The following is a 96165-nucleotide window of genomic DNA, read 5'->3' as shown; positions in this document are numbered from 1 at the left end:
GTGTATACATAATATATGAAAAATCTATAGCAACAGCTATAAAAATCAAGCATACAAATAATATAAATGAACTTATAATATAAATAACCCCTTTCTTATTATTTAGAAAGAAGAAAAATTTATGTAATATTTTGTTTTTTTTGAACAAAAACATTGTTTTAATATTATTCCATAATAAATTTATTTATAATTCAAATTATAAGTATAATTATGGTGTATTATATATTAATAATAATTTAAAATTTATTATTTGTTTTTAATATTATATATCATTAAATAAAATTAATTTAATTATTTATATTTAAGTATAGAAAATATTTTTCTTATTTAAAAATAGTTTCTTATTCTATCTAAAATAAAAGAAATAAATAGATTATGAAGCAATTAGAGGGTCTTTATTTCCTATATAATAATGTAGATAAGAAATTAATTGGGATACTTCTAGAAGTTCAGAAAGAATTTCTTGTGTATCCTTTGAGTTTTTTAATGAATCTGGTTCATAATACTCTATGTAAATGCGAATAGTGCTATTACTTGTATCTGTGCCAGATAATCGGTAAATTATACGGGAGAGATCTTCAAATACAATGTATATTCCTTGTTTCTCGCTTATATTTCCATCAATTGGATCTGTATAAACAAAATCACTAGCTTTTTCTATCCTTTTACCAATAAATGAACTTCCAATTAAATTGCTCAGTCTGGAACGTAGGTTGTTGATGAATTCTTGTGCATTCTTTGTAGGAATATCGGGATAATCATATCTTGAATAATAATTTCTACCATAAGTAGCCCAATGTTTATGCACTATATCCGATAGACTTTCTCCTCGAACTGCTAAAATATTAAGCCAAAATAAAATAGACCAAATACCATCCTTTTCACGAGAATGATATGAGCCAGTACCAAAACTTTCTTCTCCGCAAATACTAACCATATCCTTTTCAAGCAGATTATTAAAAAACTTCCAACCAGTTGGGGTTTCAAATAGTTTTAAATTAAGTTTTTCAGCAACACGGTCAAGAGCAGTACTAGTAGGCATTGAACGTGCCACACCTACCAAACCATTTGAATATCCTGGTATTAAACCTGCATTGGCAACTATAATAGCTAAACTATCCGAAGGGTTAACAAATATTCCTTTTCCAAGAATCATATTGCGGTCACCATCACCATCACAAGCAGCTCCAAAATCAGCGCTATCATCCATCATCATTCGATCGTATAAATCTTTTGCATGAATTAGATTAGGGTCAGGGTGACGTCCTCCAAAATCTTCTAAAGATACAAAATTTCTTACTGAACCAGCAGGAGCTCCAAGTTTTCCTTCCAATATCTCTTTTGCATAAGGTCCTGTTACGGCATTCATACAATCAATATCAATGCGAAATCCAAAGCTAAGAAGTGTACGAATTTCATCAAAATCAAAAATACTTTCCATTAATGTAACATAATCTTCTATAGGATCAATAATGGATATGGTAATATTGGCTATTTCTTTTGTCCCAATATGATCAATATCTATATCATCGATTTCCATTATTCGATAACAAGTTATTTTTTTTGATTCCTCAAAAATATTTTCTGTTTCTTGTTCAGAAGCTGAACCACCACTGCTTGTATTGTATTTTATTCCAAAGTCTTGAGTAATGCCTCCAGGATTATGAGACGCAGTTAATATAATACCTCCAGAAAATTTATACTTGCGAATTATATGTGAAACAGCAGGAGTAGAAAGTATTCCTCCTTTCCCTATAATAATGCGGGCAAAACCATTCGCAGCCGCTATCTTGATGATTTTCTGTATTACGACACGATTGTAAAATCGTCCATCTCCACCGACAACTATCGTTTTTTCTGTGCAATCTAATGTGTTAAAAATAGATTGTATAAAATTTTCTACGTAAGAATCTTGTTGAAAAACCTTAACTTTTTTTCGTAATCCCGATGTGCCAGGCTTCTGATCCAAATAAGGAGTCGTGGGAATTGTAGTATATAACATATAACTAGTTACACTTTGCTCATAAGTAAAACATTTATTGCGCAACTACCACCTGAAAAAATCAAGGAATATCGTACAAATTTGGTGGTAAAATTGTAGTAAGCATCAATGATTTTAAAGATCATTAATATCTCCTAATTTGCAGCTTTAGATAATAACTCCTTGTTCAAATATATATTAAGGCATATTTGTCAGGATACGCAAAGATAAAATTTTGACGAAAGTAGCATACATATTTTCACTACAATCTATCATTATTCCTATAGATTATATAATAATTTATTGTATATTTGCAATAGCTGTCCATTAATCGTAATAAATTGCCTTTTAAGATACTGAAAATATTATCATACTTTTATGGGAATAAGTAATGGATTTAAGTTATGGAATCCACAATTTTTAAAAGATTAACAAAAATAATAAATAGAAATACTTTCTTTGATTTTCAAAAAAATACCTCGGAAATATGTTATGAAACCCAGATTTTCTAAAGATATATCATCAAATATTAATTGCACAATAGATGATCATATTCCTGTTCTTTTAGAAAAAGTTATTGAACTTCTTAATCCATCTCCAGGAAAGATTATTTTGGATGCAACATTTGGTGCTGGAGGATATAGCAGGGCATTTTGTAAAATGGGATCTAATGTTATTGCGTTAGATCGTGATCCATTTGCAGTTGCTCGAGGACAAAAAACAATGCAAGATTATAAGGAAAAATTCTCTCTCTTCCAATCAAGTTTTTCTAAATTACAAGATTATGTGCCAGATGAAGGGATTGATGGAATTGTCTTTGATCTAGGTGTATCATCTATGCAAATTGATTTTGGTCATCGAGGTTTTTCTTTTCAAAAGCCTGGCCCATTAGATATGAGGATGTCTTGTTCTGGAGTATCTGCTGCTAATGTTGTCAATCATGCAGATATAAAAGATTTGATACGTATTTTAGGTATTCTAGGAGAGGAGAAGCAAGCTTCTCGTATTGCACATGCTATTGTAAAACGTCGTCAACATAAACTTTTTAAAACAACAGAAGATTTATCCTCTTTAATTCAAAATACCGTTTATGTTGGAAAAAATTATCGTATTCATCCTGCTACTCGTTCATTTCAAGCACTGCGTATATTTGTGAACAATGAAATTGGGGAATTGTTTGAAGGATTACAATCTGCAGAAAAATATCTAAAATGTGGAGGGGTATTAATAGTTGTTTCTTTTCATTCGTTAGAAGATCGTCTTGTTAAAAATTTTTTTGCCAGTCGTTCAGGAAAATTAACAACTGTGCGCCATATGATTGATCCCAATGCGTCTCTTGCTGTTTTTAAATCAATTACTAAAAAAGTTGTTGTTCCAACTCAAGATGATATAGAGTTTAACAAGAGATCACGTTCTGCAAAGTTACGTGCAGGAATTCGTACTTCAACAAAATCAATTAAAAACTGTTCTTTTGCACATTTAGCTAGATTACCTGAACTTTCTCAATTTAGGAGATAGCATGTTTAAAACATTTGATTTGATTATATTAGGTATTATCATTTTTTCTATAACTATTACATATTCAATTAAAAATGAAGCAGAGAAGAAAAAAGAAGAGCTTAAAATATTAGAACATAAAATTATGTTAGAACAAAATAATATTGATTTACTTAAAGCACAATTGGCGTTATTGGTTCAGCCTGATAGAATTAAAGATTTGGTTGTTCTTTACCAAAAAGACTTGCAACTACAACCAACTAATCCAATTAATCTTATTTCATATGATGATTTAAATAAGTTGAAAAGAAAACATCCTTTTTCGGAAGATCTCTTAGATTCTCCAAAAAAGACATTTAAAATACAACAACATCAAAAAAAATGAGTTTATTTTCGGATATGGTAGTACTTTTAAAATGATTTTTCCTTTTATCGTGTTTTTGAATGTTTTATTAATATGTTACTTTACAATGATAATTTCCCATTGCGGAATATAGAAGATAGCAATGATGTCTTTCAAAAAAGACGCTGTGAGGTCATTAGACATAGCAAAAATCGCATTGCCATGACTATAGTAGTCTTTATTTTGACATGTATTATTATTATCACTAAATTGATCCAATATGGGAATATAAAACTTGAACATAATGTTCATTCAATTGATGTTGAAGAATACAGTTTATCGCGCCCTGATATTATTGATAGAAATGGAGAAATATTAGCTACGGATATTCCAACTTTTTCCCTTTATGTTGAGCCTAATAAAATTATTTCTTCTGACGAAATTATAGAAAAACTGCAAACTATATTTCCTGATCTTGATTATCAGGTAATTCGTCGTAAATTACTGTCAAAAACAAAATTTCAATGGTTGCGTCGTAAGTTATCTCCAAAGCAAAAACAACAGATTTTAGGTCTTGGCCTTCCAGGATTGGGTTTTCGCACTGAACAATGTCGTTTTTATCCCGCTGGATCTAATACATTACATGTTGTTGGTTATGTTGATATCGATAATCGTGGCGTTAGCGGTATTGAAAAATTTATTGATACACAAGGATTAACGACCTCTTCAAAAATTAATAAAGTACAAAAAAATCTTCCTCCTGTTAGATTGTCAATTGACTTGCGTGTTCAAAATATAGTTCATCAATTACTGGTCGAAAATAGAAAAAAATATAATGCAGAATCAGCAGGTACAGTTATAATAAATGTCTCTACAGGAGAGATTATAGCTATGGTTTCTATTCCTGATCATGATCCCCATGAAATATCAAAAGAAAAACAAGAAGGATGGCTCAATCTTGTATCTTATGGAATATTTGAAATGGGATCAATTTTTAAAGCATTTACTATTGCTATGGGTATTGATAGTGGTTTGTTTACAATAAAAGATGTTGTTGATACCCGTTATCCTATTAAGGAAGGTAAATACATTATAAATGATTTTCGTCCAAAAAATCGCAATATGACTATTCCGGAAATTTTTCGATATTCTTCTAATATTGGTGCGGCTAAAATCGCGGATGCTTTAGGAATTCAAGAACACAAAGATTTTTTGAATAAATTAGGTTTGCTATCTAAAACAGACACTGAATTACCTGAAGTTAAAGATCCTTCTTATCCGTCAAAATGGAAGAGAATACATTCATTAACTATTTCTTTTGGACACGGTCTGTCTACGACTCCATTACAAACAGCAATTGCTGCAGCTGCTCTTGTTAATGGAGGTCATTTGATACCAGCTACATTTATGGTTCGAAGTCGTAAAGAGGCGGAGAAATTATCGCGTACAGTTTTAAAAAGTAGCACTGTAAAAATAATGCGTTCCTTATTGAGAGAAGGGGTAATAGGTGGCTCAGGGAAAAGAGCATTTGTAGCGGGATTTGAAGTAGGAGGTAAAACAGGTACAGCTCAAAAGGTCGTCAAAAAAAGATATTCAAAAGAATTGAATTTCAATTCTTTTCTTGCTGTTTTCCCCATAACTGATCCTCAGTATGTCGTATTGAGTTTTATGGATTCTCCAAAAATAAAAGAAAACAATCAGCTTACCGCTGGAATAAATGTAGCTCCTATGGTAGGAAGTATTATTCGTAGATCTGCTTCTATGCTTGGTGTAAAACCCGTTTTTTTAAGATAAGTGTATTAAATATCAGATTATTATCTTCTTTCTTGATATTATCATGGTATTAATAAAACATTTTTCAAAACATTGTTTTAAAGGGAATAGTATTGCAATTACAAGATTTGATACATGATAATTTTCCAGAACTTATAGATCAATTATCATCATTTTCAATTCAGCGAAGAGAACGTGAAATAAATGAAATTTCATCGGATAGCCGTTATATTAAAAAAGGTTATATGTTCGTAGCTATAATTGGAAATAAGGAAGATGGCCATTCCTTTATTCCACAATCAATAGCACAAGGTGCCGATGCTATTATCGCATCTTATCAATACTCATTACAAGATTGTTTATCTTATATCAAATCTGATGTTCCTATTTTATTCGTAGATAATACAAGAAAGTTTTTATCTATTTGTTCATCTAAATTATACGGCAAACATCCTAAAAAAATATTTGCCGTGACAGGAACTTCTGGAAAAAGTTCTGTAGCGTCTTTTGTGCAACAGATTTGCCAATATTCTGGTCTATCATCATTTCAAATTGGACCTATGCAAAACATTCCAATTTTACCACAAGATAATAGATTGACTACTCCTAATCCTGTTTATCTATCAAAAGCATTGTCATATTTATATTCTAATGGTGTGACCCATGTATCTCTTGAAGCATCCAGTCATGGGTTAGATCAACATAGATTAGATGGAATTAAATTAAGTGCAGGATCTTTTACTAATTTAGGTCGTGATCATATAGATTATCATCTAACTGAACAGGCATATTTTAATTCTAAAATGCGTCTTTTTGAAGAATTACTGCCTAAGAAATATCCTGCTGTTATTTACGCAGATGATTATTTCTCTAAAGAAGTCATAAAACGTGCTCAAAATGCTGGTTGTCGTGTTTTATCTGTAGGATATAACGGGACATTTATCCGTCTTAAAAAGATATGTAATGTTTTTGACAAACAACAAATAAATATATCTATTGAAGGAAAGAAGTTTGATTTCCCTTTTTCTCTTCAGGGAGAATTTCAAGTATACAATGCTTTAGTTGCTGCTGGATTATGTATTTCAACAGGAATAGATATTCCTGTTGTTATTGAATGTTTAGGCAAGTTAAATATTGTACCTGGACGTTTTGAATTTACTGGTATAAGCCCCAAAGGGGGTAGAATTTATGTTGATTATGCTCATACTCCTAATTCCCTTGAAATGGTTTTGAAAAATATTCGTGCTATTACATCAGGTCGTATTATTGTGGTTTTTGGCTGTGGTGGAGATCGTGATAAGGGAAAGCGCAAAATGATGGGTAAAATTGCTATGGATTTATCTGATATTGCTATTGTAACAGATGATAATCCACGTTCTGAAGATCCTAAAAAAATACGCACTGAAATTATTGATGGATCTTCTGGATTTATTGAAGAGGGAGATCGAATAGAAGCTATACGTATAGCTTTATCAATGCTAGAAAAGGAAGACGTATTAGTAGTTGCAGGCAGGGGGGATGAGGAGACGGTACAAATTGTCAATAATGGAGTAATGAAGATGTCTTTTGATCGTGATATTATACGTGAACTTTTAGGACTTTCTTCATGAAAAATTTATGGACATTTCATGATTTATTTAAATCTATCCAGGGTTGTTATTCTGGAAAAATGCCTGAAGGTTATGTGCAGGGAATTTCAATAGATAGCCGTTCTATTGCTCCTAAAGAAGCTTTTTTTGCCATAAAAGGCAATAATTTTGATGGTCATGATTTTGTCTCATGTGCAGTACAAAAAGGAGCTTCTCTTGTAGTTATAAAAAAAAATATGGCTAAATCTATAGGATCATTATCTGTTCCGGTTTTTTTAGTAGAAGATGTTTTGTCTTCTCTTAATAAGCTTGCTATGACTGCCCGTTTTCGTTCTAAGGCCAAAATTATTGCTATTACTGGTTCTGTTGGAAAAACTACTACAAAAGAAATGCTCAATATTGCTTTTTCTTCTATAGGAAAAACATATGCTTGTATTGATTCATATAATAATCATATTGGTGTTCCATTGACTTTAGCACGTATGCCTCCAGATATGGATTTTGGTATATTTGAACTAGGAATGAATCATTTAGGTGAAATTAGTTTTTTAACAAATTTGGTTCGTCCACATGTTGCTATTATTACTTCTATTGCTCCTGCGCACTTAGAAAATTTTTTAAGAATAGAAGAAATTGCTTCTGCCAAATCAGAAATTTTTGAAGGGCTGGAAAAAACAGGAAGAGTCTTTTTAAATCACGATGATTCATTTTTTGAATTTTTTAAAAAAAAAGCTCATGATATTGGGATAAATAAAATTTATTCTTTCGGCAAATCAAATAATGCTGATTTTAGATTACAGACATTTGAACAAAATTCTGAAAAATCTTTAATAAAAGTACAATTGCAGGGAAAATTATCAGAAGTCACATACCATGCTCTTGGATATCATATGGCACAAAATATGCTAGCTACTTTAGGAATTATTTCTGCTTTAGATTTAGATGTTGATAAAGCAATAAAAGCACTTTCTGTTTTTCATCCCAAAGAAGGAAGAGGAAAGCGTTATTGTTGTAAATGTGAAAAAGGATTTTTTACCTTAATTGATGAAAGTTATAATGCTAATCCTACCTCTATGAAAGCAGCGATAAGTGTTTTATCTCAAGTATATCCGCATGGAAAAGGACGTCAAATTGCCGTGCTTGGTGATATGTGTGAAATGGGAGAACTATCAAAATATTTTCATGTCAATTTAGCAGAAGTTTTATCTTTATATAATATATCACATGTATGGTTGTATGGTGTTCACATGCTAGAGTTAAGAAATGTATTATCAAATAATATTCATGTGCATTATTACGAAAAAATAGAGGAATTTTTTTCTTTTATTAAATCATCTCTAATTGATGGAGATGTTATGGTTATTAAATCTTCTCATTCCTGTGGATTTCATAATCTTGTCAAGTTATTGCTTGAGGAGTTTCCAGTTATTAAGTAGAACCTCTATAAGGAAGTTATAGAAAGACTACCAAAATAGGTTATAATTTAATGTTTATAAGATTAGCTGATTTCTCAGAATATTATGTAATTACTAATATTTTAAAATATGTTACTTTTAGATCTAGTTGTGCATTTTTTAGTTCTATATTTATTGTCTTTGCTTTTGGTTCAAAGATTATAGATTATCTTAATTACTTCCAAGGATGTAATAAAAAATATATTCAGGTTCAAGATTTGCCTATTCATTCTGAGAAAATCGGCACTCCTATCATGGGGGGTATAATTATTTTGATTGGATTGATAGGTTCATCTTTTCTATGGGCTGATTTATCTTCTATCCATGTAATAATTATTTTGATGCTAACTTTAGGATTTGGTTTAGTTGGATTCTATGATGATTATATAAAAATTACTTCTGGAGATAATCGAGGTTTATCATGGAAATTTAGAATTATAGTAGAATTTATTATTGCTACATGTGCAGTTTGTTTTTTGCTTTTTTATTCAAGTTCAACCTTTTTAGGTCTAGAAACAACAACTATTATATCATTTCCTTTTTTAAAGAATATTTCTATAGATATAGGACTGTTTTTTATTCCTTTTGCTTCTTTTATAATTGTTGCAACCGCTAATGCTGTTAATTTAACAGATGGACTAGATGGTTTGGCTATTGTACCAATTTTGATTGCTTCTATATCATTCTCCTTTATTGCTTATATCACGGGGGATATTATATTTTCACATTATTTAAAAGTTAATTTTATTCCAGGTACAGGAGAATTAGTTGTAGTTATCAGTGCACTAGTTGGTGCAGGAATAGGTTTTTTGTGGTTCAATGCTCCACCAGCTTCGGTTTTTATGGGAGATACAGGATCTCTAGCTTTAGGTGCATTAATAGGGGGAGTTGCAGTATCGACTAAACATGAGATAACTCTTGTTATTATAGGAGGATTATTTGTCATTGAAGCACTATCTGTAATTATTCAGGTTGGCTATTTTAAAATTACTAAGAAGAGAATTTTCTTAATGGCTCCTATTCATCATCATTTTGAAAAAAAAGGTTGGACTGAAAGCCAAATAGTAATCCGTTTTTGGATTATTGCTTTTATATTAGCTGTTATAGGGCTTTTAACTGTTAACATGAATTAATACTTTAATGAAATTAAGTAGTTTCCATAGTCATTCTATCGCTGTTTTTGGATTAGGAAGTTCTGGATTATCCGTAGTTAGTGCCTTGAATAATTCTAAGGCACATGTTATCGCTTGGGATGATAATCCTATTGTTGTAAAAAAAGCACAAGATATGGGAATAGAAGTAGTTGATTTTAATACTATTTCATGGCAAGGAATTTCTTTTTTAGTTTTGTCTCCTGGAATTGCTTTAACGGGTGAAAACGCTCATTGGTGTGTAAAATTAGCAAAAAAATTCAATATTGAAATAATTGGAGATATAGAATTATTTGTGCGTGAAAGACGTTTTGCTTCTACGCATTCTCCTTTTATTGCTGTTACTGGGACTAATGGTAAATCTTCTACAGTTGTAATGATTTCTCATATTTTACAACAAAATGGTTATGATGTGCAGTTAGGTGGTAATATCGGTCGTCCTGTTTTAGATCTTGAATATTTTATTCCAAATCGTTTTTATGTAATTGAGTGTTCTTCTTATCAAATAGAATTAACACCAACAATTGATCCTTCTATAGGAGTTCTTTTAAATATTTCTGATGACCATCTTTATCGTCATCATACCTTAGAAAATTACGTTAATATTAAGAAAAAAATTGTAACAATGAGCAAACATTCGGTTGTTTGTACACATGATGATCAGTGTAAAAAAATTGCACGTGATATGAAACTTATAGGACATTCTATATCTAGGATATCATCTGAATTGATATCTTTAGACTCCGATTTATATATTGATGAATTCTTATTAAAATGCTCTTCAACATCAGAGATAATTTTTGATTTTTCAGAAGAAGCTAAAAAACATAATATTCAAAATTTAGTATCATCTGCTGTAGTTTGTATGAGATTAGGATTAAAAGTTAATGATATTAAGAAGGCTTTATCTTCATTTAAAGGTTTAACACATCGTTTGCAAACAATAGCAAGATTAGGAAATATTGTTTTCATTAATGATTCCAAGGCAACTAATTTTAACTCTGTTTTTCATGCGCTATCTAAAGAAAAACGCTTAATTTATTGGATTGCTGGTGGTTTATATAAGTCTGATGATTTTTCTATTATTTCCCACCTTGTATCAAAAATAGCAAAATCTTATTTTATAGGAGATTCTGCAAAGATATTTTTAAATAATCTCGGTGGAAAGGTAAATAGTGCTATCTATAAAACCCTTGATAAAGCTCTTAAAGTTGCTATTAGCGATGCAGAAAAGACGCAATTTCCATCTGTTATATTATTTTCTCCAGGATGTGCGAGTTTTGATCAATATAATAACTTTCGAGAAAGAGGATTCTCGTTTATGTCACAAGTTTCAGAAATAAAAGGTATAGAAATGCTAGTTGATATAGATGAAGAAAGGATGCATCCATGGTAAAAAGAGCTGAAAGAGGGATGTTGTCAGAATGGTTTTGGACCGTGGATTGGTTTTCTTTGATAGCATTTTTATTATTATTAGGGATTGGATTAATTCTTTCTTTTGCTGCATCGCCAGCTGTAGCAGAGAGATTAGGTCTAGAAGACTTTTATTTTGTTAAAAGACATGCTGCTTTTCTTATTCCCTCTATAATTATTATGATATCTTTTTCATTTTTTTCTCCTAAAATGGTAAGAAATACTGCGTTTATTTTACTTTTATTTTCTTTAATAGCTATGATTTTAACATTAATTTGGGGAGTGGAAATTAAGGGAGCTAAACGTTGGTTATATATTGCTGGAACATCAATTCAACCTTCTGAATTTGTGAAACCATCGTTCATTGTTGTATGTGCTTGGTTTTTTGCTGAACAAATGCGTCATCCAGAAATACCAGGAAATATTTTTTCTTTGATACTATTTGGAATTGTGATATCCTTGCTTATAGTGCAACCTGATCTTGGACAAAGCATTATACTTTTTTTAATATGGGATTGTATGTTTTTTATAACAGGTATTTCTTGGTTGTGGATTATTTTATTCGCTTTTTTGGGAGTAGTGAGTTTATTAATTGCATATCAGACAATGCCTCATGTAGCTATTCGCATTAACCATTTTTTCACTGGGATAGGAGATTCATTTCAAGTAAATAGTGCACGTGATGCTATCATAAATGGAGGTTGGTTTGGTAGAGGACCTGGAGAAGGAACAATAAAGCGTGTTATTCCAGATAGTCATACGGATTTTGTTTTCTCTGTAGCTGCAGAAGAATTTGGTATTATATTTTGCATATTTATTGTATGTATTTTTGCTTTTGTAATAATACGCTCTTTTTTATATTCTTTAACCGAGTCAAACGATTTTATTCGTATCTCTATATTTGGCCTTGCATTGCAGATCGCTTTACAAGAATTTATTAATATAGGTGTTAATTTAGATCTTCTTCCGACTAAAGGAATGACAATGCCTGCTATTTCATATGGCGGATCTTCTATGTTAGGAATATGTGTTACGATAGGTTATTTATTAGCATTGACATGTCGTCGTCCTGAAAAACGAGCTTATAATAAGGAAGGCTTTATGAATATTTCGACTCCATATATGTAGGATAATATAAATATGTCAGAAAATAATGCCATATTATTAGTAGCAGGAGGAACAGGAGGACATGTACTGCCTGCAATATCATTGTCGCATGAATTAAGATCTAGAGGATACAATGTTTATTTGGTAATAGATAGTCGTGTTAGATCTTATACTTTAGATTTTCCTGATGATTTTATATATGAAATAAATTCTTCTCAAATTAAATTATCCAATCCAATTAATTTTTATAATTCTTTAATTAGTTTGTGGAAGGGATTCATTTCTTCCTTACGTTTGATAAAAAAAATAAGTCCAAAAGTTATAGTTGGTTTTGGCGGATATCATAGTGTTTCTCCTTTACTGGCAGGCATGTTATTGGGGATACCTTCTATGATACATGAACAAAATATTGTTATGGGAAGGGCAAATCGTCTTTTATCTTGGGGAGTAAAAATAATAGCTAGAGGAATGGTATCTCCTCAGGACAACAAATTATTATCAAATAAAAAAATTGTAGTAACAGGCAATCCTGTACGAAACGAACTTATAAAAATGCAAAATACTCCTTATAAAACTAGTAATTCAGACCAACCTTTTAATTTATTGGTATTTGGTGGAAGTCAGGGAGCAAAATTTTTTTCTGAGATTATACCTAAAAGCATTGCTATGATACCAAAAACAGAACGTAAAAGATTGGTGATTACACAACAAGTTCATGACAATGAAAAAGAAAAAATTCAAAAAAAATATGATGAGTTAGGATGTAAAGTTAAACTTTCTTCTTTCTTTAAAGATATTGAACTACATATGATAGAAGCAAATTTGTTGATATGTCGATCAGGAGCTTTGACCGTTTCTGAAATAGCTGTTATAGGACGTCCAGCAATTCTTGTACCTTATCCTTATTCTATTAGTCAGGATCAGTTACATAATGCGTATTATCTCCAAGAAATAGGAGGAGCTAAAGTTATAACACAGGATTTTCTTTCTCCTGAACGATTAGCTGATGAGCTTTGTTCTGCTATGAAAAATCCAGAATATTTGCTTCAAATGGCTAAAAAAAGTTACGCAAAAGGAAAAATAAAGGCTGTTGTAATGTTATCAGATTTGATTGAGAATCTTGCTCACATAAAGAGTAGATCTGATTTAGGAAGGAAGTCTATATGCTAGTTCCACAAGGTATAGGTCTTGTTTTAGAGAGGGGCTGCAAATAATGATAAATCCACAAGGAATAGGTCCAATACATTTTGTTGGAATTGGTGGAATAGGGATGAGTGGTATTGCAGAAGTATTGCACAATACAGGTCATAAGGTGCAAGGATCAGATGTTATTATTAGCCCAAATGTACAAAGACTTCGTAAACAAGGTATTAATGTTTTTATAGGTCATAGTGTAGCAAATATAGATCATGCTGAAATTTTAGTCGTTTCTACAGCAATTGATAAAGATAATGTTGAATGTATTGCTGCACGTAAGAGAAATATTCCTGTAATATTTCGTTCTGAAATGCTTGCTGGACTTATGCGCTGTCGTAAATCTATATCTGTTAGTGGGACTCATGGCAAAACTACAACAACTTCATTAATTGCAGCACTGCTTGAACAAGGAAAATTTGATCCAACCGTTATAAATGGGGGGATTATTAATTCTTATGGAACAAATACTCGCATAGGAACGAGTGAGTGGATTGTTGTTGAAGCTGATGAATCAGACGGAACATTTATAAGATTGCCTTCAGACATTGTTGTTGTAACGAATATTGATCCGGAGCACTTAGATTATTATGGTGATTTTGATGCTATTCGTGATGCTTTTTATAAGTTTATTGATAATATTCCCTTTTATGGCTTTGCGGTAGTTTGTATTGATCATCCAGAAATTCTTTCTCTTGTTGAACGCATTCAAAATCGTAAAATTATTACATATGGTAGCTATTCCCAAGCTGATATTAAATATTCTAATATAAGAAGATTTTCTAATCGTTCTATTTTTGATGTTAATGTGCAAGGTGCTTTGGCCAAAGATCCTTTTATAATACAAGATATTTCTTTGCCATTAATAGGAGAGCATAATATTTCTAATGCATGCGCATCTATTGCAGTAGCTCATAAATTGGGTCTAGCATCAGAAGATATAGTAAGAGGATTATCGTCATTTTCAGGCATCAAAAGAAGATTTACTCTTGTTGGAATTTGGAATAATGTGCATATTTTTGATGATTACGGTCATCATCCAATAGAAATATCATCTGTCCTTTCTGCAGTTCGTCAAATTTGCCCTCGCAAAATTATAGCTATTCATCAGCCACATCGTTATTCACGTCTTTCTTCACTTTTTGATCAATTTTCTACATGTTTTGGAGATGCTGATACTGTTTTGATTTCCCCTGTTTATTCGGCAGGAGAAGAAAAAATTGATGGTTTTTCATCTCCTGAGTTAGTTAAAAACATTATATCCAAAGGACATCAACAAGCATATTACATGGATTCTTTTGATCATCTAGTAGCTAAGATATTAGATGTTGCGGAATCAGGTGATTTTATTATTTTCTTCGGAGCAGGAAATATTACTCAGTGGGCGACTTCTCTTATAGGAGAGTTAGGATTAGTTACTCAACAAAACGTGTGCATGATGTGATTTTATGGAAAAATCTATCGTATATTTTAAAAAACGAGGTAGATGTTTAAAGGGAAAATTTCAAGAAAATTTTTCTATGAAACAGATAACATGGTTTCGTACTGGCGGTAATGCTGAAATCATGTTTCAGCCTAAGGATGTACAAGATTTAAAAGATTTTCTAAATATATTACCTAATAATATTCCTATAACGGTTGTAGGTCTTGGTTCAAATATTTTAGTTCGTGATGCTGGAATTAAAGGCGTTGTTTTGCGACTATCGCATTCTGGTTTTAGTAATATAGAAATAAGAGATAATTATGAAATTATTGTAGGTGCTAGTTGTTCAGGAAAATCTCTTGCTAACTGGGCTTTACGTTATGGTATTGGGGGTTTCCATTTTTTTTATGGAATTCCAGGATCAATTGGAGGAGCGTCATATATGAATGCTGGCGCCAATAATTGTGAAACTTCTCAATATGTTTTAGAACTACATGCTATAGATCGTATGGGAAATCATCATGTTATTCCTAAAGAAAAATTAAATTATCAATATCGATATTCAATGCTTGCAAAGGATTTGGTTATTACTCATGTAGTTTTACAGGGTTTTCCAGAATCTAAAAATGTTATTAAATCTGCTATTGTTGATGTTTGTAATCATCGTGAAAAAGTACAACCAATCAAAGAAAAAACAGGAGGTTCTACATTTAAAAATCCTATTGGATATTCTGCATGGAAATTAATAGACCAATCTGGTTGTCGTGGATTAGAATTTGGAGGTGCGAAAATATCAGAATTGCATTGTAATTTTATGATTAACGCCAATAATGCGACTGGATATGATCTTGAGTATCTCGGTGAAAAAGTTAGAAAAAAAGTTTTTGATCAATCAGGTATTCTCTTGGAATGGGAAATAAAGCGTATTGGAAATTTTTTAGATCATCAGGTAATTGATGATATAAAAAAAAATTAGAATTTTTACCTTGTGGATTATAAGAAACAAGATATTTTCTGGATTTTTTTTATAAAAGTAAAATAATTATATACGCTACCTATTTTTGTAGGAAATATATTGTCTTTACGTTATTTCTAGTATTTTTCAATATTATTGAACTAATTTTAGACTAAAATTTGTTTGATCGTCACTATATCTGTTTCCAATTTTGATTTTTTGTTTTCTTTTTGTAGGTAATAATATATAAAACGTATCATGCCCGGTTGGTGAAATTGGTAGACACACTTGGTTTAGGTCCAAACGCGAAAGCGTGAGGGTTCGAGTCCCTCACCGGGTACCAATAGAATGGTGCGAATACATAATTAAAATAAGTTTATAAAATATAGTCTTGATTTGTCTATTAGATATTCAAAAATATTTTTGTGATTTTCTATACCATATTATTGTGAATCTTCGTGTTAGTATTCAATAATTTAGAAGATAGAAAGTCAATGAAGAGAGGTGATATTTTATTTTAAAATCTTAATTCCGTGTGTGGTGTATAGCCACAAATATATCCTCAAACATTAAAAATTTATCACGGCTTAATAAAAAATAATAGGGAATACAATAAAAATTACCAACGTATAATCAATGGCGTAGATCACAGGTATGTATAAGTTAGGAGCTACTTGAGCTATTTACTTTAGGTAATAATTAGAGCAACATATATATATTTTAGTATCTTATGAATTAAAATATAAAATAATTTATAATCCTGAATAATAGGAATCGATAATGCCTAATTTTTTGCTTGAAATTTACTCTGAAGAGATTCCTGCACGTATGCAGAAAAAAGCTACTGATGATTTAGGAAGAATTATTGTTGGTTTATTAAAAGAATACGGATTAAATCATGATAATATACGTAAATACTGGACACCGCATCGTTTATGCTTATACCTTGATGGTTTAACTCCTTATTCTCCAGAAAAAATTGAAGAAAGATTGGGGCCAAGAGTTGGATCTGAACAAAAAGCAATCGATGGATTTTTAAAATCCACAGGATTACATAGTATTTTCGACTGTAAAATTAAAAAAGATCCGAAAAAAGGAGATATTTATTTAGCAGTTATTAAAAAACCGAAACGTTTAGCAGAAGATGTCCTTAAAGAAATAGTACCTATAGCTATTCAAAAAGTTCCTTGGCCTAAATCAATGCGTTGGAGTACTAAAAATTCTGCCATCAGTTCTTTTTCGTGGATAAGGCCATTAAAATCAATCCTATGTCTTCTATTTTCTGAAGATGGGGAAAGTAAAGTAATAGATCTTAATTTAAAAGACATACCTTGTGGAAATATAACTTATGGACATCGTTTCCATGCTCCACAACCTATTAAAGTTAAATGTCTTGATCAATATATCCAAGATTTAAAAAAAAGAATGGTATTACTAGATCCAGAATGTCGTCGTAATACAATTCTTCAAGATGCACATGACTTAGCTTCTAATGCTAGATTAGAATTAGTCGAAGATAATGAACTTTTAGAAGAAGTTGTAGGTCTTGTAGAATGGGTACAAGTTTTTATGGGATATTTTGACGAAAAATATCTATGCCTTCCGGAGGATTTGATTCGTTTGACTATTAAAACGAATCAAAAGTGTTTTGTTACACGAACCCCTGAAGGTAAACTTGCAAATCGTTTTATTCTAGTTTCAAATATTCAATCTTCTGATGGTGGAATATCAATTGTACAAGGAAATAATAGGGTGGTTGCTACCCGTTTAGAAGATGCTTTACATTTCTGGAAACGTGATCAGGAGAATATTTCATCTGACATGTCTTCTTTGAAAAAATCAGCACTAAATTTTAATCTTGATTTATCTAAACCGTTAGATCAACGCATGGCAAAACTTGATATGTTAAATGTAGTATTCCATGCTAAAATAGGAACTCAAGGAGAAAGAGTATCGCGAATCAGAGTTTTAGGTAAAAAGATAGCTAATTTAATAGATGCTGATATTGATTTAGTAGATCGTGCAATAGTACTATCAAAAGCTGATTTATGTACAGAGATTGTAAGAGAATTTCCAGAGTTACAAGGGAGAATAGGAGCAGAGTATGCTAACTTACAAAATGAATCTATAATTTGTTGTAAGGCTATTGAAGATCATTTAAAACCTCGTGGTCCATTAGAAAATGTGCCAACAAGTAAAACTTCAATTATTGTATCATTAGCGGATAAACTTGATATTCTCATAAATTTCTGGAAAATTAATGAAAAGCCAAGTGGTTCAAAAGATCCTTATGCATTGCGTCGTGCAGCACTTGGAATTATCCGTATTATATTGGAAAATAAAATTCATATTCCTTTATCAGAATTTATAGAAGATCAGGATCTTATTCTATTTTTTCATGATCGTTTAAAATTACATTTACGTGAGTTAGGCATTAGACATGATCTAATTGATGCAATATTACGACCTGAAAATGATAATCTTTTAATTATTGTAGATCTAATCAATCATTTAAATGATTTTTTTCATAGTACTGAAGGGCAAAGATTAATCTCTTCTTTTAAACGTGTTATTCAAATTTTGGCTATAGAAGAAAAAAAGAACAAGAAAATATCCTTCCAAATTAATCCTAAAAAATTTTTATTGGAAGATGAAAAAAAACTGTACAATATGATTTCTGATCTTAGTGTTAGTATAAAAGAAGGCATGAATGATAAGAATTATCATAAGATTGGAAATTTATTATATTATGCATGCGAACCTATTGAAAATTTTTTTGATAAAGTTCTTGTCAATGTAGATGATCTAGAAATAAGAAATAATCGTCTTGCTTTACTTCAATATGCACAAAATACCATCATGAAAGTTTTAGATATTAAGAAAATTATCTAAATAAAATAACATTTATACGTTTATATAGTCTTTATGCATTAGTCTTAATTAATCCACCAATCACGATTATCATGTATTACCTGTATCTCTGAAATATCTATTTCATCAAATAATTTCTTTATAGACAAGCCCTTGATTATTATATCAGGGGCAATATCTGCCAATGGTGCTATTACAAAAGGCCTTTCTATAATATATGGATGGGGTATTGTTAATAGATCTGTTGTGCACTCATGGTTTTCAAAAATAAGGATATCAAGATCTATTGTACGAGGACCCCATAATTCATTACGTTTTCTATTTAATTTATTTTCGATTGATAATAAAATATTCAATAATTCATTCGGCATAACTATCGTTTCAATAAGAGCAGTAGCATTTAAAAAAAAATCCTGATTTTTTTTCCCCCACGGAAGTGTCTTATATAAACGTGATACAGAGATCACTTTACAATCTTCACGACTATTAAGTAATTTTAAAGATTGAGCAATATGTTCCTTTTTATTTCCAATATTACTGCCTAATCCAATTGCAACCGTATTAAATCTTTTTTTTATTAACATATTCTACTCTTACTTCTACATAATCAAGTATACCTTTAATTGGTGCGTTAGGCTTTCTTACAGCAATAATTATGCGAGATATTTTTTTGAATTCTTTTAATAATGTCTTAGCAATATCAGATGCTAGTGATTCAATAAGGTTATGTCTTGTTTCAGTAACTACTTTTTCTGTCTTAGTAAATACATCGCTATAATCAATTGTGTTTTTTATATTATCACTATCTAAAATAGCATTTTTTACAACTTCTATTTCTACATCAACAAAAAACTGCTGACCTTTACTCTTTTCTGATTTATAAACACCATGATAAGAAAAAAAAGCACAATTCTTTAAAGATATTGTATAACTTTTATCAAACAAAATTCTCTTCCTTATTATTATTTGATGTTATCTTTAGCCTGCATGATGGCATCCACTGTACTTAAAGCATTTCTATTTGCTTCAACGTTATGAACTCTAAAAATATTAGCTCCCGCACTTCTAAGAAGGCAATTTACCGCAACCGTACTGCTATCTAAATCTAATGGATTAGTTATTTTAGTTATTTTTCCCAAAAATTTTTTTCTTGAGACACCAATTAATATAGGGAAATCAATATGCCTAAATTTTGAAAATCCTGCTATCAAGGCAAGACTTTCTGTTATATTTTTTTCAAATCCAAAACCTGGATCAATAACTATGTTATTTCTTGAAATTCCTTCACGTAAAGCAATTTTTAGTGAATTATTTAAAAAATAAAACTGATCTTCAAAAACATCAAAAATCTTTTTACGGTTACGACCAGTATGCATAATACAAACACCTGCTGAGTATTTAGAGATTATTTCAGCCATATTTTTATTATTTTGCAATCCACATACATCGTTAACAATATGAGCTCCTGCTTTAATAGCCAATTCAGCAGTTTCATATTTATATGTATCAACAGAAATAATAGCATTAGTACGATTAGCTAATTCTTCTATAACAGGGATAATTCGTTTTTGTTCTTCTTTTGCATTAATTGGAATCGCTCCAGGACGTGTTGATTCTCCTCCGATATCGATAATGTCAGCGCCTTGTTCTAAACAATTAATAGAATAAGAAATAGCCTTTTCAACATCTAAATATCTTCCTCCATCGGAGAAAGAATCTGGTGTAAAATTAACAATTGCCATAATAATTGATTTAGCATTGATATCTAAATTACGACCGTGAGCAAGTTTCCATATATGATCATAATATTTTCTCATATTATATTTTACCTCAAAAATATTATAATTATATGATTCAATAAAATATAGATTATCTTATCATGAATTATATTTCGATAAATTTAGATCTTTCACTATCTTGCTATCAATTATAAATACTTTTTATGATCCCATAAGATTATATCATCTATTTTAAATATATATATATATATCAACGAATACGTTTTATAGATTTTTTAGCTAATGATAATTTCTTGTTTAAAGAGTTATCAAGATATTGAGAACATTCATTTATTAACTCGTCAATCTTACCAATAAAAAAATGATTTGCATTAGGAATAATTTTATGAGTTATAGAAATTCCTTTTTGATTCATGAGTTTGTTTACCAATTCTTTGATGTCAGATGAGGTAGCTGCCATATCGTTGCTACCATTTATAATCAAACCAGAAGAGGGACATGGTGCCAAAAAAGAAAAATCATAACTTCTTGGCTGAGGAGCAACAGATATAAAACCATTTATTTCAGGACGACGCATCAAAAGTTGCATAGCAATCCATGCTCCGAAAGAATAGCCAGCTATCCAGCAACTTTTACTTTCAGGATTGATAGACTGAACCCAATCTAAAGCGGCTGCGGCATCTGATAGTTCTCCATCACCATAGTCAAATTCTCCCTCACTTCTTCCAATTCCTCGAAAATTAAACCTTAATGATACGAATCCTCTTGCTTGAAAAAGATAAAACAATTGATAAACAATATTATCATTCATCGTTCCACCAAAACGTGGATGAGGATGGAGTATTAACGCAATAGGAGCGTTTGGATTTTTAGAGGGTTGATAACGTCCTTCTAAGCGACCTGATGGGCCATTAAAAACTACTTCGGGCATATTTGTAATACTACTTTTCTAGTAAAAAACCATAGTTTGTCTAAAAATACTTTTTTCTATAATTAAATTAAAAAATAATCAAATTAATAAAAAAAGGTTAGATGTTATGTTAATAGTTATGAAGATACTATATAATAGAGCGATTGCAGTTAGATAATATAGTTGTCTTACTTTTAAATTATGTATAAATCATATTTATACGAGAAAAAAGAGAAAAATATTGTTTAAAAGAGTTTATCTTGATTGGAATGCTACAGCACCTCTTTTGGAGGTTGCGAGAAAATCTTTTATCAAAGCATTGGATTCTTCTCATGGCAATCCTTCATCTATTCATAGAGAAGGGCAACAAAATCGTTTCTATATTGAAGAATCTCGTCGTATCATATCTAATTTTTGTGGCGCAAAATCCGATAATGTTATTTTTACAAGCAGTGCAACAGAATCAGCAAATTTAGTATTAACTCCTAATTTTTATAGAGGATCTCAAAAATTATCTATCGATTCTCTTTATGTTTCAGCGATAGAACATCCTTGTGTTTATGAAGGAGGACGTTTTCCTTCTAATAAAATCCATAAGGTGCCAGTTTTATCAAAAGGAATTGTTGACATTCAAGGATTAGCTGACTGTTTAGATAAGAGGGATTCTAAATGTGGTATACCTATGATAGCTATTATGCTTGTTAATAATGAAACAGGTGTAATTCAACCAATTAATAAAATTGCAAAGATAGTAAAAAAACATCAAGGCATTTTAGTAGTTGATGCCGTGCAGGCAGCAGGGCGCATTCCTATTTCTATAGAAGAAATAAAAGCGGATTTCCTTATTATTTCATCGCATAAATTAGGTGCTCCTATAGGGGTAGGAGCACTTGTCTTCCGAGAAGATTTTTTATTACCATCTCCTATTTTGCTAGGAGGAAATCAAGAAAAAGGTTATCGTGCAGGGACAGAAAATTATGCTGCTATTAGTGGATTTGCTGCTGCAGCGCAACAAATGGGAGAAAATATACAAAAACGTTCATCACGAATCTCTGCCATACGAAATTATTTAGAACAAGAATTAAAAAAGATAATTCCTAATATTATAATTTATGGAGAAGAAGTAGATCGTGTTTCTAACACTTGTTGTTTTAGCATACCTTTTTTAAAGGCAGAAGTTTTGCAAATTGCTCTTGACCTTGAAGGAATTGCTGTTTCTGCTGGATCCGCATGTTCTTCTGGTAAAATAAAAAGAAATTATGTAATAGATGCCATGGGATATGATACGTCTCAAGGTGCTTTGCGTATCTCTTCTGGTGATACCACTACACAAGAAGATATTGATATATTTCTAAAATCATTAAAAAAAGTAATTAGATATTCTAAGGTAATTTAAAAAAGATTTTTATTTCCTACTAATATTGCCTAGTTAAACACATTTAATAACATTCCTTATTTTTTTAGAGCAAAAATTATTAATAATAACTTCTAGTATTTTTAGATCAATCCTGTGTTTCTTGAATATTACTCTTAATATCATAAATAATCTCTTGACCTTTATGACTAAAACATACTTCATTAAGAAATTAAGTTTCCTTTTTTTTGTTTTTTGAAGCAAGAGATGTATTTGTCGGGTAATTTTGTCAACAAATTTAAATTTATGTATAAGGATCTTTATTATGAATGTAAATTTTTGGAATTTATTTTATGAAGGAATTCTAAGACAACATGCTTGGATTTTTTAATAGAAATAAATGTTAGATAAGAATAAACATTTAATCATTTATATTTTTTTATTCTAATTATGTTTTTCATGATAATATATTTCATATAGTTATTTTATATGGGACAAAACCTGTAATCTTAAATATTTTTTATAAAAAAATCTAAATCTTTAATACGTATTTATTTTATGTAGACATTTTATTTTTTTTTATTATGCTACGCATTATATTTTATTATAAGGGATATTTTTTAAGATTTATTATTTAGCGTTTTTGCATGCAGTGAATTTATAGATTTTATTTTTATAGTAGTATTTAAAGAAAGAGGGTAGTGCATGTCTAAATCTCCTATGAGTCAATTTGTTGTGCATAAGATTATTCCTATTCAGATGGGTGGTTTTGATTTTTCTTTTACCAATTCTTCTCTTTCCATGGTAATTTGCTCATTGATTGTTTTTGCCATATCTTTCATTGCAGTGTGCAATTGTAAAGTAGTTCCTATGCGCTTGCAGTCTATATTTGAGATTATGTATCAGTTTGTTATGTCTACATTATGTGATTCTGCTGGCCCTAAATCTAAGAGTTTTTTTTCTTTTGTTTTTTCAATTTTTGTTTTTTTAGCAACTGCTAATGTATTGGCCATGTTTCCTTATCTTTTTTCATTTACAAGTCAAATTGCTATAACTGCAAGTTTTTCACTTCTGATTATTTTAATTGTTATGGTCTCTGGTTTTTATAAGAATGGATTGGGATTTTTAAAATTATTTGTTCCTGCTGATATTCCAACAGTTATGAAACCGTTAGTTTGCTTTGTAGAGATTACTTCTTTTATATCTCGTCCCATCAGTTTATCTTTACGTTTGTTTGCAAACATGTTAGCAGGACATATAATGTTGAAAGTATTTGCTGGATTTTCTACTTTTATGGTGTCTAATGGTAGTATAATGGGTATGACATTTTCTTTTTTACCATTATTCGTTAATGTCGTTATCACGGGTCTTGAATTTTTCGTTGCATTTATGCAGGCATACATTTTTATGATGTTAACTTGTTTATATATCAGTGATGTATATAAATGCGATCAACACTAAAACTAATAAATAAAATTTTAAAAAATTAATATTAATAAATATGAGGAGATTGTAAAATGGGAACAGAATCGGCTTTCGCTGCAATAGGTTATTATTCTCTAGCAGCAAAATTTGTTGCAATCGGTATGGCTTGTTTAGGTATGGGGCTTGTTGCTATTGCAATTGGTAATATTTTTTCTAGCTATTTATCTGGAGCTTTGCGCAATCCATCTGCTGCTGCTGATCAGCAGGCTAGAGTATTGGTTTTTGCTGCAGTTGTTGAATCGTTGGGAATATTTTTGCTATTAATAGTGATACTTCTTCTTTTCGTAATTTGAGTAAAAGTATTTTTGATCAAATATGGATAAAAAGAAGTAAAGGGATACATGAAGTATTGTAAAATTATTGAGTGGAATTTACTAATTTCACAAGATAAGTTCTATTTTATTTTCGATATAAATTAAGGCAAATATGACTTCCTCTACTGATTTTTCAAGTAAATTTCCTCCTTTTCATACTGGTACTTTTTTATCGCAATTTTTCTGGCTTTTCATTATTTTTGGCTTTTTTTATTGGATAATGCATAGATTTATCTTGCCTCGTCTATACTTTATTATGGAAACGCGTCGTAACCAAATATTGTCTGATCAAGATAAAATGAATGCTGCTAAAAAAGAAATTAATGATGTAGCACATTCCTATGAGCAGTTATTAATGACTGCTCATAAAGAAGCCAAAGAAATTATAAATAAGGCAGTAGTAAATGCTGAAAATAATCTAGATTATCAGAAAAAATTATTTGACAAAGATTTATCAGATAAATTGTTGCGTGCACAAAATAAAATAGATGAAATTAAGGAAAAATCATCAAAAGAGATACATTTTATTGTAGAGGAGATTACCAAGGATTTAGCGAAAAAAATTGGATTTTCTGTGTCTGATTCAGAAGTGCAATCTACGATAAAAAAAGTACTAAATCGTGAAGGGAATTGTACAGATGTATTTTGATGAAACTTTTTTAGTTTTTACCTCTCTCCTTATTTTCCTTGTAATATTATTATACTTGAGAGTACCTTCAATTGTATTATCTTTTCTTGATGCTCATGCAGATAAGATACGCGATGAAATACTTGGAGCAAGAAGTTTACGTGAAGAATCAGAAAATATTTTAGTACAATATAGAGAAAAGTTTAGAGCAGCTGAAAAAGAAGTAAGTGACATTATTCTATCAGCTCAAAATAAGGCAGAGACTATTGAAGAGGATAATAATCGCTATATAGAGAAAGTACTATCATTAAGTCTTATAAATTTCGAAAAAAAGATTAAACGAATGGAATTAGAAGCTAAGATTTCATACTATACAAAAGTAACAGATCTTTCTATAGAAGTTATTAGAGAAATTATTTCTAAAAATGTAAATGTAAACAATAGCATAAATGATAGAATTTTCGATGATTTAATAATTAACATTAAATCACGTTCATAAATAAAAAAACCTCAATTATCCACTAATACCAACATAATTATTAATGTCTTTTTAGAACATTCCTTAATATATTAGATAAAAATACTTTTATCAAAATTAGTAGCATATTTATAAAATCAATAAGTACTAACGACATGTTCAGAACTAGCAAGCTTATCAGGAAGAACTATAATGAGTACTAGGAATATCAGGATAATGAAAATGTCCTCTACGATTATATTTACTTGATAAACTACCAAAAAAACTATCCGAAAAAGATGGATGATTATAATTATAAATACACTTCTTTAAATATCTCAATTAACGAAGAAAATAATCTAAGAAATTATCTGTTTCTAGTATGTCCCTTAAACAAGTAGACAAATCTTCATTTAAAATTTTGATAATAATATTTCGAAGCAGAAATACGACCGAAGTATTATTCTTATAATAAAACCAACTACTATCCTTATAAAATACAATATAAAAGATTGCGAGGTTTAGAAAACGAGTCTGTAGCTCTTAGCTTAGCGTCACTACGATCACGACAGCCTATACCGTATCTTTTATTCTATAATATTTATAATTACTTTTATAATTAGGACTATAAGGTCTATAATTTAACTTATAATAAAGAGAAGCTTTACATACATAGTAAAACTCCTATATTTAATGAGATTTTTCTTGATCATATTTTGTTTCGATAATATCATCTTTGGATGATATATAAGAGGATATAATCTATAATCCAAAGAATTATATTATTCTAAAGGAAAATCATAAAATCTCAAAATCTCAATTTATGAAAAACACATTAGTATGAGCTTAAATGGTCAACTACATAAACAATCTAAGCAATAGTGTAGCAAAATCTATAGTAATAGTAAAAACTACAAAGAAATAAAAACCTCCTAAATAATAATAGTAAATTGTCGCATAATAAGTGTTATGGAACTTTATATCCTAGGACGGAAATGAGGTTGTAAACAATTAGAAAGTCTCATAAAAAACTCCTAAAAGTTAGATTTAATATATTTTTTCTTAGGATTTACGTTAATAATATTAGTCCCAGCAGGAAATTTAATAACAAATCATGCTATTTAAATGACTTGATTATCAAAATACGACTAAAATATTTTTCTTATAATAAAAAACAAAGAACAATTATTATAAAATCTAGTATATCAAAATGACGTAATTGTTATTTTAGTACCTACGATTATAGAATGTTTTCCCTATAGAATCTTCGTCGTAAATTAGTATTTTTATATTCAATATTTGTTTTTATTTATGTGTTTTAATTATATTGTTGATAAATAATCAAATTAAATTGACAAATATGGAATATTTTTGTTCATATAAGTGAGCTTATTAAAAGACGCCGTATTCTTCTGAGGATAAATTAATGATCGGTAGCATCCAAAACAACGTCACTCAAGATCAATTACGCAATTTAGTTGAACGTCTTGAGCACCTTGAAGAAGAGAAGAAAAATATTTCTGAGAATATTAAAGATATATACAATGAAGCAAAATCAACTGGTTTTGACGTAAAGGCAATTAGAAAAATTTTATCTTTACGCAAAAAAGATGAAAAAGAATGGATGGAAGAAGAACAGGTTCTTGACGTTTATTTACGTGCTCTCGGTATGCTGAAAGATGATTAATATTGAAAAATATCGTTGTTAATGTAGTAGTATCTAATTTAATATTATATGAAATATAAAATATTTGATCTCTTCCCTACTCTTTATCGAGTTTTTTTAATAAATAAATTATTTCAATAATATTAAAGTATTTCTTTGTTATTTATTAATTTCGCTAAAGCAAACAACGTGGTTACGACCTGATTTTTTAGCGAAGTATAAAGATTGATTAGATTGGTAAACTACATATAAATCAGATGAAATCTTAATTTCATAATTTTCTACAACTTATGTAATGATATATAAAAATCAATACTGAATTATTACAACAACTTAATTATATAAATCCATATATCCTTGTTGTAATTTCCAATGAAATAAATTAGAAGGAAATAGTATTTTAGTTATTTTATTTTTATTAATCATTTTATAAAGGTGTTATATGAATTTTTATAAATATAGTATATTATTCGCGATGTCTTTAATTCTACCAAGCTATTCATTAGCAGGAGATGTATATGTATCTAAGAAAAAAAATCTTGTAAACGAAAGTAGCATAACAGGACATTATAATAATAGTGTAGAGTATAGAGACGATGAATATGGGATCTGGTCTGGTTATTATACAGGATTTAAATTAGCTAGTTATGTTGGTGATCAACAAAAAAATGAAAAAATTAGATTAGGTGTTGAATTAGGATATAATAATCAAATAGAAAATTTCGTTTTAGGTTTGGGGATTAGTACATATATTGAAAAGAAACTTCATGATATTTCTCAAGGTAATTTTGGATTAAGAGAATTATATCTAGATTCTTTATTAAAGGCGGGATATTCCATAGATTCTTTCCTGTTCTATTTAATGGGAGGATTTGATCTATATTTAAGAAAAAAACCGAATGTAGATAATTTACTTTATGTTGCAGGTATTGGTGTAGACTATATGCTATCTGATAGTAATTTATCTATATCTGCTAATTATCGTCATAATAATAACAATCAAAATATTATATCTCTTGGTATGAATATGCAATTTTAGTAGTTATATTAATAAATTGAAAAAGTCGCTTCTTCATAAGTATTAAATAAAGAACAATACTTTGTAAAAGCGATTTTTTTATTAATAATTTTTACGTTATTATAACAAAAAGAATTAAATAGATAAATTATTTTAGTGGACGAAACGTCATTCTATGAATGCAACTAGGTCCTTTTTCTATTATGGCACGTCGATGTTTTTCTGTTGGATATCCTACATGGGTATTAAATCCATAACCAGGATATCTTGCATTAGCCGTCTTCATAAAACGATCGCGTATGACCTTAGCTATAATAGAAGCTGCTGCAATAGATAAAGAAACAGAATCTCCCTTGATAATTGAGAAAGATTTACATGGTAAATCTTCAGGAGTACTGCGTCCATCTATAAGGACAGATCTTGGAATCACCTGTAAATTTTTTACAACAAGGCACATTGTATCAAGAGTCGCTTTATGAATGTTATGCTTGTCAATATACCTACTGCTAGCAAAAGCTATAGAAATAATAGAACTATTCATAATTTTCCCGTACAATTCCTCTCTTCTTTTATGTGATATTTTTTTTGAATCATTAATACCTACAGGAATATTGTTCGGATTAAGAATAACAGCTGCTACTACAACAGGTCCTGCAATAGCACCACGTCCTACCTCATCTACTCCTGCTACCGGAAACATATTTTGCTTTTGCATTATTAGCTCAAGTTCAAAATGTGGATTTTCAGGTATTATAATATCGGAGAACATCTTTTAACTTTTATTTGAAGATAACACAAATTAATGTATTTTTATAAATTAATCTATCATAAAAAATAATTTTAATATTATTTTAGTTCATACGAATACATATAATATTACGGAAAAGGTATTTGCCAATTAATAGTCGTTCGTCCATTATTTTTCAAATATTTATTAGCTTTAGAAAAATGTCTACAACCAAAAAAACCATTATTAGCTGATAATGGAGAAGGATGTGCAGCTGTAAGAACAAGGTGTTTATTATGATCTAAAAGATCTTGTTTTTTCTTAGAAGAAGAACCCCATAACATAAATACGATATTCTTATGATTATCATTAATCAATTCAATGACGTGATCTGTGAATTGTTCCCAACCTTTTCCTCTGTGAGAAGCAGCACGACCTTCTTCAACAGTCAATACAGTATTTAATAATAAAACCCCCTCATATCCCCAATGTTCTAGAAAACCGTGTACAGGAGGAATGAAGTCAATATCTTCTTGTAATTCTTTATAAATATTTCTCAAAGATGGGGGAATTTGAATACCAATAGGAACACTAAAACACAAACCATGAGCTTGACCATAACCATGATAAGGATCTTGTCCTATAATTACAACTTTTACCTTGTTAAAGGGAGTAATATCAAAAGCACGAAAATAATGAGATCCTAGTGGGAAAATTCTTTTTCCTTTTATTTTTTCAGAAACAAGAAATTTTTTCAGATTGCACATATAATCACTTTTAAAATGATTTTCTAGCAAAATTTTCCAACTTGAATGGATTTTTATTTCTTTCACTTTTTTTCCTTATATGCTTTTAATCAATTGGCTATGGCCAAGAAACTAAAGGTGGCATAGATGCCAAAATACTTTCCGGATTACCTCCTGTTTGAAATCCAAAATTAGTTCCTTTGTCATAAAGAAGATTAAACTCTACATATCTTCCACGACGGATCAGTAGTTCTTGACGATCTTGTTCGGTAAATGAATGACGATAATTTCTGCGAACTAATAATGGATAAAGTTTGATAAAACAATCACCGACAGCAGAGATAAAAGAAAAATCTGCATCAATTCCTCCTATTTGGGAGGAAGAATGAAGATGGTCAAAAAATATTCCTCCAACACCGCGAGGCTCTCGTCGATGTGGTAAATAAAAATATCGATCACACCACTCTTTATATTTATTATAATCAGCAATTTTATGTTGAGAACACATTTTTTTTAACATATCGTGGAATAGTAATACATCTGGATCATTTAAGTTGCGACGAGATTCTAAAAATGGTGTAATATCAATTCCTCCACCAAACCAATAAGAACCAGTCATAATCATACGTATATTAAAATGAACTGTGGGAACGTGAGGATTATATGGATGAACAATAACAGAAATACCTGTTGCCCAAAAATATGGGCTATGTAATGTCCCAGGTATTGTATTTCTAAAATTTTTAGATAAATTTCCGTAAACTGTTGATGTAAGAACAGATGCTTTTTCAAATACTTTTCCACCACATAAAGTAGCTATACACCCTCCTCCAAGATCTTCTTTTTTATTATTATCTCGTAACCAATTTTTTACTTTAAAAAGCTCTGAAGAAGAAATTTGCTCCTGGTTTTCTCTTACTTCATTTTCTAATGTTTTAAATTCATCACAAATAATTCCTTGAAGATTTTCTAATTTTCTTTTGAATTTTTTTTTTCGTTCTTCAATATCTTCTGGAAAACCTAATTCTATTTCACAAATATTCATCCATTAATTCACTTTACATTTTTGGGACTATAACTTTAAAAAATATTCTCAATTAACTTATAACTTTTGTTGAAAAAGTTCTTATGTCAAGATATTTTACAATATTATTGATTGATGATGTTTTTTAATTATGGTAGATGCATAGATGTTTGTTTATAATATCAAACGTCATGAAATCATAAATATTTTTTTCTGAGATAATTGATCTTTTCTTGATTCTGATTCGTTAGTTATATATATCGCATGGTGTAATAAAAAGCCCTTGTAGCTCATCTGGTAGAGCGCCTGATTTGTAATCAGGAGGTAGCGGGTTCGAGTCCTGTCGGGGGCACCATCAAAGTTATAAATTATTGATTTAACGTTATTTTTAAAAAATTAGGTCTTACCTATTAAAGTGTGGGACTAACCCCTATTTTTAAAACTAATTAAATTCTCTTCATTTCTTGACTCAAACAGGTAAAGACTGCATACGAATGCAACTATTTATTGTAGCTTATGCATGAAGAAAATACATTGTTTAGCATGGATAGATTCAAAAAAGGATTGAAAGGAGAAGAAAATCTAGCTTATATTTTTTGGTTATGTTTTGGTTTTCCTCTTATATGGAGCGCTGTTATCATCTTAGTTGATATGGAGCTTTGTAAATTATTTTTTCCTCCCTATCTAGATCCCATATGGATAATCTTAGTACTATTAGTACTATCAGGCACGTGGTTGTTATATATTCCATATATACGAGGCGTATGCTTATATGTATCATATAAAAACTACCATAAAACTATATGGGCTAAAATGGACTTTATTATTATTTGGTTTCTGCATGTATAGGTACTGGAATAATAGTATATCGTCTAATTAATAAAGAGGAATAACCCTACTTCAATCTCTTTCTCATTATAATAGTAAGTTTATTATATAAGAGAAGTAAAATACCAAAAAACAGCTTATAAAACCGCTTAGATAATATCTGATTCAATAAAAAAGTTAAGATGATAATTAGAAGTACTTTATTATAAGAATTTATATTTTCCCGTAATAATTGTATAACCTGAAGATAAAGTATTGATTTTGTCCTATCGGGGATAATAAATTTAAAGTCATAAATAATTCGTTTTATGCTTGTTATTATTAAAATAATTATTAACTTTTGAAAAGTAGGACTTATATTGTTATTTTTTGTATAATCTTACATGTATATTTTTTTTAAAAATATTTAATTAAATTAAGAAATAGTTCGTTAGTCATAAAATAATACGTCCGGAGTACATAAAGGTATGATGATGAATCGTTTATTTGCTTGCTTATTTTGTTTTTTTGGGGATTTACAGGTTATTCTGTTGCAGAGGATTATTCGTCGAAAAAAAATATTTTAGGAAATATGTTTCCTCTTCCTATAGTAAAGAAAAATAGAGAAAGCAAAGTTCCTATGATAATATCTCTGAACACATCATCATTAGATTTTTTATCTTTTGGATTAGGTGTAAGAAGATCGATGTCTATGTATAGTAGTCACTTTTCTAATGTAAAAAAAATTGAAAAATCTGCCGAATATGGTGCAGATTTACTGTTTATAATTTCACCTCTAATAAGATTTGGAATTTCTTCAAGTTTTTATATTCCTATATACGAAGAAAAATACTTATCTATTGAACCTATACTAATGCATTTAGATGTAGGTATTAATTCTTTGAAAGGTGTTCCTTATACGATTTTAGGTTTCGGATCATGGTTTAAAATAAAAAATTATCCAATATTAACACAAACTATCATAGGTGTATCTACATATGAAGTATCTACATATCCTATGTTAAAATTTGGTTTATCATATCAATTATAAAATTAAATGGAATGATACAGAACATCGATTTTAATAGTAAACTTAAATAAAATCATAATAATTATGAAAATAAAAAAGATTATGATGTGATCATATTATAGTTTATATAGTTTTTATCATAAACTTAAATGATATTAAAAGTTATAATATTAATCTTATTAGAGATTAATTGGGATTATTTTGATATAAAAAAGTTATTATGGGAGATTTTCATAATCTCATAGCCAAAAACGAACTTCTCCAACATCTATATGAAGAAATTTTGGATAATAACCTACCCCCCCTTTTTTTTAAGACGTACGGCTACCTTATATAAATTTTTTATAGAAACTTCTGGAATATAAAAATCAACTGCTTTTCCCAAAACATGTTGACTTCTCATTGCTACTTTATTATTACGCTTTTTCAACATTCTATTAGTTTCTTCAGTACGAAATCCAGATAATATATAAATATACTTTGATCCACTAAATTGCTGTTGTATTTCCCATAAAAAATCGAATAATCTTGGATCCATATTAGTAGATTTTTTAGAATGACGATCATACAACAATAGATTTAATTTTGATAATCCTTCTTCGTTATATTGGTTACCATGCTTAAATGTAACAACTTCTTTATGTCCCGTATACACTACATAAAGCCTTAAGGTTCTTACTTCTTCTTTATCCATAAGTAAATTATCTTTATGATATAAACCTTTATTTATAATATGATAAAGAATCATTTGGGATAAATAAGGCTGTACAAGATAATATCAATAAAAATTTTAATTTAATAAATATATTATTGTTTTTATCTAAATACTTATTTACAAAGAATGTTTTAAATGTTTTTATATCTCTTAAAGACATAATCTGTTCAAATAAAATTTAACATCAAAAAAAATTACATGATCTTTTATATTTTTTTATGAAATTTTCTACTTTTTATATAATTTAAAGTTAATAAAATAATTCGTAAATTAAGATAATAATTTTTTTATTATTAAATGTTTTTAATAAATCAATATCTACAATAAATCATCTACAGATGTTATTCTGATCCAATCATCTTTAAATTGATTAGATAGCCATGTTCTTTGTCTTTTAGCATATTGATTGGTCGCAATTACACCATTTTGTAATGTTCTGTCATAATTAATTTCACCATTTAATAAAGCAATAATATCACGTACTCCTATTGCTTTCATTATTGGTAAATCAAATGATAAATTCATTTTTAATAGATTACGTACTTCATCTATAGCACCTGAATCCAACATTTTTTTAAAACGTAGAATAATTCTATTTTTTAACTCATTTATCTCTGGCATAATTATGATCTTTTGTGCCTTTTCAAGGTTAATAACAGGATTTGAATGTTTTTTCCAAAATTCTGTAATAGATCTTCCTGAAGATACTTTAACTTCAAGAGCACGAGCAATCCTTTGAGCATCAGAAGGATGAATTTGTTTAGCGGCAATAGAATCAAGATCACGTAATTCATTATATAAAACATGGGAACCATGTTTTTTTAGTTTTTCACGTATATTTTCCCTTATTTTAGTAGATATGTCTGGAATAACAGATATCTGACCCATTAATGCTCGGAAATATAGACCTGTTCCTCCTATTATAATTGGTAAAAAACCATTTTTCTTTACTTCTTCAATTGTTTTGATAGCACTGCTCAACCATTTACCAGTAGAATAAACTTCTTGAGCAGGAACATGACCATAAAGATAGTGAGGAATCGATTTCATTTCTTGATCAGATGGTCTAGAAGTAAGAATGTGAAGTGTATCATAAACTTGCATGCTATCAGCATTAATAATAGCACCATTTAATTTGCGTGCTAAATTTAAAGCAAAGAGCGATTTACCACTAGCTGTTTGACCAGCTATAAAAATAACGTTAGTATTCGTAGAAAGGAACATTACCATGGCTCTTATTGCTACACTTATCACTCATCGTTCTAATCCTATACTTAATAATTCCCTTGTGAAACAGATAATGCAAGTAGTAAATTCTTCTGTATTTTACTGGCTTTCACATTCTATTGCATGCGATATTATACTTCAATCAGAAGAATATACCGATTATTACAAAAAAAAAATACTTTCTATTATTGCAAATAAACCTATTGATATTGTTATACATCATCATGAAAATAGAAGGAAAAGACTTCTTGTCGCTGATATGGATTCTACTATGATAGAACAAGAATGCATTGATGAACTTGCAGATACCATGGAAATAAAAGAAAAAATATCTCATATTACTTATAGTGCAATGAATGGGAATATTTCTTTTGAAGATTCACTTCGTGAAAGTGTATCCCTCCTCAAAGGAATTTCTACAAAAATTATTGATCATATAATTGAAAATAAGATTACTTATAGTACTGGAGGATACGAATTAGTAAATACTATGAAAAAAAATGGAAGTTTTACCATACTTGTTACAGGTGGATCTAAAATATTTGCTAGTATTATTGCAAAACATCTTGGCTTTGATAAGTACTATGCCAATCGATTCATAGTAAAGGATAACATATTGACAGGAGAAATTGCTGAACCAATCATTGATTCCATGACAAAATATAAGATCCTATTAGAAAATATACAAAAACTTAAAATTAATGTTGAAGATACAATTGTAGTAGGAGACGGTATTAATGATCTTGATATTATTGAAAAAGCGGGATATGGAGTTGCTTTCCATGCTAAACCATCTCTGGCAAAAAAAGTAAATATACGTATTGATCATAGTGATCTTGAATCAATATTGTATATTCAAGGATATAAAAAAGAAGAAATAGTGAATTATAATAAATAAAAATTGAATTTTAAAATAAAATAAGGATATTTTTTTATATTTATTATACTATGTGAGATACTGTAATGTTACTATAATATATATTTCTTATTAAAATAGTTTTTATCTTATTTCTGATAACTTGTATTTCTTCCTTGAAAACTATTAAAATATTTTAAAAAATCAGAATCTGGAGAAAGAATAAAAAAGGTATCTGGAGAAGCCAATGAACCAGTGTATGCTTTCATAGAACGATAAAATTCAAAAAAATCAGGATCTTTTTGAAAAACTTCAGAAAGAATACGCCCTCTTTCTGCCTCACCTTTACCATAATTTATTTCAGAATCACGTCTTGCTTCAGATAAAATATAAACGGCTTTACGATCAGCTACAGAAATACGTTTTTGTCCTTCTTCTCGTCCTCTAGCACGTATAAATTCAGCTTCTGCTAATCTCTCTGCTTTCATTCTATCATAAGTCTGTTGAGATACTTCTTGTGTTAAATCAGTACGTAATACACGTACATCTTCTATATTAATACCTAATTTTTCAGCATCGTGACGTAAATCATCACGTACCTCTAACATCATCTTTGAACGTTGTTTAGATAGAGCATCATCAAAGCGACGTAATCCATAAACACGACGAATAGATGCATCAAGACGAGTATGCAATCTCGATTCCGCAGCAACACGATCACATGAAACAGATTCACAAAATAAAGCAGGGTTAACTATTCTACTAGTCATCATGGCATCGACTTCATAGAATTTTCCATCGGATACTTGTACTCTAATATTATAAAGATTTAAACGCATCATTTGTTTTTGAATATATCTAACCCTATCAATATTCATAAAAGAAAACGGCATCTTAAAATAAAGTCCTGGATCCTTATAAACAGCATGGATCTTTCCAAATCTAGTAACAACGGCTTGTTGCCGAGCATCAACTATAAAAAAAGAAGACGCTAAAATTCCCGATATAATAGATAAAAAAATGAAAAAACCATAAAAATACCTATTACTCATTATTTGTACCACCTAAATTATCTTTTTTTTTAATATTAAAAAAATTTTCATTGATAGGTAAATAAGGAACAACAGCCTGTTTTCTATCAATAATTATTTTTTTCCCTTTCTTTAAAATATCTTCCATAGTTTCTAAATATATCCTTTTGCGAAGCAATGCAGGAGCATTTATATACTGTTCATAAATAGACAAGAAACGATCTGCTTCTCCCTTAGCTTCTTGAACAATGCGATCTCTATAGGCAATAGAAGACTCACGAATACGAGAAGCTTCACCTCTAGCTGATCCTAATACTCGATTAGAGTATTTATTAGATTCTTCAACAAAACGATCCTCATCTTGTTCCGCACGTTGTACCTCATCAAAAGCATCTGCTACTTCACGAGGAGGAGAAACATCTTCAATTGAAATTGTATTGATTAATATTCCAGATTTATAATAATCCATAGTATTTTGAATAAGTTCTCTTACTTCTAAAGATATCTGATGCCTATGAGATCGAAAAATATCTACTGCAAACCTTCTTCCTACTACTTCACGTATAGCACTTTCAGAGACCTGTTTCAAAATTTCTTCGGGATTCTCTAAACTTAATAGATATAAACGAGGATCATTTACCATATATAAAATAGAAAATTGTAAACTTACAATATTTTGATCTCCAGTAAGAATTAAGCCACTACTATAATTAGAGCTAGAAGGTTTACCTATCTTTTTTTGACGTTCTATAACTTTAACAATTTCGACTTGATCAATTGGCCAAAACATTACGTGTAAACCAGGAAAAAGAATCTCATCCTTTGGTTTACCAAATCGCAGTTCTACTGCTCTTTCATCGGGATGAACAATGTATACTGATTGAAAAGCACATAGCAAAATAATTAATAACAATATTAGATAAACAAGACCATAGGTTTTAAAATAAGGGATAAGATCTAATTTTTTCTTCAAATAACGAATAATTGAATCCAAATCGAAAGGAGGAAAACCATCATTATTATTGGAACTATTTAAATTTTTGGAACGCCATGGTCCATCATTATTTTCTTTATTGTACGACATCAAAATCTCTTAATAAAATAGTATCCATAATACGAATCTGCTGTATAAACAGATGATTTAATAATGTCAACTGCAATTTATTTATGAAAATATCATAAAAATTTTTCTGAAAAGACACGATTGTATATTATAAATCTAGTTAGATAATCATCTCCTTTTCCTGGATACACAATGATTTCTTTTCCTTTTCTTTGCCAAATACTAGGATCAATATAAGGGAAAAAAACATCACCTTCTATATCTTTATCTATATGTGTAATGTATAAAGAGTGTGCCAAACTAATCGTCTGTGCATAAATTCCCCCTCCTCCTATGACAAATAATTTTTTACTGTCTACTTTATTAGTAGCAGCAATATCAAACGCATGAGGTATAGAAGATGCTGTTATTATCCCTGGAATCAAACTAACATTATGTTTATTATTACGAGTAACGACAATATTAGTCCTGCCTGGTAAAGCTTTACCAATTGATTGGAAAGTATTATAACCCATTATAATATTGCTTCCCATAGTCAAATTTTTAAAACGTTTTAAATCAGAAGAAAGATGCCATGGCATTCTACCATTACTGCCAATAACATTATTACGCGTAATTGCAGAAATTAAAATTATTTCTTGCATATTATTCATACAGATACCTTGGCGGGAATAGCAGGATGTGGTTTATAATATTTAAGAGTGAAATCTTCATAACTAAAAGATAATAAATCAACAACATTGGGATTAATAATAACTTTAGGCAAACTATTAGGAGATCTAGAAAGCTGTAAGTAAGCTTGTTCAAAATGATTGTTGTATAGATGTACATCACCTAAAGTGTGAATAAATTCTCCATATTGAAATCCTATTACACTTGCTAACATCATCGTCAATAGAGAATAAGATGCAATATTAAACGGTATACCAAGGAATACATCTCCTGAACGCTGATATAATTGACATGATAATTTTCCATTATCAACATAAAATTGAAAGAGACAGTGGCAAGGTGGCAATGCCATTTTATCTATCAAAGCAACGTTCCAAGATGATACTATATGACGTCGAGAATATGGATCATTACGCAAGCTACTAATAACTGAAGAAATTTGATCAATTGTATTATTACCATCGTAATCGGGCCAGGAACGCCATTGCACTCCATATACAGGACCAAGATCACCATTATCATCAGCCCATTCATCCCATATACTTACACCATGTTTGCGAAGATAAGATATATTACTACTTCCTTTTAAAAACCAAAGAAGCTCATGAACAATAGATTTCCAATGAACTTTCTTTGTTGTTAATAAAGGGAATCCTTTAGATAAATCAAAACGCATTTGATAACCAAAAGTACTACGTGTTCCAACACCTGTACGATCTCTACGATCCGAACCAGATGTAATAACATGATGAAGAAGATTTAAATATTGGCGCATTTTTCCAATCCATTTTTCTATATAAAAATATTATTTATTTCTCTTTATTAAGCTCTTCCAATATCAACAAAAAACATGTATAATAACAACGCTGTATTTTTGATATAGATATGACGATAAATAGTCAACGCAATAAACTTGTTGGACCCGGGGGCGGTACCCGGCGCCTCCACCATTTTTCTCAATAGTGTTCTTGATATTGTTACGTCATAATTACGTTTAAGGGGGCGAAATAGGATAGACAAGAGCGTAAAGGTTGAATGTTCGTTCGGCATTGTACCACCGTCATCGGACTAAAAATGTAGTTGCAAATGACAACAAAGTAAGAATAAATTCCGCTGCCGCTTAGTCAGTGTGATTTTTTCGTTTTAACTCCTGATGGGATTACTGTCAGGCGGGGTTTTGGAGGCACCTGGCAACAGAAGCCTCCTTGAGGAAAGTAGTTTTTATTATTTTTTCGATTATAATATGCTATAGTTTCAATCAAACAAAAAAAAGTATTTGTTGAAAAAAAACATATAATTGCATTGTTTTTCTTCAACTAGTTGGAAATGCATTTTATTAGATGGGTAGATAATTTTATGAACCATGATCATATTCGTTATGATATTTTAGCTAAAGAAGCACTGCGTGGTCTTGTTAAAAATGTACTATCAGAAACTGCATCTATTGGATCTCTTCCAGGAGAACATCATTTCTATATAACTTTTGCGACAAATGCTCGGGGAGTCCGTATCTCACAAAACCTTAGGAAAAGCTATCCTGAAAAGATGACTATAGTTATTCAAAATCAATTTTGGGATCTAAAGGTTTTTGATCATCACTTTGAAATTGGTCTTTCATTTTCTAATATACCAGAACGACTATCTATCCCTTTTAATTCTATCAAGGGATTTTATGACCCTTCTGTCAATTTTGAATTGGAATTTGATATTAATATTGATAAAACCGAAGAAGATATAGAAAAAAAGACATGCAAGATTATCAAAACATCGGATAGTTTTAATAATAAGTCTTGTTCTTCGAATAAAAATAGTTATAAGGATAAAAACAAAAAACAAGATAAAAGCAATATTGCTTCAGTTATTTCATTAGATAACTTTAGAAAAAAATAATAAATTTTTCGTTTTTATTTTAAGTAAAATGTATTTGTAGGAATTATTTTATTTTAAACTGTAATTTAGGGTTTATTTGTACAATCTAGTCCATTTCTTAAAAAAATTACCATTATTTATTTTATATTTTTGAATTATAATAACCAATTTACCATTGGTATATATTCCTTTGTATGTGTTATTTTAATGAATATTTAGTGCATTAAATTCATCTCTTTCTTTTACAGAAAAATCAGAATGATTCGAGTAAAATTTATAGTGTGATATACGTATATTCCCAGTAGAAAATTTAAAGTTTCCTACAAGAAGTGAATTTGTCATAGATAGTTTTAAATTTAATAATTTAGAGAAATCACCAATAGAAGAAAATACACCTTCATAAATAGGATTATTATCATTCCAAAAAAAATTTCCCGACAAGTTAATAATAAAAGGATAAAAAGTAGGAAACAACTGTGTTTTTAAAGGAATAGCGTTATTTACAGCTGGAAAATTAGCTGTAATTTTAAATGCACTTTTTTTATTATTAAAACTTCCTATTCCATCTGCTGTGATAGAACCTTTAAGAGAATTAATAGATAATGGAGAAACAATATTTAAATGATTAGAATATATTTGAAAATTCAGATCTGATAGAAAGTATGATTGATCTGATATTTGATCAATAAATCTAATTTTCCCTCCATTAATACTCACTTTTCCAAACGATATATTACTAATTATGTCTATATTGCTTTTGATTTGATTAGACAAATCTGATGAAAAATCTTTTTGTTTTATAGATGATAAATCAAAATTTAAATAAGGTTGGTCAATATTCACAAAAACACGAATTTTACCTCTTAAAAGAGAAAGAAAATCCATGTTTATTGAAATATCTTCTATCTTAGATCCAAAAGAACCATCCTGTTTTGAATCAATTCTAATATCTTTTAAAGTAATTGAAGGAAAAGGTAAAATGCGAATTTTCATTCCACCTTTTACTACTGTTGTTTTTCCCAAGATAGAACTAGCCTGAAGCTCAAACTTTTTTCTAAAATCGGTCCAATCAATAAATAAAGGAATAGCAAAAACCAATAAAATAGAAAATAATAAACCTAGACAAATTAATATACGCCCACGCAAAGCAATCATCCTAATTATAGTTTACAAAAAAATAATCCATTAAAAAAACAGCTAAATAAAATTTAAAAACAATATCGCTATATTATATAAACAGAAATTAATAGATTTATTTTACAAAAACCTCTAATTTTTCAAAATAAAACCAATTCAAATATGTTATTTAAAGAAAACATATTATTTTACAATAAAAACAACAACGAAAAATTATATTATAAAGGAGATAAATATTTAGAATTTATAAAAAAAATCAATGTTTCTTTCCATAAAAACAAGAAATTTATATTTCAACTTTTTTTTAGAAGGAAAAATTTTGATTTCTACGCGTTGATTATTCTGACGTCCTATTTTATTATCATTCGTGTCAATTGGATACTTGTAAGCTAATCCTTGAACAGATACGAATCTATTAGCAGATATTCCTTTTTTTACCAAATTATTCATAATAACATTAGCTCTTTCTTGTGAAATCAAAAGATTTGATTCTAATGTTCCGACGGAATCTGTGTGACCATCAATAGCGATAGAAGTACTAGGAAACTTTTTCAAAGTATTAACAATCAATGCTAAAGTAGGCAAAAAATCTTCATTCAACATCACTCTTCCAGCTATAAAAGCAACGTTTACTGGCACATTACATATAATTACATCATTTATACGACTAACAGATATCCCTTCTTTATCCTGTAACTGCGTCTGTAATTCATCTTCCGCCTTATCTAGATAATTTCCAAATCTTTTATCAACTATAGCAGATATATCTTCATTATTTAATTTTTTAAAATTGTTTTTTGATTTATTTTATTTGTCAAGAAACATCCAGGAATAATCGCCATTGTGAAAATTAAAAAACATAACTCTTTTATCACGTATCCCCTCCTCCTTGATGATACAAAAAGAATTGATCTTCTCATTTAATTTATTATCTGTTAATCCATATCAATGGTATATTTCTTTCTTACATTTTTATCAAATATTTGTACTATGATTTCCACGTAAAATATTATTTATTATAGGTGATAATTTGCATCAAGATAATAAAAAAGGATTCTTAGAAAATTATTTTGTTGATCATCAGCGTGTATCAAATTATCTTGCAAGACTGAATCCTCAACAATTGCATGCTGCTACAATCACCAATGAAAATCCTATTTTCGTATTGGCAGGAGCTGGCACTGGTAAAACGACAGTATTAATAGCTCGTATATTGCATTTAATATTTAAAAAAAAAATCATGCCTTCAAAAATTATAGCTATTACTTTTACTAATCAGGCAATTAAAGAAATAAAAAATAGAGTATATTCTTTATTAGAAGAGATTCCCCAAATTAAAACTTTTCATTCTTTCTGCGCAGGTGTTTTAAGAAAACATGGAGAATTAGTTGGTCTGCCTGATAATTTTGCAATTATTGATTCAAATGATAATCGTACAATTATCAAACAAATCCTTAAAGAAAGTTCAGAAAATGAATATTGCGATATTAATTTAGCTATCGAAAAAATAAAATATTGGCAAGATAATGGTTGGAATCCAATGGAAATTCCAGAATCATCTTTAACGGAAAATGAGATAATTCCGAGAAAAATCTATACACGTTATATAGATTATCTTGACAAAGAAAAAAGTTGTGATTTTGGTGGATTAATTATAAAAGCCATTGAAATACTTAATAAGCATCCACATATTTTAAAAAGTTATCATGAAAATCTTTCTTATATCATGGTTGATGAATATCAAGATATTAATAATGCCCAATATTTATTATTACGATTACTATACCAAAAACAAGGTAACCATATATATTGTGTTGGTGACGAAGATCAATGCATTTATGAATGGCGTGGAGCACATTTTTCTCATATCACTAACTTTGAAAAAGAATTTAAAAAAGCAACTATTATCAAGCTTGAACAAAATTATCGTTCAACTTCTTATATCCTAAATACAGCTAATAGGCTAATTTCCCATAATAAAAAAAGATATAATAAAAGGCTCTTTACGACAAGAGATTATAATGATGATGTAAAATTAAAAATACATGTCAGTCAAAATGATAGTTCGGAACTATCAACCATAATTACAGAAATTATAAATGTACAAAACCAAGGACTATCTTTAAATAATATAGCTATTCTTGTGCGTACATCTTGGCAAACTCGCAAATTTGAAGAGGCATTTCTTGAAAAGAAAATACCCTATAAAGTGATAGGAGCAATAAGTTTTTATGACCGTCAAGAAATTCGCGATTCCCTCGCCTATTTTCGCTTAGTATGCCACCAAGGTAATAATAAACTTAACTTTGAACGTATCATCAATTATCCTAAAAGAGGTATAGGGAAAGAGAGCATTAAAAAAATTAAAACACATGCTACTCAACGTCAAATTTCTTTGTTAGAAGCAAGTGAAGAACTAATTGAAAACAATGAATTTCGTCCTAAAGCACGCCAATCATTAAAAAATTTTATAGACAATATTCGTCGTTGGAGTAATCTTTCTAAGCAAAGTGATCCTGGTTCTATTGCACATAAAATTCTTGAAGAAAGCGATTATATTTCTAGTTTGAAAGATAATGAATCAGAAAAATCACAGGAACGTTTAGATAATATAAAAGAACTTATATCTATAATAGCACAATATGAAACACTAGAAAGTTATATTATAAATTTTAACCTACAAGAAAATACTTCAATTAATTTTACTTCTTCCATAATCGATTCTAATTTTATCAAAATAATGACTATGCATGCTGCAAAAGGACTAGAATTTGATACAGTTTTTATTTCGGGATGGGAACAAGGATTAATCCCTCATAAACTTTCAATTAAAGAAGGAGATTTGGAAGGAGAGCGCAGACTTGCATACATGGGTATCACCCGTGCAAAAAACAATTGTAATCTTTTTTATACTATCAATCGACGAACTCATGACTTTACCAACAAAGAAAGATACCAACAATCGCAACCATCACAGTTTTTAGTAGAACTTTATGATCCTTCTGATGTTCAAGAAATAATCCACGATGGTATTTATGGTTCTTTTTCTGATTTGGAAAACTGAAATCAGACATATTAAAATATTATAGTTTTAAATACTGTAATAATTTTCTCCAAAATCATTTCATGTACTTTTTATTTATTTAAAATAAAAAAATATTTATATAAAAAAGATAAAGTAATATTATTAAATCTTAAATAAAAATAAATATTAAATTAATTTTATATTTAAAAAAAATTAATATTAATAATATAAAAATATTTTATTAAATAAAAAATATAAAATAATTGAAAAAAATTTAATTAATTTAAATTATATTTATATGATCTTTAAATTATATAATAAGGAGGAAATATGAATATAAAAAAAATAGGAATTATATTAACAGTTGCGATTAGCACTATTCTGATTAGTGGATGTTCAAAGTCTAATACAAATAAAAAACCTAAGAAAAAAAATACTAGCCAAGCAAGAAAAGGAATACTTTATAGATTGAAATAAATATTTATTATTTATACGTTTATATTTATAATAGTTAATATTATTTATGGTAAATTATATTTTATTATATAAAAATAATACTTTAATTGAAACATTTTTAATTAATTGGTTGTATTTTTAAGTCATTATTTATTATAAATTGTAAATAAAGGAAAAAAATATGAATATAATAAAAATAGGTGTTTTCTTGATGCTAGCAGTTAGTCCCCTTTTAGTTAGTTGCGTAAAAAAGACTGAAGATAAAAAAATTACCAAACCATCAAAGGGTAATGTTAAAAAATATAGAAGATAGATTTAAAAAATCATATGAATAATAAAATGGAAATATATCTTCCGCTATTACAAAAATACAAACTTACTATGTAAGTAAAATATAATCTCACTTTGAATATGAGAATTTTAAAAAAAAATATTAATTGCGGAAGATATTCCTTTGTTAAATAATATTGTCGTTCTTTACAGGATATGATGCAAATAAATTAATTTATATATATGTATAGTATTTGTTAGTAATTATATGGATTGTAAATTATATAAAAGTAAATAAGTATTGGTTATTATATTTTTCTTATTATTGTTATGGATTTTATTTCTGTTTTTATATTGGAATTGGTTACGCAAATCCATCATAAATAGATTTGTGATGGGGTCTTGTTTTTTATTATTTTTCTTTATTGGCTTCGGTTTTATTCCAAAGATATTGCTGGAAAATTTGCAGTTTTCTTATGAAATAACTTTGCTATCACCACAATGGAATGAAGATAGTAATATCATTGTTTTACTTGGAAATGGTACAACAATAACACCTATACATAATAAAGTTGATATTAGACCATCTCCCACATCATATTCTAGGATTTTTGAAACATTACGGCTTTATAATTCTTGTAAAAAACATAGCAAACACTGCAAAATTATAATTAGCGGAGGAGACCCACAAAAACATGGTCTTTCAGAATCAATTGTATATAGTAATAAACTCTTAGAGATGAATGTTGATATAAAAGATATAATAAATGAAACAAAGTCATTAAATACATTCCAAAATGCACAATTTTCTTCAAAGATAATCAAAGAGATGAACGGAAAAAATATAATTATCGTTTCATCTGCTTATCATCTGAAACGTAGTAAATTATACTTCCAATATTTAGGAATAAATACCAAAACATCATGTTCTGATTATATAAATGCAAGTTATAGCATCGTTCCTATGAGCATTAATTTTTATCTGACAGAACTTGCATTAAAAGAATACATAGGAATTTTAATTTCTTACTATCGTGGAAAAACATTATAATAATTTTTAATTAAATTACCGATTTTATTATGATTTATGCTATTAAAATAAAAATTTATAGACTTTATTAAGACACAATGATAGCATCTGCATATTACAAAAAAAATAAAAATATATAGACAAGGGTTTGGTATGTCTACATTTAAATCTGATTTTCTTAATATTTTATCCGAAAGAGGATTTATCTATCAAATTTCCAATCCTAAAGCACTTGATGAATTATGTTCTAACAAAAATATAACAGCTTATGTTGGTTACGATCCTACAGCTTCTTCTTTACATGCAGGGCATCTTACGCAATTAATGTTGCTTTTTTGGCTACAAAAAACAGGCCATCGACCAATCTCTCTTATGGGAGGAGGTACTGGTATGATTGGAGATCCTTCTTTTAGGGATGAAAGTAGAAGAATGATGAGCCACAAAGAAATTAAACAGAATATTGAAAACATTCAAGGTATATTTTCTTCTTTTATAAAATATGGAAATGGGAAGAATGATGCTTTGATGCTAAATAACGAAGATTGGTTGTTTTCAATTAAATACATTGATTTTTTACGAGAAGTTGGCAGTTATTTCTCTATCAACAGAATGCTATCTTTTGAATCTGTAAAATCACGCTTACATCGTGACCAATCTCTTTCTTTTCTAGAATTTAACTACATGATTTTACAGGCTTATGACTTTGTAGAACTTTCAAAAAATTATGATTGTTGTCTCCAAATGGGAGGATCAGATCAATGGGGAAATATTATATGTGGAATTGATCTTGGAGAACGCTTAAAAACTCAACAATTATTTGCTCTTACTTCTCCTCTTCTTACTACTTCTTCTGGTAATAAAATGGGAAAAACACTAAAAGGATCTATTTGGCTAAACAGAGAAAAAACTTCTCCATATGATTTTTGGCAATACTGGCGCAATATCGATGATGCTGATGTAGTAAATTTTGCAAAGAGGCTAACAGATTTACCAATGTCAGAAATTAATCGAATATCGAAATTAAAGGGAAAAGAAATAAACGAAGCAAAAAAGATAATAGCAACAGAAATAACCAAAATGGTACATGGAAAAGAAGAAGCAGAAAAAGCAGAAAATGCCGCCACAGAGTGTTTTGATATGAAAATATACTCGCAACATATGCCAACTATATCTATCTCGAAAAATGAAGTAAATTTAGGGATAAATATTGTAAATCTTATTGTAAAAGCAGGATTTGCTACTTCAATGAGTGAAGCAAATCGCCATATAAAAGGTAATGCTATCAAAATAAATGATAAAACAATTTTAAATGAAAAATTGCAAATTAAACTACAGGATTTTGATTCTACTGGTGTTTTAAAACTTTCTTTTGGAAAAAAACGTCACATAATATGTCAGATTTGCGATTAATTTCCTATTCTTTAAAAAATCCAATTACCGTAAGAGTGCTAAATAAATAAAACATTGCTTTAATATTTTAATACCAAAAAAAACATCTAAAGTAATTCCAATAATTTATTTAAAAATTTTTTTCTACGAGCATGGTCATGAATAATATTATTTTGAAAAGCATATTTATCTAAAAAATAACCTGTTAATTGAAAAGCATGTTTAAGAGAATCAGCGTCTATTATTTGTTCCTCCTTCCACAGAAATGATGGTAATATCAGCATTTTCCGTGCATAAGGAAGCCCCACTGAACGACAGACAGCACCACCAGATTTTGGAGAAACCCATAGTAAATCATTGTTAACACCTGTTACAACACATTTTGTCAGATCAAGTCCAAATCCAATACTTTTTAAAAGCATAAGTTCAATTTGAATAAAAATTCTTCCTATTATAGAGGGAACCTTATGGCAATTGAGAAATACATTAAGCAGATCATAAAGATCTGAGCATGGATCTCGTTCAGGTAAAAATCGAAAAAGATAAATAATGGATTGAATACCATAAAGAGATAAAGAACAAGAAAGTAGTTTCAAACAATTATACTCAATAATTTCAAGACGAAATTCTCCTAAATCTTGAGCTAATCTTGATCTCCAATTAATTCTTACTAAGTTTCCCGCCTGCAAAATCGTCTGCATATAACGAGATTGTCCATTTCTCACAAATCCTAAATGACGACCATAATGGCGAGTAATTACTTCCAGAATAATATTTTTTTCACCATAACAACGTATCCCAATAACTATTGCATCATCTTGCCAGTGCACATTTCAAGCCTATTCTTGTCATACTATGTTATTTTGATAACTGCTTTTACTTTAGTTTTTTATATCAATATTAATCATTTTTATCAACTCATCAATAATTCTTCTTGATTCAACGAAGCTTTTATTAATAGTTGGTAATTCACAATAAAAAACAAGACTCTGATCAGGCCTAATAATGACATTTCCTTTTTGCTGTTTAATATACTGTAGCAATGCTTCTGGATTATGAAAAGTCTTATTACGAAAATGTACAATAATACCTTTTGGACCTATATCCATATTATTTATATTAGCAATCCTACAAAGCAATTTTAGATATACTACTTTTAATAGATATACTACTTCAATAGGTAATGGACCAAATCGATCTACTATTTCTTCTTTAAAATTACCTATATCCTCATGATGTTTAATATTGCCAAGCCTACGATATAAAGAAAGTCGTAAATTAATATCAGAGACATAACTCTCAGGTATCATAACAGATGCATCTATACAAATTTGAGGAGACCAATCACTATCAACTAATTCTTTCTGACCTTTAATTGACGCAACAGTTTCTCCCAGCATTTTTTGATATAATTCGAAACCTATTTCCTTAATATGACCTGATTGCTCTTCACCCAAAAGATTTCCTGTTCCGCGAACATCAAGATCATAACTAGCCAGCTGGAATCCTGATCCTAAAGTATTTAATGTTTGTAAAATCCTCAAACGTTTTTGTGCAGCAGTAGTTAAAGGACTATTTTCAGGCAATAGGAATAAAGCAAATGATGAAATTTTTGATCTACCAACTCTACCACGTAACTGGTATAATTGTGCTAAACCAAACATATCAGCGCGATGTACAATCATTGTATTGGCTTTTGGCAAATCTAATCCAGATTCCACAATAGAAGTAGAAAGCAATATATCGTATTCTCCTTTATAAAAAGCATTCATTTTCTCTTCAAGATTTCTAGGAGACATTTGTCCATGTGCAACTGCTACTTTAAAATCTGGGACTTCTGATTGTAAAAATTCATAGCATTTATCTAAATCAGAGAGACGAGGACATACATAAAAACTTTGACCGCCACGATAATGTTCACGCATTAAGGTTTCACGAACTAGTAAAGGATCAAAAACTGAAATAGAAGTTCGACAAGCAATGCGATTAATAGGTGGCATGTTAATTAAAGATAATTCTCTAACACCTGTTATCGCTAATTGTAAAGTGCGAGGTATAGGTGTTGCCGAAAGAGTTAAAACATGTACTCCATTATGAGTTGCCTTTAATGCTTCCTTATGTTTAACACCAAAGTGCTGTTCTTCATCCACAATAATTAATCCAAGATTAGAAAAAATAATTTTTGGATTAAGCAAAGCGTGAGTACCAATAACAATATCTACTTGACCTTCTGCAATGGCTTTTTTATTGAGATTTAATTCCTTTGACCTTACAAAACGTGAAATGTTTGCAATGCGAACTGAAAAATCCCTGAAACGTTCAGAGAATAATCTAAAGTGTTGTTGAACCAAAATAGTTGTAGGAGCAATTACTGCTACCTGAAATCCATTCATGACTGCTATAAACGCAGCTCGCAATGCAACTTCTGTTTTTCCAAATCCTACATCACCGCAAATTAATCGATCCATAAGTCGACCACTGGAAAAATCTTGCATTACTGCATCAATTGCTCGTTCTTGATCTTCTGTTTCAACATAAGGAAATTTTTTTACAAACTGATCATACAAATCCTGTGAAACAGTAAGTGGAGGAACATTATGAATAGATCTTTTTGCTGCTATATCTACAAGTTTTTGTGCTAAATCTTCAAGACGTTTTTTTAAATTAGATTTACGTGTTTGCCAAGAAGATCCTCCTAACTTATCCAATATTACCGTAACATCTTCAGTGCTACTACTATATCGAGAAATCAAATCAATATTCTCTACTGGCACAAATAATTTTGCATTATCAGCGTAATGCAATTCAAGACAATCATGTAATGATCCAGATACTTCAATAGTAAATAAACGCGCAAATCTCCCAATTCCATGTTCTGCATGAACAATAATAGATCCTTCTTCAATACTAGAAGAATCAACTAAATCATGTGAATGAATTTTTTTTTTGCGAACAACACGACGTACTATTTTCTTACCTAGCAAATCTGTTTCAGTCACAAGAATCATATTATATGTTTCAAATCCTTTATTAATAGGAATGACTGCTGATGCAATTTCTTCTTTTCTTAGAGAATCTATTTCCTTTAAAGAATTAATATATTTTATTTTATTAAAACCACGCTTTTCTATAAGACTAGTTAAATGTTGTAATGATCCATTCGAGGACGCAACTATGACTATTTTTATTCCTTTTTGAATTTTCTGAGAAATATAACTCAAAAATTTATCAAATCTGTCGCCTGATTCCAATTTATCTGGAGATTCAAAGTGTTTTATAGAAGATGGAACCCAATTTTTTCCTGGAAATATATTAAGATGAACAACATTATTAATAGAAGTTTCTTGTTGATTAAAAGATGATATTTGAATTAATTTACGAGAAGTGTGAATCAATGAATCAAATTGCTGATGGTTTAAATAAAGTTTTTCTGGTAAAATAGGCTTATAAACAGAATATTGCTTTTTGTCAGAAGAATACTGTAATCTAGCTTCATAATAATCTTGAATTAACTGAGAACGATTACGTGCTGTATCTTTAACAAAAGGATCTATTACTATATAGAATTCGCTTAAATATGGGAAAATTGTTTCTATATTTTTATAAAAAAAAGGCAACCAATGCTCCATACCAGGATATCGACGCCCTTGCGAAATAGAATCATATAGAGGATCCTCTTGCGTGGTTACACCGAAATTTGCAAGATAATTTTCACGGAAAAGACTAATGTTTTCAGGGGTAAGAACAACTTCACTTAAGGTATTGATTTTAAAAACATAAATTTTTCTAATCGTACGTTGAGTACCTGAATCAAAAAGACGAATACTTTCAATATTATCTCCGAAAAAATCTAATCGTACAGGATATTTCTCAGTAGGACCGTAAATATCTAGAATACCTCCTCTAACAGCATATTCACCTACTTTATATACAGTATTAACTCTTTGAAAACCGTTGATTTCTAATTTTTCTATAATCTTTGCCATACTAATATGATCTTTAGATTTTATTGAAAATTCACAATCTTTGATAGACATAAGATTGATAGAACGGCACATCAAAGCACTGACAGTAGTAAGTATAATTATTGTTTCTTTAGATGAATTACAAGAATTAAGGTGAGAAATACAAGAAAGACGATCTGTCACTACACTAGGAGAAGGTGATATGCGATCATAAGGAAGACAATCCCAAGCGGGGAAAATTATCACCTTAATATTAGGAACAACAAACTTAAGTATTTTATTGATATTGATTAAATCACGTTCATCTGAACAAATATAAAGAATAGATAAACCAAAGCTTGCTATTTCTCCTAAAATAAATCCTTCAGTACCTGCAATAGATGGAGAAATAGTAACTTTTTTACAAGATTTTTCATTGATTTTTTTAATATCAGATCCAAATATCATTTGATATTCCTTGGACTATTTTCATTATTATGACAATTTGTAGAATAATAATCACATATTCTTTTAAAAACAGGAGTATGCAAATGTTCTGGAGCTTTTTCAATTCCTGTAATCCATTTAAAAAGGTTGGAGTCATCCTCTTCTATAATAGATTCAAGCATATCTAATTCAATTTTACTCATTTCTAAAATAAATAGATCGACAAAAGATCCTAAAATAAGATCCATTTCACGTGTGCCTCTTCTCCAACAACGATAGATAATTTTGCTACAATGCAGATTTACATCATTTCTCATTTAATGACTCTACTTATTTTAAACATATTGCTATAATCTCCTACATAATAAGAGTGTTCATTATTGATTGTAATCATATAAAATATGCGTCCTTCTTGTCTCAATCCCTTATTTTCTCCTATATCAAATTTTCGTGGCGTCGGTAAAAAATATTCTTTTCTTTTATCCAAAATTATAGATCGTAATAATGCAAGAGAAATACGTTTTATAGATATCCTATTTCATTATCCTTCATCTTTTATTGATCGTAGTTACTGTCCAAAGATTTCGGAAATTTCAGATGGAAAAATTGTAACAATAACTGGTTATATTAGTCATAATTCTTCTTTGCAACTTCATGGGAAAAGACCTTATAGAATCATCCTCAGGAATGAAACTGGTGAAATAAGCTTGTTATTCTTTTATAAAAACACTTATAAATTAAAAAATATTTTTTTTGAAGGAAGAAACATAACAGTTACAGGACAAATAAAAAAAATAAAAAATCAATTTACCATGGTTCATCCTAATTTATTCTTTCATGATTTTCAAAATACAAAATTTCCTACTATTGAAGCAGTTTACTCTCTTACAAAAGGATTTTCAGATTATTTTTTCAAAAAAATCATAGCTGAAGCACTATCAAGAATACCAATATTACCAGAATGGATAGAAGAATATTTATTACAAAAAAAATCTTTTCCTTCTTTATCAGAATCATTCAACATTATTCACAATCCTCGTGATAAGAAAGATTTTAAATGGGGATCTCCAGCAAGAGAAAGATTAGCATATGACGAATTGTTAGCTGGACAAATCGCATTATTACTTATGCGAAAACAATTTAAAAAAGAAGAAGGAATTCCAATAAATGTTAAAGGACATATTTATCAAAAGATTTTGAAAAATTTACCTTTTTCTCTCACAAAAAGTCAAGAATTTGCTATCAAAGATATTATTAATGATATATCGAAAAAAAATAGAATGCTACGTATCCTACAAGGAGATGTAGGATCTGGAAAAACAATAGTAGCATTAATTGCAATGGCAGCAGCAGTAGAATCTGGAGGCCAGGCAGTTATTATGGCTCCCATTGGTATTCTAGCATACCAACACTATGAGTTTATAAAAAAATACACGCAAGATACTGAAATTAGTGTTGAAATTATTACGGGAGATATGACAAAATTACAACGAAAAGTAGTTTTAGAGCGTATAGCTAATGGTCAGGCACAAATTATCATTGGAACCCACGCTCTTTTTCAAGATTCTGTGCAATATCACAAACTAATTTTAGTTGTCGTAGACGAACAACATAGATTTGGAGTCCAACAACGTCTTCAGTTAACTAATAAAGGAACTTATCCACATGTCTTATTCATGACAGCTACACCTATTCCTCGCACACTTATTCTAACTTCTTTAGGAGATATCGATGTTTCCCAAATAACTGAAAAACCTAAGGGAAGAGAACCTATTAAAACAGTTATTATTCCTATTAGTAGAATAAATAAAGTTATCGAAAGACTCAAAATAGTTTTGTCGCAAGGGAAAAAAGCATATTGGATTTGTGCTAAAATAGATGAAAAAGAAGAATCAGATTGTTTTTCGGTAATAGAACGTTTTAATGATTTAAAAAAACATTTTGCATCATCTATTGCAATGATTCATGGAAGAATGTCTGATCTTAATAAAAAATCAATTATGGATTCTTTTAAAAACGGTATTTGTAAAATATTAATTGCAACAACCGTAATTGAAGTAGGAGTTGATGTTGTAGATGCTTCAATTATAATCATAGAAAACGCAGAATACTTTGGTCTTGCACAACTTCATCAGTTACGAGGACGCGTTGGACGTGGAAAAGAAAAATCTAGTTGCATTCTTTTATGTAAATATCCTCTGAATCAAAATAGTTATAAAAGATTATCAATACTTAAAAGTACAGAAAATGGATTTCTTATTGCTGAAGAAGACTTAAAAATACGAGGAGGAGGAGAAATCCTTGGAACAAAACAATCTGGCATGCCAAAATTTCTTATTGCTCAACCTGAATTTCATAGCTATTTGTTAGAAATTGCACGCAAAGATGCTATAAATATTATTCAAAAAGATCCAAATCTAACCAGCATCCGAGGAAAATCTATACGAATACTTCTATACATATATCAATATAACGATGTATTTCAATTTATTGAAGCAGGATAACAAGCCTATCTCAAATTTTATTTTTTTTATAATTACATTTAGATTTTTCGTCGTAAATTATATGATCAGGAACAACAATACCACCAGATATCAACATTTTTGCAGAATCTTCAGCACTCATTTTAAGCTTAATAACTTTCTCTCTAGGAACAAAAACAAGCATACCAGCTGTTGGTAAAGGAGTTGGTGGTATAAAAACTGTTACCATATCTTTGTGACCTAAATCTGCAAATTTTTCTTTTAACTCGCCTTTGACATCCGCAGTCAAAAAGCATAAAGACCAAAATCCAGAACTAGGATATTCTACAAGACAAGCATTCTTAAAAGACTTTGAATCCTCTTTTAGAATAGTACGAATAATCTGCTTAGTACTTTTATATAAATGTTGAACAATAGGCGTATTATTTAATATAAATTCACTTAAAAAAAATACAAATCTTCCTAAGAGATTTCTTCCTAAAAATCCAATAATATTAATAAAAACTATAACCAATAATAATCCATAACCAGGAATATAAATATCAAAATAATATTCGGGATTATATTTAATAGGAATATAAGGAATGATAAAACTATCAAACCAATGGATTAAAGAAAAACTTAACCAGATTGTTATAGTAATAGGTGCACATATAATTAGACCAGAAAAAAAATTATTTCTAATCTTTTTTGAAATAGAGGAATGAAAAGAATCATTTTTCATATTAAAACATCCTCTCATTAAATATAATTTTATACCTTTTGAAAAACAATTATTCTACTGTAACCGACTTCGCTAAATTTCTAGGCTGATCAACATCTGTACCAATCAAGATAGCTGTACAATAAGCTATCATTTGAATAGGTAAAGAAAAAACGATAGGTGAAATAATTTCATCCATATTAGGGAGAATAATTGTTTCCAAAGATGGAAACTCTTGTCTACTTGCACCTTCTTCATCTGTGATAAAAATAATACGACCTCCTCGAGTTACTACCTCTTGTATATTAGACAAAGTTTTTTGAAAGAAACGATCATACGGTGCTATGGCAACAACAAGAGTATCTTCAGTAATCAAAGCTATAGGACCATGTTTTAATTCACCTGCCGCATAACCTTCTGCATGAAGATAAGATACTTCTTTTATCTTCAAAGCACCTTCTAATGCTAACGGATAACTAGAACCCCTACCTATGTACAATAAAGTTTTGCTCTTTACTAATGCATAACATAACTTTTCTATTTGCGGGTAAATATTTTGCAATACATCAAACATCTTACGAGGCACTTCAACAAGAGCTTTAATTAATTTTCTTTCTTGTTCTACATTAATATGACCTCTTACTTTTCCAGCATATATTGCCATAATCAAAAGGACTACTAGTTGACATGTAAACGCTTTAGTAGAAGCAACTCCTATTTCTGGCCCTGCCTTAATTGGAAATACAAAATCTGATTCTCGAGCAATACTTGATTCAACAACATTTACAAGAGATCCTATTTTCAAACCATTTGTTTTCATATAACGAAGAGATGCCAAAGTATCTGCTGTTTCACCTGATTGAGAAATAAATAAAGAAGACCATTTGGAAGAATAAACAAAATCTCGATAACGAAATTCCGAGGCAACATCAATTTCAAATTTTAATCCTGCTAAACGTTCAAACCAAAATTTTCCTATTAATCCAGACAGATAAGAAGTTCCACAAGAAGAAGCTAGAAGACCTGATATATTGGCAAAATCATAATTAAAAATATTGGAAATTATTGAATGATCTGACAGATTAATATAGTGATTTAGAACTCGATAAATAGCTTCGGGTTGCTCATCAATTTCTTTTTCCATAAAATGACGAAAGTTACCTTTCCCGATAAGAATAGGAGCAATTTGTATTACATGAACTGGTCTTTCTACTTCGTTACCTTGTGAATCATAAATTATTAATCCAGAATTATTAATAATGGCCCAATCACCGTCTTCCATATATCTAACTTTGTCTGTTAGTGAAGCGAAAGCTGATACATCTGATCCGATAAACATCTCTCCTTCGCCATGACCAATAATTAAAGGAGGTCCCTTACGAGCTACAATAATAGAATCAGGATCGTCCTCAAAAATAACAGCTATAGAATATGATCCTGTCAATAATTGCATAACTTTTTGCATGGTTTCTTTTTTACTAAAACCATTTTTAATAAATTTTGCTATGAGACACGCAATAACCTCTGTATCCGTATCAGTCAAAAAAACTTGTTGAGAGGGAAAATGTTCTTTTTTCAGAATAGAAAAATTTTCAATAATACCATTATGCGTAACAGCTATTCCATCAATACAATGAGGATGGGAATTTTCTTTGTTAGGTAAACCATGAGTTGCCCAACGGGTATGAGCAATACCTATATTCCCTTTTAATGGATTTGTAGTAAATTCTTTTTCTAATTCAGATATTTTACCTTTTGAGCGAATACATTGAATTTTGCAATCATAAATTGTTGCCATTCCAGAAGAATCATATCCACGATATTCAAGACGCTTTAAAGCCTCAATAAGACGCGATCCTACAGATTCTTTCCCAATAATTCCAACTATGCCACACATTTTTTAAAAACTACCTCTACTGATATGAAATATAATTTATTAAAACAATCAACAATACTAAGATATTTTGGTAAAAAAAATCTACTATTAGAATCATTAGTTAAAATATTATTCTTTTTTCCTGAATAACAAACTACCTTTTTCTTTTATAACTTGTCGAGCTCTAGCAAACACAAGAGCATCCTCTGGAGTATCTTTTCTGACAACACTGCCAGATGCCACATAAGTACCTCGACCAATGGTAATAGGGGCAATTATAGAAGAATTAGATCCAATAAAAGAATTATCCTCGATATTTGTTGTATGTTTGTTAACACCATCATAATTACAGGTAATAGTGCCTGCTCCTATATTGACATTGGTACCTATAACACTATCACCAACGTAACTCAGATGATTAATTTTGCTTCCTTCTCCAATAGTAGTTTTTTTAACCTCACAAAAATTTCCTATCCGAACATTTTGTTCTATTTGTGTTCCTTGCCTTACGCGAGCAAAAGGGCCAATAATAGTGTTTTTACCAATATGCACTCCTTCTAAATACGAAAAAGAACGTATTTGTACCGAACTTTCAATTCTTACACCGCATCCAAAAACAACATGAGGTTCAATGATTGTATCTGGTTCTATAATAGTATCATGAGAGAAAAAAACAGTTTCTGGACCAATAATTGTAACACCTGATATCATCATTTGACGACGAAAACGTAATTGCCAGATATGTTCAATTATAGAAAGTTCATAACGATTATTGCAACCATATACTTCTTGTTCTTGGACATCAATGCTTGCAATATTTTTCCCATCTAACCTTGCTTTTTCAATGATATCTGTGAGATAGTATTCCTGTGAAATTTTACTTTTATTAATTTTAAGAAGAAAATTCATGATGTTATGGCCATCAATAGCCATCAATCCACTATTACAATAATTTATTTTCTTTTCTTCATCCGTAGCATCTTTTTCTTCACGAATGGCTATTATTTCATTATTTTTTGTCAATAAACGACCATATCCATCGGGATTATTAGTATAAAATCCAATTACTGCAATAGAATATCCTTTAGATATTTTATCAAATGCTTTTTCTAAAGTGTTAGAAGAAATTAACGGAACATCACCATACAAGATAATAACATCATCGTATCCTCGTTTAATGGCATCCTGTGCTGTTAAAACTGCATGCGCAGTTCCTTGTTGGCAATCTTGAATATAATATTCTATTGATAAAGAAGAAGGAAAATTAATATTTTTAATTTCTTCTGATCCATAACCTAGAACCAAAGCAACATCACTGATACCTGCAGAAACGATTGCTTCCATAACATAAGAAATCATAGGTTTCCCTGCAATTTTCTGTAATACCTTGGAAGAAGAAGACTTCATCCTAAATCCATTACCTGCAGCAAGAACAATAGCAAGACGTTTACGTTTCATTAAAACCCCATGTTGTAGAATTACCAAAATAATAATTCATAAAAAAATATCTAGCTTTTAATATGATATTTTATCATTTTCCTTACGATACTATTTTTATCAAAAACTTTCTATTTGTGAACAATATTTAGAATCATCCATCCAATCTTTTTGTACCTTAACAAAAAGAATCAAATGAACAGTTTGTTCTAGTATTTCTGATATTTCTTTTTTTGCTTCTAAAGAAATATTTTTGATATTTTGCCCATTCTTACCTATAACAATTTTTCTTTGATTAGGACGATCTACATAAATTACCTGCCGTATTAATACCGAGCCATCTTTTCTTTCTTCCCATTGTTCAGTCACTACAAAAGAAGAATAAGGTATCTCTTTATGCAAGTACAAAAATAATTTTTCACGCGTAATTTCTGCAGAAAAATAAAACATAGGAAGATCAGTAATTTGATCAGAAGAATAAATCCATGGGGATAAGGGCAATTTAGAAAATAAATAATTTAATACGTCATCGCAACCATGGCCTTTTGTTGCTGATACCATAAAGGTTTTATCTATAGATGCTAGCTTATTTGCTATTTCAGCTTGTTCAAGTAAACTTTCCTGTTTCACACAATCAATCTTATTTAAAATTAAAATCAACCTGCATGAACGTTTTCCAATTTCTTTTAAAATATCACATACATCAACTTTTAATCCACGATTACTATCTACAACAAAGCAAATAATTTCTGCATGTTTAATAGTACTCCAAGATGAACGGATCATGAGTTTATGATATGAATCATTAGCTTGAAAAATCCCAGGAGTATCAAGAAATACTATTTGTGATTCTTTTTCTGAAACGATACCTCGTATAATTGAACGAGTTGTTTGTACTTTATGGGTGACAATGGAAACTTTTGCTCCTACAAAGCGATTAATAAGCGTAGACTTACCAGCATTGGTAGCGCCAACTAATGCTACACATCCTGAACGACTATTATCTGGTACAATATCTTTTTGTTCGTTAGAAAAAATAATTTTACCAATCTCCATATTATATAATAATCAGATCCAAATTCCTTCACGCTTCAAAATCTCTGCAGCTGCTATTTGTTCTGCAGCTCTTTTTGAACAATCTATTCCTTGACCTGGATCAAGTCCAGCAATCTTAACAATCACAGTAAAACGTGGATCATGGTCTGGACCAGAACGAAAAGTAACTTTATAAATTGGAGTAATTCCAAATTTAGCATGTGCCCATTCTTGCAATTCAGTTTTAGCATCACGACGCAATTTTCCACTTTTAAAAGCACGATCTTTCCAATACTTTTCTACAAAAGTATTTGCTACGTCCATACCTCCATCAAGATAGAGCGCAGCAATTAAACTCTCTACAACATCAGCCTGGATACTCGTAATGAAATTACAAACCTCTCTCCTAAGATCAGAACTAACACGAATGAAAGAAGAAATATTTAATTCTTTTGCAACTTGAAAACAAGTTTCTGCACTAACTAAAGAATTAAAACGAATTGAAAGCTCTCCCTCTTTAGCAGAATCAAAATGATTAAACAATAATCTTGATATCAAAAGACCAAGAATACGATCACCAAGAAATTCTAATCTTTCATAACTTTCTTGCGAAGAACTAGCAACACTAGAATGAGTTAAAGCTTTTACTAATAAATCTTTATTAGTAAAAGTATACCCTATTTTTTTTTCTATATCTGAATATTGCAATGATGATATCACAAAAATTTAAACAATCTATTCCAACGCATGTTTGGAATCCAAAGCCATATTTTACTTAATGGAGTATCACCTCCAACAGAAAAAAGTACAAGACTAGCTCTACCAACAAGATTTTCTTCTGGTATAAAACCAACGTCAGACCAACGACTATCTTTTGATTTATCTCGATTATCACCCATCATAAAGTAATGACCTTTAGGAACGAAAAAATCTGATATATTATTACTAGATGATAAAAAATCTTGAGAAAGCACTTTATATGTAACGTTATTATCTAATGTTTCTTTAAAAAGAGGAACATCAATACTCCAATCTTCTTTATAGTGATACGAGAAATATCCTTCTGAATGACGTGTAATAGGTATATCATTAATATATATGATACTATTCTTAATCGATATCCTATCACCTGGTAAACCAATGACTCTCTTTACATAATCAATAGTCGGATTTTTTGGCAAACGGAAAACTACAACATCTCCACGTTTAGGTTTAGAATCAAAAATACGACCGCTAAACAAATTATATGAGAAAGGAAATGAGTATTTGGAATAACCGTAGGAAAACTTATTAACTATAATATAATCACCTACTAGGAGAGTAGGTATCATAGATCCGCTTGGAATAACAGAAGGCTGAAATAAAAAAGTTCTAATTAAGATAGCAAAAAGCAAAGCTTGTAGAATTGATTTTATAGTATCACTTAAAAACAGATTGTATCTCCATTTCTTTTTCATCCACATATTTATTATATTCTCCTCAAATTATTTTTATGATTCAAAAAAGAAGAAATCACAATATAATTATTTTTAAAATATCATACTTATAACAATTTATTTTCTACAACGACAAATGCATTAGCAAAAGGAAAATCGTCGCTTATTGTTAAATGAATTACAGGCCTATATCCTTTTGGAACAAGAGAATGCAGTATATCAAAAGCACGACCGGATACCGAAATATATGGCTTGCCTCCAGGAAGATTAAAAATTTCTATATCTTGCCACGAAATACCATTAGATATTCCTGTGCCAATAGCTTTAGAAAAAGCTTCTTTCGAGGCAAAACGCTTTGCATAAGCAGCAGCACGATGGAAAGAAAGATCACAAATACTTTGTTCTGATTTAGAAAAACAACGCAATTCAAATTTTCCATTAAAATTACGCAACAAACCATCAATACGTTTAATATTGATTATATCATTACCTATACCTAATATCATATAGAAAAATCTTTCCCCAATAGATTTTTTTAAGTGACGAAACAATAGAAGGACCAGTAATCTTTAAACACTAACAATGCGATATGAATAGTTACATCATAAGTATCTGATGAAATACCAATTATACCATAAGTTAACATAATAGATATTATAAGAATAATAAAAGCAACAGAAACAGAAACAGAAACAGAAACAGATATAAAAGCAAATACTGCCAAAGATTAATTAATCTAGGATAACATCACATGATGAATAATAAAAAATATTTAATAGTTTAGTAATCATCCCTTTTATCAGGAGCAATTATATTATCAATACCTTCTAATAGATCTCCTTCAGACATCTGTCCAAAAGATAAGGACTCTGGTTTATTCCAAGAGAAATCAGAATTTTCGGCAGGATTATCAGGCTCATCAACTTCAACATGTTTTTGAAGAGAATGGATGAAATCTTCTTCAAGGTCATCTGCAGACAATGTCCCACTTGCAATCTCACGCAAAGAAACCACTGTATACTTATCATTCCCAGTAGCAACTGTGGGCTTTGCTCCTTGCGATAAATGCCTTGCACGATGGCTTGCTAAAAGAACAAGTTGAAATCTATTTTCTACTTTATCAATACAATCTTCTACAGTAGTACGCGCCATATGAACCTCGAAAATAATTAAAAGCAACAAAATAAAATCTAAACAAAGCATATTATCCGACATTTTACAATAAAATACTGGTCATTTCAAGTTTTTCATTATAAACTATATAAGTGTCCTATTGCATCCTAAGCATATTTTTAATAAACAAAATACATGAATATACTCGTTTAAGTCGAACAAGATGGTTTTTTGAATTAAAGCATGTATATTATTGAAATATTTATTTTCATTTTAACACGATATCACGATATTTTAAGTTAATAAGTAAATTAGGTAAAACGATTAAAAATAGGTAAATAATTAAAAATGTTCGATCCTCGTGAAAAAATCGCTCTTTTTATTGATGGTGCTAATCTTTATGCTTCTTCTAAAGCATTAGGATTTGATATTGATTATAGAAAGCTTCTTAAAGCATTCAAATCACGTGCTAGAGTACTTAGGGCATACTACTACACTACTGTTCTTGAAGATTCAGAACAGCAATTTTCACCATTACATCCTTTGCTTGATTGGTTGCATTATAATGGGTTCCAAGTAGTTTCAAAAACGGCTAGGGAATTTACAGAAGTTAATGGAAGAAAAAGAGTAAAAACAAGTATGAATGTAGATCTAGCAGTAGATGCTTTCGAACAATCAGAAGGAGTAGAACATCTCGTTATCTTTTCAGGAGATGGAGATTTCGTAACTTTAACATCAGCTCTTCAAAGAAGAGCAAAAAAGGTTACGATTGTTTCAACGGTTTTATCCAATCCTTCTATGGTGTCCGATCAATTACGTCGCCAATCCGATTATTTTATAGATCTTGCTTATCTAAAAAACGAGATTGCACGCGAATCTGACGAAGATAATAGTATTCCAGAAGAAAAGAATGAGTAATACTTAAAGAAGGAATAGTTAATTAATAAAAATATTCTAATCTATTCCTTCTTTATTAAATTCCATTGGAATATTATCTAAATTATTTTTTAAATAATATATTTTTGAAAAACCATGATTATAAAAAATTTTTATAGTGTTTTTTATATAACGCATTAATTTATTATGGCGGTATAATAGCTTATACTTTGGATGGTATTGGCACTTTTTTTATTTTTCTACTTTTGGAATAATCAGTAGGAATTGGAATAAGATTCGTATCTCTTTGCTTTTTTAAAGATATATCACGATATTTTTGCAAACTGTCATCATCACAGTTGTCCAAACTAACAATATGACTACGTGTTAAAAGAAAAGGTATCTTGACAACTTCTTCACGATACTTACATCCTAAAGGCATCCTTATAGACTTCCTTTGAAATTCAACAGTAGACCTGAGATATTCTTGATCATTAGCTTTTAACGTCGCCATTCCAAGATATTCTACATGAACCTTTGATACTCCCCTTTCCTCAATTCTGAGAATTTTTGCTGCTGCATTAGACAAATCGATAAGACGATTATTATGATAAGGACCTCGGTCATTAACACGCACAACAAGAGATATACCATTTTCTAAATTAGTTACACGAACATAACAAGGAAGAGGAAGGGTTGGATGAGCCGCCGTAATGTATTCTGTCCCATAAATTTCACCATTAGCTGTCAAACGTCCATGAAATGCTTTGCCATACCAAGAAGCCATTCCTACTGCTGCATACGAGATATATTGTCTAGGAATATATAATCTTCCTCTAATCTTATAAGGCTTACCTAAAAAGTAATATCCTCCTCCTATAGGTATTTTATTACCAAAAGCAATACGATTGCTAGCACTTACGCCGTACATACTTTCTGGAAAATATTCAATACCATCATCCTTATAAACAGACGAAAAAAAGCAAGAGCTCATTCCTAAAACAGCAATACAAATAAAATTTACTCTGAAAAGATAATAAAAAGAAAATATTCTCAATAAATTCTCACCTAATGAAACCCTCAATCTGCGATTATATCTATCATGTTTTTTCTAGAATACATATGAAAATAGAAAATCAATTCTATTATAAAATAACAAAAAAGGATCGATTGTGCAGAAAAAAATATACGACTATATATTAATAACTTGATTACAATATGATAATTATTTCTTTTTATTTATATCTTTAATGTTTTTCCACATATTTTAATATAAAAAAGGATATTTCCCCATAATATATTTAATATACTATATTTATCTAATATCCATTTTGATTTAGTAATAACAACAAAATAGTAATTTACTATTTGTCATATAATAAGTTTTTTTTCAACATATCTTTTCTAATTAATGTAAAAGCACTACTCATATCACTTAATAAGTCTTTCACTTTAAAGAAACCATTTTGAGAAGCACAATGCTCAAGAAATTTATTAGCTGTCTCAGAATCTATTTGAATGCCAATCGCATAGATTACTGCTCCTTGTTCCTTCGCTGCTTTGCATAATTTAAGACTATCATAATTGCTTCCAAGCGTATTATTGTCTCCATCTGTCAAAAATATGATATTTTTTTTGTAGGTATTATGCCCTTTTGAAAGATGACTTGCAACTTCTTTAAGGCTGAAAATCTCATTATAAGCATATCGCAGTCCAGGAGTTGTATTTGTACCACCTTCAACTATGACATTTTTTATTTTTGACCTAACATTTTTTATACCCCATGACAGAGGAACAATTTCTACAATTTTATCAGAAAATGTTACTAGCCCACTTCGAATAAAGTTATTAACATCTATTTTTTTTCCCATATTATCTAACATTGAAATTATATATTTTGTAGCAACATCTATTCTTTTCTCTGGTATTTTTGGAGGCAAAATTATTTTCATAGAACCTGAAACATCCAAGACAATCATAATATCCATTCCATAATTAATATCATAGTTTATCTTTATAGAACTAATTACTGGTACTTTAATATGACCAATATCTTTAAACGAAGGAAAGAAAGTAAGAAAATTTAATGGCATTTTATATTGAGAAGTGGCTACCAAATTATACCTGTTGTCCTCTTGGCTAATGAATAGTGATGTAGAGTTAATTAAATCATCAGCTTCTTTTATAAATCCATTTGTTATTAATTCATTTCGAAAATCAACATACCAATTACGACGTATCATATCTTTTGTTTTATTTTTATATTGATCGTCGCCAGGAACGTTTTTTATTTGTGTTGCTACATTTAAAAGAGAACGATCTAAAATAGAGTGTATTTCTATTTTCATCCAGAATGCATGAGAACACTCAACTGCCATCACTATGGAAAATATAATTGCAGTCAATATAATAGCGGTTAATAAACTAATACTTCCCTTGCAATCATGAATATTTTTTTTGATTTTGAAACAACACACTAAAACATACCCCATTTATTTTATCTATAAATACGATATGAAATATGTTATCCCACAATTATAAATTACAAATATATTATATACACACTAATTTATTCTATTTATAAGAAAATTTTTTATATATAATTTAAAATATTAACTATTAATATTTACTGGTCAAATAATTAAAATGCGTTTTTATTTATAAAAATAATCAATATCAAACCAGTTGGCCTATAAGCCGGGTTCTGTATTTCCATATAGGAAACTGGTAATCATTCATCTAGGATGCTATTTACAAAGCACCTCATGCAACCTACCCGAATAACTAGATCGAAAACAAATCTGGAGCATTAATTGCTCCTCGTTATCCCTATTTGGTCTTGCTCCCAACGGGGTTTACCATGCCGTTTTTGTTACCAAAAACGCGGTGGGCTCTTACCCCACCATTTCACCCTTACCTTTGATTTAAAGGCGGTATTTTTTCTGTGGCACTTTCCCTAAAGTCACCTTTGCCGGACGTTATCCGACGTTGAGTTTTCATGGAGCCCGGACTTTCCTCACTCTAAAAAAATAATATTTTTTTGAAGCGCGATTACCCAGCCAACTGGTGTATTTATTTTAAATAAAATATTACAATAATACTACATAAAAATAATATATATGATAAAAAAATATGATAGAAAAAGATAATTATAAAACACTAATTATCAATAAAAGTAATTGTGTTCTTATTGTTAATAATTGATAGAATTATATTGTCTGAAACCGATTGATATATGTGATTTTAAATGACTTTTAAAGGACACTGCATATTTGCCCTAGCTAGTATTATTATTGCAAAAAAAATCAATTTTTTAACGTCATTAGAAAACGCCGAATGGGGCATAGTGGTTTTGGGATCGTTGTTATCTTGTCATTTACCAGATATTGATCATCATAAATCTTTTATTTCTCGACGTATTAATAGATTTTTTATTTATCCTTATCGTATATTAAAGCATCGAGGTTTTACACACAGTATATTCGCAGTTATATTATATGGATATCTGGTATATAATACTTTCCCATCAGAACATGAAACACCTTATCAAGGATTACAAGATTCTCTCATAATTGGTTATATAAGCCATCTAGTCGCAGATATCATCACACCAGCTGGCATACAATTACTTTGGCCTTATCATCGGAGATTTTGCTTTCCCTTATTAAAAAATAAATACCCTATTGTAGAAATATTATTTTGTGTATTATTTCTTGTTTATTCTATAATAGGAGTTTATTGAAATAGCAAAAAAACTTCTACTATTAAAAAATATCTTCTTTGATCTGATATTTAACAATGAAATATTTATTTATATGTAAAAATGTAAAATAAAGAAAAGTTCTAAAATAAATTATTTATTATGTTATGAACAAAGTGAAAAATAATTGTACTTGGATAAGATAGAAACGTACAATTATTAGTTGTAGAACAATAACAAGAATAAAGACTTTCTAAGTGACAAATTTAAATATGAAAAAAACATCAAGCATATTAATACCAATGAATTGGATAGGACCTATCAACATAACAGGAAATGTTATGCAAGAAAAAGTAGTAGTTCCTCTTGCAACTTATGAATATCCACTTTGGTATTCTGTAAAACGAGGTGCATATATCTCAATGCTTTGTCAAAATGGTATACGTGCAACACTTATTGACGAAAAAATGACACGTTCTATATTTTTTGAAACAGAAAATGCACAAATGGCCTTGACAGCATTACAAGAAATCATTCTTAGAAAAGAAGAAATATCAAAAGTTGCAGAACAAACAAGTAAATTTACTCGTTTTATTCAATTGCATTCTCAAATAGCTAGTAATCTACTTTTTCTACGCCTTGAATTTTCCACTGGAGATGCTTCAGGACATAATATGGTAACAAAAGCAGCAGATGCTGTCATGAAATGGATATTATCAAATTGGTCTTATTTGCGTTATGGATCAATTTCTGGAAATATTTGTTCAGATAAAAAAGCAACAGCCATCAATGGTATTATGGGAAGAGGGAAAAATTTTGTAGCAGAAATAACGATTAGTCGTGAAATATGTAAAAAATACCTACGAACTTCTCCAGAAGATATCATAAGGCTTAATACGCAAAAGAATTTAATTGGCACTTTTTTAGCAGGAGGTATACGCTCAGCTAACGCCCACTTTGCTAATATGCTACTTGCATACTATCTAGCAACAGGACAGGATGCTGCTAATATTGTTGAAGGATCTCAAGGTTTAACATATGCCAAAATGCACAATGATTATCTTTACTTTTCTTGTACAATACCAAATTTAATTCTAGGATGCGTTGGGAATGGTAAGAACATTCCTGCTATAATGGATAATTTGACAGCATTAGGTTGTACTAAAGAACGGGAAAAGGGAGATAATGCCCGCCGTCTTGCAGCAATATGTGCTGCAACGGTATTATGTGGAGAATTGTCTCTTATTGCTGCACAAACAAATCCTGGCGAATTGATGAAAGCTCATTTACGTCTAGAAAGGAATCATTTAAATGGTAAATGATCGAAAAATTGATCATATAAATATTGTATGTAATGATTCTGAAGTAGATCGAAAAAAAAATTTTTTCGATGATTGGCATCTAATACATAGAGCTTTACCAGAAATATCCCTTGATGAAGTTGATCCATCTATTGATTTTTTGGGGAAAAGACTATCATTTCCCCTATTAATTTCTTCTATGACAGGAGGAAATAATAAAATGATTGAGCATATCAATCGTAATCTCGCTATTGCAGCAGAAAAAACAAAGGTAGCAATGTCTGTAGGTTCACAAAGAGTCATGTTTTCTGATAATAATGCTATTGAAAGCTTTTCCCTACGTAAATATGCTCCTCATACAGTGCTCATTTCTAATTTAGGTGCAGTGCAATTAAATTATGATTTTGGTATTAGAGAAGCACGTCGAGCTGTTCATGTTTTACAAGCAGATGGGTTATTTCTTCATCTCAATCCATTGCAAGAAGTTATTCAACCAAATGGTAATACTAATTTTTCTAATATAAGTTCAAAAATTGCTATGCTATCATCAGAAATGGACGTCCCTATTCTCCTTAAAGAAGTAGGTTGCGGTCTTTCTACTATAGACATAGAATTAGGATTGAAATCAGGAATTCGCCATTTTGATATTGCAGGACGAGGTGGAACATCTTGGAGCCGTGTCGAAAGTCATCGTGGCTCTAAAGATGCTGGAATTGTTTTTCAAGATTGGGGCATTCCAACACCTTTCGCCTTAGAAATGGCTCGTCCTTACTGCAAAAAAGCAACATTTATTGCTAGTGGAGGTATGCGTAATGGATTAGACATAGTGAAATCTATTATCTTAGGAGCTTCTCTAGGAGGATTGGCTGTGCCTTTTTTAAAACCAGCTATGGATTCTTCTGACGCAGTTGTATCTGTAATAGAATCCCTTCGTAAAGAATTTGTCATATCAATGTTTTTGTTAGGAATAAAACGTGTGAGCGAATTATACCTAAATACAGATCTTATCAGACATTGTTAAGGGAGTATTTTGATTATGGCAATTGGAATAGAAGATATTTCTTTTTATACTACTAATCAATACATAGATCTATCTGTAATAGCAGAAAAAAATGGTATAGATATAGATAAATTTTATGTAGGTATTGGACAAGAAAGAATGAGTGTCCTCAATCCTGACGAAGATATTGTCACGATGGCTGCGGCGGCGGCACTTCCTATAATAGAAAATCAAGATAAAAATTTAATCAATACTCTATTTTTTGCAACAGAAAGCAGCGTTGATCAGTCTAAGTCTGCTGCTGTATGGCTTCATAAACTTTTAAGGTTAAATTCCTCTTGCCGTGTAGTAGAACTAAAACAAGCATGTTATAGTGCTACTTGTGCATTACATATTGCGTGCGCATTAGTAGCTAAAACACCACAATATAAAGTACTTATCGTAGCTTCTGATGTGGCACGATACGATATTGGTTCATCTGGAGAACCTACGCAAGGATGTGGTGCAGTTGCAATGCTGATTTCATCTAAAGCATCTATTTTAAAAATTGAGCATACCACAGGAATGTATACAAATGATTATATGGATTTTTGGCGTCCCAATTATCGCAGTACAGCACTAGTTGATGGAAAATACTCTACCAAAATTTATCTTCAATCTTTAAAGTCAGCATGGCAAGATTATCAACAAAACAATGGTCATGATTTTAGTAAATTTCAGTATTTTTGTTATCATCAACCTTTTACAAGGATGGCAGAAAAAGCACATATTCACTTATCTAAAACAGTAGTTCAAGATATTGCTGCTAATGAAATTGAAGAAGCTATTGGAATAACCATGCTATATAATCGTCTTATCGGGAATAGTTATACAGCATCTTTATATATTGCTTTTATATCTTTATTGGATCATCATAGATCAGAAGATCTTACTGGAAAACGCATAGGTTTTTTCAGTTATGGGTCTGGTTGCATGGCAGAATTTTTTTCAGGAGTTATACAAAAAGACTATCATAAAAAATCACATAAAAAACATCATCAATCTATTATAAACTCTCGTATCCCTGTATCTTATCAAGTATATTGCGATTTACATAAAGAGATGGTTCCTTCCGCTGAAGGAAATTGTATAATTCCAAATACAACAACAAATCAATTTCGTTTAACAGCTATCAAAAACCATAAACGAATTTATGAAAAAACAAATTTTACAAAATCCTAGTGCTACTGGAATTGCTCCAGCTAAAGTCATATTAAGTGGAGAGTATTCTGCTTTATATGGAGGATCAGCACTAGCTATGACGATTGATTTTTATTTAAAAGCTTATCTTACAACCATTGAACAACCACTAATACGAATTATAAATCCAAATCTATCAGAATATTCTTTTGAAAAATGTCGTGCAATTGGCAATCAAATCGATCAAAGACATAACGATTTTATTAAAAAAAAAATTTCAATTTCATATGTTTTAACTAATACAGATGATCTTATTCTCTATATTTTTAATCGTCATTTACAAAATATTTCTCGTGGAATCTCTCTTAATATTCATTCTACTATTCCTACTGGTAGTGGTTTTGGCTCTTCTTCTGCTGTTATTTCTGCAATATCTCTAGCATTAGGTTCCATAACAAACAAACCTTTTTGCAATAAAGAAAAACTCATTCATGAAACAAGTTATATAGAACGTCTTCAACATGGAAAAACTGGTGTCATTGATTCTACCACAATAGTTATTGGAGGAATATTATATATAAAGAACATAAATACTCCGCCTATTATAAAAAATGAAACTCTTATAGGAGAATGGTGGGCAATAAATACAGGAAAACCAGAAAGCTCTACAGGAGAATGCATTTCTTTTGTTGAAAAACACTTTTCAAAAAGCGGCATTTGGAGCGAATTTAATTATGTTACCAAAGAAATAATGAATAGTATCCAAAAAAAAGACGAAGAAAAAACCTATAATTTAATACGTATCAATCAATCACTTTTACAATCTATTGGTGTTGTCCCAAAATCAGTTAGTAGATTCATTAGTTATATCGAGAATAAAGGAGGATCTGCAAAAGTTGCAGGAGCTGGAAGTATTTATGGAGAAAAAGCAGGACTTGTTTTGGTTTGCGGATATAATCCAGAAGAATTATCTTCCAGCTATGGATATAAATGTTATAAAATAAAAGAGGAAAAAAATGGCACAACACTTGTATAAAATCAGCGTTAGTGCACCAGGAAGCTTAGTTCTAATGGGAGAACATGGAGTTCTCCATGAACATGCAGCACTAGCTTTTGCTATTGATAAGAGAATAAATTTATCCTTAAAATTACGAAAAGATCGTCTTATCAAAATAGATTCTTCTCTAGGGCAATACTGTGGATCTATTGACCTTCCAATGTTTAATCCCCTATTCTCTTTTATTATAACAGCAATTGAAAATATAAAACCACCATCCGGATGTGATTTAAAAATAACGTCTGATATTGATTCTAGATTGGGTCTTGGCTCTTCTGCTGCAATTACAGTTGCAATAACAACAGCTCTACTCATGCTTAAATCTCAAAAAAAACCTTGTCATAAAGAAATACTAACTAAAGCACATGATATTGTTTTGAAAGTACAAGGAAAATCTTCAGGAATTGATATTGCTGCTTCTATCTATGGAGGCTTGATTTTTTATAGCATGCAACAATACAGAATAGAAAATATTGACTATATTTTACCCATACACTGCATTTATTCAGGGTATAAAACCCCTACTGCTCAGGTTTTAAAAAAAATTACTGATACAGAAAAAAAATATCCAGAAATCAAGGAAATAAACAGAATAATTTATGATCTTATGGGAGAATTAAGTCTTATTGCTGCTCAAGCTCTCCGTAATAAAAATTTAAAATTATTTGCACAAACAATGAATAAACAGCAAGGATTATTAGAAGCATTGGGAGTATCTGATCCAAAAATCTCTGAAATTGTTTGGAAACTTCGAGAACAACCAGATATTATGGCTTCTAAAATTTCTGGATCGGGATTAGGAGACTGTGTCATTGCTATAGGCAAAGGACATATAAATTCTCTTCCTTATCAATCTATCGATTGTCACATGCATTCAAAAGGAATACATATTGCCCCTATCACTTCGTCGTATTATACGTAGTTACATCGGTGAATGTAATCCTATAATCAAAAAAACAAGCATTGCTTTTCTTCCTAGTAACATTGCATTATGTAAATACTGGGGTAAAAGAGATGAAAAATTAAATCTTCCATTCAATAATTCTCTTTCTTTGAGTCTTGGTCTTTTTGGTACTACTACACATATTAAAGTAATTGATTCAGATACCGACTGTATCATACTAAACGGTCAACAAATATCTCCGAATAGTAGTTTTTTTCAAAGAATAAATCATTTTTGCGATCTTTTTCGTCAATTTGAAAAAGTGCATTTTTTAATAGAAACGTCTAATAACATTCCTACTAAAGCAGGATTAGCTTCTTCTGCTTCTGGTTTTGCTGCCTTAACTTTAGCATTGTTCAGAATTTATTCGATTCCAGAAAAAAATGAATCTTTATCTCGTGTTGCTCGTATTGGTTCGGGTAGTGCTTGTCGTTCGTTTTATAGAGGATTTTCCGAATGGATATGCGGAACAGATAAAAATGGCATGGATAGTTTTGCTATTCCATTGAAAAATCAATGGCCTGATTTACGTATAGGACTGCTTAAGACAATCAATAAAGAAAAAAAAATAGGATCACGTGAAGCAATGAAAATTACACGTAATAATTGTCCTTTTTTTACACAATGGATAAAACAAAATCCTATAGATCTTGTAAATATTAAACAGGCTATTATAGATAAAGATTTTGTCAAATTTGGGGAATTTTCAGAACAAAACTCGTTAAAAATGCATGCAACTATGATTGCTTCATCTCCTTCTATTTTATATTGGCAAGAAGAAACAATCCAGGGAATGAATAGAGTTTGGGACGCACGTAAACAATCTATTCCTATGTATTTTACTATAGATGCTGGGCCTAACTTAAAACTAATCTTTAATCACAAAACAGAAAAAACAATAAAAAAATTATTCCCAGAAATAACGGTTATAAACCCTCTTGATAGCCCTGATTTATGGGGAGGGAAAAAATAATTTTTTATCATGCAATATAATAAATTTATAGTTTAACAAAATATTTTTGATCTATCTTTTAGATATATTAAAAAAAATATTCGTTAGGAATACCATCTAAGAAGATTTCTTTAAAAATATTTTATTACCTTTTTCATCTACTTTTTCTACTTTAAATATTATTCCTTTATCTTTCAATTGTTCTACGTCAGTAAGAATAGAACCTAATAAAATATGGTCTGATTGATGATTACGTGTTATAAAAATTGGAGAAGGATGTTTTCCTTTTTGATTCCATAACGCGTTATATAATATAAATACAAAAACAATAAAATAACCTATAGTCATAGATGTAAAAATAAAATTACGAGATGCAATTTTTATTAATATTCTTATTATTTTTAAAAATATTCTGAAAAAATCTATCATATTTTGCCTTAAACATTTTTTTTATCAATGCTTAAAATCATTCACTAATAGATTATCACTGCTATAAAATGAATCAATAATAAAAAACACGTAAAATTTATCAAAATAAATTCATTAGTAGTAAATATAATTTTATTTTTCACATAAATAAAATTACAAGAAATTTATAAGCCAAATGGATATACTAAATTTTTATACTTAATATCAAATATAATAACAACATTCATTTCATAAATAATAATATCAAAAAATTTAATATATCAAATCGTCTTTCACAATCGTTACAATATAAATATAATATGTTTTAAATTTTATTTATAAAAAAACTTTTGTATAATCATATTTATTAATATAATATAATACGTCCATTAATTTAGTATATAAATTAAATTTAAAAAACAGACCAAGGATGTTAGAAAAAGATGTTTTGTATTGCAAAAAGGATTTTTTGGATATCAATATTCTTAATCATTATATCTAATGTATATCCACAGTCTTCTTTAGAAAATAATGTCGAAGGAAATCAAACAGAAATACAAGATTTGATTTTTGCTACAAAAGGTACTGTTAGTTATGCAAAAAATATCTGTAATGAAAAACCAGAAGTATGTGTTTTATGGAAAAAAATCATTCGTGATTTTAAAAAACATTCATTAAATGGAGCAAAAATTGCATATAACTTTGCAAAATCAATTCTTGGTAATAATAAAGAAGAAAAATTAGAAGATAATTCTAAAAGATAATATTTTACTCCTACTTTACCTTCACAATACTAATTGTAATAAAAATGTTTTATAAGGAAGTATAAATACATTATTTGTTTTTTTATTTTAATAAAAATAATTTTCAATGAATCATGTATTTAATATCATTTGTTCATTCTTTCGATAATTCTAAACAAGAAACTCTCTCAAGAACTTCTTGCAAAATAAGAGAAGCAGCGATTGAATCTACTTTTTGAGTACGCTTTTTTTCTGAAACGTCCATATCTCTCAAAATTTGTTGTGCAGATACTGTAGTCAAACGCTCATCCCAAAAAACAAAAGGCACACATACTTTTTTATCTATCATATTATTCACAAAAGCACGGGTGGAGTGTACGCGTGAACCTTCTGAACCATTCATATTCAATGGAAGCCCAATAATAAAAGCTGCAATATTTTCTTTTTTAGCAAAAGACAGTAATTCTAATGCTGTTTGTGTAATCTTTTTCCTGGCAATAAATGGACGAGGATGTGCAAATTTCCTTCTAGGATCAGAAATAGCAATGCCAATTCTTTTCGTTCCTAAATCAATAGATGCTATAGGTTGATTCGGTTTAAGATACTTGACCAAGTCTTCAATAAGAAGTATTGACATCTTAATAGTGCCTTCTTTTGCGTTTGATTTTATAAATTATTAAGTAAGAGTATTGAGTTATTCTTCTTTATTCCTTATACCAATCAATCGATATATGTATTGAATTATAACGATATTTTTTCACAGATAGCACAGATAATTTTTTTATAATTATTGTAGCTATCAGTTTATTATAAATAGATATTAAGAAGATTGTTTTCTTCTCATTATCAAAATGCATTTGAGATGAGGATTTCATAAGATGTTAATTGATGTATCAGATGTAAAACGTATCGCTAAGCTTTCTCGTATATTAGTAGAAGAAGAAGAAATACCATTATTGTTATCAGGACTTAACAGTACGTTGAATGTCTTGGAAAAAATTACAGAAGTTGATGTCGAAGGTGTAGAACCTATGACCTCTGTTATTCCTATGAAAATGATGCATAGATTTGATGTTGTCGTTGATGGCGGGAAAGCGGAATATATTTTGTCAAATGCTCCCCAAGTTGAAGATAATTTTTTTATTGTACCTAAAGCCGTAGAGTAATGAATAATATGAGAACTTTTATAGGCTAATTTTATAATGGAGATTTTATTGAAATGTCAGAATTAAATTTTATGACTATCTCAGAAGCTAGAGATCGATTAAAATCAAAGGATATTTCTGCCGTAGAACTAGTTGATTCCTATGTTAAAGCTATTGAAAGCTCTAACAGTAAAATTAATGCTTATGTAAAAATAGTTGCTCAAGAAGCTCTTGCAGCGGCAGAAGAATCAAATAAACGAATTATAAATGGTAATTCAAGAGATTTAGAAGGAATTCCTATTGGAATTAAAGATTGCTTTGCCACTAAAGGTGTTCATATGCAGGCGTGCAGTCGTATTCTTGAAGGATTTATACCTAATTATGAATCAACAGTTACGCAAAAATTATGGGATAATGGAGCGATAATGTTGGGTAAACTTAATATGGATGAGTTTGCAATGGGATCTTCAAACGAAACATCTTATTATGGCCCTGTTATTTCTCCTTGGAAAATAGTTGGTTCTGAAGAAAAATTTACACCCGGAGGATCTTCAGGGGGATCATCTGCAGCGGTTGCTAGTTTTTTATGTGCTGGTTCCATAGGAACAGATACAGGAGGATCAGTTCGTCAACCAGCATCCTTTACTGGAACAGTAGGAATAAAGCCAACTTATGGCAGATGTTCTCGTATGGGTATTATTTCTTTCGCGCCATCTCTGGATCAAGCTGGCATCATTACTCGTTCTGTTAGAGACTCAGCAATTTTATTAAAAGCAATTGCAGGACACGATCAGAATGACGCAACATGTGTTGATTTACCAGTTCCTGACTACGAATTAGCAATTGGCAAATCTATCAAAGGAATTACTGTTGGTATTCCTAAGGAATATCATATTGATAATTTGCCAAATAATATTGAAAAAACATGGCGGCAAGGAATCTCTTGGCTTAGAAATGCAGGAGCAAAAATTGTTGATATATCTTTGCCTCACGCCCAATATGCATTACCTGCTTATTATATTATTGCTCCAGCAGAAGCTTCTTCTAATCTTGCTCGTTATGATGGAGTTCGTTATGGTCTTCGTATAGAAGGTAAAGATATTATTGAAATGTATGAAAAAACCCGTTCTATTGGATTCGGTAAAGAAGTCAAACATCGTATTATGATTGGTACTTATGTTCTTTCTTATAATAAATATAATTCTCATTATTTACGAGCACGTAAAATTCGAACACTTATCAAGCGTGATTTTATAGATGTATTTAATGAAGGTGTTGATGTTATCTTAACACCCACTACACCAACATCAGCTTTTACTCTAGGCAAAAAAGAAAATAATTCTGGTTCCATGGGACATATTTATAACGATGTTTTTACAGTTGCTGTTAATATGGCGGGATTACCAGCTATTTCTATACCTGCGTCTTTATGCGAACGAAAAATGCCTCTAGGATTACAGTTAATAGGGAAACCATTTAGTGAAGAAATGCTTTTTAGCGTAGGAAACATCATAGAAAAAGAAGCAGGATACTTTCGACCTCATAAGTGGTGGTAATAATACAAATAGATTTTTGATATATTTTTAAATGTAATAAATTTTTTTGCACAATAAAACGTCTTCTATAATGTAGATGATTGTGTAATAAATATTAAATTGGTTTCAAAGTACTATTACTGTTGATTGTTTTTTTTGTAATCATTACTGTTTTAAGGGTTCGTTATGGTCTCACTTGATACACGTGTAATTCGTTCAGAGTCTTTCATATCTGGTGCAACAGGAGATTGGGAAGTCGTTATAGGAATGGAGGTGCATGCTCAATTATCTGTTGTTTCAAAATTATTTTCAGGTGCATCTGTTAAATTTGGAGCTGAACCTAACACGCAAGTAAGTTTTTTTGATGCAGCAATGCCAGGAATGTTACCTATATTAAACAGTAATTGTGTTAAACAAGCTGTTATGACAGGTCTTGGTTTGAATGCTCATATTAACAAACGCTCTGTATTTGCAAGAAAAAATTATTTCTATCCAGATCTTCCTCAAGGATATCAGATCTCACAGCATGATGAACCAATTATAGGAGAAGGTAAAGTTTATGTTTCTATAGGCCCAGATAAATCAGGAAAATTCAAAACAATAGAAGTAGGAATTGAACGTATTCATCTGGAACAAGATGCTGGCAAATCTATTCATGATCAGTATTCATCGATTTCTCGTATTGATCTCAATCGTTCGGGTATAGCACTAATGGAGATAGTTACCAAGCCAGATATGCGTTCTTCGCTTGAAGCAAAGTCTTTTTTAACAAAATTACGTAGTATATTACGTTATTTAGGAACTTGCGATGGAAATATGGAAGAAGGTTCAATGAGAGCTGACGTAAATATTTCTGTTCGCCGTCCTGGAGATGTATTGGGTACTCGTTGTGAAGTTAAAAATGTAAATTCTATTCGTTTTTTAGGTAATGCTATTGAATATGAAGCGCATCGACAAATTGAAATTCTTGAGGATGGAGGACATATTAAGCAAGAAACTCGTTTATTTGATCCATCAAAGAATGAAACTCGTTCTTTGCGGACTAAAGAAGATGCTCATGATTATCGTTATTTTTCTGAACCAGATTTACTCCCATTGGAAATTGATGAAAGCTTTATAAAAGAAATTAAAAAACAAATTCCTGAACTTCCTGATGCCAAAATAGAACGTTTTGTAAAAGAATTTGGTATTTCTCTATATGACGCTTCCGTTTTAGTTTCTGATAAATCAATAGTAGATTATTTTGAAAAATTAGCAACGAATCGTGATAAAAAAATATCCGCAAATTGGGTAATCAATGATCTTTTAGGTGCACTGAATAAATCAGGAAAAAATATCGAAGATACACCTATTGCTCCCAATCAATTAGGAGAATTGATTGACCTAATCATTGATGGCACGATATCAGGAAAAATTGCAAAGGATATTTTTAATATATTATGGGAAAAAGGAGGAAATCCAAAAGAAATCGTAAGAGAACTTGGATTACATCAAGTAAATGATCTTTCTACTATAGAAAAAATTGTTGATGATGTAATTAATGCTAATCCCAACAATGTTGCGCGAATAGCAAAAAAACCTAACTTAATTGGATGGTTTGTAGGACAAGTAATGAAAACTACTGGAGGAAAAGCTAATCCTAATATAGTACAAAAAATAGTAAAAGAAAAATTAGGAATAAATTAATAGTATTAGATTTTTATCTAATATATTTCAAAAAAAAATATTTTTTTAATACTAACTATGATTTTATTTAAGTATAATTATTTTTTTCATCTTACGTAACTTGTTAAATATCATTTTTTGTATTTCATATAAATCACAATAATAGAAAATATATTATTAGTATTTTTATTAATAATTTTAAATTATATTATTAGTAATATATTAAATAAGTGCATAATAATAAAACAACAATGTTTATATTAGGTATATTTTGAATATTATTTTTAAATTATGCAAAAGTGTAAATTACTATTGCAAAAAATAATATAATCTATTATAGGTAATAAAATCACGATTTTTAAATACTATTTTCGTATTTAATGAGATACAAGAATATAAAGTAATTCTTTGAAATAGTGATTTATAAATTCATTAAAAACATGAAATTTTCGGTTGTTACTTTTCAAGATACTATTTTCTCTATAATATAATAATGAAAATAAAGTAAAAAGGAGAATAAAGTGTGAGTTTTGAAACATGGATTTCTTTTGTGATTTTCTGCCTAGTAATTACTACCGCTCCTGGTCCGGGTAATATTCTTACCATTAATAACGCATTACAACATGGATGGCGCCCTTCTAGAATTCTAATTTTAGGACAAGAAGTAGCAGTATTTATCTTGATGTTGTCAGTTACTTTAGGAACAAAATTTTTATCTAATTTGACCTATGCAATGATGGTTATTAAAGTACTAGGAACTTTTTGGTTGTTATATTCTGCTTGGAGCACTTGGAATTCTCCCTTTAATGATCTTCCTTTAGATAAGATTCCTATGTCTAGCAAATTAGAACGTTTTACCAAAGGTTTTATTACAGATTTTACAAATGGAAAAGCATGGGTATTCTTTATTGCTATGGTTCCTGCATATCTAAATATGAGTCGTGATTTAATTCCACAATCTCTTATTTTGTCGTTTACGTTAGTATTTATTGATAGTATAGTTCTTCTAATTTACGCTATTATAAGTGGTAAATTGAGAGAATTATTTTCTAGTCCTAAGATTATCAAGATACAAAATCGTATATCTGCTGTAATTTTTATTTTACTAGCCTTGAAAATAAGTATTTTTTGATAATAAATAAAATAAGTTACATAATGATAACATTATTTTTTATAATCTATTTTTCCAGCACCGCCGTTTTTTTCTGACCATTTCATAGGACTGTCAAGGAAACAACGTACTTCTTGTAAAACATCTTGGTTGAAAATTTTTAGTTTTTCTGATATTTCTAAAACATCTTTCCATGTAGAAAGATAATGAAGTTTTACATTATCTTCACGAAATCTTTCTAAAACTTCAGGAAGTATATTGTAATAAAAAAGTCCAATTCCATCTTGAACTATTCCACCAGATCCACGAATAACCTTAATAAAATCAAACATTGAACTACCTAGAGTAATTAGGTCTTCTATAATAAGAACACGCGCTCCTTTGAAAAAATTTCCTTCTATTTGAGATTTTTTACCGTGACCTTTTACTCTTTTCCTTATATATATCATTGGCAAATTCAAACGTTCAGCCAATAATGTTGCAAATGGAATTCCTGCTGTTTCTCCACCTGCAATAATATCAATAGATTCAAATCCTATATTTCGCAATACAAATTTTGCAGTCAAATCCATAATCGTTGAACGAGCACGCACAAACGAAATAAGTTTTCGACAATCTATGTATACGGGGCTAACAATTCCTGAAGTAAGACGATAAGGATTTTTAGGGGAAAAATTAACAGCTTTAATTTCAAAAAGAATCTTAGCTATTAACTCTGATGTTAAATTTTGTTCTGAAAAATCATTAAGAATCACTGCTTAATAATAAAATCCTTCTAATAATACTAAAAACACGAACTATCTATGTCAGATAGATGCTATATGAGTCAACCATTATATAAATATTTTAAAGATCATCATTAAGAGCTACTTCCCAATATAATGGAAATCTTGGATTAAAAATCGTGATAGATCCAATAGGCGTTTCAATTTTTTCATCAAAGACAATGGGTTTCTTACGTTTGATCAACGATATCTTACCTTTATTTAATGGCATTCCATACCATATTGCACCATTGATGCTGACAAATTTTTCTAAATTTTCTAATTTATTTTCTTGTTCAAATACTTGTGCAAGACAACTAAGAGAGTTTTTGGCGGTATAAATACCAGCACAACCAGAAGATGATTCTTTAGAAGAATCTAAATGAGGAGCAGAATCAGTGCCAAGAAAAAATCTTTGATTACCAGAAACGGCTGCTTTACGAAGAGCAATACGATGTTCCTCTCTTTTAGGAACTGGAAGGCAGTAATAATGTGGATTAAGACCATTATGAAACATTGCGTTTCTATTAATAATAAGATGATGAATAGTAATAGAACCTGCGATGTTATAAGATTTGTTAACATAGTCAATTCCATTTGAAGTTGTTATATGTTCAAGAATAATTTTTAAGTTTGGTAGCTTATTACGTAAAGGATCTAAAATATTCTCTATAAAAACCAATTCTCGATCAAAAAAATCAATGTCCTTATCAGGTATTTCTCCATGAATACACAGTGGCATTCCTATTTTTTCCATCCTTTCCAATACAGGCATTACACTATCAATACTGCTTACACCATGTTGAGAATTTGTAGTACTTCCAGCAAAATATAGTTTTACTGCTTTAACTAATCCAGAAGCAAATCCTTCTTCCACATCATCTGGATTTGTTTTATTGGTTAAATATATAGTCATCAAAGGAGAAAAGTTAAATCCTACAGGGACTGCATCTAAAATTCTCTTTTGATAACATCTTGCATCATAGGTTGTAATAATCGGAGGACTAGTATTAGGCATAATAAGAGATCTTTTAAAATTCCTCACAGTATCCATGAGAACAGTTTTTAATATTTCCCCATCACGTAAATGTAAATGCCAATCATCTGGAAATCGTAAGGAAATTTTCTGCATATTTTCTCCAAGTGTAATATAGAAAAATGATTTTAATATATAAATGCAATCTCAATAACAATTAAATTGCATAATAATTACCGCACAATAAAGAATATTATACCAAAGAATAAAAATAAATTCTTCAGTCAAAAATATAAATTAATGCTTTTATTAGAGAAAATATTTTTCTTAAACTATTAAAATAGAAATAAGTTATAAATAAGCAATGATCGTAATTTAATTTTAAAAGTATATCAAAAATTATAGGTTATATATTATAAACACGTCCTATTCCTGCAATAAAACAAAACTAATAATGATTTATTAAAATACGATATAAACGTAACAAAGATCCTTACCCTTTTTATAAATCAGGAGAGGATCAAAAAATTTTATTTTGTAATTAACAATGGAATAAATTAGAAACGCACAACTGCACCTAATTTAAAGTCTCCTTTTCTCCAGTCACTTAATGACAAACAAGTTCCCTTAGCTAATGCAAAACCATATTCAGTACGAAGTGATAAAAAACCAGCAATCTTCTTTTCAATTCCTACACCAACAACTTTATCTACTAGATTTCTTGTTAAAAGATCATTTATACTTTTTATAGATTCAATCTCTCTTACACGTACTCCTCCAAAACCATATAAAAGAGTATTTTGAAAAAGAGAAGAATTTGAATTATCAAAAGTAAAACCACTACGTAGTAATAATGAAGTGGACACATTGTTCATATTATACTCAGTTCTTAAAAAATCAGCATCTGTACTAGATGACCAACCATAAACTAAACTTCCATCTTGGAAATCATAACCCGTAACAATATCTTTCAAATAAATATTATTAATACTAATAGGATATTGTGAGTATTTCTTAACAAAATTAGCACCTGCATATAATCCTCTAAAATTTGAGAAATTTGAATTATAAACATCAAATTTAGGAGGAGCACTATAGAAATAATTATTAGCCATTACTGCAGAAGAAGTTAATCCTAAAAACAATCCGCTTAATAGCATTTTAGTAATAGTACTACCAAAATACTTGTTATATTTTACATTATTCATTATTAATCTCCTTAACATGTTCTTAGTATAAGTCATAATAACTTTAAAAAAACCGAGTATAAGCTACTATATAATACATAAAATCAAAAGAAATTAATCGTATTATGATTAAAAAATATAAATAATATTTAGTATATTTTTGTTGTATATAATTTATTAACAAGTATTTATGTAATATTTTTTAAAAAAATTGTATATAATAATTATTGTAATAATTATTTATGCATTAATATAAAAAATATTCTATGTAATTGAATTACTAATAAGAATTATATTTAATTATTATGATAAAAAAAACATTCTATACATAAAGAATAATTAAATTATTATTATTATCCTCCCTCTTTTTAGGAGGGAGGATCAAAATATGCAATTCAATTAAATTTATTATAGATTCATAGGAACTATCTAAAATAATAATTTTTACTTTGCATATTTATTTTATTCTTTAATAATACAAAAGTATGCTATTAATTTTTTATAATATTATTAGCAATTTCATTTTTAGTAGTAGAATTATCAGAATAATTTGAAAATGAATTTGCTTTTGAAAGAATAATATCGTTAAGTTTACGATCATCTAGATTTAGCTGATTTACAGCATCAGGGTTGTTATTGCGAAGATAATCTTGTGCTAATTTAATAGTTTCATGAGTAATTTCAGAAGATTGAAACTTTGATATAGCAAAACTTAAAGCATTACTTGCAGCCTTATGCAAACTATCTCGTAGTACAGATTCTATTTCTAATTGCTTGGTTTCTTCAGTTAATTTTAATAAATTTTTTAAAGGCTCTACAATTCCTTTAACGATTATAAGAATAACAAGAGAAATTCCCAATACTACTACAGGCTGAAATATTTCAACTAGATTCATTATGTAGTTCATTCAATAACCTTTCCTAATTGTATAATGATTTTTCCTATTCAATATTATGTTCTTCTAAAATTATTTTATTATGGAACACATCACTCCTAATGAATGAAATGATCCCCGAAAATTTATTTCTTTTAAAAATTAAAAAAGATGTACTGTCACAATATAAAATAAAGACAGTCAATAACATGAATAATTCAATTTTAGCGAGAAAGTATAATCATATTTAATAAGACTATTTTAAATAAGAAAAACTGATAATTAAAAAATAGAAGTAAATAATAAAATAATTATTGTTACTATTAAGCAATTGCGTAAATTTTAAATGACTTATGAACTAAATTTCATAGAAACTATTTGATCCATAAAATTTATTAAGATAGCTCTTGATGCAATTCATTTTGTTTATCAATAATATTACGTAGTTTTGTTTTACTTCTTGTAAAAGTTCTTGTAATGCTTTTGCGAGATAAGGGATAATAACAGTAGGATTAGGCGTAATATAATCACCAATTGTCTCAACGAATAATTCATTGATATCTTTTAAATTATTTGCGGAAAAACCAACATTATATCGCAATGAAGGATCCATCCCACTTTCAGGAAGATAATTGAAATCTATAAACTTGAATTTTTCAATACTCTCTAGTACAGAAAATGATGATTTTCCATGTATCTTTTTCAATCTTTCATCAGATAGAAAAAAACTACATCCTACAGCACCATTATCAGTATCAAAGTAAATATATCCTGGACCTCTCATCATATTTAAAACTGTAGTTTTTTTAATATATCGTTGTTCTGCTTTTTCTATTGCATCATTAGCTGTATATTGAGCAATATCAATTCCTTGCCATACCGTTTTTTGGCGATTACAATTCATTATATCTCCATCATCCATAAATTCGGCAATTTTCTGGGAACCTTTATAAAATTTAGCACCATTTTTGAAAATTATTTTATGTAATATTTCATCATCCTTACAAGATAATAGTTCTTTTATAAAAGAATGAAAAGGAATTGAAGAATATTCATTAGAATCGCTAGTATAAACAATATGATCTGGTTTTTTAGCGTGTTCAGCTAAACTTTGCAAAGCAATAGGAGCTAATTTCGATGTCCAAACTTCTCCCATTGAAGTTAAATCAACTTGCAACATGAGTTGCATTCCATTCCAACCCAAATATATTTTATTATTTAATTGCCCTTCTCCACCTCCTTGTTGTACAGGTAAAAAAGGTAATAAAGTTTCAATAATTTTACCTTTGGTAAGATTACTAGCATTGTCTATACCTAAATTAATACAAGCTTGAACAGCATTATTTGCACCTGTTCCACCTGCTGAAATAGGACGAGGACAATTGTTATCAAAAGCTAGGTCTTCTAATAGATTATTATAAGCACTGCTACTAATATTACTATTAGGATAAGCCTTAGATCCAATTGGCAGAGTATACAATTCTCTAATACGAGGCATTTATTTTCCTTTAAAAAAAAATAGCGATTAAAATCATACGACAAAAATATTTTTTGATAGCCAGAACCACACAACAAAAAAATATGATAATTTTGAGATTTATATTTATTCGTATAATGAACTTTTGTTGTGCAAATCGCGTTTTATTTTTTGTCTTTATTTTTGCAACATTAAACAGACGACCATAATCAACGGATTGTATTCCTTGATTATTTTCAATAATAAAATCTGGGCGAATCTTATTAATTTCTTGTGCGATTACACCAATTCGTTGTATATTTTTTGGATCTGATAGATATCGATATTGATATAGATTTGCTACAGGTTTGATATCACGTTTCATTCGACGATCAGAAACAATAGGCATCAATTTAACACCAGTATTGATTGTATCATATAATTCTTTTTGATTTTCATTCCATTCTAATAATTTATTCTTATACGCATCTTGAGCTATTTTCGAATAATCAATATTGGCAATAGGTGTTGGATGTTTGATAGGTACGGAAAATCTATATGGATTAATACTCTGCATAATAGACATAATTTCATGAAAAGAATGCTGTTTTTTAGCAATTTTCTGATGCTCTTCTTGTGCTTGAGCAAGATTATGAAAATAAGCACGTCTAGCTTGTATATTATCTAAACGATCTTGTTCCTCAGCAGCTTTTAAAAATGCAGATAGTCGTAAATCATTTGATTTTCTATTTATTTCATCTATTGATCTATTCCAAGCAACAGATCCTGGATTAAATCCTTTATTATATAATTTTGTTTCTAAATCTTCACGATCTTTTTTTAATAATGGCTGTAAACGATCTAAAAAAGATTTTTCATATTGATGAGATTCACTTATAGGATAATCATAGTAAAAACATCTTTCTTAATATTAACGTTATTATTATTAGGAAAAAGATCTTTTATCTTCTGATTCAGGAGATCCGATAATAAAAGACTATTCATATTTTTTCGATCATGAATATCTTGTTGGATGGGATGCAATGAATATTCTTGGACGTAGTGTGGCATAGATATTTCTCGACCAATAAAAGGATCCACTATTTTATCTATACCATCTTGTTTATACTTTAAGATACTATCTGGTGTAATCTAATCCATATTCTCTCTATGCGCATTAATCAAAGAATTAGTAATATTCCCCGATAATTCCTGGGAAGAAATAGTTTAGGATCAGGAGCAGAAGGCGATTGTTGTTGCCCCATATAAAAACCTCATAATTTTAGATAAAATAAATCAGAAAGTGTTTTTTGCAATCGCTAGTAGTGTAATTGCAGTATGACTAAATAATTAATATAAATTGTATTTTTATTGTTTTACTAGAAATAAAATAAATAGTATCTGCAATGAATAATCAAAAAAAATCACAGAAAAAATTCTGAAATAATCAGAATGAATATTTTTTAAAAAATATTAAAAAAAATTAAAATGAATGACAAACTAAAGATCGTTGATTAATCTTATTTTTCATCCAATTTTCATAGGTAATAACATATATATTTTCCGCTTCATCCCTACCTCTCAAACGTGGGATACGATATCTAATTCCCCCTAAGGAAGTAAGCATACGGTGTTGAGGATAATCTTCATCAGGAATACGGTGAATTACTGCCTGACAATATAACTGATTCCAAGGATAACTATAAATTTCCTTCAATATTTCTCGACTCAGCCATGATTTACAATCAGATGCTCCTGATAATTCTATTACACGTGATATTGAACAGTAATTATGATATATAACCCCTGCTATTAAGTTATTGTTCTTCAAAACTCCCATTGAAACAAATTGATTCCAACCATTAGAACAATTCTTAATACGATTTGCAACAAAGTCCGAAATTAACTGATTAATTGCCGGTCTAGTACTTCCACCCCAAATAATTGTCATTTTATTATGCCCTTATTCAACTAATAATTTTGCATTTTTAATTTGGATATCGTTGATAAATTGTCCAGAAGAGACAATCACAAAACCGACTGCTAAAAAATTTCCATAAGCAACTACATTTTGACAAAAATTAAATAGTTTCTTTCTTGTAAAGGAAACTTCATCTGTCCATTTAACTTCATCCCATAAAGAATTATCCCATATACAATTGTTCACTAAATGATTATTAATAGTTTCTTTTGAGAAGTCAGGATAAGTATAATCATAATTAGATCGGGAAAATAATTTGATATATGGACGTTGGCAAGATAGAAGAGAGATATGGGCGACACAAGATTTTCTTTTAAATCCTAAACGAGGATCAATTTCATGAAAAGGAGAAAGATACACAGCAGTAAAAGGCTGCATATTATCTGATCCAGTGACATCACCTTGCCAAAAATTTCCATCATAATCTCCAAAAAAGAGATTTTCATTTGAAACAACATAAGATTTAGTAAACCAATTATGGAAACTAGCCCATCGATTATTATGATCCACGTTCATAACGAATGTTTTATGAGATGAAATAGAATTTTGAGGATAACTAATCAACAACATATTCTTTTCCTCCCATAAAGTCATCGACCATCCTGTTGGAGCTACCATGACTGCTTGTTCCCACTCTTCTTGAATAGGCCAAGATAAAGGCAAATTATTTTTGTTTTCCTGTAAGATAGTATTTCTTATAGAAATCAAACCATTTTTTGTTGCAATCAATACATCGTTTTTCACAAAGACGATTGCTTTTTCCCTAATGGACGTCCAATATGAAATAGCTTTAAGCGAAAAAGAAGATTCTACATCAGGATCATCTCCACCATAAACAGCTAATTCTCCAAGATTAGATAAGAAAATGCAAAGTGTAGACAATCCATCATCACTTTCATTTGACCATGAGAATCCCGCAAGCAATTCTCCTCCTTCTTGCATTACTCCTCCCAAAGGAAAAAATTTGGCTACACCACCTAAAGATTTAGGGGGTAGATACCATGCATCCATACTATCTAATTCGATATACCATTGACGATTTTTAAAAATCCATCCATATGAAAAATATATAGGATTATTTTTATTATGTTCATTAAATGTTATTTTAGTATTATCTGACTTCCATTCATTTCCATCATAAACTTGTCTTTCGTCTTGACCATTTAACGCAATCAAAAAAGTTTTTTCTGAAGTTGTATAATGAAATGTAATCCATTCTCCAGATTTCATGTTTGATACACATAAATTTTCTGATTGTATGGTAGAATAGTTTGTAACATCATATATTTCTTGGTTATTGGTGATGAATACCCTTTGTAGTTTGTTACTTTTATATGAAAAAGCAGAGGTAATACTACTATTACAGCTAAGTTTACATATTTTTTTGCATCCTCCTCTTATAATTGGCCCTTTTGTATCAGGCCAAAAATTACGCAAAATACTAAATTCATTTTCTTGTAATTGTTGTTTTTCAATAGGAAAGTATAAGAAATTTTGATTTTCCAAAGAAATATTTTCTACTGAGGTATTCTTCATTTGATCAGAGTATTTATTTTCAAGGGAATGAGACATTTTATCCTCCAGAACAAAGGATCGCTTCCATATCAATAGCTGTATCAAATTCTCGTAAGTAATCAGAAAAACTTAAACCTTGTGCACGACGCCAACGCCAAATAACATTTTTGATCAATAAATCCTCTGGTAATAATGTAGTATCTTCATCTTCACTGATAATATTTTTTGATTTTTTATTATTTCCTACTATCCAATTTTTAGAGAAATACCGAAAAATAGAAGAAGAATTAACGGAAAGATTTATCATGCGACCATCAATCCAATACCAAGGAGTATGCGAAATTCCTTTAACTATATCCCAATAAAAATACTACTTACTGGACGAGCAAAAGAAGAATCTGATACTTTAATAGCACCTTCCAAAAGAGATCTTTGAAAATCTTGAGGAAGAGAAAATGGAAAACGATTTATTTGTATTTCACGCAATAACTGTGGCCAATCAACTTTCAAACATATTTCGTCGCCTGATTGCTGCAATAAAGATACAAGTAGAGCTGTGTTATCATCTTGATTTTGATAAATTGTTTCAAATTTAGATAAACCGACTAAATCACAAATATTATTTAATAATGTTAATATATTCATGGAGTTCATCTACCAAGGTTTAAAGAGTTATCAGCCCAACGTAAACGAGTATCATTTTGCTGTAATTGTTTTATGGACTGTTTGAATAAAGCACCAGCAGTAGAAGCTTTATCTATTTTTTGTTCCCACAAAGCAACTTCTTCTACCAAACCATATAGATAAAGATCTGGAGCTCTATGCAACAACCAATTGACAGGATTACTTTCTGTCAAAGGTGGAATACAAGAATAATAATATAGAACAACATCTTCAGAAGAGATAGGCAAAACGCAAATTGAATCTGCAGTAATGATGTATCCTTTTTTCTTTTGCATAGAAATACTTAAAGGAAGATGATCTAATTTATTTCCATTACTATCTTGTAGAAAACGAATTTCTATATAATCGTCTGGCAATTCTACTGATCCTTCAACGAGAGAAAGAACTGCTTTTTTTTCCATTTCGCGCAAACGCAATTCACGATTTATTTTTACTTCTATTCTATGAAGGAATTCCTTAAAAAGACCAGTAAAACCTTTTTTTTCTGAATAATTACTCACATCAATTAATAAAGAAGAATAATCTTTTGCCATTTTATACGTATCCTTCCGAAGTACGCCAAGAAGCGTTATCTTTGTTATTGAGCCACTTATTCACCCAGGCATCATCTCCTTCAGTATGGGCTTGAAGGAGATGAGAGTTTTTTAAAATACTTAAAGGAATACTAGCTATTCTTTGCCAATCCCTATTTTTTTTCCCATTATTTATTGCACAAGCATGATTAATTTCCATAACTTGAGATACAGGATAATCAATTCTATATACATCTTGTTGATTATCTGATGCATACCAAATTGTCCTACCTGTTTCCGGATCATAACTTATTAGTTTCCAAGAACCATCATAGATATCCATTTTTATATCTTTCTTAAGTTGTTTTTGAGAGACCAAAAAGATCAGCAACTATACCTATAGCTTTTTCATTTTTAACTTTTATAGTTCCTTCTCCAATCAATATTCCTTTATTGGCATCTCCATTTTTAGAAATATTTTTATCCTCGTGAATCTTACGTAACCATAAGAATTCCAACGTATTAGGATCAATTAAAAAAGCATTTCTAGCAGTTTCTGAATTGCTTGCCATAACACGATTAGGATGTACCATTACTTTTCCAAATGGTCCATCATATATATCGGCAGTTGCAACAATAGTATTATTATTACTTTTGCCAGATGCAGCATATCTAAAAGATGCAACATTAGGATCAGACATAAATCTAACAAATTCACTTTTAACAAATGGTGAAACGATAATATGTCGAAAATTAGCTCCATTTTGATATCCTTCTTGCATTACTTCATCAAGAAGTTGTTTTGAGAAAGATCTTTGTTGTCCGTCTTTTGGATTTTTAGTAATTCCAGTTACATTATCATATCCTCCAGAACTTCCTCCATTTCCCCTACTAGCATTTGTTTTTATCCAACTACTCAAAGAACCCATTTTACGTGGTGATTTTTTTTGAGATCCTTGTGAACTAACGATAGCGAATTCAACATCCTTGCGAATTTCTAATGCTTTTTTTAGTTTTTGTTCCTTATATTTTAATATGTATCCCGCATCATCTACAGCTTCTTGAGTGCCAGAAATAATCCAGCTTTTACGCATAATTTGAGTATAACTACCTATTCTTTCTGGAGCAGTAATTGATTCGAAACTGTATTCATCTCCTTCTAATTGCGCATTGATTCCCGGAGAATCAAGATCATCTACAACCCATTCTGGATGTATAGAATTCGTATTTCCTTTTTTAATCATTGAATAAATAGGAGTATCTTCTGGAGTGATACGTGAAACCACATCCGACAAAGATTCTTTATTAGAAGAAGAAGTAATAAATGTGTTGTTAACAATAGCCATGTCTAAAAAATTTTCCTTTAAAAATGTAATGTTTTATAAATTATCTATATTTTTACAGAAGAAAGATATGAGATGATTGAAGCACGTTTTTTCTCAAAACCTAAGTATATCTCATCATAAAATCGAGTATTATTCGATTATGTATTTTGGTTTTTTATTTTTTTATATAAAATCTATTTCCAAGGCATCGTAAATAGATCCAGTTTGATGCAATTTTTGCATTGCTTTTTCCTGAGAAAATATTCGATGAAGATTATGATTTTTAGCTTTATTAGTTGTAATCTTAACAGAAGGTTTGTTTTTAATTTTATGATAAGCATCTTCAGATGTTTTTCGAGCTTGCCATCCTATTTTTGCATAATGAGCCAAAGAAAGTAATCTATGATCTATAATATTTTTCATTTCTTCTTCTTGGAATCCCAAAACATTTCCTATTTTAAATATATTTTTAAAACAACACTGTCGCTGTTCTGGATCTTTTGTTTGAGGGAAAATACTTTCTAATTTTTTATTTTCAGTTTCCAACTTTTTTTCTAGGATTTCTGAATCTAATTCATTAGCAATGTTATCAGGATTTCGTCCTGTTTCGACGAAATGATTTATGATATCCAAAGCATTTTTTCTCAAATTTAGAATACGATGATATGTTTCTGAATCTGTTTTTTCTAAAACAGGATCAGGATTATCAGGGATATGATGATTTATTAATTGTGCCAATGCTTTAGAACTATTTGCCAAAATTTTTGCTTGATTTTGGATATTTTTTTTCTGTTCTATAATATCTTGTTGTTGCGAAAGATATTCTTTATGTTGACTATATCCATTTTTTAGCTCTCCAATTGTGATTTTTTCACCATTATCAAGAGATATTTCATTTAAATCATTAATTTTTTGAACATCGTCATTCGAATGTTCTTTATTTGTATCTCTATTAAATTGCTCCTCTGATTGTATATCATTTTGATCATCTAAATCATTAATACTAATCTTATCTATTTGCTTTTCTTCATGTATTTGGATATTTGATTTATAATGACCTTCATCATGTATAGGAAAATACACTTGATCATAATCAATTTTACTTATTATGGTCTTTTCAAGATTGTTATTGTTATCTTTAGTTTGTTCTAAAGAATTATTTGCAAAGATCCAAGGTGTTGTAGATTGATCATGCGTCAATTCTATATCCGAAAACTGGCTATCCGAATTTATAATATAATAGTTTCCTTTGTAAAATATTTATTATAAAGAATAATAATTTGATTAAATCTTTTAAAATATGATGATGATTTTAAATCATTACTTTAAAGGGTATTTTGTTGAGGCAATACACTCTTATGATGCAATTTTAAGTTTTTTTCTAATAAATACTCTGCTTCTAATTTTTGTCTTTTTATATCTATTTCGGCCTGTATTGTTGAACGTTTTAATTCCATTTCTGCTTGTAAACGAGTATAAGCAAGGAATTGTTCAAATTGTAAATTATTTATTTTTTCATTGTTAGCATAACTAGTAAAAGATTTTTCTAAATCTGGTTTTATTAAAGTATTCATTGATATTTTGCACCCCTATTGCTTCAGCAAGACATGCGATACCGTTATATAAGTTTGTAGTGGATACAAAAGGATTGTTTAAACCAAATGTTCCCATGAGTTCTTTTTGTATAGATAAAAGATGAGAAACCATCGCGATATCCTTTTCACGATTGCCTGATCCTAATCCTATATTGACTTTTGCATCCATTTCTGCATTCCAATATCGAGGATCAAATGAAATCCATTGATCACGGAGTCTAACCATTCGGACTTTATCTTGGCGTTGAATAATCAACCTCAATAATCCTCTGAAAAGCATTTCTAATCCCTGCGACAATGTTCGAACGATTAGTTCTACTTATCCTATGCTACTTTGTTCAATCAAAGAAGTTGCAGTTGCAGTCATATTTTTTAATACTTCTGGCGACAATCCAGAAGATATATTTGAAATACCTGTACGATCTACTAATTCTTGATCTAAATAGCTCAACATTGAAAAAGACTTGTCTGCAATCATTGGCACACTATGAATACCCAAAACACTGCGAATATCCATTCCTGGTACTACTCGAATAGGCTTTCCAAATTGAGGATTGAGCACACTTTCTGGATCAACGATTGATCCTTCTTGAACGATTGTTTGGGGTTGATTTTGCCAATAAAGATTATCTAAAGTCTGGCGCAATAAAACAGTTTTAATTTTTTGAATTTCTATAATAGATTCAGATAAACTGTCACCCACAAAAGAATGTGGTGAACGAACGTATAGCACGCAAACATGTAAAAGGTAATTCATCCCATTCTTCATTAGAAAGAATATTATCATTTTCTGTTCCACCCGCCATAATTACTCGACGCAGTTCTGCTATTCCATCGTCATCATAGTCAACGGTGACGTATAACTCATAGTATTCGATAAGTTCAAGAGCTTTTTCAGAATTATGATATTGTTGGAATTGCCATATATTTTCAGTATTATGTGAAAATGCAGAAGATAAGTTATTAACATGCTTACGATCATATCCCATAGAAATAAGATCAGAACGTGTAAGATATAATTTACGCCCAACAATAGGACTTTTATCAATATCAATTGCATGAGGATGTATTAGAAATTCATCAGGAGGAACAGCATCAATACATACTTTTCCTTTAGAATACTTTCGACGAATTCTAATATCATGCACTTTTTCTCCTTCATCTTCTCTTTTAGAATGTTCTAATACCTCTACATCAGGATCATTTATAAGCATGATAAAAGAATTCTCATCAAGGCCAGTATGTAAGCTTGTCGTACACAGTTCTTGTAACTCATATCTCCAAGTTAAAATACCTATTCCAGATAATAAAGAATCATAGATAGCATTTTCAACGGCATCACGTCCTTTTGCTTCTGGGAAGATGATATGATTAACATAATCACTCGCAGCAGCAGCCATTTTTTCATCTCCTTGTCTTACAGGAGAATATTCGACAAACTTATGTCCAGTAAGTAATACTCTACAAATAGAAGGCATAATTTTACGAATTGCAGAACGCAAATCACATGATACAACAGAAGAATGGCCTGAAACAGATATCACATCACGCATAATTCCATTATAATACTCTTGTGAACGAATATATGACTGTTGTCTTTCCGCAAGCATTTTTTCTGCATCTGCAATCAAATGCGATATTTTATTTGAAAAATTTATTTTTTTATCACACATGCTCATTGATTTTAAACTTCTTATTTAAATTATGAAATTAAAGAACCATTTTTAAAAATGAAATTAAGATAAAAGTTTCCAAATTTTTAAATTTAAAAATGCTTTAAATGCTATCTATCGTTTTATAAAAAAGTATTTTTTAAAAAATATTATATTCATGAAATTTCATAGTATTTATATAGATATGATTTCATATTACTTTTCTTGGAGTATATTTCCAAGAATAACATACAGGCTTAGAAATAGAGAATCTTTTCATCATCAAAGCATATCTACTAGCACAGATAAGATCATCTTTTTCTTTGATTATTCTCCCTTCACGACGATGGTATTGACGGAATTCATCCAGCCATTCTTGGCATTCTGCAAATACTTTCCACCGTCCTGATCTCATGCGATCTAGTATATCTAATATACCTGCTTCGACTCCATTACTTCCATCATCAAATTTTGCCCATTCTGGCAACATTTTCATACCTTGCTAACGATATTGTACGGCTAATTGTTCACCTGAACCTTTGTCATGTTGCAATCCATCATGAGGCCAAGCCCAAGGCAACCATTTTCCCCAAGATTTCAAAGCTGCTGCATGGAATATAGGAGTTTGTTCTCTGCATCTATAATTTTTAACAACATATATCACGTCTGATTCCTTATTCCAGACTAGATGTACAGCAGCAAAAGGATGATGCCAACCGAAATCCATTCCTCCTATTTGTAGCCAATTTTCTGGAATATCGAAAGAATTGATGATAATATCTTCTTCTATAATAGGGAAGATACGTCCAGATCCCAATATAGGATCTCCTTTTGTTCTTGCTTCTCTTTCATGAAGGGGATAGCTATTAATAATTCTGTTTTTTTCTTGCTCACTATAATGAGGTGTTTCATCAATAGTCATGCGAATGATTTGTCTATCTTGTGTAGAAGACGATATGTAATGTTCAATAATCTGGGATCTTCCCTTTAATGGAGTTAATGTTAAAGAAACCAATCCTTTTGTTGCATTAATACGAGTTAGTCCTTCGAAATATACATCTTCTGGAGGTTCTTCATCGAACCATACATAGTTAACTGTATTTGATTGCCATTTATCTCTCTACCTTGTTCATATGCTTTTAATAATAAAACAGACACTCCTCCTGAGACATGTCTGACAGTTACCGTATTATATGCACCTGCAATATTTGCACGTCTTGTAATATTAATAATTTTACTTGCAGGAATCATACCACTTCCATATTGATCTGGAGACATAGGCTCCCCCAGTAGAAGACGTTGAATACCATCACGTGTTAATTCATATGATACAGAACCTGCTACCATAACAATTGGATTTAGGAAACAATGACCTACCCACCATGAAGGATAACAACCGGTTAGATGCATTGCTGCTTCAGCAGCTCCTGCCAAAGTTTTTCCCAGTTGATTTCCAGCCATAACAAGACGTTCACGCGCTATTTTTCCTAATGGGTGGAAAAGTTTTTGTTTTTCATAAGGTTGGTAAAAATCAAGACGCCGAAAATTACGCTTTATTTTTAATTTTTGAAGCATAAACATCTTTGTTTTTAGAATCCGAGAAAATCTGCAATTCTTTTTCAAGAGATCGGATGATTTCACATATCTGTTCATCTGTTAATTGATCTCCATTATCTGTATCTTCTTTTTTTGTATTTTCTTTTACCAAAATTTGAGAAATAAGATGCAAATATTGTTCTGGTTTTTCTTTTCGCAAATTTTTTATTACTGTTCGTCCATATTTAGAAAAATCTTTGATTAAGATACTATGATATAGATCTCTTAGAGAAATTTCTTCATGAGATGACTTATTTATATGAGGATATTGTTTTTCTATTGGTAATAAAGTTAGAGTAGACATTTATCAAAAATCTCCTAATAAACATCCAGTTACTCTGAGAAGAGTTAATCTAATTTTTCAAAATAAATATAAAGGAATATAATGTCATATATTTTTTAAATGAGACCAGTATTATTATTTTATCAATTTGTTAACCATATATAATAGTATTCACTATCATGACATTGATAAATTCTTATATAAAATTCTAGATAAAAACTAAATTATTCATTTTTTTATAAATTTTAAAACTTATCTATAATATAAAAAATTAATTTT

General features: G+C 29.7%; 90 protein-coding genes, 2 tRNA genes, 2 other RNA genes and 2 pseudogenes. 43 read left to right on the top strand and 53 right to left on the bottom strand.

The window, feature by feature from the left end; all coding sequences use genetic code 11:
* Window positions 1–373 precede the first annotated feature (373 nt).
* On the bottom strand, window positions 374–2002 hold the full coding sequence (locus tag GY664_RS01380) for an alpha-D-glucose phosphate-specific phosphoglucomutase (RefSeq protein ID WP_333947672.1): 1629 nt from the start codon (window positions 2000–2002) through the stop codon (window positions 374–376).
* A 471-nt stretch (window positions 2003–2473) separates the two neighbouring features.
* Between GY664_RS01380 and rsmH the strand changes: the two genes are divergently transcribed.
* The 13 genes from rsmH to glyS all read left to right on the top strand — a co-directional run bounded on the left by rsmH (window position 2474) and on the right by glyS (window position 18772).
* Window positions 2474–3499 carry a 16S rRNA (cytosine(1402)-N(4))-methyltransferase RsmH gene (gene rsmH / locus GY664_RS01375; RefSeq protein WP_333947671.1) on the top strand — a complete coding sequence of 342 codons (1026 nt, stop codon included), beginning with the start codon at window positions 2474–2476 and terminating at the stop codon, window positions 3497–3499.
* Between the two features lies 1 nt (window position 3500).
* On the top strand, window positions 3501–3863 hold the full coding sequence (ftsL, locus tag GY664_RS01370) for a cell division protein FtsL (protein ID WP_333947670.1): 363 nt from the start codon (window positions 3501–3503) through the stop codon (window positions 3861–3863).
* A gap of 72 nt (window positions 3864–3935) precedes the next feature.
* Window positions 3936–5615 carry a peptidoglycan D,D-transpeptidase FtsI family protein gene (locus GY664_RS01365; protein WP_333947669.1) on the top strand — a complete coding sequence of 560 codons (1680 nt, stop codon included), beginning with the start codon at window positions 3936–3938 and terminating at the stop codon, window positions 5613–5615.
* A gap of 92 nt (window positions 5616–5707) precedes the next feature.
* Window positions 5708–7204 (top strand): UDP-N-acetylmuramoyl-L-alanyl-D-glutamate--2,6-diaminopimelate ligase, encoded by a 1497-nt coding sequence (locus GY664_RS01360; RefSeq protein WP_333947668.1) that lies wholly within the window; start codon window positions 5708–5710, stop codon window positions 7202–7204.
* Window positions 7201–8619: a UDP-N-acetylmuramoyl-tripeptide--D-alanyl-D-alanine ligase gene (locus GY664_RS01355; protein ID WP_333947667.1), complete on the top strand. Its 1419-nt coding sequence runs from the start codon at window positions 7201–7203 to the stop codon at window positions 8617–8619. Before GY664_RS01360 ends, GY664_RS01355 begins: the two co-directional genes overlap by 4 nt.
* A 50-nt stretch (window positions 8620–8669) precedes the next feature.
* Window positions 8670–9770: a phospho-N-acetylmuramoyl-pentapeptide-transferase gene (mraY, locus tag GY664_RS01350; RefSeq protein WP_333947666.1), complete on the top strand. Its 1101-nt coding sequence runs from the start codon at window positions 8670–8672 to the stop codon at window positions 9768–9770.
* 7 nt (window positions 9771–9777) lie between these two features.
* Entirely contained in the window at window positions 9778–11184 is a 1407-nt protein-coding gene (gene murD, locus GY664_RS01345; protein WP_333947665.1) for a UDP-N-acetylmuramoyl-L-alanine--D-glutamate ligase, read from the top strand.
* Window positions 11178–12329 (top strand): FtsW/RodA/SpoVE family cell cycle protein, encoded by a 1152-nt coding sequence (locus tag GY664_RS01340; protein WP_333947664.1) that lies wholly within the window; start codon window positions 11178–11180, stop codon window positions 12327–12329. Before murD ends, GY664_RS01340 begins: the two co-directional genes overlap by 7 nt.
* Before the next feature lie 12 nt (window positions 12330–12341).
* The gene (gene murG / locus GY664_RS01335) at window positions 12342–13478 is read left to right on the top strand and encodes an undecaprenyldiphospho-muramoylpentapeptide beta-N-acetylglucosaminyltransferase (protein ID WP_333947663.1); all 1137 of its coding nucleotides are present in this window, start codon (window positions 12342–12344) and stop codon (window positions 13476–13478) included.
* Between the two features lie 43 nt (window positions 13479–13521).
* A complete protein-coding gene (gene murC / locus GY664_RS01330) occupies window positions 13522–14946 on the top strand; it encodes a UDP-N-acetylmuramate--L-alanine ligase (protein WP_333947662.1) in 1425 nt (474 codons plus the stop codon).
* 4 nt (window positions 14947–14950) lie between these two features.
* Window positions 14951–15901, top strand: a complete 951-nt coding sequence (gene murB, locus GY664_RS01325) for a UDP-N-acetylmuramate dehydrogenase (protein WP_333947661.1) — start codon at window positions 14951–14953, stop codon at window positions 15899–15901.
* Between the two features lie 239 nt (window positions 15902–16140).
* Window positions 16141–16223, top strand: a tRNA-Leu gene (locus GY664_RS01320).
* Window positions 16224–16660: 437 nt separating this feature from the next.
* Window positions 16661–18772 carry a glycine--tRNA ligase subunit beta gene (gene glyS, locus GY664_RS01315; protein WP_333947660.1) on the top strand — a complete coding sequence of 704 codons (2112 nt, stop codon included), beginning with the start codon at window positions 16661–16663 and terminating at the stop codon, window positions 18770–18772.
* Window positions 18773–18816: 44 nt separating this feature from the next.
* On the opposite strand, the gene folK is transcribed toward glyS, so the two are convergent.
* The 4 genes from folK to GY664_RS01295 all read right to left on the bottom strand — a co-directional run bounded on the left by folK (window position 18817) and on the right by GY664_RS01295 (window position 21421).
* On the bottom strand, window positions 18817–19335 hold the full coding sequence (gene folK, locus GY664_RS01310) for a 2-amino-4-hydroxy-6-hydroxymethyldihydropteridine diphosphokinase (protein ID WP_333947659.1): 519 nt from the start codon (window positions 19333–19335) through the stop codon (window positions 18817–18819).
* Window positions 19313–19696, bottom strand: a complete 384-nt coding sequence (gene folB, locus GY664_RS01305) for a dihydroneopterin aldolase (RefSeq protein WP_333947658.1) — start codon at window positions 19694–19696, stop codon at window positions 19313–19315. The genes folK and folB overlap by 23 nt, the downstream gene beginning before the upstream one ends.
* A 17-nt stretch (window positions 19697–19713) precedes the next feature.
* Entirely contained in the window at window positions 19714–20568 is an 855-nt protein-coding gene (folP, locus tag GY664_RS01300) for a dihydropteroate synthase (RefSeq protein WP_333947657.1), read from the bottom strand.
* 172 nt (window positions 20569–20740) lie between these two features.
* A complete protein-coding gene (locus tag GY664_RS01295) occupies window positions 20741–21421 on the bottom strand; it encodes an alpha/beta hydrolase (RefSeq protein ID WP_333947656.1) in 681 nt (226 codons plus the stop codon).
* Between the two features lie 220 nt (window positions 21422–21641).
* On the opposite strand from GY664_RS01295, the gene GY664_RS01290 reads away from it, so the two are divergent.
* The 7 genes from GY664_RS01290 to GY664_RS01260 all read left to right on the top strand — a co-directional run bounded on the left by GY664_RS01290 (window position 21642) and on the right by GY664_RS01260 (window position 28343).
* Window positions 21642–22796 carry a cysteine desulfurase family protein gene (locus tag GY664_RS01290; protein ID WP_333947655.1) on the top strand — a complete coding sequence of 385 codons (1155 nt, stop codon included), beginning with the start codon at window positions 21642–21644 and terminating at the stop codon, window positions 22794–22796.
* A gap of 663 nt (window positions 22797–23459) precedes the next feature.
* Window positions 23460–24215 (top strand): F0F1 ATP synthase subunit A, encoded by a 756-nt coding sequence (locus GY664_RS01285; RefSeq protein WP_333947654.1) that lies wholly within the window; start codon window positions 23460–23462, stop codon window positions 24213–24215.
* A 56-nt stretch (window positions 24216–24271) separates the two neighbouring features.
* Window positions 24272–24532 (top strand): F0F1 ATP synthase subunit C, encoded by a 261-nt coding sequence (locus tag GY664_RS01280; RefSeq protein WP_333947653.1) that lies wholly within the window; start codon window positions 24272–24274, stop codon window positions 24530–24532.
* Window positions 24533–24665: 133 nt separating this feature from the next.
* Window positions 24666–25202 carry a F0F1 ATP synthase subunit B family protein gene (locus GY664_RS01275; RefSeq protein WP_333947652.1) on the top strand — a complete coding sequence of 179 codons (537 nt, stop codon included), beginning with the start codon at window positions 24666–24668 and terminating at the stop codon, window positions 25200–25202.
* Complete coding sequence (locus GY664_RS01270; protein ID WP_333947651.1) at window positions 25192–25680, top strand: F0F1 ATP synthase subunit B family protein; 489 nt, start codon at window positions 25192–25194, stop codon at window positions 25678–25680. The genes GY664_RS01275 and GY664_RS01270 overlap by 11 nt, the downstream gene beginning before the upstream one ends.
* Window positions 25681–27064: 1384 nt before the next feature.
* Window positions 27065–27325 (top strand): DUF2312 domain-containing protein, encoded by a 261-nt coding sequence (locus tag GY664_RS01265; RefSeq protein ID WP_333947650.1) that lies wholly within the window; start codon window positions 27065–27067, stop codon window positions 27323–27325.
* Window positions 27326–27746: 421 nt separating this feature from the next.
* The gene (locus tag GY664_RS01260; RefSeq protein ID WP_333947649.1) at window positions 27747–28343 is read left to right on the top strand and encodes an outer membrane protein; all 597 of its coding nucleotides are present in this window, start codon (window positions 27747–27749) and stop codon (window positions 28341–28343) included.
* A 127-nt stretch (window positions 28344–28470) separates the two neighbouring features.
* Here GY664_RS01260 and GY664_RS01255 read toward each other — a convergent pair whose 3' ends face one another.
* The 3 genes from GY664_RS01255 to hemF form a co-directional block, all read right to left on the bottom strand.
* Complete coding sequence (locus tag GY664_RS01255; protein WP_333947648.1) at window positions 28471–29091, bottom strand: ribonuclease HII; 621 nt, start codon at window positions 29089–29091, stop codon at window positions 28471–28473.
* A gap of 107 nt (window positions 29092–29198) precedes the next feature.
* Window positions 29199–29882 (bottom strand): uracil-DNA glycosylase, encoded by a 684-nt coding sequence (gene ung / locus GY664_RS01250; protein ID WP_333947647.1) that lies wholly within the window; start codon window positions 29880–29882, stop codon window positions 29199–29201.
* A gap of 31 nt (window positions 29883–29913) precedes the next feature.
* Window positions 29914–30840 (bottom strand): oxygen-dependent coproporphyrinogen oxidase, encoded by a 927-nt coding sequence (gene hemF, locus GY664_RS01245; RefSeq protein WP_333947646.1) that lies wholly within the window; start codon window positions 30838–30840, stop codon window positions 29914–29916.
* 258 nt (window positions 30841–31098) lie between these two features.
* On the opposite strand from hemF, the gene GY664_RS01240 reads away from it, so the two are divergent.
* Together GY664_RS01240 and GY664_RS01235 are read left to right on the top strand one after the other, a co-directional pair.
* Window positions 31099–31174: transfer RNA gene (locus tag GY664_RS01240), tRNA-Thr, on the top strand.
* A gap of 972 nt (window positions 31175–32146) precedes the next feature.
* On the top strand, window positions 32147–32677 hold the full coding sequence (locus tag GY664_RS01235) for a hypothetical protein (protein ID WP_333947645.1): 531 nt from the start codon (window positions 32147–32149) through the stop codon (window positions 32675–32677).
* Window positions 32678–32951: 274 nt separating this feature from the next.
* On the opposite strand, the gene GY664_RS01230 is transcribed toward GY664_RS01235, so the two are convergent.
* On the bottom strand, window positions 32952–33350 hold the full coding sequence (locus GY664_RS01230; RefSeq protein ID WP_333947644.1) for a DUF882 domain-containing protein: 399 nt from the start codon (window positions 33348–33350) through the stop codon (window positions 32952–32954).
* A 339-nt stretch (window positions 33351–33689) separates the two neighbouring features.
* On the bottom strand, window positions 33690–34601 hold the full coding sequence (miaA, locus tag GY664_RS01225) for a tRNA (adenosine(37)-N6)-dimethylallyltransferase MiaA (protein ID WP_333947643.1): 912 nt from the start codon (window positions 34599–34601) through the stop codon (window positions 33690–33692).
* Between miaA and serB the strand changes: the two genes are divergently transcribed.
* Window positions 34600–35496 carry a phosphoserine phosphatase SerB gene (gene serB, locus GY664_RS01220; RefSeq protein ID WP_333947642.1) on the top strand — a complete coding sequence of 299 codons (897 nt, stop codon included), beginning with the start codon at window positions 34600–34602 and terminating at the stop codon, window positions 35494–35496. The two genes, miaA and serB, sit on opposite strands and share 2 nt — an antisense overlap.
* Window positions 35497–35603: 107 nt before the next feature.
* On the opposite strand, the gene hflC is transcribed toward serB, so the two are convergent.
* From hflC to GY664_RS01200, 4 genes are all read right to left on the bottom strand, one after another.
* A complete protein-coding gene (gene hflC / locus GY664_RS01215) occupies window positions 35604–36506 on the bottom strand; it encodes a protease modulator HflC (RefSeq protein WP_333947641.1) in 903 nt (300 codons plus the stop codon).
* Window positions 36499–37569, bottom strand: a complete 1071-nt coding sequence (gene hflK, locus GY664_RS01210) for an FtsH protease activity modulator HflK (protein WP_333947640.1) — start codon at window positions 37567–37569, stop codon at window positions 36499–36501. The genes hflC and hflK overlap by 8 nt, the downstream gene beginning before the upstream one ends.
* A gap of 92 nt (window positions 37570–37661) precedes the next feature.
* Complete coding sequence (locus tag GY664_RS01205) at window positions 37662–38201, bottom strand: dihydrofolate reductase (protein ID WP_333947639.1); 540 nt, start codon at window positions 38199–38201, stop codon at window positions 37662–37664.
* Complete coding sequence (locus tag GY664_RS01200) at window positions 38198–38995, bottom strand: thymidylate synthase (RefSeq protein ID WP_333947638.1); 798 nt, start codon at window positions 38993–38995, stop codon at window positions 38198–38200. Before GY664_RS01200 ends, GY664_RS01205 begins: the two co-directional genes overlap by 4 nt.
* 51 nt (window positions 38996–39046) lie before the next feature.
* Here GY664_RS01200 and ssrA point away from each other — a divergent pair.
* Window positions 39047–39428, top strand: a transfer-messenger RNA (tmRNA) gene (gene ssrA / locus GY664_RS01195).
* Window positions 39429–39576: 148 nt separating this feature from the next.
* On the top strand, window positions 39577–40110 hold the full coding sequence (locus GY664_RS01190) for an SspB family protein (protein WP_333947637.1): 534 nt from the start codon (window positions 39577–39579) through the stop codon (window positions 40108–40110).
* Window positions 40111–40293: 183 nt separating this feature from the next.
* Here the strand turns inward: GY664_RS01190 and GY664_RS01185 are convergent, their stop codons facing one another.
* Window positions 40294–41235, bottom strand: coding sequence for an AsmA family protein (locus tag GY664_RS01185; protein WP_333947636.1), 942 nt, complete (start codon window positions 41233–41235; stop codon window positions 40294–40296).
* 228 nt (window positions 41236–41463) lie between these two features.
* Complete coding sequence (locus GY664_RS01180) at window positions 41464–41865, bottom strand: OmpA family protein (RefSeq protein ID WP_333947635.1); 402 nt, start codon at window positions 41863–41865, stop codon at window positions 41464–41466.
* A 391-nt stretch (window positions 41866–42256) separates the two neighbouring features.
* Here GY664_RS01180 and GY664_RS01175 point away from each other — a divergent pair, with 391 nt between their 5' ends.
* From GY664_RS01175 to tyrS, 4 genes are all read left to right on the top strand, one after another.
* A complete protein-coding gene (locus tag GY664_RS01175; RefSeq protein ID WP_333947634.1) occupies window positions 42257–44290 on the top strand; it encodes an ATP-dependent helicase in 2034 nt (677 codons plus the stop codon).
* Window positions 44291–44581: 291 nt separating this feature from the next.
* Window positions 44582–44728 carry a hypothetical protein gene (locus GY664_RS01170; RefSeq protein WP_333947633.1) on the top strand — a complete coding sequence of 49 codons (147 nt, stop codon included), beginning with the start codon at window positions 44582–44584 and terminating at the stop codon, window positions 44726–44728.
* Between the two features lie 643 nt (window positions 44729–45371).
* Window positions 45372–46028 carry a YdcF family protein gene (locus GY664_RS01165; RefSeq protein WP_333947632.1) on the top strand — a complete coding sequence of 219 codons (657 nt, stop codon included), beginning with the start codon at window positions 45372–45374 and terminating at the stop codon, window positions 46026–46028.
* A 132-nt stretch (window positions 46029–46160) separates the two neighbouring features.
* On the top strand, window positions 46161–47417 hold the full coding sequence (tyrS, locus tag GY664_RS01160) for a tyrosine--tRNA ligase (protein ID WP_333947631.1): 1257 nt from the start codon (window positions 46161–46163) through the stop codon (window positions 47415–47417).
* 86 nt (window positions 47418–47503) lie between these two features.
* Here tyrS and recO read toward each other — a convergent pair whose 3' ends face one another.
* Genes recO through GY664_RS01145 form a run of 3 tightly spaced genes read right to left on the bottom strand, consistent with a single transcriptional unit; the run spans window position 47504 to window position 52104 of the window.
* Entirely contained in the window at window positions 47504–48226 is a 723-nt protein-coding gene (gene recO, locus GY664_RS01155) for a DNA repair protein RecO (RefSeq protein ID WP_333947630.1), read from the bottom strand.
* Window positions 48227–48277: 51 nt separating this feature from the next.
* Window positions 48278–51808, bottom strand: coding sequence for a transcription-repair coupling factor (mfd, locus tag GY664_RS01150; protein ID WP_333947629.1), 3531 nt, complete (start codon window positions 51806–51808; stop codon window positions 48278–48280).
* Entirely contained in the window at window positions 51805–52104 is a 300-nt protein-coding gene (locus tag GY664_RS01145) for a succinate dehydrogenase assembly factor 2 (protein WP_333947628.1), read from the bottom strand. Before GY664_RS01145 ends, mfd begins: the two co-directional genes overlap by 4 nt.
* Window positions 52105–52188: 84 nt before the next feature.
* Here GY664_RS01145 and recG point away from each other — a divergent pair, with 84 nt between their 5' ends.
* Window positions 52189–54291: an ATP-dependent DNA helicase RecG gene (gene recG, locus GY664_RS01140; protein ID WP_333947627.1), complete on the top strand. Its 2103-nt coding sequence runs from the start codon at window positions 52189–52191 to the stop codon at window positions 54289–54291.
* A 10-nt stretch (window positions 54292–54301) separates the two neighbouring features.
* On the opposite strand, the gene GY664_RS01135 is transcribed toward recG, so the two are convergent.
* The 9 genes from GY664_RS01135 to rpoZ all read right to left on the bottom strand — a co-directional run bounded on the left by GY664_RS01135 (window position 54302) and on the right by rpoZ (window position 61909).
* Complete coding sequence (locus tag GY664_RS01135; protein ID WP_333947626.1) at window positions 54302–54994, bottom strand: DUF502 domain-containing protein; 693 nt, start codon at window positions 54992–54994, stop codon at window positions 54302–54304.
* Window positions 54995–55043: 49 nt separating this feature from the next.
* The gene (glmS, locus tag GY664_RS01130; protein ID WP_333947625.1) at window positions 55044–56870 is read right to left on the bottom strand and encodes a glutamine--fructose-6-phosphate transaminase (isomerizing); all 1827 of its coding nucleotides are present in this window, start codon (window positions 56868–56870) and stop codon (window positions 55044–55046) included.
* A gap of 108 nt (window positions 56871–56978) precedes the next feature.
* A complete protein-coding gene (glmU, locus tag GY664_RS01125; protein WP_333947624.1) occupies window positions 56979–58307 on the bottom strand; it encodes a bifunctional UDP-N-acetylglucosamine diphosphorylase/glucosamine-1-phosphate N-acetyltransferase GlmU in 1329 nt (442 codons plus the stop codon).
* Between the two features lie 99 nt (window positions 58308–58406).
* Entirely contained in the window at window positions 58407–59342 is a 936-nt protein-coding gene (gene era / locus GY664_RS01120) for a GTPase Era (protein WP_333947623.1), read from the bottom strand.
* A 12-nt stretch (window positions 59343–59354) separates the two neighbouring features.
* A complete protein-coding gene (rnc, locus tag GY664_RS01115; protein WP_333947673.1) occupies window positions 59355–60038 on the bottom strand; it encodes a ribonuclease III in 684 nt (227 codons plus the stop codon).
* The gene (gene lepB, locus GY664_RS01110; RefSeq protein WP_333947622.1) at window positions 60038–60784 is read right to left on the bottom strand and encodes a signal peptidase I; all 747 of its coding nucleotides are present in this window, start codon (window positions 60782–60784) and stop codon (window positions 60038–60040) included. Before lepB ends, rnc begins: the two co-directional genes overlap by 1 nt.
* A gap of 80 nt (window positions 60785–60864) precedes the next feature.
* Entirely contained in the window at window positions 60865–61263 is a 399-nt protein-coding gene (gene acpS, locus GY664_RS01105) for a holo-ACP synthase (RefSeq protein WP_333947621.1), read from the bottom strand.
* A gap of 29 nt (window positions 61264–61292) precedes the next feature.
* Complete coding sequence (locus tag GY664_RS01100) at window positions 61293–61481, bottom strand: hypothetical protein (protein WP_333947620.1); 189 nt, start codon at window positions 61479–61481, stop codon at window positions 61293–61295.
* Between the two features lie 56 nt (window positions 61482–61537).
* Entirely contained in the window at window positions 61538–61909 is a 372-nt protein-coding gene (gene rpoZ / locus GY664_RS01095) for a DNA-directed RNA polymerase subunit omega (RefSeq protein ID WP_333947619.1), read from the bottom strand.
* 309 nt (window positions 61910–62218) lie between these two features.
* Here rpoZ and GY664_RS01090 point away from each other — a divergent pair, with 309 nt between their 5' ends.
* Window positions 62219–62788 carry a LabA-like NYN domain-containing protein gene (locus GY664_RS01090; RefSeq protein ID WP_333947618.1) on the top strand — a complete coding sequence of 190 codons (570 nt, stop codon included), beginning with the start codon at window positions 62219–62221 and terminating at the stop codon, window positions 62786–62788.
* Between the two features lie 181 nt (window positions 62789–62969).
* On the opposite strand, the gene GY664_RS01085 is transcribed toward GY664_RS01090, so the two are convergent.
* The 3 genes from GY664_RS01085 to rnpB form a co-directional block, all read right to left on the bottom strand.
* The gene (locus tag GY664_RS01085) at window positions 62970–63803 is read right to left on the bottom strand and encodes a septal ring lytic transglycosylase RlpA family protein (RefSeq protein ID WP_333947617.1); all 834 of its coding nucleotides are present in this window, start codon (window positions 63801–63803) and stop codon (window positions 62970–62972) included.
* 307 nt (window positions 63804–64110) lie between these two features.
* Entirely contained in the window at window positions 64111–65238 is a 1128-nt protein-coding gene (locus GY664_RS01080) for a vWA domain-containing protein (protein WP_333947616.1), read from the bottom strand.
* 185 nt (window positions 65239–65423) lie between these two features.
* Window positions 65424–65813: RNase P RNA component class A (gene rnpB / locus GY664_RS01075), an RNA gene on the bottom strand.
* A 180-nt stretch (window positions 65814–65993) separates the two neighbouring features.
* Between rnpB and GY664_RS01070 the strand changes: the two genes are divergently transcribed.
* The 7 genes from GY664_RS01070 (at window position 65994) to mvaD (ending at window position 72899) form a co-directional block, all read left to right on the top strand.
* A complete protein-coding gene (locus tag GY664_RS01070) occupies window positions 65994–66488 on the top strand; it encodes a metal-dependent hydrolase (protein ID WP_333947615.1) in 495 nt (164 codons plus the stop codon).
* Window positions 66489–66718: 230 nt separating this feature from the next.
* Window positions 66719–67768, top strand: coding sequence for a hydroxymethylglutaryl-CoA reductase (locus GY664_RS01065; RefSeq protein ID WP_333947614.1), 1050 nt, complete (start codon window positions 66719–66721; stop codon window positions 67766–67768).
* Window positions 67758–68768, top strand: coding sequence for a type 2 isopentenyl-diphosphate Delta-isomerase (fni, locus tag GY664_RS01060; protein ID WP_333947613.1), 1011 nt, complete (start codon window positions 67758–67760; stop codon window positions 68766–68768). The genes GY664_RS01065 and fni overlap by 11 nt, the downstream gene beginning before the upstream one ends.
* Window positions 68769–68783: 15 nt before the next feature.
* Window positions 68784–69968, top strand: coding sequence for a hydroxymethylglutaryl-CoA synthase (locus tag GY664_RS01055; RefSeq protein ID WP_333947612.1), 1185 nt, complete (start codon window positions 68784–68786; stop codon window positions 69966–69968).
* Complete coding sequence (locus GY664_RS01050; RefSeq protein ID WP_333947611.1) at window positions 69940–70962, top strand: mevalonate kinase family protein; 1023 nt, start codon at window positions 69940–69942, stop codon at window positions 70960–70962. The genes GY664_RS01055 and GY664_RS01050 overlap by 29 nt, the downstream gene beginning before the upstream one ends.
* On the top strand, window positions 70943–71905 hold the full coding sequence (locus GY664_RS01045; RefSeq protein WP_333947610.1) for a mevalonate kinase family protein: 963 nt from the start codon (window positions 70943–70945) through the stop codon (window positions 71903–71905). The genes GY664_RS01050 and GY664_RS01045 overlap by 20 nt, the downstream gene beginning before the upstream one ends.
* Window positions 71874–72899 (top strand): diphosphomevalonate decarboxylase, encoded by a 1026-nt coding sequence (mvaD, locus tag GY664_RS01040; protein WP_333947609.1) that lies wholly within the window; start codon window positions 71874–71876, stop codon window positions 72897–72899. The genes GY664_RS01045 and mvaD overlap by 32 nt, the downstream gene beginning before the upstream one ends.
* Before the next feature lie 96 nt (window positions 72900–72995).
* Here mvaD and GY664_RS01035 read toward each other — a convergent pair whose 3' ends face one another.
* The gene (locus GY664_RS01035) at window positions 72996–73307 is read right to left on the bottom strand and encodes a hypothetical protein (protein ID WP_333947608.1); all 312 of its coding nucleotides are present in this window, start codon (window positions 73305–73307) and stop codon (window positions 72996–72998) included.
* Between the two features lie 422 nt (window positions 73308–73729).
* Between GY664_RS01035 and GY664_RS01030 the strand changes: the two genes are divergently transcribed.
* Entirely contained in the window at window positions 73730–74050 is a 321-nt protein-coding gene (locus tag GY664_RS01030) for a DUF5330 domain-containing protein (protein WP_333947607.1), read from the top strand.
* 133 nt (window positions 74051–74183) lie between these two features.
* Here GY664_RS01030 and ruvX read toward each other — a convergent pair whose 3' ends face one another.
* Window positions 74184–74666, bottom strand: coding sequence for a Holliday junction resolvase RuvX (gene ruvX, locus GY664_RS01025; protein WP_333947606.1), 483 nt, complete (start codon window positions 74664–74666; stop codon window positions 74184–74186).
* A gap of 241 nt (window positions 74667–74907) precedes the next feature.
* Here ruvX and gatC point away from each other — a divergent pair, with 241 nt between their 5' ends.
* The 4 genes from gatC (at window position 74908) to GY664_RS01005 (ending at window position 79506) form a co-directional block, all read left to right on the top strand.
* The gene (gatC, locus tag GY664_RS01020) at window positions 74908–75195 is read left to right on the top strand and encodes an Asp-tRNA(Asn)/Glu-tRNA(Gln) amidotransferase subunit GatC (RefSeq protein WP_333947605.1); all 288 of its coding nucleotides are present in this window, start codon (window positions 74908–74910) and stop codon (window positions 75193–75195) included.
* A gap of 53 nt (window positions 75196–75248) precedes the next feature.
* Entirely contained in the window at window positions 75249–76730 is a 1482-nt protein-coding gene (gatA, locus tag GY664_RS01015; RefSeq protein ID WP_333947604.1) for an Asp-tRNA(Asn)/Glu-tRNA(Gln) amidotransferase subunit GatA, read from the top strand.
* Between the two features lie 165 nt (window positions 76731–76895).
* On the top strand, window positions 76896–78395 hold the full coding sequence (gatB, locus tag GY664_RS01010) for an Asp-tRNA(Asn)/Glu-tRNA(Gln) amidotransferase subunit GatB (protein WP_333947603.1): 1500 nt from the start codon (window positions 76896–76898) through the stop codon (window positions 78393–78395).
* A 502-nt stretch (window positions 78396–78897) separates the two neighbouring features.
* Window positions 78898–79506, top strand: a complete 609-nt coding sequence (locus tag GY664_RS01005; protein ID WP_333947602.1) for a LysE family translocator — start codon at window positions 78898–78900, stop codon at window positions 79504–79506.
* Between the two features lie 32 nt (window positions 79507–79538).
* Here the strand turns inward: GY664_RS01005 and GY664_RS01000 are convergent, their stop codons facing one another.
* From GY664_RS01000 to GY664_RS00900, 20 genes and pseudogenes are all read right to left on the bottom strand, one after another.
* Window positions 79539–80240: an orotate phosphoribosyltransferase gene (locus tag GY664_RS01000; RefSeq protein WP_333947601.1), complete on the bottom strand. Its 702-nt coding sequence runs from the start codon at window positions 80238–80240 to the stop codon at window positions 79539–79541.
* Window positions 80241–80331: 91 nt separating this feature from the next.
* Window positions 80332–81381, bottom strand: coding sequence for a dihydroorotase (gene pyrC, locus GY664_RS00995; RefSeq protein ID WP_333947600.1), 1050 nt, complete (start codon window positions 81379–81381; stop codon window positions 80332–80334).
* 401 nt (window positions 81382–81782) lie between these two features.
* A complete protein-coding gene (locus tag GY664_RS00990) occupies window positions 81783–82433 on the bottom strand; it encodes a CLIBASIA_05150 family virulence factor (RefSeq protein WP_333947599.1) in 651 nt (216 codons plus the stop codon).
* A 470-nt stretch (window positions 82434–82903) separates the two neighbouring features.
* The gene (locus GY664_RS00985; RefSeq protein WP_333947598.1) at window positions 82904–83320 is read right to left on the bottom strand and encodes a hypothetical protein; all 417 of its coding nucleotides are present in this window, start codon (window positions 83318–83320) and stop codon (window positions 82904–82906) included.
* 325 nt (window positions 83321–83645) lie between these two features.
* Window positions 83646–84785 carry a tail fiber domain-containing protein gene (locus GY664_RS00980; RefSeq protein ID WP_333947597.1) on the bottom strand — a complete coding sequence of 380 codons (1140 nt, stop codon included), beginning with the start codon at window positions 84783–84785 and terminating at the stop codon, window positions 83646–83648.
* A 10-nt stretch (window positions 84786–84795) separates the two neighbouring features.
* Complete coding sequence (locus GY664_RS00975; RefSeq protein ID WP_333947596.1) at window positions 84796–85329, bottom strand: tail fiber domain-containing protein; 534 nt, start codon at window positions 85327–85329, stop codon at window positions 84796–84798.
* A gap of 308 nt (window positions 85330–85637) precedes the next feature.
* Complete coding sequence (locus tag GY664_RS00970) at window positions 85638–85844, bottom strand: hypothetical protein (protein ID WP_333947595.1); 207 nt, start codon at window positions 85842–85844, stop codon at window positions 85638–85640.
* A 382-nt stretch (window positions 85845–86226) separates the two neighbouring features.
* On the bottom strand, window positions 86227–86694 hold the full coding sequence (locus GY664_RS00965) for a hypothetical protein (RefSeq protein ID WP_333947594.1): 468 nt from the start codon (window positions 86692–86694) through the stop codon (window positions 86227–86229).
* Between the two features lie 12 nt (window positions 86695–86706).
* A complete protein-coding gene (locus GY664_RS00960; RefSeq protein WP_333947593.1) occupies window positions 86707–88296 on the bottom strand; it encodes a hypothetical protein in 1590 nt (529 codons plus the stop codon).
* A gap of 1 nt (window position 88297) precedes the next feature.
* Entirely contained in the window at window positions 88298–88546 is a 249-nt protein-coding gene (locus GY664_RS00955; protein ID WP_333947592.1) for a hypothetical protein, read from the bottom strand.
* 44 nt (window positions 88547–88590) lie between these two features.
* Window positions 88591–88884, bottom strand: coding sequence for a hypothetical protein (locus tag GY664_RS00950; RefSeq protein ID WP_333947591.1), 294 nt, complete (start codon window positions 88882–88884; stop codon window positions 88591–88593).
* A gap of 5 nt (window positions 88885–88889) precedes the next feature.
* Window positions 88890–89456 carry a phage adaptor protein gene (locus GY664_RS00945; RefSeq protein ID WP_333947590.1) on the bottom strand — a complete coding sequence of 189 codons (567 nt, stop codon included), beginning with the start codon at window positions 89454–89456 and terminating at the stop codon, window positions 88890–88892.
* Window position 89457: 1 nt separating this feature from the next.
* On the bottom strand, window positions 89458–89778 hold the full coding sequence (locus tag GY664_RS00940; protein WP_333947589.1) for a hypothetical protein: 321 nt from the start codon (window positions 89776–89778) through the stop codon (window positions 89458–89460).
* Window positions 89779–89791: 13 nt separating this feature from the next.
* On the bottom strand, window positions 89792–90781 hold the full coding sequence (locus GY664_RS00935; RefSeq protein ID WP_333947588.1) for a DUF5309 domain-containing protein: 990 nt from the start codon (window positions 90779–90781) through the stop codon (window positions 89792–89794).
* A gap of 162 nt (window positions 90782–90943) precedes the next feature.
* A complete protein-coding gene (locus GY664_RS00930; RefSeq protein WP_333947587.1) occupies window positions 90944–91960 on the bottom strand; it encodes a hypothetical protein in 1017 nt (338 codons plus the stop codon).
* A 125-nt stretch (window positions 91961–92085) separates the two neighbouring features.
* Window positions 92086–92334, bottom strand: coding sequence for a hypothetical protein (locus tag GY664_RS00925; RefSeq protein ID WP_333947586.1), 249 nt, complete (start codon window positions 92332–92334; stop codon window positions 92086–92088).
* Window positions 92291–93112 (bottom strand): annotated as a pseudogene (locus GY664_RS05090) (portal protein). Before GY664_RS05090 ends, GY664_RS00925 begins: the two are co-directional and overlap by 44 nt.
* Window positions 93051–94034 carry a portal protein gene (locus tag GY664_RS00910; protein WP_333947583.1) on the bottom strand — a complete coding sequence of 328 codons (984 nt, stop codon included), beginning with the start codon at window positions 94032–94034 and terminating at the stop codon, window positions 93051–93053. The pseudogene GY664_RS05090 and the gene GY664_RS00910 overlap by 62 nt, the downstream one beginning before the upstream one ends.
* Before the next feature lie 184 nt (window positions 94035–94218).
* A pseudogene (locus GY664_RS00905) lies at window positions 94219–95588 on the bottom strand (terminase large subunit domain-containing protein).
* A complete protein-coding gene (locus GY664_RS00900; protein ID WP_333947582.1) occupies window positions 95554–95907 on the bottom strand; it encodes a hypothetical protein in 354 nt (117 codons plus the stop codon). Before GY664_RS00900 ends, GY664_RS00905 begins: the two are co-directional and overlap by 35 nt.
* Window positions 95908–96165 lie beyond the last annotated feature (258 nt).

The organism is Candidatus Liberibacter brunswickensis, assembly GCF_036858155.1.
GTDB classification, from domain to species: domain Bacteria; phylum Pseudomonadota; class Alphaproteobacteria; order Rhizobiales; family Rhizobiaceae; genus Liberibacter; species Liberibacter brunswickensis.
Note: the sequence above shows the minus strand (reverse complement) of the source record. Positions and strands in the feature narration are given on the sequence as shown.

What these genes read in the sequence shown, in the direction of transcription:
- GY664_RS01340 (WP_333947664.1), top strand. Translation starts at nt 11,178, where the DNA reads ATGGTAAAAAGAGCTGAAAGAGGGATGTTGTCAGAATGGTTTTGGACC.
- GY664_RS01170 (WP_333947633.1), top strand. Translation starts at nt 44,582, where the DNA reads ATGAATATAAAAAAAATAGGAATTATATTAACAGTTGCGATTAGCACT.
- GY664_RS00925 (WP_333947586.1), bottom strand. Translation starts at nt 92,334, where the DNA reads ATGAATACTTTAATAAAACCAGATTTAGAAAAATCTTTTACTAGTTAT.
- GY664_RS01295 (WP_333947656.1), bottom strand. Translation starts at nt 21,421, where the DNA reads ATGCCCGAAGTAGTTTTTAATGGCCCATCAGGTCGCTTAGAAGGACGT.
- GY664_RS00900 (WP_333947582.1), bottom strand. Translation starts at nt 95,907, where the DNA reads ATGTCTACTCTAACTTTATTACCAATAGAAAAACAATATCCTCATATA.
- GY664_RS00940 (WP_333947589.1), bottom strand. Translation starts at nt 89,778, where the DNA reads ATGGATATCTATGATGGTTCTTGGAAACTAATAAGTTATGATCCGGAA.
- GY664_RS00965 (WP_333947594.1), bottom strand. Translation starts at nt 86,694, where the DNA reads ATGACAATTATTTGGGGTGGAAGTACTAGACCGGCAATTAATCAGTTA.
- GY664_RS01365 (WP_333947669.1), top strand. Translation starts at nt 3,936, where the DNA reads ATGTTACTTTACAATGATAATTTCCCATTGCGGAATATAGAAGATAGC.
- hflC (WP_333947641.1), bottom strand. Translation starts at nt 36,506, where the DNA reads ATGAGTAATAGGTATTTTTATGGTTTTTTCATTTTTTTATCTATTATA.
- GY664_RS00985 (WP_333947598.1), bottom strand. Translation starts at nt 83,320, where the DNA reads ATGAACTACATAATGAATCTAGTTGAAATATTTCAGCCTGTAGTAGTA.
- GY664_RS01050 (WP_333947611.1), top strand. Translation starts at nt 69,940, where the DNA reads ATGAAAAAACAAATTTTACAAAATCCTAGTGCTACTGGAATTGCTCCA.
- recG (WP_333947627.1), top strand. Translation starts at nt 52,189, where the DNA reads ATGCGTCCTTCTTGTCTCAATCCCTTATTTTCTCCTATATCAAATTTT.
- GY664_RS01205 (WP_333947639.1), bottom strand. Translation starts at nt 38,201, where the DNA reads ATGAATAATATGCAAGAAATAATTTTAATTTCTGCAATTACGCGTAAT.
- GY664_RS01090 (WP_333947618.1), top strand. Translation starts at nt 62,219, where the DNA reads ATGTTCGATCCTCGTGAAAAAATCGCTCTTTTTATTGATGGTGCTAAT.
- ftsL (WP_333947670.1), top strand. Translation starts at nt 3,501, where the DNA reads ATGTTTAAAACATTTGATTTGATTATATTAGGTATTATCATTTTTTCT.
- GY664_RS00980 (WP_333947597.1), bottom strand. Translation starts at nt 84,785, where the DNA reads ATGCCTCGTATTAGAGAATTGTATACTCTGCCAATTGGATCTAAGGCT.
- murG (WP_333947663.1), top strand. Translation starts at nt 12,342, where the DNA reads ATGTCAGAAAATAATGCCATATTATTAGTAGCAGGAGGAACAGGAGGA.
- fni (WP_333947613.1), top strand. Translation starts at nt 67,758, where the DNA reads ATGGTAAATGATCGAAAAATTGATCATATAAATATTGTATGTAATGAT.
- GY664_RS01135 (WP_333947626.1), bottom strand. Translation starts at nt 54,994, where the DNA reads ATGAAAAATGATTCTTTTCATTCCTCTATTTCAAAAAAGATTAGAAAT.
- GY664_RS00975 (WP_333947596.1), bottom strand. Translation starts at nt 85,329, where the DNA reads ATGTCTATTATGCAGAGTATTAATCCATATAGATTTTCCGTACCTATC.
- hemF (WP_333947646.1), bottom strand. Translation starts at nt 30,840, where the DNA reads ATGAATATTTGTGAAATAGAATTAGGTTTTCCAGAAGATATTGAAGAA.
- GY664_RS01080 (WP_333947616.1), bottom strand. Translation starts at nt 65,238, where the DNA reads ATGGGGTATGTTTTAGTGTGTTGTTTCAAAATCAAAAAAAATATTCAT.
- GY664_RS00935 (WP_333947588.1), bottom strand. Translation starts at nt 90,781, where the DNA reads ATGGCTATTGTTAACAACACATTTATTACTTCTTCTTCTAATAAAGAA.
- rsmH (WP_333947671.1), top strand. Translation starts at nt 2,474, where the DNA reads ATGAAACCCAGATTTTCTAAAGATATATCATCAAATATTAATTGCACA.
- GY664_RS01230 (WP_333947644.1), bottom strand. Translation starts at nt 33,350, where the DNA reads ATGGATAAAGAAGAAGTAAGAACCTTAAGGCTTTATGTAGTGTATACG.
- GY664_RS01265 (WP_333947650.1), top strand. Translation starts at nt 27,065, where the DNA reads ATGATCGGTAGCATCCAAAACAACGTCACTCAAGATCAATTACGCAAT.
- GY664_RS01145 (WP_333947628.1), bottom strand. Translation starts at nt 52,104, where the DNA reads ATGAGAAATGATGTAAATCTGCATTGTAGCAAAATTATCTATCGTTGT.
- GY664_RS01055 (WP_333947612.1), top strand. Translation starts at nt 68,784, where the DNA reads ATGGCAATTGGAATAGAAGATATTTCTTTTTATACTACTAATCAATAC.
- GY664_RS00910 (WP_333947583.1), bottom strand. Translation starts at nt 94,034, where the DNA reads ATGAGCATGTGTGATAAAAAAATAAATTTTTCAAATAAAATATCGCAT.
- acpS (WP_333947621.1), bottom strand. Translation starts at nt 61,263, where the DNA reads ATGATATTAGGTATAGGTAATGATATAATCAATATTAAACGTATTGAT.
- gatA (WP_333947604.1), top strand. Translation starts at nt 75,249, where the DNA reads ATGTCAGAATTAAATTTTATGACTATCTCAGAAGCTAGAGATCGATTA.
- mraY (WP_333947666.1), top strand. Translation starts at nt 8,670, where the DNA reads ATGTTTATAAGATTAGCTGATTTCTCAGAATATTATGTAATTACTAAT.
- tyrS (WP_333947631.1), top strand. Translation starts at nt 46,161, where the DNA reads ATGTCTACATTTAAATCTGATTTTCTTAATATTTTATCCGAAAGAGGA.
- GY664_RS01285 (WP_333947654.1), top strand. Translation starts at nt 23,460, where the DNA reads ATGTCTAAATCTCCTATGAGTCAATTTGTTGTGCATAAGATTATTCCT.
- GY664_RS01030 (WP_333947607.1), top strand. Translation starts at nt 73,730, where the DNA reads ATGTTTTGTATTGCAAAAAGGATTTTTTGGATATCAATATTCTTAATC.
- serB (WP_333947642.1), top strand. Translation starts at nt 34,600, where the DNA reads ATGGCTCTTATTGCTACACTTATCACTCATCGTTCTAATCCTATACTT.
- glyS (WP_333947660.1), top strand. Translation starts at nt 16,661, where the DNA reads ATGCCTAATTTTTTGCTTGAAATTTACTCTGAAGAGATTCCTGCACGT.
- GY664_RS01280 (WP_333947653.1), top strand. Translation starts at nt 24,272, where the DNA reads ATGGGAACAGAATCGGCTTTCGCTGCAATAGGTTATTATTCTCTAGCA.
- GY664_RS01065 (WP_333947614.1), top strand. Translation starts at nt 66,719, where the DNA reads ATGAAAAAAACATCAAGCATATTAATACCAATGAATTGGATAGGACCT.
- GY664_RS00955 (WP_333947592.1), bottom strand. Translation starts at nt 88,546, where the DNA reads ATGATAAATCTTTCCGTTAATTCTTCTTCTATTTTTCGGTATTTCTCT.
- GY664_RS01255 (WP_333947648.1), bottom strand. Translation starts at nt 29,091, where the DNA reads ATGTTCTCCGATATTATAATACCTGAAAATCCACATTTTGAACTTGAG.
- murB (WP_333947661.1), top strand. Translation starts at nt 14,951, where the DNA reads ATGGAAAAATCTATCGTATATTTTAAAAAACGAGGTAGATGTTTAAAG.
- gatB (WP_333947603.1), top strand. Translation starts at nt 76,896, where the DNA reads ATGGTCTCACTTGATACACGTGTAATTCGTTCAGAGTCTTTCATATCT.
- murD (WP_333947665.1), top strand. Translation starts at nt 9,778, where the DNA reads ATGAAATTAAGTAGTTTCCATAGTCATTCTATCGCTGTTTTTGGATTA.
- GY664_RS01190 (WP_333947637.1), top strand. Translation starts at nt 39,577, where the DNA reads ATGAACCATGATCATATTCGTTATGATATTTTAGCTAAAGAAGCACTG.
- miaA (WP_333947643.1), bottom strand. Translation starts at nt 34,601, where the DNA reads ATGGTAATGTTCCTTTCTACGAATACTAACGTTATTTTTATAGCTGGT.
- GY664_RS00945 (WP_333947590.1), bottom strand. Translation starts at nt 89,456, where the DNA reads ATGGCAAAAGATTATTCTTCTTTATTAATTGATGTGAGTAATTATTCA.
- murC (WP_333947662.1), top strand. Translation starts at nt 13,522, where the DNA reads ATGATAAATCCACAAGGAATAGGTCCAATACATTTTGTTGGAATTGGT.
- glmS (WP_333947625.1), bottom strand. Translation starts at nt 56,870, where the DNA reads ATGTGTGGCATAGTTGGAATTATTGGGAAAGAATCTGTAGGATCGCGT.
- GY664_RS01165 (WP_333947632.1), top strand. Translation starts at nt 45,372, where the DNA reads ATGGGGTCTTGTTTTTTATTATTTTTCTTTATTGGCTTCGGTTTTATT.
- GY664_RS01070 (WP_333947615.1), top strand. Translation starts at nt 65,994, where the DNA reads ATGACTTTTAAAGGACACTGCATATTTGCCCTAGCTAGTATTATTATT.
- GY664_RS01355 (WP_333947667.1), top strand. Translation starts at nt 7,201, where the DNA reads ATGAAAAATTTATGGACATTTCATGATTTATTTAAATCTATCCAGGGT.
- GY664_RS01380 (WP_333947672.1), bottom strand. Translation starts at nt 2,002, where the DNA reads ATGTTATATACTACAATTCCCACGACTCCTTATTTGGATCAGAAGCCT.
- GY664_RS01260 (WP_333947649.1), top strand. Translation starts at nt 27,747, where the DNA reads ATGAATTTTTATAAATATAGTATATTATTCGCGATGTCTTTAATTCTA.
- GY664_RS00990 (WP_333947599.1), bottom strand. Translation starts at nt 82,433, where the DNA reads ATGAATAATGTAAAATATAACAAGTATTTTGGTAGTACTATTACTAAA.
- hflK (WP_333947640.1), bottom strand. Translation starts at nt 37,569, where the DNA reads ATGTCGTACAATAAAGAAAATAATGATGGACCATGGCGTTCCAAAAAT.
- mfd (WP_333947629.1), bottom strand. Translation starts at nt 51,808, where the DNA reads ATGATATTTGGATCTGATATTAAAAAAATCAATGAAAAATCTTGTAAA.
- rpoZ (WP_333947619.1), bottom strand. Translation starts at nt 61,909, where the DNA reads ATGGCGCGTACTACTGTAGAAGATTGTATTGATAAAGTAGAAAATAGA.
- folP (WP_333947657.1), bottom strand. Translation starts at nt 20,568, where the DNA reads ATGAGAAAATATTATGATCATATATGGAAACTTGCTCACGGTCGTAAT.
- GY664_RS00950 (WP_333947591.1), bottom strand. Translation starts at nt 88,884, where the DNA reads ATGAATATATTAACATTATTAAATAATATTTGTGATTTAGTCGGTTTA.
- GY664_RS00960 (WP_333947593.1), bottom strand. Translation starts at nt 88,296, where the DNA reads ATGTCTCATTCCCTTGAAAATAAATACTCTGATCAAATGAAGAATACC.
- GY664_RS01270 (WP_333947651.1), top strand. Translation starts at nt 25,192, where the DNA reads ATGTATTTTGATGAAACTTTTTTAGTTTTTACCTCTCTCCTTATTTTC.
- GY664_RS01035 (WP_333947608.1), bottom strand. Translation starts at nt 73,307, where the DNA reads ATGATAGATTTTTTCAGAATATTTTTAAAAATAATAAGAATATTAATA.
- GY664_RS01045 (WP_333947610.1), top strand. Translation starts at nt 70,943, where the DNA reads ATGGCACAACACTTGTATAAAATCAGCGTTAGTGCACCAGGAAGCTTA.
- pyrC (WP_333947600.1), bottom strand. Translation starts at nt 81,381, where the DNA reads ATGCAGAAAATTTCCTTACGATTTCCAGATGATTGGCATTTACATTTA.
- GY664_RS01275 (WP_333947652.1), top strand. Translation starts at nt 24,666, where the DNA reads ATGACTTCCTCTACTGATTTTTCAAGTAAATTTCCTCCTTTTCATACT.
- lepB (WP_333947622.1), bottom strand. Translation starts at nt 60,784, where the DNA reads ATGTGGATGAAAAAGAAATGGAGATACAATCTGTTTTTAAGTGATACT.
- GY664_RS01200 (WP_333947638.1), bottom strand. Translation starts at nt 38,995, where the DNA reads ATGCGCCAATATTTAAATCTTCTTCATCATGTTATTACATCTGGTTCG.
- glmU (WP_333947624.1), bottom strand. Translation starts at nt 58,307, where the DNA reads ATGAAACGTAAACGTCTTGCTATTGTTCTTGCTGCAGGTAATGGATTT.
- ruvX (WP_333947606.1), bottom strand. Translation starts at nt 74,666, where the DNA reads ATGTCAATACTTCTTATTGAAGACTTGGTCAAGTATCTTAAACCGAAT.
- folK (WP_333947659.1), bottom strand. Translation starts at nt 19,335, where the DNA reads ATGTTAATAAAAAAAAGATTTAATACGGTTGCAATTGGATTAGGCAGT.
- gatC (WP_333947605.1), top strand. Translation starts at nt 74,908, where the DNA reads ATGTTAATTGATGTATCAGATGTAAAACGTATCGCTAAGCTTTCTCGT.
- era (WP_333947623.1), bottom strand. Translation starts at nt 59,342, where the DNA reads ATGGAGATTGGTAAAATTATTTTTTCTAACGAACAAAAAGATATTGTA.